The 115,343-nt window shown below is 41.0% G+C and carries 97 protein-coding genes, 4 tRNA genes, 1 pseudogene and 1 riboswitch (2 of these 103 running past the window's edge); of the genes and pseudogenes, 49 read left to right on the forward strand and 53 right to left on the reverse strand.

All coding sequences use genetic code 11. The annotated features are described in order from the left end of the window. A protein-coding gene (locus tag VOI46_RS16060; RefSeq protein WP_004589620.1) for a YheV family putative zinc ribbon protein crosses the window boundary here: on the reverse strand, positions 1 to 169 show its 5' portion. Its footprint begins 35 nt before the window's first position; the window shows 169 of its 204 coding nt (coding positions 1–169); its start codon is at positions 167 to 169; the stop codon falls past the left edge of the window. Positions 170 to 301: 132 nt separating this feature from the next. Between VOI46_RS16060 and VOI46_RS16065 the strand changes: the two genes are divergently transcribed. The 6 genes from VOI46_RS16065 to VOI46_RS16090 all read left to right on the forward strand — a co-directional run bounded on the left by VOI46_RS16065 (position 302) and on the right by VOI46_RS16090 (position 5,774). Next, positions 302 to 2,224 carry an ATP-binding cassette domain-containing protein gene (locus VOI46_RS16065; RefSeq protein ID WP_004589621.1) on the forward strand — a complete coding sequence of 641 codons (1,923 nt, stop codon included), beginning with the start codon at positions 302 to 304 and terminating at the stop codon, positions 2,222 to 2,224. Continuing rightward, positions 2,208 to 2,630, forward strand: a complete 423-nt coding sequence (locus VOI46_RS16070) for a TIGR02444 family protein (protein ID WP_004589622.1) — start codon at positions 2,208 to 2,210, stop codon at positions 2,628 to 2,630. Before VOI46_RS16065 ends, VOI46_RS16070 begins: the two co-directional genes overlap by 17 nt. A gap of 381 nt (positions 2,631 to 3,011) precedes the next feature. Then, on the forward strand, positions 3,012 to 3,158 hold the full coding sequence (locus tag VOI46_RS16075; RefSeq protein ID WP_004589623.1) for a hypothetical protein: 147 nt from the start codon (positions 3,012 to 3,014) through the stop codon (positions 3,156 to 3,158). 111 nt (positions 3,159 to 3,269) lie between these two features. Continuing rightward, positions 3,270 to 4,262 (forward strand): hydrolase, encoded by a 993-nt coding sequence (locus tag VOI46_RS16080; RefSeq protein WP_004589624.1) that lies wholly within the window; start codon positions 3,270 to 3,272, stop codon positions 4,260 to 4,262. Then, the gene (locus VOI46_RS16085) at positions 4,259 to 4,513 is read left to right on the forward strand and encodes a YheU family protein (RefSeq protein ID WP_004589625.1); all 255 of its coding nucleotides are present in this window, start codon (positions 4,259 to 4,261) and stop codon (positions 4,511 to 4,513) included. Before VOI46_RS16080 ends, VOI46_RS16085 begins: the two co-directional genes overlap by 4 nt. Positions 4,514 to 4,577: 64 nt before the next feature. Beyond that, a complete protein-coding gene (locus VOI46_RS16090; protein ID WP_029773025.1) occupies positions 4,578 to 5,774 on the forward strand; it encodes a dipeptidase in 1,197 nt (398 codons plus the stop codon). Between the two features lie 87 nt (positions 5,775 to 5,861). Here VOI46_RS16090 and VOI46_RS16095 read toward each other — a convergent pair. The 9 genes from VOI46_RS16095 to murB all read right to left on the reverse strand — a co-directional run bounded on the left by VOI46_RS16095 (position 5,862) and on the right by murB (position 11,829). Beyond that, a protein-coding gene (locus tag VOI46_RS16095) for an IS3 family transposase (protein WP_095206617.1) occupies positions 5,862 to 7,030 on the reverse strand; the annotation gives its coding sequence in 2 pieces (ribosomal slippage) (positions 5,862 to 6,760 and positions 6,760 to 7,030; 1,170 coding nt in all). A gap of 238 nt (positions 7,031 to 7,268) precedes the next feature. Continuing rightward, positions 7,269 to 8,453, reverse strand: a complete 1,185-nt coding sequence (gene tuf, locus VOI46_RS16100) for an elongation factor Tu (RefSeq protein WP_004589660.1) — start codon at positions 8,451 to 8,453, stop codon at positions 7,269 to 7,271. A gap of 135 nt (positions 8,454 to 8,588) precedes the next feature. Continuing rightward, positions 8,589 to 8,664: transfer RNA gene (locus VOI46_RS16105), tRNA-Thr, on the reverse strand. Positions 8,665 to 8,675: 11 nt separating this feature from the next. After that, positions 8,676 to 8,750: transfer RNA gene (locus VOI46_RS16110), tRNA-Gly, on the reverse strand. Between the two features lie 45 nt (positions 8,751 to 8,795). Beyond that, a tRNA-Tyr gene (locus tag VOI46_RS16115) sits at positions 8,796 to 8,880 on the reverse strand. A 40-nt stretch (positions 8,881 to 8,920) separates the two neighbouring features. Further along, positions 8,921 to 8,996 (reverse strand) — tRNA-Thr (locus tag VOI46_RS16120). Positions 8,997 to 9,107: 111 nt separating this feature from the next. Beyond that, positions 9,108 to 9,833 carry a type III pantothenate kinase gene (locus tag VOI46_RS16125; RefSeq protein WP_004587498.1) on the reverse strand — a complete coding sequence of 242 codons (726 nt, stop codon included), beginning with the start codon at positions 9,831 to 9,833 and terminating at the stop codon, positions 9,108 to 9,110. Continuing rightward, positions 9,830 to 10,822 (reverse strand): bifunctional biotin--[acetyl-CoA-carboxylase] ligase/biotin operon repressor BirA, encoded by a 993-nt coding sequence (birA, locus tag VOI46_RS16130; protein ID WP_004587497.1) that lies wholly within the window; start codon positions 10,820 to 10,822, stop codon positions 9,830 to 9,832. Before birA ends, VOI46_RS16125 begins: the two co-directional genes overlap by 4 nt. Next, the gene (gene murB, locus VOI46_RS16135; protein ID WP_004587496.1) at positions 10,822 to 11,829 is read right to left on the reverse strand and encodes a UDP-N-acetylmuramate dehydrogenase; all 1,008 of its coding nucleotides are present in this window, start codon (positions 11,827 to 11,829) and stop codon (positions 10,822 to 10,824) included. The genes birA and murB overlap by 1 nt, the downstream gene beginning before the upstream one ends. Before the next feature lie 133 nt (positions 11,830 to 11,962). Here murB and VOI46_RS16140 point away from each other — a divergent pair, with 133 nt between their 5' ends. Beyond that, entirely contained in the window at positions 11,963 to 13,807 is a 1,845-nt protein-coding gene (locus VOI46_RS16140; RefSeq protein ID WP_004587495.1) for a M1 family metallopeptidase, read from the forward strand. 169 nt (positions 13,808 to 13,976) lie between these two features. Here the strand turns inward: VOI46_RS16140 and VOI46_RS16145 are convergent, their stop codons facing one another. Beyond that, complete coding sequence (locus VOI46_RS16145) at positions 13,977 to 14,588, reverse strand: DUF2057 domain-containing protein (protein WP_004587494.1); 612 nt, start codon at positions 14,586 to 14,588, stop codon at positions 13,977 to 13,979. An 88-nt stretch (positions 14,589 to 14,676) separates the two neighbouring features. Between VOI46_RS16145 and VOI46_RS16150 the strand changes: the two genes are divergently transcribed. The 3 genes from VOI46_RS16150 (at position 14,677) to VOI46_RS16160 (ending at position 18,197) form a co-directional block, all read left to right on the forward strand. Then, positions 14,677 to 15,048, forward strand: a complete 372-nt coding sequence (locus VOI46_RS16150) for a histidine triad nucleotide-binding protein (RefSeq protein ID WP_004587493.1) — start codon at positions 14,677 to 14,679, stop codon at positions 15,046 to 15,048. A gap of 219 nt (positions 15,049 to 15,267) precedes the next feature. After that, the gene (locus tag VOI46_RS16155; protein WP_004587492.1) at positions 15,268 to 15,924 is read left to right on the forward strand and encodes a response regulator transcription factor; all 657 of its coding nucleotides are present in this window, start codon (positions 15,268 to 15,270) and stop codon (positions 15,922 to 15,924) included. A 116-nt stretch (positions 15,925 to 16,040) separates the two neighbouring features. Next, a complete protein-coding gene (locus tag VOI46_RS16160; protein ID WP_004587491.1) occupies positions 16,041 to 18,197 on the forward strand; it encodes an ATP-binding protein in 2,157 nt (718 codons plus the stop codon). A gap of 28 nt (positions 18,198 to 18,225) precedes the next feature. Here the strand turns inward: VOI46_RS16160 and VOI46_RS16165 are convergent, their stop codons facing one another. From VOI46_RS16165 to VOI46_RS16175, 3 genes are all read right to left on the reverse strand, one after another. Beyond that, on the reverse strand, positions 18,226 to 19,644 hold the full coding sequence (locus VOI46_RS16165) for a mannose-1-phosphate guanylyltransferase/mannose-6-phosphate isomerase (RefSeq protein ID WP_039972228.1): 1,419 nt from the start codon (positions 19,642 to 19,644) through the stop codon (positions 18,226 to 18,228). 68 nt (positions 19,645 to 19,712) lie between these two features. Beyond that, positions 19,713 to 20,486: an amidohydrolase gene (locus VOI46_RS16170; protein ID WP_004587489.1), complete on the reverse strand. Its 774-nt coding sequence runs from the start codon at positions 20,484 to 20,486 to the stop codon at positions 19,713 to 19,715. Further along, complete coding sequence (locus VOI46_RS16175; protein WP_004587488.1) at positions 20,474 to 21,616, reverse strand: methionine aminotransferase; 1,143 nt, start codon at positions 21,614 to 21,616, stop codon at positions 20,474 to 20,476. The genes VOI46_RS16170 and VOI46_RS16175 overlap by 13 nt, the downstream gene beginning before the upstream one ends. 212 nt (positions 21,617 to 21,828) lie before the next feature. On the opposite strand from VOI46_RS16175, the gene VOI46_RS16180 reads away from it, so the two are divergent. The 4 genes from VOI46_RS16180 to VOI46_RS16195 all read left to right on the forward strand — a co-directional run bounded on the left by VOI46_RS16180 (position 21,829) and on the right by VOI46_RS16195 (position 24,869). Next, the gene (locus VOI46_RS16180; RefSeq protein WP_004587487.1) at positions 21,829 to 22,452 is read left to right on the forward strand and encodes a methylthioribulose 1-phosphate dehydratase; all 624 of its coding nucleotides are present in this window, start codon (positions 21,829 to 21,831) and stop codon (positions 22,450 to 22,452) included. Then, positions 22,452 to 23,135 (forward strand): acireductone synthase, encoded by a 684-nt coding sequence (mtnC, locus tag VOI46_RS16185; protein WP_004587486.1) that lies wholly within the window; start codon positions 22,452 to 22,454, stop codon positions 23,133 to 23,135. The genes VOI46_RS16180 and mtnC overlap by 1 nt, the downstream gene beginning before the upstream one ends. Next, complete coding sequence (locus VOI46_RS16190; RefSeq protein WP_004587485.1) at positions 23,132 to 23,674, forward strand: oxidase; 543 nt, start codon at positions 23,132 to 23,134, stop codon at positions 23,672 to 23,674. The genes mtnC and VOI46_RS16190 overlap by 4 nt, the downstream gene beginning before the upstream one ends. A 130-nt stretch (positions 23,675 to 23,804) precedes the next feature. Next, a complete protein-coding gene (locus VOI46_RS16195) occupies positions 23,805 to 24,869 on the forward strand; it encodes a RelA/SpoT domain-containing protein (protein WP_004587484.1) in 1,065 nt (354 codons plus the stop codon). On the opposite strand, the gene mtnA is transcribed toward VOI46_RS16195, so the two are convergent. Continuing rightward, entirely contained in the window at positions 24,847 to 25,887 is a 1,041-nt protein-coding gene (gene mtnA / locus VOI46_RS16200; protein ID WP_039972226.1) for an S-methyl-5-thioribose-1-phosphate isomerase, read from the reverse strand. The genes VOI46_RS16195 and mtnA overlap by 23 nt on opposite strands. Before the next feature lie 128 nt (positions 25,888 to 26,015). Here mtnA and mtnK point away from each other — a divergent pair, with 128 nt between their 5' ends. Next, a complete protein-coding gene (mtnK, locus tag VOI46_RS16205) occupies positions 26,016 to 27,233 on the forward strand; it encodes an S-methyl-5-thioribose kinase (RefSeq protein ID WP_004587482.1) in 1,218 nt (405 codons plus the stop codon). A 36-nt stretch (positions 27,234 to 27,269) separates the two neighbouring features. Here the strand turns inward: mtnK and VOI46_RS16210 are convergent, their stop codons facing one another. Then, positions 27,270 to 28,751 carry an FMN-binding glutamate synthase family protein gene (locus VOI46_RS16210; RefSeq protein ID WP_004587481.1) on the reverse strand — a complete coding sequence of 494 codons (1,482 nt, stop codon included), beginning with the start codon at positions 28,749 to 28,751 and terminating at the stop codon, positions 27,270 to 27,272. A gap of 96 nt (positions 28,752 to 28,847) precedes the next feature. Then, a complete protein-coding gene (locus VOI46_RS16215) occupies positions 28,848 to 30,626 on the reverse strand; it encodes a DUF885 domain-containing protein (protein WP_039972225.1) in 1,779 nt (592 codons plus the stop codon). A gap of 355 nt (positions 30,627 to 30,981) precedes the next feature. On the opposite strand from VOI46_RS16215, the gene VOI46_RS16220 reads away from it, so the two are divergent. From VOI46_RS16220 to mdoH, 14 genes are all read left to right on the forward strand, one after another. After that, the gene (locus tag VOI46_RS16220) at positions 30,982 to 31,968 is read left to right on the forward strand and encodes a GGDEF domain-containing protein (protein ID WP_004587479.1); all 987 of its coding nucleotides are present in this window, start codon (positions 30,982 to 30,984) and stop codon (positions 31,966 to 31,968) included. A 95-nt stretch (positions 31,969 to 32,063) separates the two neighbouring features. After that, positions 32,064 to 32,819: a bifunctional demethylmenaquinone methyltransferase/2-methoxy-6-polyprenyl-1,4-benzoquinol methylase UbiE gene (gene ubiE, locus VOI46_RS16225; RefSeq protein ID WP_004587478.1), complete on the forward strand. Its 756-nt coding sequence runs from the start codon at positions 32,064 to 32,066 to the stop codon at positions 32,817 to 32,819. Positions 32,820 to 32,830: 11 nt separating this feature from the next. Next, positions 32,831 to 33,514: an SCP2 sterol-binding domain-containing protein gene (locus tag VOI46_RS16230; protein WP_004587477.1), complete on the forward strand. Its 684-nt coding sequence runs from the start codon at positions 32,831 to 32,833 to the stop codon at positions 33,512 to 33,514. A gap of 9 nt (positions 33,515 to 33,523) precedes the next feature. Beyond that, positions 33,524 to 35,128 (forward strand): ubiquinone biosynthesis regulatory protein kinase UbiB, encoded by a 1,605-nt coding sequence (gene ubiB / locus VOI46_RS16235; protein ID WP_039972224.1) that lies wholly within the window; start codon positions 33,524 to 33,526, stop codon positions 35,126 to 35,128. Between the two features lie 79 nt (positions 35,129 to 35,207). Beyond that, positions 35,208 to 35,462 (forward strand): Sec-independent protein translocase subunit TatA, encoded by a 255-nt coding sequence (tatA, locus tag VOI46_RS16240; RefSeq protein WP_004587475.1) that lies wholly within the window; start codon positions 35,208 to 35,210, stop codon positions 35,460 to 35,462. Positions 35,463 to 35,473: 11 nt separating this feature from the next. After that, positions 35,474 to 35,797 (forward strand): Sec-independent protein translocase protein TatB, encoded by a 324-nt coding sequence (gene tatB / locus VOI46_RS16245; protein WP_232423994.1) that lies wholly within the window; start codon positions 35,474 to 35,476, stop codon positions 35,795 to 35,797. A 48-nt stretch (positions 35,798 to 35,845) separates the two neighbouring features. Further along, on the forward strand, positions 35,846 to 36,586 hold the full coding sequence (gene tatC / locus VOI46_RS16250) for a twin-arginine translocase subunit TatC (RefSeq protein ID WP_004587473.1): 741 nt from the start codon (positions 35,846 to 35,848) through the stop codon (positions 36,584 to 36,586). Between the two features lies 1 nt (position 36,587). Next, positions 36,588 to 37,118, forward strand: coding sequence for a hypothetical protein (locus VOI46_RS16255; protein WP_004587472.1), 531 nt, complete (start codon positions 36,588 to 36,590; stop codon positions 37,116 to 37,118). Then, positions 37,118 to 37,903, forward strand: a complete 786-nt coding sequence (locus VOI46_RS16260) for a TatD family hydrolase (protein ID WP_004587471.1) — start codon at positions 37,118 to 37,120, stop codon at positions 37,901 to 37,903. The genes VOI46_RS16255 and VOI46_RS16260 overlap by 1 nt, the downstream gene beginning before the upstream one ends. Beyond that, a complete protein-coding gene (locus tag VOI46_RS16265; protein WP_004587470.1) occupies positions 37,903 to 39,750 on the forward strand; it encodes a diguanylate cyclase in 1,848 nt (615 codons plus the stop codon). Before VOI46_RS16260 ends, VOI46_RS16265 begins: the two co-directional genes overlap by 1 nt. A 12-nt stretch (positions 39,751 to 39,762) precedes the next feature. Then, entirely contained in the window at positions 39,763 to 40,773 is a 1,011-nt protein-coding gene (hemB, locus tag VOI46_RS16270) for a porphobilinogen synthase (protein WP_004587469.1), read from the forward strand. A gap of 129 nt (positions 40,774 to 40,902) precedes the next feature. Next, complete coding sequence (locus VOI46_RS16275) at positions 40,903 to 43,632, forward strand: ExeM/NucH family extracellular endonuclease (RefSeq protein WP_004587468.1); 2,730 nt, start codon at positions 40,903 to 40,905, stop codon at positions 43,630 to 43,632. Positions 43,633 to 43,957: 325 nt separating this feature from the next. After that, positions 43,958 to 45,577: a glucan biosynthesis protein G gene (locus tag VOI46_RS16280; RefSeq protein WP_004587467.1), complete on the forward strand. Its 1,620-nt coding sequence runs from the start codon at positions 43,958 to 43,960 to the stop codon at positions 45,575 to 45,577. Further along, entirely contained in the window at positions 45,549 to 47,510 is a 1,962-nt protein-coding gene (mdoH, locus tag VOI46_RS16285) for a glucans biosynthesis glucosyltransferase MdoH (protein ID WP_004587466.1), read from the forward strand. Before VOI46_RS16280 ends, mdoH begins: the two co-directional genes overlap by 29 nt. A gap of 357 nt (positions 47,511 to 47,867) precedes the next feature. Here the strand turns inward: mdoH and fusA are convergent, their stop codons facing one another. The 19 genes and pseudogenes from fusA to VOI46_RS16380 form a co-directional block, all read right to left on the reverse strand. Then, on the reverse strand, positions 47,868 to 49,952 hold the full coding sequence (gene fusA / locus VOI46_RS16290; RefSeq protein WP_324738090.1) for an elongation factor G: 2,085 nt from the start codon (positions 49,950 to 49,952) through the stop codon (positions 47,868 to 47,870). Between the two features lie 206 nt (positions 49,953 to 50,158). Beyond that, on the reverse strand, positions 50,159 to 50,884 hold the full coding sequence (locus VOI46_RS16295; protein WP_004587464.1) for a response regulator: 726 nt from the start codon (positions 50,882 to 50,884) through the stop codon (positions 50,159 to 50,161). A 16-nt stretch (positions 50,885 to 50,900) separates the two neighbouring features. Beyond that, positions 50,901 to 52,523, reverse strand: a complete 1,623-nt coding sequence (locus VOI46_RS16300) for a sensor histidine kinase (RefSeq protein ID WP_004587463.1) — start codon at positions 52,521 to 52,523, stop codon at positions 50,901 to 50,903. An 11-nt stretch (positions 52,524 to 52,534) separates the two neighbouring features. Next, positions 52,535 to 54,076: a tripartite tricarboxylate transporter permease gene (locus VOI46_RS16305; RefSeq protein WP_004587462.1), complete on the reverse strand. Its 1,542-nt coding sequence runs from the start codon at positions 54,074 to 54,076 to the stop codon at positions 52,535 to 52,537. 3 nt (positions 54,077 to 54,079) lie between these two features. Continuing rightward, positions 54,080 to 54,547: a tripartite tricarboxylate transporter TctB family protein gene (locus VOI46_RS16310; RefSeq protein ID WP_004587461.1), complete on the reverse strand. Its 468-nt coding sequence runs from the start codon at positions 54,545 to 54,547 to the stop codon at positions 54,080 to 54,082. 11 nt (positions 54,548 to 54,558) lie between these two features. Then, the gene (locus VOI46_RS16315; protein WP_004587460.1) at positions 54,559 to 55,530 is read right to left on the reverse strand and encodes a tripartite tricarboxylate transporter substrate-binding protein; all 972 of its coding nucleotides are present in this window, start codon (positions 55,528 to 55,530) and stop codon (positions 54,559 to 54,561) included. An 11-nt stretch (positions 55,531 to 55,541) separates the two neighbouring features. Continuing rightward, on the reverse strand, positions 55,542 to 56,783 hold the full coding sequence (locus VOI46_RS16320; RefSeq protein ID WP_004587459.1) for a porin: 1,242 nt from the start codon (positions 56,781 to 56,783) through the stop codon (positions 55,542 to 55,544). Positions 56,784 to 57,348: 565 nt separating this feature from the next. After that, positions 57,349 to 58,302, reverse strand: a complete 954-nt coding sequence (ylqF, locus tag VOI46_RS16325) for a ribosome biogenesis GTPase YlqF (RefSeq protein WP_282337693.1) — start codon at positions 58,300 to 58,302, stop codon at positions 57,349 to 57,351. A gap of 221 nt (positions 58,303 to 58,523) precedes the next feature. Continuing rightward, positions 58,524 to 58,784 (reverse strand): hypothetical protein, encoded by a 261-nt coding sequence (locus VOI46_RS16330; protein WP_039488691.1) that lies wholly within the window; start codon positions 58,782 to 58,784, stop codon positions 58,524 to 58,526. A gap of 14 nt (positions 58,785 to 58,798) precedes the next feature. After that, entirely contained in the window at positions 58,799 to 59,452 is a 654-nt protein-coding gene (locus VOI46_RS16335; RefSeq protein ID WP_152609344.1) for a hypothetical protein, read from the reverse strand. A 301-nt stretch (positions 59,453 to 59,753) separates the two neighbouring features. Then, entirely contained in the window at positions 59,754 to 60,446 is a 693-nt protein-coding gene (locus VOI46_RS16340) for a macro domain-containing protein (protein ID WP_256851595.1), read from the reverse strand. Positions 60,447 to 60,480: 34 nt separating this feature from the next. After that, the gene (locus VOI46_RS16345) at positions 60,481 to 62,391 is read right to left on the reverse strand and encodes a DarT ssDNA thymidine ADP-ribosyltransferase family protein (protein WP_324738091.1); all 1,911 of its coding nucleotides are present in this window, start codon (positions 62,389 to 62,391) and stop codon (positions 60,481 to 60,483) included. Between the two features lie 109 nt (positions 62,392 to 62,500). After that, a pseudogene (locus tag VOI46_RS16350) lies at positions 62,501 to 62,608 on the reverse strand (single-stranded DNA-binding protein); the annotation flags it as partial. Positions 62,609 to 62,999: 391 nt separating this feature from the next. Further along, positions 63,000 to 66,113 (reverse strand): type I restriction endonuclease subunit R, encoded by a 3,114-nt coding sequence (locus tag VOI46_RS16355; RefSeq protein ID WP_324738092.1) that lies wholly within the window; start codon positions 66,111 to 66,113, stop codon positions 63,000 to 63,002. Next, the gene (locus VOI46_RS16360) at positions 66,110 to 67,150 is read right to left on the reverse strand and encodes a virulence RhuM family protein (protein WP_324738093.1); all 1,041 of its coding nucleotides are present in this window, start codon (positions 67,148 to 67,150) and stop codon (positions 66,110 to 66,112) included. The genes VOI46_RS16355 and VOI46_RS16360 overlap by 4 nt, the downstream gene beginning before the upstream one ends. A gap of 4 nt (positions 67,151 to 67,154) precedes the next feature. Next, positions 67,155 to 68,801: an AAA family ATPase gene (locus tag VOI46_RS16365; protein ID WP_324738094.1), complete on the reverse strand. Its 1,647-nt coding sequence runs from the start codon at positions 68,799 to 68,801 to the stop codon at positions 67,155 to 67,157. Continuing rightward, entirely contained in the window at positions 68,802 to 69,989 is a 1,188-nt protein-coding gene (locus tag VOI46_RS16370; protein WP_324738095.1) for a restriction endonuclease subunit S, read from the reverse strand. Further along, positions 69,986 to 71,551: a type I restriction-modification system subunit M gene (locus tag VOI46_RS16375; RefSeq protein ID WP_324738096.1), complete on the reverse strand. Its 1,566-nt coding sequence runs from the start codon at positions 71,549 to 71,551 to the stop codon at positions 69,986 to 69,988. The genes VOI46_RS16370 and VOI46_RS16375 overlap by 4 nt, the downstream gene beginning before the upstream one ends. Before the next feature lie 165 nt (positions 71,552 to 71,716). After that, entirely contained in the window at positions 71,717 to 71,899 is a 183-nt protein-coding gene (locus VOI46_RS16380; protein WP_324738097.1) for an AlpA family transcriptional regulator, read from the reverse strand. A gap of 124 nt (positions 71,900 to 72,023) precedes the next feature. On the opposite strand from VOI46_RS16380, the gene radC reads away from it, so the two are divergent. Genes radC through VOI46_RS16400 form a run of 4 tightly spaced genes read left to right on the forward strand, consistent with a single transcriptional unit; the run spans position 72,024 to position 73,795 of the window. Beyond that, positions 72,024 to 72,497, forward strand: a complete 474-nt coding sequence (gene radC, locus VOI46_RS16385) for a DNA repair protein RadC (RefSeq protein ID WP_024595466.1) — start codon at positions 72,024 to 72,026, stop codon at positions 72,495 to 72,497. 12 nt (positions 72,498 to 72,509) lie between these two features. Beyond that, on the forward strand, positions 72,510 to 72,929 hold the full coding sequence (locus VOI46_RS16390; protein WP_324738098.1) for a DUF2787 domain-containing protein: 420 nt from the start codon (positions 72,510 to 72,512) through the stop codon (positions 72,927 to 72,929). A 12-nt stretch (positions 72,930 to 72,941) separates the two neighbouring features. Continuing rightward, positions 72,942 to 73,502, forward strand: a complete 561-nt coding sequence (locus VOI46_RS16395) for a tyrosine-type recombinase/integrase (RefSeq protein WP_197176839.1) — start codon at positions 72,942 to 72,944, stop codon at positions 73,500 to 73,502. A gap of 53 nt (positions 73,503 to 73,555) precedes the next feature. Next, positions 73,556 to 73,795, forward strand: coding sequence for a hypothetical protein (locus VOI46_RS16400; RefSeq protein ID WP_099295144.1), 240 nt, complete (start codon positions 73,556 to 73,558; stop codon positions 73,793 to 73,795). 174 nt (positions 73,796 to 73,969) lie between these two features. Here the strand turns inward: VOI46_RS16400 and VOI46_RS16405 are convergent, their stop codons facing one another. Further along, a complete protein-coding gene (locus VOI46_RS16405; protein ID WP_182760924.1) occupies positions 73,970 to 74,641 on the reverse strand; it encodes an inovirus Gp2 family protein in 672 nt (223 codons plus the stop codon). Between the two features lie 458 nt (positions 74,642 to 75,099). Here VOI46_RS16405 and VOI46_RS16410 point away from each other — a divergent pair, with 458 nt between their 5' ends. Then, the gene (locus VOI46_RS16410; protein WP_324738099.1) at positions 75,100 to 76,392 is read left to right on the forward strand and encodes a hypothetical protein; all 1,293 of its coding nucleotides are present in this window, start codon (positions 75,100 to 75,102) and stop codon (positions 76,390 to 76,392) included. Between the two features lie 6 nt (positions 76,393 to 76,398). Here the strand turns inward: VOI46_RS16410 and VOI46_RS16415 are convergent, their stop codons facing one another. Further along, positions 76,399 to 77,604 carry a tyrosine-type recombinase/integrase gene (locus VOI46_RS16415; protein WP_248443756.1) on the reverse strand — a complete coding sequence of 402 codons (1,206 nt, stop codon included), beginning with the start codon at positions 77,602 to 77,604 and terminating at the stop codon, positions 76,399 to 76,401. A gap of 304 nt (positions 77,605 to 77,908) precedes the next feature. Between VOI46_RS16415 and VOI46_RS16420 the strand changes: the two genes are divergently transcribed. Both VOI46_RS16420 and VOI46_RS16425 read left to right on the forward strand, forming a co-directional pair. Next, the gene (locus tag VOI46_RS16420) at positions 77,909 to 78,445 is read left to right on the forward strand and encodes a YaeQ family protein (RefSeq protein ID WP_024033976.1); all 537 of its coding nucleotides are present in this window, start codon (positions 77,909 to 77,911) and stop codon (positions 78,443 to 78,445) included. 17 nt (positions 78,446 to 78,462) lie between these two features. Beyond that, a complete protein-coding gene (locus VOI46_RS16425) occupies positions 78,463 to 79,068 on the forward strand; it encodes an alpha/beta hydrolase (RefSeq protein WP_004585990.1) in 606 nt (201 codons plus the stop codon). Here the strand turns inward: VOI46_RS16425 and VOI46_RS16430 are convergent. Next, on the reverse strand, positions 79,065 to 79,274 hold the full coding sequence (locus VOI46_RS16430) for a hypothetical protein (protein ID WP_004585991.1): 210 nt from the start codon (positions 79,272 to 79,274) through the stop codon (positions 79,065 to 79,067). The two genes, VOI46_RS16425 and VOI46_RS16430, sit on opposite strands and share 4 nt — an antisense overlap. A 346-nt stretch (positions 79,275 to 79,620) precedes the next feature. Between VOI46_RS16430 and VOI46_RS16435 the strand changes: the two genes are divergently transcribed. Then, positions 79,621 to 80,094: a Dps family protein gene (locus VOI46_RS16435; protein ID WP_004585992.1), complete on the forward strand. Its 474-nt coding sequence runs from the start codon at positions 79,621 to 79,623 to the stop codon at positions 80,092 to 80,094. Between the two features lie 282 nt (positions 80,095 to 80,376). On the opposite strand, the gene VOI46_RS16440 is transcribed toward VOI46_RS16435, so the two are convergent. Continuing rightward, complete coding sequence (locus VOI46_RS16440; RefSeq protein WP_004585993.1) at positions 80,377 to 83,319, reverse strand: TonB-dependent receptor; 2,943 nt, start codon at positions 83,317 to 83,319, stop codon at positions 80,377 to 80,379. A 460-nt stretch (positions 83,320 to 83,779) separates the two neighbouring features. On the opposite strand from VOI46_RS16440, the gene VOI46_RS16445 reads away from it, so the two are divergent. Further along, positions 83,780 to 84,313 (forward strand): LytTR family DNA-binding domain-containing protein, encoded by a 534-nt coding sequence (locus VOI46_RS16445; RefSeq protein WP_324738100.1) that lies wholly within the window; start codon positions 83,780 to 83,782, stop codon positions 84,311 to 84,313. A gap of 16 nt (positions 84,314 to 84,329) precedes the next feature. Here VOI46_RS16445 and VOI46_RS16450 read toward each other — a convergent pair whose 3' ends face one another. From VOI46_RS16450 to VOI46_RS16470, 5 genes are all read right to left on the reverse strand, one after another. Continuing rightward, positions 84,330 to 84,728: a hypothetical protein gene (locus tag VOI46_RS16450; RefSeq protein ID WP_004585995.1), complete on the reverse strand. Its 399-nt coding sequence runs from the start codon at positions 84,726 to 84,728 to the stop codon at positions 84,330 to 84,332. 60 nt (positions 84,729 to 84,788) lie between these two features. After that, a complete protein-coding gene (locus VOI46_RS16455; RefSeq protein WP_248443759.1) occupies positions 84,789 to 86,864 on the reverse strand; it encodes a S9 family peptidase in 2,076 nt (691 codons plus the stop codon). Between the two features lie 161 nt (positions 86,865 to 87,025). Then, complete coding sequence (locus tag VOI46_RS16460) at positions 87,026 to 87,586, reverse strand: hypothetical protein (RefSeq protein WP_004585997.1); 561 nt, start codon at positions 87,584 to 87,586, stop codon at positions 87,026 to 87,028. A 95-nt stretch (positions 87,587 to 87,681) separates the two neighbouring features. After that, positions 87,682 to 87,764: riboswitch (cyclic di-GMP riboswitch) on the reverse strand. Positions 87,765 to 87,875: 111 nt separating this feature from the next. Further along, positions 87,876 to 91,016 (reverse strand): efflux RND transporter permease subunit, encoded by a 3,141-nt coding sequence (locus VOI46_RS16465; protein ID WP_004585998.1) that lies wholly within the window; start codon positions 91,014 to 91,016, stop codon positions 87,876 to 87,878. Positions 91,017 to 91,027: 11 nt separating this feature from the next. Then, positions 91,028 to 92,212 (reverse strand): efflux RND transporter periplasmic adaptor subunit, encoded by a 1,185-nt coding sequence (locus VOI46_RS16470; RefSeq protein WP_004585999.1) that lies wholly within the window; start codon positions 92,210 to 92,212, stop codon positions 91,028 to 91,030. Positions 92,213 to 92,502: 290 nt separating this feature from the next. Between VOI46_RS16470 and VOI46_RS16475 the strand changes: the two genes are divergently transcribed. Then, positions 92,503 to 95,013, forward strand: coding sequence for a zinc-dependent metalloprotease (locus VOI46_RS16475; RefSeq protein ID WP_004586000.1), 2,511 nt, complete (start codon positions 92,503 to 92,505; stop codon positions 95,011 to 95,013). Between the two features lie 42 nt (positions 95,014 to 95,055). On the opposite strand, the gene VOI46_RS16480 is transcribed toward VOI46_RS16475, so the two are convergent. From VOI46_RS16480 to VOI46_RS16495, 4 genes are all read right to left on the reverse strand, one after another. Next, a complete protein-coding gene (locus tag VOI46_RS16480; RefSeq protein WP_004586001.1) occupies positions 95,056 to 95,844 on the reverse strand; it encodes a PhzF family phenazine biosynthesis protein in 789 nt (262 codons plus the stop codon). A gap of 20 nt (positions 95,845 to 95,864) precedes the next feature. Next, positions 95,865 to 96,338: a pilin gene (locus tag VOI46_RS16485; protein WP_004586002.1), complete on the reverse strand. Its 474-nt coding sequence runs from the start codon at positions 96,336 to 96,338 to the stop codon at positions 95,865 to 95,867. Then, a complete protein-coding gene (locus VOI46_RS16490) occupies positions 96,335 to 97,159 on the reverse strand; it encodes a hypothetical protein (protein WP_004586003.1) in 825 nt (274 codons plus the stop codon). The genes VOI46_RS16485 and VOI46_RS16490 overlap by 4 nt, the downstream gene beginning before the upstream one ends. Positions 97,160 to 97,230: 71 nt before the next feature. Further along, positions 97,231 to 97,845 carry a PQ-loop domain-containing transporter gene (locus tag VOI46_RS16495; RefSeq protein WP_039972103.1) on the reverse strand — a complete coding sequence of 205 codons (615 nt, stop codon included), beginning with the start codon at positions 97,843 to 97,845 and terminating at the stop codon, positions 97,231 to 97,233. A gap of 364 nt (positions 97,846 to 98,209) precedes the next feature. On the opposite strand from VOI46_RS16495, the gene VOI46_RS16500 reads away from it, so the two are divergent. Both VOI46_RS16500 and VOI46_RS16505 read left to right on the forward strand, forming a co-directional pair. Then, positions 98,210 to 99,343 carry a PepSY-associated TM helix domain-containing protein gene (locus tag VOI46_RS16500; RefSeq protein ID WP_004586005.1) on the forward strand — a complete coding sequence of 378 codons (1,134 nt, stop codon included), beginning with the start codon at positions 98,210 to 98,212 and terminating at the stop codon, positions 99,341 to 99,343. A 48-nt stretch (positions 99,344 to 99,391) separates the two neighbouring features. Further along, positions 99,392 to 100,537, forward strand: coding sequence for a hypothetical protein (locus tag VOI46_RS16505; protein WP_004586006.1), 1,146 nt, complete (start codon positions 99,392 to 99,394; stop codon positions 100,535 to 100,537). Positions 100,538 to 100,621: 84 nt separating this feature from the next. On the opposite strand, the gene VOI46_RS16510 is transcribed toward VOI46_RS16505, so the two are convergent. From VOI46_RS16510 to VOI46_RS16525, 4 genes are all read right to left on the reverse strand, one after another. After that, positions 100,622 to 103,441 (reverse strand): hypothetical protein, encoded by a 2,820-nt coding sequence (locus tag VOI46_RS16510; protein WP_282337679.1) that lies wholly within the window; start codon positions 103,439 to 103,441, stop codon positions 100,622 to 100,624. Between the two features lie 206 nt (positions 103,442 to 103,647). Beyond that, entirely contained in the window at positions 103,648 to 105,192 is a 1,545-nt protein-coding gene (locus tag VOI46_RS16515) for a PH domain-containing protein (RefSeq protein ID WP_004586008.1), read from the reverse strand. Further along, positions 105,185 to 105,718 (reverse strand): PH domain-containing protein, encoded by a 534-nt coding sequence (locus VOI46_RS16520; RefSeq protein ID WP_282337678.1) that lies wholly within the window; start codon positions 105,716 to 105,718, stop codon positions 105,185 to 105,187. The genes VOI46_RS16515 and VOI46_RS16520 overlap by 8 nt, the downstream gene beginning before the upstream one ends. Positions 105,719 to 105,739: 21 nt before the next feature. Then, positions 105,740 to 106,600 (reverse strand): D-hexose-6-phosphate mutarotase, encoded by an 861-nt coding sequence (locus VOI46_RS16525; protein ID WP_004586010.1) that lies wholly within the window; start codon positions 106,598 to 106,600, stop codon positions 105,740 to 105,742. Positions 106,601 to 107,131: 531 nt separating this feature from the next. Between VOI46_RS16525 and VOI46_RS16530 the strand changes: the two genes are divergently transcribed. The 8 genes from VOI46_RS16530 to VOI46_RS16565 all read left to right on the forward strand — a co-directional run. Beyond that, on the forward strand, positions 107,132 to 107,614 hold the full coding sequence (locus tag VOI46_RS16530; protein WP_004586011.1) for a MarR family transcriptional regulator: 483 nt from the start codon (positions 107,132 to 107,134) through the stop codon (positions 107,612 to 107,614). A gap of 102 nt (positions 107,615 to 107,716) precedes the next feature. Continuing rightward, entirely contained in the window at positions 107,717 to 109,036 is a 1,320-nt protein-coding gene (locus VOI46_RS16535; protein WP_004586012.1) for a hypothetical protein, read from the forward strand. 128 nt (positions 109,037 to 109,164) lie between these two features. Continuing rightward, positions 109,165 to 109,563: a YbaN family protein gene (locus VOI46_RS16540; protein WP_004586013.1), complete on the forward strand. Its 399-nt coding sequence runs from the start codon at positions 109,165 to 109,167 to the stop codon at positions 109,561 to 109,563. Positions 109,564 to 109,685: 122 nt separating this feature from the next. After that, the gene (locus tag VOI46_RS16545; RefSeq protein ID WP_004586014.1) at positions 109,686 to 110,318 is read left to right on the forward strand and encodes a PepSY-associated TM helix domain-containing protein; all 633 of its coding nucleotides are present in this window, start codon (positions 109,686 to 109,688) and stop codon (positions 110,316 to 110,318) included. Next, the gene (locus VOI46_RS16550) at positions 110,318 to 110,827 is read left to right on the forward strand and encodes a DUF2271 domain-containing protein (protein WP_004586015.1); all 510 of its coding nucleotides are present in this window, start codon (positions 110,318 to 110,320) and stop codon (positions 110,825 to 110,827) included. Before VOI46_RS16545 ends, VOI46_RS16550 begins: the two co-directional genes overlap by 1 nt. A gap of 34 nt (positions 110,828 to 110,861) precedes the next feature. Then, positions 110,862 to 111,707 (forward strand): DUF4198 domain-containing protein, encoded by an 846-nt coding sequence (locus VOI46_RS16555; protein WP_004586016.1) that lies wholly within the window; start codon positions 110,862 to 110,864, stop codon positions 111,705 to 111,707. A 590-nt stretch (positions 111,708 to 112,297) separates the two neighbouring features. Then, positions 112,298 to 114,829, forward strand: a complete 2,532-nt coding sequence (locus VOI46_RS16560; RefSeq protein ID WP_086004321.1) for a TonB-dependent receptor — start codon at positions 112,298 to 112,300, stop codon at positions 114,827 to 114,829. 206 nt (positions 114,830 to 115,035) lie between these two features. After that, positions 115,036 to 115,343 carry the 5' portion of a DUF4097 family beta strand repeat-containing protein gene (locus VOI46_RS16565; protein ID WP_004586018.1) on the forward strand. 586 nt of this gene lie beyond the right edge of the window, so 308 of the gene's 894 nt are visible here — the first part of the coding sequence; its start codon is at positions 115,036 to 115,038; the stop codon falls past the right edge of the window.

Below are 115,343 nucleotides of genomic sequence, written 5' to 3' on the forward strand. Positions count from 1 at the left end.
CAAATTGGCGAGTAGATGCCTGAACAGCGTTATCGGGTTGCGCCATTTTGTGGCCACACTCTACACACTCTACTTTTTCAACATCATGTTCTCTGTATAGCATCATGGTATCCATGGCTTTACACTCAGGGCACGATGCACCAGCAATAAATCGCTTCTTTTGTCTCACAACATTTTTCCTGTGGTTTGAACTGCACATATTTTATCGTATAACTTCCTATGTTGATACGCTTGATAAGAGCAATACGTTCTATGGTATGATAGCGCCAACTTAACCAGGGCACAGTAAAGTAACGCATTCATGATCCAAATCTCAGAAATAGAACTACTTCGTGGCGGAAAAGCCTTATTAAAAAATGCCTCGGCTACTTTATTTCCTCAGCACAAAGTGGGCTTAGTTGGCGCTAATGGCTGTGGTAAATCTACCTTATTTAGTTTATTAAAATCTGAGCTGCAACTCGATGCGGGTGATTGCAATATACCGAAAGATTGGTCTATTGCTTCTGTAAAACAAGAAACCCCAGCCCTTGAAATAAGCGCCATTGATTATGTACTTCAAGGCCACCCTGAATACTATGCATTGCGCATTGCCCTGCGTGAAGCTGAGCAAACAAACGATGGTGACACCCAAGCCAAAGTACATATTCAGCTTGAAAATATTAAAGGCTACAGCATAGAGTCAAAAGCGGGCGAATTACTGCACGGCTTAGGCTTTGCTAATCACCAAATAGAAAACCCTGTAAGCGCGTTTTCTGGTGGTTGGCGTATGCGTTTAAACCTTGCACAAGCACTTATTCGCGATGCCGACTTACTATTACTCGATGAACCTACCAACCACCTTGATTTAGATGCCGTTTACTGGCTTGAGCGCTTTTTACGCGCCTACACAGGCACCTTGGTACTTATATCTCATGACCGTGAGTTTTTAGACGCCGTGGTTGATCAAATTTGGCATGTCGATAAACAGCTTATTAATGTGTACAAAGGTAATTACTCACAGTTTGAACGCCAAAAAGCAGAGCGCTTGTTACAACAACAAGCAATGTTTGAAAAACAACAAGAGCAAATTGCCCATCTTGAGCAGTTTATAACTCGCTTTAAAGCCAAAGCCAGTAAGGCCAAACAGGCACAAAGCCGTGTTAAAGCACTCGAACGTATGGAAAAGCTGGCACCTGCACATGCCGACTCACCATTTGACTTTGAGTTTGCCGAGCCAACAGCCCTGCCTAACCCGCTAATGACCCTAGATAAAGCAAAAGCAGGTTATGCCGATGTTACTATTTTAAATAATATCGCGCTAAACCTAGTTCCTGGCAGTCGTATTGCGTTACTCGGTCGTAACGGCGCGGGTAAATCAACGCTTATAAAGCTATTAGCGGGCGAGCTTGAGCCGCAAGCAGGTAAAGTGGTTCAGCACCATGGCTTAAATATAGGTTACTTTGCGCAGCACCAACTTGAATCACTTGATTTAAAAGCCAGCGCAGTGACCCATATTCAACGTTTAAACCCACAGGCCACAGAGCAATCATTGCGTGACTTTTTAGGTGGTTTTGCATTTATTGGCGATAAAGCACTTGAACCCGTGGCGCCGTTTTCGGGCGGTGAAAAAGCCCGCTTAGTGCTAGCCATGTTGGTGTATCAAAAACCCAATTTACTACTACTTGATGAGCCAACTAACCACCTTGATTTAGAAATGCGCCACGCGCTAGTAATGGCACTACAAGGCTTTGAAGGCGCCATGGTTACCGTATCGCACGATCGCCATATGCTTAAAAACACCGCCGATGAATTTTATTTAGTGGATGATGGCAAAGTCACTCAATTTGGTTACGACTTAGATGCGTATTACCAATGGTTACTCAATGCCAATAAAGAAGCCGCTAAAAGCCAGCAACCTGACGAGCCAAAAGCAAATCCAAGCGTTAACCGTAAAGAGCAAAAGCGCCTAGAAGCTGAGTTTAGAAAAGCCATTCAACCACTTAAAAAACAAATTGAAAAGCTTGAAAAGCAGCTCGATAAATTTACTGCAGAGCTTAGCGAAGTTGAAGTAGCCCTTGGCGACAACACCCTCTACAACGACGATAACAAAGCTCAGTTAAAAGAGCTAATCGCTAAGCAAGCCACGCTTACCCCTAAAGTAAACGACACTGAAGAAGAGTTACTAATGGCGCTTGAAGAAATGGAAGAAAAAGAGCAGGCCTTTGCCGATGAACTTGCTCAATAAAAACGACTTTTGGCAATTTGCCTGCGCTTTGTACGCAAAGCCTGGGCAACAACAAACCTTGCTGGCGCTACAAAACCAGCAAGGTAAAAACGTTAATTTGTGCTTATTTTTGCTGTACTTAGATTCACTTAAGCTAAGTATTAATGCCGAGCAGCTCAGTGCGTTAATAGCGTCGATTAATGAGTTTGATACGCAGGCACTTAAGCCACTGCGTTCCACACGCAAGTATTTAAAAGCCAATCAAGAAAGTATCAATGAGTATACACAAATACGCCAAGAGCTATTAAGCGCCGAATTAAAGCTTGAAAAGCAACAACAGCAAATACTGATTGATACAGCGAATAAACTTAGCTTTTTAGAAGCTGTAAAGCCAAACAATATTGAGCTGTATGTGAAAGCCACTTAGGCTGTCAGTTTTTACACCCTCTTCTAAATGCTCATTTTAAAGCCAATTAATCACAAGGAGGGTTAGAGACGCTGCGCTTTTAGAGGAAAATAAAAAACCAAGTTATTATCGCTAGAAGTATAAGCCTAGCCGCTGTTGGCTCGTGGTTATCTTTTCTCATTTACTTCTCATTCTTTTCTCTTTGTGCAAAAAATCTTTAAGCCGATTGATTCTTCAAAGCCTATAGGTGCTGCTGTAGGAACTGAATAACCCCAAAAACATGATCTATATCAACTTTACTTGGTTACTTTTTCCACGCAGGGAAATAGTTTGATCTCGATCACATTATGCTTTGCAAAGTCACTTTATGATGTCTCCATCAACTGAACGAGGAGATTAATCATGAACGTATTCTTTAGAGACTTTTTTAGCGACCCTGTTTTATTTATGTCTTTTGGGATTTTAGGCGTCGTGATTTCTCTTTGCCTATTTTACGCTTTTTACTTTATTAAAAAAATTAGCGAGGCTGAAGTTCCCGAGCATCATTAAGCACGACGCACAAAGCGCCTACTCAGGTTACTGATTAGGCGCTTTTTATTTTATAAAGCGAAAAATTTGGTACACTAACGCTTCGTTTTTTTCATAGTGCGTAGTACAAACATGATCAATAAGTTTAAACCAGCATGGTGGATGACCAATCGTCACGTTCAAACCATAATGCCGCGTTTTTTCCGTCCATTTCACAATACGTCCTACGAACTTGAGCAACTTGATACGCCCGACGGCGATTTTATTGAACTTGCATGGTCGCTGCCTCATAACGAAAACGCTCCCCTTACTGTGGTTTTACATGGCCTTGAAGGCAACATAAATAGCTTTTATGCCAAAGGCATGATGAAAGCCTTAAAAAAGCAAGGTTATGCCGTAGTACTTATGCACTTTAGAAACTGCTCAAGTGAAGTTAACCGCTTACCGCGTGCTTATCATAGTGGCGATACCGCCGACTTAGCTTTTTTTATAAATCATTTAAGGGAGCAATTCCCCAGCCGCCCTATTATGGCTGTTGGTTTTTCGTTAGGGGGCAATGTACTGGCTAAATACCTAGGCGAAGAGCGAGAAAACTGCCCGTTAAGTGCTGCAGCCGTGGTTTCGGCTCCTTATGATTTATCATCATCAAGCGATGTTATTCGTAAAAGCTTAGGCAAAATTTACCAAAAGTATTTGCTCGATAGAATGAAAAAATCAATGCAGCGTAAATTGCCACAAATTAAGCAGCAAATACCTATTACCTCTGAGCAGTTAATGAAAATTGACGATTTACTAGAGTTTGATAATCAACTAACCGCCCCACTGCATGGCTTTGAAAACGCACACGATTACTATCGCCAAGCCAGCGCAATGCCTTACTTAAAGCATATTGCGATTCCTACGTTTATAATTCATGCCAAGGACGACCCTATGTTGTCGATTAAAGCCGTGCCAAGTAGGCAAGATGTGAGTGAGCATGTTACCCTGAGCGTCTCTGAAAAAGGCGGCCACGTAGGGTTTATTAGCGGTAATAATCCGTTTAGGCCGGTATTTTGGCTTGAACAAGCCGTCCCTCATTATTTTGGCCAGCACGTCCCCACTAAAGCGAGCAGTAAGCAGTTATGATTATCCCTTTTGAACAACTTGATAAAGACACCCTCTATAACCTAATTGAAAGCTACGTGCTTCGTGAAGGCACCGATTACGGTGAGCAAGAAGTGAGTATTCAAAGTAAAGTAGCGCAGGTTAATCAGCAGCTTAGAAATGGTGAAGCGATGGTGTTTTTTTCTGAGCTACATGAGTCGGTCACTATTATTTCAAAAAATGAATTTAAAGCACTGCAAAGCGAAGAGCATGAAGCGCAGTCGTTTGATTAGCGCCTAACACTTGTAACTTTTGAGCTGAACGTACACAATGGCTTTTTACCCAAAGAGCCAAAACATGATAAAACTCAGCACTCTAGTGGTAGCCATATCACTAGCTTTAACACCACAAGCCTTTGCAGAGCAAGTAAAAAGCCCGTCAGACAAAGCAGTAAAACTAGCAAAAGACACTATTTTAATCGACACCCATATTGATGTACCTTATCGCATCCACGAAAAATGGGTTGATGTAACTAAAGCCACCGACGGCGGCGACTTTGACTACCCTCGCGCAGTACAGGGGGGTTTAAACGCCCCTTTTATGTCGATTTATATTCCTGCTCACTTAGAATTTGAAGGCAAAGGTAAGAGCTACCAGCTAGCCAATCAAATGATTGATAGCATGGAAGCCATTGCACAGCGCGCCCCTGAAAAATTTGCTATTGCTAGCTCAACAGCGGATATAGAAGCGCAATTTGAGCAAGGTAAACTGTCAATTGCGATGGGCATGGAAAATGGCTCGCCAATTGAAGGAAAAATGGAAAACCTTCAGCACTTTTTTGACCGCGGTGTACGCTACATCACACTTGCGCACTCGCAAAGCAACCATATTTCTGACTCGTCATACGATATTCGCCGTAAATGGAAAGGTTTAAGCCCATTTGGTAAAAAGCTAATTACTGAAATGAACAACGTCGGTATGCTAATTGACGTATCACATATATCAGATGATGCGTTTTATCAGGTAATGGAGCTATCTAAAACGCCGGTGATTGCTTCACACTCATCACTGCGCAAATACACGCCAGGCTTTGAGCGTAATATGAATGATGACATGTTATTAGCGCTTAAAAAGAATGGCGGGGTTATTCAAATTAACTTTGGCTCAAGCTTTGTAACCTCTAAAGCCGGTGCGTGGTACAAAGACCTTAAAAGCACTAAAGAGACCGTTAAAAAAGAAGGCACTAAGCCAAGTAAAGACTTTGATGCAGCGTACCGCGCTAAAAACCCATTCCCGTTTGCAAGCCTTGAGCAAGTACTTGATCATATTGATCACGTTGTAGAGCTTATTGGCATTGATTACGTGGGCATTGGCTCTGACTACGATGGGGTTGGCGATTCGTTACCGATTGGCTTAAAGGATGTATCTAGCTACCCTAACCTAGTACAAGGCTTAATGGACAGGGGTTACAGCGATTCAGACATTAAAAAGATTTTAAGCGAAAATACGCTAAGGGTTTGGAAGCAAGCCGAAGCATATGCGAAAAAGCACTAGCGTGTAAGCTGTAAGCTGTAAGCTGTAAGCTGTAAGCTGTAAGCTGTAAGCTGTATGATCTGACCCCGATAAAGTAGACACGGGGTTTTAATTCATTGATTCATATTGTATGGGGCTAACATTTCCAATCGTCCCATGCATTCGCACTGAGTTGTAGTAATTCTCAATATAAAAACGACTTTGTATTGTCATTTCGCTACGACTCAGTTCATTTAGATTACTCATCCATTCTTTTTTGTACTGAGCAAAAAAACTTTCTGAACAGGCATTATCCCAGCAGTTCCCCTTTCTCGACATGCTAATCGTTACACCTCGCTTGTTCAACCACGATATAGTCTCTTTAGCTCGATACTGGCTCCCTTGATCTGAATGAAACAGTAAACGTTGCCCGTTCGGCTTGCGCACATTCCAAGCCTTCTTTAGTGTTTTAATCACTAAAACCGCATTATTAATTCGACTTGTTGCCCAGCCCACAACTTTGCGTGAGTATAAATCTAAAATGACACATAAGTACTGCCAGCCTTCTTTACAGCGCACCTGAGTTATATCCGATACCCATACACTATTAGGCTCTTCAACATCAAATTGACGAGCAAGTAGATTCTCTGTCGTTATAAAACCCTGCTTTTTATTACCACTGGTGTAGCGACGCTTACCTGATTTAGAGCGATAACCTACGCTTTGTAATAAACGCTGCACTCGGCCTTTACTGCAATCATATCCGTCGGCTATGGCGGCTTGCCACAATTTTCTGTAACCAGGTATGCAGTGCTCTTCATTACTTCTTTTTATTAAAAACTGAAGTAAAAAATCATTTTTTCTTTCAACTGGATTCGACGACTGTTTCAACCATTTGTAATACCCAGCCTTAGAAACAGATAATAACTTACATAACTTGCTTACTGTTTTCTTCACCGTCGTGGTCTTATGAATATATTGAAACCTTATTCTTTTAGACTGTCGAAGTAGGCCCTCGCCTTTTTTAGTACGTCGTTCTCCAACTGTACGTCCTCAAGCTGCTTTTCAAGGTTACGAACTTGACGTTCAAGGTCTTTATATGACTTTTCTGGACCATGGTTTTTAAGTGGCTTAAGCTCTTTTCTTGAGGTCATTTTACTTCTCCAACTTGACAGCATATCGGGATGAATACCGTATTTATTAGCGGTCATTTTAACGGTACCGTGTGAGTCTAATGACTCCTGCACCACTTTTCTTTTAAATTCCTCTGTATGTTTACGAAACGCTTTTACTTTCATGAGAACTGACTCCTAAATAGGTGTCTACTTTTATGGAGTCAGATCAGTAAGCTGTAAGCTGTAAGCTGTCAAAAAGTTTAATTAATAGCACGGCCTAAAGTCGTGCTTTTTTATGTGTTAAGTATAATTTAACACCAAGCTACTGATAGCTGAAAGCTAAACACTTTTCTTCAGGCATTAAAAAAACCCGAGGCTAAGCTCGGGCTTTTTTAGTATTAATTAACTAAAACGTTAACTATTACTCTACGATAGTTGCTACAACACCAGCACCTACAGTACGGCCACCTTCACGGATAGCGAAACGAAGACCTTCGTCCATCGCGATTGGCGCGATTAGAGTTACTGTCATCTTAACGTTATCACCAGGCATTACCATTTCTACGCCTTCTGGTAACTGTACGTCACCTGTTACGTCAGTTGTACGGAAGTAGAACTGTGGACGGTAACCTTTGAAGAAAGGAGTATGACGACCACCTTCATCTTTAGAAAGTACGTATACTTCTGAAGTGAATGTAGTGTGTGGGTTGATTGAACCAGGCTTAGCTAGTACTTGACCACGTTCAACGTCTTCACGCTTAGTACCACGTAGAAGTGCACCAATGTTCTCACCAGCACGACCTTCGTCAAGAAGCTTACGGAACATTTCAACACCAGTACAAGTAGACTTAGTAGTCTCTTTAATACCAACGATTTCAACTTCGTCGTTCACGTTGATGATACCAGCTTCAACACGACCAGTTACTACTGTACCACGGCCTTGGATTGAGAAAACGTCTTCGATAGGCATAATGAATGGCTTATCGATGTCACGCTCTGGCTCTGGGATGTAAGAATCTAGTGCTTCTGCAAGCTCAACGATCTTGTCTTCCCACTGCTTTTCGCCTTCAAGTGCTTTAAGAGCAGAACCTTGAATTAGTGGTAAGTCATCACCTGGGAAGTCGTACTCAGAAAGAAGTTCACGAACTTCCATTTCTACTAGCTCAAGTAGCTCTTCGTCGTCAACCATGTCACATTTGTTCATGAATACAACGATGTAAGGTACGCCAACCTGACGAGAAAGTAGGATGTGCTCACGCGTTTGTGGCATAGGGCCGTCAGTCGCAGCTACTACTAAGATAGCGCCGTCCATTTGAGCAGCACCAGTGATCATGTTTTTAACATAATCGGCGTGTCCAGGACAATCTACGTGTGCGTAGTGACGAGTTGGTGTATCGTACTCAACGTGAGAAGTTGAGATTGTGATACCACGCTCGCGCTCTTCTGGAGCGTTATCGATTGATGCGAAATCTTTAGCAACACCGCCGTATACTTTTGCAAGTACGTTAGTGATTGCTGCAGTTAGTGTAGTTTTACCGTGGTCAACGTGGCCGATTGTACCAACGTTTACGTGCGGTTTTACGCGTTCAAACTTTTCTTTTGCCATGACGGAACCTATCAGTTTTGTGTATCTAGATTACATATGAAAATAATCCACCAGAGGTAGATTAATTTAATTTTTTCAAATTTCAAATAGTTTTTTCTGACAGATAAAGGAAGTATTCAAGGAGATTCATATGACTGGTGCTGATAGGCAGATTTGAACTGCCGACCTCACCCTTACCAAGGGTGCGCTCTACCAACTGAGCTATATCAGCAACACCATAATTGGAGCGGGCAGCGGGAATCGAACCCGCATCATCAGCTTGGAAGGCTGAGGTAATAGCCATTATACGATGCCCGCTTTAGGAACCTGTTCTTAAACTACCTCTAACCGTCAAGAATAAAGTGGTGGAGGGAGCTGGATTCGAACCAGCGAAGGCTGAGCCGTCAGATTTACAGTCTGATCCCTTTGGCCGCTCGGGAACCCCTCCACGATAATTCTTTACTAATTCACTTTCGGTAAAAGGAAAGTGGTGCCGACTAACCGAGTCGAACGGTTGACCTACTGATTACAAGTCAGTTGCTCTACCAGCTGAGCTAAGTCGGCACTGCTTTAGTACGGGGCGAGATATTAGAGTAAGGTTTATTATGATGCAACTATAAAATTAAAAAAAATGTAATTTTTTAGCTTAAATGCTCACAATTCATGCAAAAGTGCTTAATTTTGCCGTTTTTCGTCGTTTTTACTTAGCTCATGCCAATAATTTAATCCTTTCATAACCAATAATGAATCAAAAATACTGCCACTTATTTGTTGCTGTAACAGCAAACCGTAACCACCTGCGCACAAAATTTGTGGTTTTTGTTCGCCTGTTACGTGTTTGAGTTGATATTTGGCCTGTTCAATAGCGCCTAATGTTGCCACCAGTGCGCCATTTTTTAATCCGTTGGGTGTGTTTTTACCTAGCTCGTTTAAAAAGGGGGTATTGGCATCATCAAACACGCGCTGAGTATTTTGTGTTAATGAGCGAGTCATTAAATCAAGGCCGGGCAATATCCAGCCTCCTAAGTGCTCGCCTTCGCCGCTCAGTACATCAATAGTGGTTGCAGTGCCAGCATCAACAATAATACACGCTCTGTTTGGGTAAAGCGTAAAACCTGCCACCAGTGCAAGCCAGCGATCAATACCTAAATTGCTAACCTGTTCATATGCGCAACTTAAGCCACTGAGATTTTTACTAACATGCGCCTCACAACACGGAATGCTTTTTTTGGCGGCTAATGTGAGCGCGTCATTTAATAATTCACTGTTACCTACACAAGCATACACAACCTCAGTTATTGCTTGCCACGGCACGTCGCTCATAGAAACGGGCGTTGCTTGTTGCTCGCGCCATAAGGCCGCTTTTAATGACGTATTACCTACATCTATTAGCAGTTTCATAATTCGGCCTTTCTTAACGAGATTTCGCCACCATAGTAACTTTTAACTTCGCCGTCTTGGCGAATGCGTATTCCGCCGTGCTGATCAATACCCTCACAAATACCCCGCCAGCTTCTGTGCCCCGTATTTAGCTCTACGCATTCTCCTGCAAAGGCGTTTAGGGCGTTCCACTGTGCGTACATGCTGTTTAGCCCGTCTTGCTGGTAATCTGCCAAACGCTGCTCTAAATAAAAGGTAAGCGAAGCAACTAACTGGTTTTTATCAAGCGCGGTGGTGTGTTGGCTTAAATCAGTCCATGCTTGGTCAATGTGTTCGCTGGTGTTTTGCGGCATTTGTAGATTAATGCCAATACCAATGACTAGCTGACAAGGGCCTTGCGGTTGCCCATCTAGCTCAACTAATACTCCGGCTAGTTTTTGCTTATTTATATATATGTCGTTTGGCCATTTAAGTTCAATGTCTATATCGTAAAGTGCTTTTATAGCATCGTATACCGCAAGCCCTACTGCAATTGATACGCCCATAGCAGCTTGCAGGCCATCATCTAAGCGCCAAAAATAACTGTAATATAAATTAGCCCCAAATGGAGATTGCCATACCCGCCCTCGCCTTCCGCGCCCGGCTTGCTGCATTTCGGCAACTACAACAGTGCCAGACTCAAGCGCGACTTTATTTTGAATACGGCGCATTAGCTCGCTGTTGGTTGAATCTATAATAGGGTGTACTTCTACTTGGGCTGTATTAGCACCTAATGCATGGTAATGTTTGGTTATATCGTCTCGGTTTAGCAAACCCACCGCATTGTTTAAACTGTAACCTTTACCCGTCACTTTAAATATATCGAGCCCCATGCCTTGCAGTGTTTGTATATGTTTACTCACTGCAGCACGGCTTATACCCAGTTGCTCGCCAAGGACTTGGCCCGATACAAAGCCACCTTGGTTAAGTGCATTTAATATAGCTAGTTTATTTCCATCTGGTGCTTTCATTACGCGTGCTCCGTAATAACATGGCATTCACTATTTGTGTTTATAAGCCTTACTTCGTGCTCTAGCATTATGCCGTAACGTGTAAACACCGTATTTTGTATATGCGTGATCATAGTAATTAAATCGCTTCCTTTACTATCACCATGATTAACTAATACCAGCGCCTGCTGCTGATGCACCTCAATCCCTGCTACTGTAAAGCCCTTCAAGCCCGCTTGGTCAATTAGCCAACCTGCCGCCACTTTGTGATGGCTTTTCCCATAGGGGTAATGCGGTAAATCACCAAACCGCACGAGCAGCCCTTCCAAACGCGCATTGCTAATAATCGGATTTTTAAAAAAGCTACCCGCATTGGCTAAAGTGTATGGGTTTGGCAGCTTAGCGTTACGAATTTCAATAACCTGCTCAAATACCATTTTAGGGGTGGGATTTTGCAATACTTTGAGTGGGCCATAACTTAAAACTGGCTGCCACTTTTTAGGGAGCGCTAAATTAACTTGAGTGATCACCGCTTTGTTTTTTAAAGCATGTTTAAAAATAGAGTCACGATAAGCAAACTCACACTGTGCGTTAGTTAAAGTCACTTTGGTTTTTGTGGCTATATCAATGTATTCAACCGACTCTACAAATTGAGCGAGCTCAACACCATAAGCACCAATGTTTTGTACCGGCGACGCCCCAACAGTGCCCGGAATAAGGGCTAGGTTTTCAAGCCCTGCAATATTTTTATCAAGTAAATAGCTTACTAGGTTATGCCAGTTCTCACCCGCAGCTGCACTCACTAATACGTCATTTTCACGCTCGGTAATAGTAATGCCCTTAGTGGCCATTTTAATTACGGTGCCTGCGTAGTTTTCTAAAAATATTGTGTTGCTACCTTCCCCTAATAAACAAAACGGAGCACTAAAACGGTGTGCTTTAAGTTGCTCAACCGAGGTTATTTCAACAAAATGCTGGCATTGATTGTTTAGTGCAAAGGTATGTAAAGGTTTTAATGAGTGCGCCACAAAGGTCTCTGAGTGTACTGGTAACTAATCGCAGTAGTTTACCTTATTGTCGCAAAGAATGTAAAAATCACTCAACCCGCTGTATCAATCATGATATAAAACCTGCACTTATTATTAGTGTTCAGGGTATTTTATGAAAATTAAACCTCTTTTTTTAAGCCTCGCTATGGCCGGTATGTGCTCGCAAGCAATGGCAAACGCGATTGATCAAAACTCATACGCCAACCTAGATGATGTGGTAACAACACACTTAAACCTTGATTTAGATGTCGATTTTGCCGACAAGCAATTAGAAGGTTTTGTTGAGCACACGCTAAAGTGGAACAATGACACAAGCAAAAAGCTGGTACTTGATACCCGCGACTTAGACATTGATAAAGTAATGTACCAAGATACCTCGGGCGATTGGCACAAAGCTAAATTTACACTTGCAGATCGCGATGATGTTAAAGGCTCAAAACTAACAATTACTTTAAAAAGCCAAGCGCCAAAAGTACGTATTTACTACAACAGTCGCCCAGAAGCATCTGGCCTGCAATGGTTAACACCAGAGCAAACAGCCAGCAAAACGCACCCGTTTATGTACAGCCAATCGCAGGCTATTCACGCTCGTAGCTGGTTGCCAGTACAAGATACCCCTGCCATGCGCGTTACTTACTCTGCCCGTATTCATACACCAAAAGATATACGTGCCGTAATGAGCGCTGATAACAAAGACGCACTATACAAAGATGGCGACTACCACTTTGAGATGCCACAAGCTATTTCGCCGTACTTAATTGCGATTGGTGCAGGTAATTTAGAATTTAAAGCCATGTCAAAACAAACTGGTATATTTGCCGAGCCTGAAATTTTAGACGCTTCGGTTGCCGAGTTTAACGACACCCAAGCCATGATCGACAAAACCAACGAAATGTATGGTGAGTATGCATGGGGCCGTTACGATTTATTAATGTTACCGCCTAGCTTTCCGTTTGGTGGCATGGAAAACCCGCGTCTTTCGTTTATTACCCCTACCGTAGTTGCTGGCGATAAAAGCTTAGTAAACCTTATTGCCCATGAGCTTGCACACTCTTGGTCTGGTAACTTAGTTACCAACGCTACGTGGGAAGATTTATGGTTAAACGAAGGTTTTACCTCTTACGTTGAAAACCGCATTATGGAAGAAGTGTTTGGCCGCGACCGCGCCGTAATGGAGCAAGCTTTAGATGCAGCAGGCTTACGCGCGCAACTTAAAACCATTGATGCACCCGATACGCGCCTTAATTTAAAACTTAATGGCCGCGATCCAGATGATGCATTTAGCTCAGTGCCATACACTAAAGGTCAGCTATTTTTAATCTACCTAGAAGAAAAATACGGCCGTGATAAGTTTGATGACTTTGTTAAGACCTACTTTAATGAGTTTGCATTTAAATCGCTGACTACTGCGCAATTTGTTACTTATTTAAAAGCTAACTTAATTGAAAAATATCCAGGCGTTGTAAGCATGGATAAAGTGAATGAGTGGATTTTTGAGCCAGGTTTACCAAGCGATGCACCTAACCCAACATCGGATGCGTTTGATAAAGTAGATACAGCAAGCGCAGCATGGTTAAAAGGAGAAACAAGCGCAGCACAATTACCTACGGCTCAATGGACAGTGCACGAGTGGTTACACTTTTTAAATAACCTACCACGTGATTTAAGCTTAGATAAGATGAGCGAGCTTGATAAGCAATTTAACTTAACGCAATCAACCAATGCAGAGCGCGCGTTTGCATGGTTTATGTTAGCCGTAGGTAATGGTTACCAACCTATTTACCCAGCGCTTGATAAGCACTTATCAGGTATAGGCCGCCGTAAATTAATTGTGCCGTTATACAAAGCACTTATTAAAAATGATAAGCGTGAGTGGGCACATGATGTATACATCAAAGCACGCCCAGGCTACCACCCGCTCGCACAAGGCACCATTGACGCTTTATTTGATAAATAAGCAACCTGTGCTACCCCTAAAGGTGTTCACACCTTTAGGGTAAAACAACAAAACCATTAAAAAAGGCCGATTTATCGGCCTTTTTTAATACTGTAATTTTCTCAAGCTAAAAACTATAACTAAGTTCAGCGCAGTTAGCACTTAAAATCAGTAGCTTGAGATAAGTTTATTATTCAGCGCCTTGGTTCGTTACCTTTTCTAAAAAGGCCTTTCGCTCAGCAATCGTGGCTTGCTGCCACCAAAATTCTAGCATTTGCGGTGCACTTGGCATGCCTTTGCCATTAATAGGCGCAATAGGCTTTATAGGTTGGCTTGGACGCGTTGGACCCGCTGGCACCGTATTTTGTAAAGCAGGCTTTTGACTTGCAAGCTGTGTATTTGAAATAACACTAAGCGGCTGTGCCACAGACGCGCCCTTTGCTTTTAAACTTACCTGTGGTGCCTCAGCAAATATTTTCGCTGATACCGCGTTATCGGCACGATTAAACACCATGTCGTAGTCTTTGTTATCGTCAATAGTAATATCGACCCAAAACGGTTCAGACTCTATTACCTCATGGTCGTCAAAGCCTAGCTCGTATAAATCGGTGTATTTTAATTTTAATCGATAAGACCCTGGGGCAAGTTCAATGTCGTCAACGCGGCTAAATAAAGAGCTTTCAATGACTCTTTCGCCGACTTGTAAAGGCACTAACTCTTCAGGAAAGTGAATATTTCCGGCACTTACTGACATACTTATCAATAGTCCCGCAGCTGCAGTTATTAACATTGGTTTACGCATAAAAACTCCTTTATTTGTTTTGAGTTTGACACTGCAAACAAAATTTGTCATTAGTGACTTTAAATTCAACCCTTACACTGAAACGATTATGAGCACAGAAACAATATTTACAAAAATTATTAACCGCGAAATTCCTGCCGACATTATTTACGAAGACGACACCACCCTTGCATTTAAAGATATAAACCCGCAAGCCCCTTTTCATGTGTTAATTATTCCAAAAAAAGCAATTGCCACTATCAATGATATTAACAGCGAAAACTCACATTTAGTTGGAAATTTATACGAGGTTGCTGCTAAATTAGCCAAGCAATTTAACTTTAGTGACGATGGCTACAGAGTAGTAATGAACTGCAATAAACACGGCGGGCAAACCGTGTATCACATACATTTACATATGCTTGCAGGCAAAGAAATGGGCTGGCCTCCGTATCAAGAAGCTAAAAAATTAAAAATTTAATAATAAAAATTCAATGGAATTATTAGTATTTAGCTAGTTACAAATGTTATGGTTTATCATGTATATAAAGTGAAAAACAATTACTTATTTGCAACATTTTATGTTTAAATAATCGTAAAATCGTACTTGTTCACAAGGCGAAACCCGACTTTCTAATACAAAAGGTGTGGAAGTCGTGATAAACTTAACTAGTCAGCTTTATAAAAAGAGTATAAAAACATGAGCAGTTCAGCCTTTTTGTTATTAGATCAAGAGCCAATTAACACCATTGGCATTAACGTTTTAGAACCTTTGTTAAAAACGCAAGGCCTTGACGTAACCACGGGTACAAATATTTTAGATGTACCAGAAGGGACTCGATTACTGTTCATTGAAACATCAAGTAACGATGCATGGGGTAAACTAAAAGAACAGCTAGTTAACCTGCGCACCAAGTGCGATATCGTATTATTTAACCTAGACGAAAACCCAGAGCTCGCTAACCGCGCGCTGTTGAGCGGTATTCGTGGCGTGTTTTATACGACAGATAACGCTGATGTATTAATGAAAGGTATTCGCTTACTTTTAGAAGATCAGCTTTGGTACAGACGTGACATTATGTGTAATGCATTAAACCGCATGCTGCAGTTTAATAAAGACGCACTACACAAGCTGACCGAAGGCGATATAGAGCCAATTAAACTCACTAAACGAGAAAAAGCAATAATCTCGTTAATGAGTAAGGGTTCTAAAAACAAAGAAATTGCTGAAGATTTAAGCATCAGCCCGCACACAGTTAAAACACATTTATACAGCGCATTTAGAAAAACTAAATGTCGTAACCGTATTGAGCTACTATCTTGGGCTCAACAAAACATTCCAGACGAAATTCGTTAATCAATTTCGTAATTTAAAAACAGGCACTTATGGTGCCTGTTTTTGTTTATGCTGCATGCTTGTTAAATTAATCGCTTTTTATTACTCTATTTAAAGTACCCATTGCTGGAACCTCTATGCTCGACTCATTTACCCTCTTTTTTGCCAGCATTGCCGTTATTATTGTAATGACCCTTCTTAACTTTTTAACATGGCGTACCAACAAAAGTACCCCAGGTACTCTGCTTTATATTTTTTACCCGGTTTTATTACTAGGCGCAGTAATTGGCTTTACGCTTATTGGCAAAACGCACAACCTTATTGTGATTAGTATTGCCAGCAGTATGATGTTTGGCGCATCAATTGTGCACAGCTTGGCTATATGCCAATTTTTAGATTATAGGGGTATTGGCTTTAAGCTACTGTGCTCCTTTACCGCGTTTAGCGCCGTAATGTTGGGGTATTATTCTTTTATTGACCCTTCTTTACGCGAGCGTATTTACGTCTCGGATGTACAGCACATTGCAGAAGCCACTTTTTTGCTGTTTTTATTTATTAAATATGCCCGAAAAACCTACCCAAATGGCACCATTGTTTACATTTTAATATTAACTTTAGTTGGCCTGAGCTTTATTAGCCGCTCACTATTTATGGTTAATATTGAACAACCCCTGCTATTGCAAAGCCCATGGTTTAGCAGCTTACTGTTTTTAAATGGCGTTATTGCACCTATGTTTTATGCCGCCGGTATGGCGCTTTTGTGTAATGAACGCAGAGAAAAAAACCTTAACAAGCTGGCCGACAAAGCCCAAAAAGATCTAGAGATTAGAGGCCTGTTTTTATCAACGATTAGCCATGAAATTCGCACCCCCCTTAATGGCATATTAGGCAGCGCCCAATTGGTTATGAACCAAAGCACCGACACCCGCAATAAAGCCTATTGTGAGGCCATCATTAATTCAGCCGAGTCATTAAATTTACTGGTTGATAAAGTGCTTGACTACGCAAGCCTAGATCAAAGTGATGAAGCACTTTACGAAGAAGACATTGAATTTAAAACCTGGTTAAACAATTTATGTTTATTACTCAGCCCATTAGCGGAGCAAAAGCAGCTTAAGTTTGAACTGGTATGTAATATCCCTGAACAAGCCTGTTACTACTGCGATCAGCAAAAATTAAGGCAAATTATTATTAACCTTGTTGGTAACGCCATTAAGTTTACCGACCACGGTATAGTAAAAATTCAGGTTGATTTAATAAGCGACAGGCAACTTGAGCACACCATAAAAATTAGCGTTAAAGACTCAGGCCCTGGTATCGAAAAAGACGAAATAGCCTACTTAACCGAACCCTACGTACAAAGTAGCGCCGGCAAAGAAAAAGGCGGCACCGGCCTTGGGCTTGCCATCACCAGCCGCTTACTAGAAAAGCTAGGCAGCCGCTTAGAAATAACCAGTCAACTAGGCACTGGTAGCGTATTTAGCTTTACTACCACCTTTACGCTAGGGGAGCTTAGTTTGGTAGAGCAGCGACATCAAAACAAAGACTACTTAACCGGCCTTGAAGTACTGCTAGTCGAGGATTTAGATTTAAATCAAAAAATTGCCATTGAATTTATGGCCGAAGATGAGCATAAAATAAAGCTCGCCAAAGATGGAAAAAGTGCTATTGAACTGCTGCAAACGCATCACTTTGACGTTATTTTACTGGATATGAACCTGCCAGACTTTACCGGCCAAGAAGTATTAAAACGACTGCAGCGTTTGGAGCATAAAAACCAGCGCACGCCCGTACTGGCTTTTACAGCAAGCTTAAGCCCTGACGAGGTAAAAGAATACTTAGCTCTGGGAATAAAAGACATAGTAGGCAAACCAATTAAGCAGCAAAAGCTTCGCCAAGCACTGAGTGATTCACAATCCAATCAAACTGCAAATATAGCTGTAGAGCTAGTAGACACCTTATACGACGAAACCGCAGCAGAAACGCTAACTAGCTCATTTAGTGAGGATGAAGTGTCGTCGATTTACAATGAATTTGTACTCTCAGCACGGACTAAACTAACCCGATGCCAAGAACTTATTAACCAGCAACCAGAGCAGTGCATTAAATTATTGCACCGCCAAGCAAGCACCGCGCTGCAATTAGGCTTTAACCGTTACGGTATTGAGCTTAAAAAAATAGAGCGCCGCCTGCTTGATAACAAACCCCATAACAACCTGCTAGATGAGGCGTTAGAGCTATGGCAGCGCAGCCTAGAACAATACTTAAAGTATGTGCGCGGGCAGTTGAGTTAATGGGCTTTTCAATTGCAGATTAAGCTGTTTACTCTCTTCCATACTTATCATCAAAACGCTCTATGTCACTTTCATCTAGTACGGCGCCAGTTTGTACTTCAATGACAATTAGCGGCTCTTTTTGATTGTTCGCTAAGCTGTGTATTTGTTTTGCTGCAATGTAGCAAGATTGGTCGTGATTTAGAGTTAGCAATTGCTCATCAATCCGAACATCAGCAATACCCGATACCACTACCCAATGCTCTGCACGATGCTGATGACGCTGCGTTGAAAGTTTAGCAGCGCTGTTTACGGTTATTTTTTTAACTTTAAACCCTGCCCCTGTTACTAAAGTGCGGTAATTGCCCCATGGCCGATACACAACCTGATGGTGATTGAGTTTATCACTTTGGCTAACCGCTAATTGCTTGAGCAATAAAGGCAGACCATCGAGCTTGTTTTTATTGGCAACGAGGGTGGCATCGTGGGTATGAATAATAGCTAAGTCGCTAACTCCAAGGGTAGCAACGCTGTGATCGTTTTCGCTTATAACAAAATTATTAGTACTATTCTGCGCGCTATGGCTGTCGTTTTCATTATTGCCATGTGCATCTTTTTTAATAAGGCTAGCCAAGGCACTAAAGCTGCCTACATCACTCCAATTAAGAGCAACAGGCAGCACTGCTACATTATTACTGCGCTCTAAAATAGCGTAATCGATAGAGTCACTTGGGCAGTTTTTAAGTGGCTCACTTACCGGCCTTGTAAACCCTAAATCGTCAGAGAAATTAGCCGCCGCGCTTACACTGTGTGCAATTTTTGGGGCAAAGCGTTCTAGCTCATTTAAATAGGCTTGTGGTGTAAATAAAAACATACCGCTATTCCAGCTATAACCGCCTTGAGTTAAATAATGCTCAGCGGTAGCCAAGCTTGGCTTCTCTTTAAATTCAGCCACTTTATAGCAATTTGAGCCCGCTATTTTGCTACCTTGTTTAATGTAGCCAAACCCAGTGTGGGGCTGTGTTGGTGTAATTGAAAACGTGACCAACATACCTTGCTGGGCTAATTCAATTGCATCGTTTAGTTTAAGTGTAAGCTCAGTAAAGTTGGATATATGATGATCGGCAGGCATCACCAGTATTGGCCCAGTTATGCCTTGCTGTAAAGCGTAGTGTGCTGCCAGCGCAATAGCCGGCGCGGTATTTTTACCCTGGGGCTCTAACAAAAGTGCATGAGGAGCGGCCTGTGCACTTTGCTCAGCAGCAATAAAACGGTGCTGCTCGTTACAAACAAGTATTGGCTTTGCAAACTCCTTGCCCGATACACGCGCTAACGTACTTTGTAATAGTGAGTGTTTGTTATCAAGCAGAGGTAAAAATTGCTTAGGCATAGCTTGGCGAGAAAGCGGCCATAACCGCGTGCCAATGCCGCCCGCTAAAATTACCGGTGTAATAAGGGTTGTATTCATAAAGCCGCCAATAAACATATCAGCGGCTATTTTAGCACTTTATTAGCTAGGCGCTAATGCTTAGCGATTTATACCAAGGTAAACGCGTCGGCATCTAAATAAGCAGGAAACGAGTCTTTAAAATCATCGAGCGGTGCTTTTTCAAGTGTTACGGTAAGTAACTCTTGTGTATTGTCTTTTGCTTTGGCGATTGTATCGCCTTTAAAGTCGTACACGGCCGTGCCGCCATTGTGCGCAACACCATTGCCATCGTCGCCAACACGGTTAACGGCTACTACATAACATAGGTTTTCCATAGCACGCGCCATTAATAGCGTATCCCAAATATGGCGACGAACCGCAGGCCAGTTTGCAACGTTTATCATTACATCGTAATCATTATTGTTGCGCTGAAAAACCGGAAAGCGCAAGTCGTAACATACTTGCGGCAGTAACTTAAAACCGTTAATTTCAAACGTTTTACGCGCTTGTCCTGCGACAACGTAATCGCCCTCACTGCCTAAGCGAAATAAATGACGTTTATCGTAATAATTTACCTCGCCACTTGGCGTCACCCAATAAAAGCGATTCGCTTTTTTATCGCCTTGAGCAACCAAGACCGAACCTGCAATAACGGCTTTATGTTTATGTGCTTGGGTTTTAAGCCAGCTGAGCACTTTGCCATTTTCGGGTTCTGCGCAATCAAGATTAATAGCAAAGCCTGTGGCGAAGGTTTCGGGTAGTAAAATTAAATCAGGTTGAGCGCTCATCGCTGCTAATTTTTTATCAAACATGGCTAAATTGGCGTCTTTATCAAGCCAATGCAGCGCACTTTGAACGAGTGTAAGCGTTAAAGTTGACATAATATTTGCGCGGCCTCTATTAAGGTTTCATCGTTTTTAGCAAAACACAGTCGAATCACTTTATCATTTGAAGGTTGCTTATAAAACACACTTAAAGGAATAGCAGCAACCCCAGCTTGCTCTACTAACCAGTGGCAAAAATCCACATCATTAAGATCAGACACCTCACTGTAATCGAGCAATAAAAAGTACGTACCTTGGCTTGGTAAAATATTAAAACGGCTGTCACTTAAGTGCTGTGCCAGTAAGTCGCGCTTTTGCTGATAAAAATTACTCAGCTCATCGACATGCTCGCCTTGTTGTTCAAGCATGTCGGCCAATGCGTGTTGTGCAGGTGTAAAACTTGAAAAAGTAACATACTGGTGTATTTTTCTAAATTCAGTAGCGAGCGGTGCAGGCGCAATACAGTACCCCATTTTCCAGCCGGTACTGTGAAACGTTTTGCCAAAGCTTGATATAACAAAGCTTTTTTCACGTAGCTGCTCATCACAAAGCATGCTTAAGTGCTTATCGCCATCAAAGGTAATATGTTCGTAAACTTCATCACTTATTACATATAAATCGTGATCGTTCACTAACGATTTAAGCGCGTTTATATCATGGCTTTTAAGTATTTTTCCGCTTGGGTTGTGTGGCGTATTAATAATTATAGCGCGCGTGTTTTTGCTCACTGCACTGCGAACAGTTTGCCAATCAATAGCATAATCGGGGGCATGCAATGCAATATGAACTGTTTTACCGCCAGCAAGCTCAATGGCAGGCTGGTAAGAGTCATAAGCGGGGTCAAACACAATAACTTCATCATCGGGGCGTACTATAGTTTGAATAGCCACAAATAATGCTTCGGTGGCGCCCGACGTTACCGTAACTTGCTCAGCTGCATCAATATTAGCCGCGTGTTTACGCGAAACTAAATTTGCTATTTGTTGCTGTAAACGGGGCACACCACTGGATGGCGAGTATTGATTAACCCCTTGCTGAACATAAAAATTTAGCTGGTTTTTCAGTAGTTCTGGCGCATCAAACTCAGGAAAACCCTGCGATAAATTTATTGCCGAATGCTGACTTGCCAAGCCACTCATTTGGCTAAATATACTAACACTTAAATTTGGTAATTTACTTTCAAACACGACAGGCCCTTAATGATGGTTTTGCGCTTAAAGCGATGCTATCATTGCTTAAAACAGAAGTATAGCCGTCTAAAATTAAATAGCTTTATATCAATTTGCTTAATTAACTGAGCTATTTTGAGGTAGCAAAAACGCAGCTCGCGTTTGGTTTAGCGCCTCAAACGCATTAAGTATTATTACGCATTGGTATTACACTCATTGGTGAGGAATGTATGCACAACAATACCGCTATTTCGCAACTTATTGAAGCCGGAAAATGGATCAGTCAAAAAGGCTGGGTTCCCGCCACCGGCGGAAATTTTTCGGCGCGCACCGCAACTGGGTATGTGGTTACCGCTAGCGGCTTTGATAAAGGCCAGCTCGGTACACACACATTCATTGAGCTTGATCATCAAGGTAATCGCACTAAAGGTGCTGGCAACCCATCGGCCGAAACGCAACTGCACCTAGGCATGTATAAGCTTATTCCGCACGCAAACGTGGTGCTGCATACTCACTCAGTAGCAGCCACCGTACTATCGCGTGTAATTAAAAGCCATGCATTAAATTTAAGCGGTTACGAAATGCAAAAGTCACTCAGTGGGGTAACTTCGCATTTAGATACGCTCAGCATTCCTATTTTTGAAAACGACCAAGACATAGACCGCTTAAGTTTGCTGCTTAGCGATCACCATTTACATACACCCATTGAACATGCAGTGTTAATTCGTGGGCATGGCGTTTATGTAGTAGGGCGTAATTACAAGCAAGCACTTCGCCATTTAGAAGGGTTAGAGTTTTTATTTAGTTGCGAGCTGGAACGGTTAAAAATAGAAGGTATTGGGGCACAGCTATAATGATAAAAGCAATTTTAACTGATATTGAAGGCACCATAACACGTATCTCATTTGTAAAAGAGGTGCTGTTTCCGTATGCAGCTAAACAACTAGCAACGTTTATGCGCTTAAACGAAAATAAACCCCATGTCGCTGAGCAAATAGCGGCTGTTAAAGCCATTATTAATCAGCCAGATGCCGATATAGAAAATGTCATTAGCGTGTTACTAAAATGGATTGAAGAAGATAAAAAAATTACCCCTTTAAAGCAAATACAAGGGTTAATTTGGCAAACGGGCTACGAGCACGGTGATTTTAAAGGCCACCTATACGCAGATGCGTTTGAGTTTTTACAAGCTCAGCACGCTCAAGGCACCGCACTCTATGTGTATTCATCAGGCTCGGTGAGGGCGCAGCAGTTACTCTTTAAATACAGCGACTATGGCGATATTCGCCCTCTGTTTAACGACTTTTTTGATACCAAAGTCGGCGCAAAGCAAGAGCAAGCTGCCTATAACACTATCGTTAACCAGCTCCCTTTTAGTGCTAACGAAATCTTGTTTTTAAGTGATGTTGCAGGTGAGCTTGATGCAGCCAAAGCCGCAGGGCTTAAAACCTTGCACTTAATACGTGATGGCCAAGCACATAGCGCGCACCCATATGTACATGACTTTAGCACAGTTAAATTGGAGCAATTTGCATGAGCCAATTAACAATTTATGCTGACAACAATCCAAGTAATGCGCTGGTAAACACCTGTGATTTAAGCGAAATTACTCAGCAATTAGCAAAGGTAAATGTACGTTTTGAACAATGGCAAGCAACCGCACCCATTAATGAGCACACCACAAATGAGCAAATTATCGCAGCGTATAAAAATGATATAGCACGCTTAAAAGCGCAAAATGGCTACCAAACGGTGGATGTTATTTCGCTTGCAAAAGGTAATCCTGCAGCGGCACAAATGCGAGAAAAGTTTTTATTTGAGCACACTCATAGTGAAGACGAAGTTCGTTTTTTTGTAAAAGGCCAAGGGTTATTTTGCCTACATATTGATGCCAAAATTTACCAAGTATTATGCCAGCAAGGTGACTTAATTTCGGTCCCAACCCTTACCCCACATTGGTTTGATATGGGGAGCGACCCAGAGTTTACCGCCATTAGATTATTTAATAATACCGAGGGCTGGGTTGCAAAAAGCACCGAGTCTGAAATTGCGAAGCAGTTTACGTTGCTCCCGTAATAAGAGGTGGTTTTAAATTTTTAACAGCATTCAAATAGCTAATTAAGTATTCACATTAAACTTGCTTGATGACTTAAAACGTTTAACTCTGTAATATTATTTTAGTAGTAACACTAATAACGAGTGCTTTATGGTTAATGAACAGTATCAAAAGTCTAAACAACAACTGGCCTACTCACGTAAGCAAGTTGAAAAGGCTGGGCGTATTTTTCGTAAAAATGAAGGTGACTTTGATTTTGCTACTGAAGTTATTCAAAATTATCGGGCAGCACATTTATACCCACTTACAATAATTAAAAACTTAGTCTGGAAGCATGTTAAAAAGCTTCATTTGCTTGAATCAGCAACAATCGTTAGACGCTTGAAACGCTTGCCTACTATCATCGATAAGCTACAAAGAACATCGCTAGATGGAAAAAGTGAAAATGCAATTAACCTAAAACGAATGCATGATATTGGTGGTTGTAGGGTTATTTTAGATAACCTTGATCATTTATATCGATTAAATAAGAGCTTAGATTCAAGTAGGACAGTACATGGTGTTAAATCATATGACTATATAAATAAGCCTAAATCAACAGGCTACAGGGGGATCCATCGTGTTTATAAAAGCTATAACAATTTAGAGTCTCATGATTATAAAGGCTTTCAAATTGAAGTTCAGCTACGCACTAAACTTCAGCACTTATGGGCTACCACAGTTGAAATAGTTGATATCATAGAAAAAGAAACCTTAAAAACTAATCCCCAAGCAGCCGACACGGACTGGAAACGTTTATTTTTTATCATGGGGGAATTTCTTGCGGTTAAAGATGGATCAAATAGTCTAAGTAAAGAAGAATCTCAAAACTATATCGAGGAACTTGCTTCCCTAAACAAAAAGCTAGCTGCCTTTCAAAAGCTTGATGCATTCAATCGCGCATTTCAGGTTGATGAGATTAAAAACAAATCCAAAGATACAGGCTTTGCTTTATTAGTTCACAATACAGAAACTCAAATGGGTCGAGTGTTTCTATATGCAGCAAATAAAAAACAAGAAGCACTAACACACTATGCTGAGCAGGAGAAACAAACCCATAATAATGTGCTTTTGGTAGCAGGGAATGACCTAAAGTCAATAGAAAAAGCATACCCCAACTATCTTAATGACACATCTGAGTTTTTATCTGAATTTAGCCGTATTCTACTTGGTTAATTTTAACTAACGCCCCACTCTCTACATCACTTTTATTGTAAACACCGGTATCTAACACCCAAGCTGTTATTAGTTTTGCAGGTGTTACATCAAATGCGGGATTATACACATTGGCATTAGTGGGTGCCCACAGCGCCTCACCAAAACTGCCACTTACGCCGCGTACCTCTGCGCTATTTCGCTGCTCTATTGCTATATCGCTACCGTAAGCTGTTTGTGTATCAAGCGTAGTTAAAGGCGCGACAACATAAAAAGGAATATCATGAAAATGCGCCAATACAGCTAAATTATAAGTTCCCACTTTATTAGCAAAGTCGCCATTAGCAGCAATACGATCGGCGCCTACCACTATTTTATCTACCTTGCCTGCGGCCATTAAACTTGCTGCCATATTATCGCAAATAAGCGTATACGGTACTTGCCAGCGCTCAAGCTCGAACGCGGTTAAACGCCCGCCTTGCAACAAGGGCCGCGTTTCATCAACCCACACATGTATATTGCCGTGTTGCTGCTGCGCTTTGTAAATAACGCCTAATGCTGTACCAATACCAGCAGTCGCTAATGCGCCGGTATTACAATGGGTTAAAATATTGTCGCCGCTGTTTATAAGCTCAGCTCCGCGCGTTGCCATGCGCTCACATAGGGCAATGTCTTCAATAAAAAGGCGCTCTGCGCTGCACACCACTGCTGCTACAAAGTCATCGCTTTTAAGGGCCTCTCTTAATGTAGCCATACAATGCATTAAATTAACAGCGGTTGGCCTTGTGGCTTCAAGCTCATCAATTGCTTTTGCAAGCGCCGCTTGAGTTCCCCCCTGCTGCGCTAAATGAGCAACCAGCAAACTCGCACCTAAGCCTATTAATGGTGCGCCACGAATTTTTAAACTGATGATCAGCTCCTTCATCGTCTCAACACTATGGCATTCGTGCCATACCTGCTGATGAGGAAGTAAATACTGGTCAAGCACACTTAATATGCCGTTTTCATATTTTAAACTGCTTGCGATTAGGTTTTGCATGGTGAGGCTGCTTAAATAAAATGCGTAAGGGTATTTTACATCAGTTTGAACAACTCTCAAGTTAGACTTGTAGACACCTAAACATTTAAAGGTATAGAATGCCAAAAAAGGTTATTTGAGAACTCACTATGGCTAACTATGTCGCGTTTGATGCGCAGCGCGCAATTGAATATGTAAATTCGCTAATTGACTCTAAACAGTATGTTTTTTTTAATGCTGACGCCAGCTTAACTGCGTACGAATTTGGTGACGGTAACCTTAATTTAGTATTTAGAATTAGCGATGAGCACCATAACAGCATTATTTTAAAGCAAGCACTGCCTTATGCTCGTTGTGTAGGTGAATCATGGCCGCTCACGCTTGATAGAGCCCGTATAGAGGCGCAAGTGTTACTTAACCATGGCGCTATTTGCCCACAAAACACCGCTAAAGTACTGCACTATAACCAAGCTTACGCACTTACTATTTTAGAAGATTTAGGTCACTTAAAAATATTGCGCACTGCGCAAAATAACGCGGAGCAATTTCCTAAGTTAGCCGAGCACATAGCTACGTATTTAAGCCATACCGGGTTTTATAATTCAGATTTTTACCTAACCGCCCAGCATAAAAAGGCCCTAGTACAGCAATTTACTAACCCTGAGCTTTGCCAAATTACAGAAGATTTATTTTTTAGCGATCCGTATACAGATCACGAACGCAATCACTTTGACGAGCAACTTACTGCACATGTACACGCTTTGCGTGATAACACGGCACTTAAGTTAGAAGTTGCGAAATTAAAAGCTAATTTTTTATCTAACCCGCAAACATTGCTGCACGGCGATATGCACAGCGGCAGTATTTTTGTAGATACCAATACCACTAAAGTGATTGACCCCGAGTTTGGCTTTTTTGGCCCTGTTGGCTTTGATATAGGCTCTTTTATTGGCAATTTACTATTAAATTACTGCGCACAAGCAGGGCATATTGAAGAGTTTGTAGCACGACGAAACTATCAAACGCATTTACTTAGCTGCATTGTTGAAAGCTATAATTTATTTGAGCAACAATGGTTAGCTTTAATTGCCAACCAAAGCACAGATCGCACCCTTAATACCGAGGGCTACCCACAGTACTTTATGAAAACCGTATTACAAGACGCCATAGGCTATTGTGGAACAGAACTAATTAGGCGCACCATAGGGCTCGCGCATGTGGTAGATATTGACAGCATTGAAGATGAAAATACGCGCCTTGCAGTACAAAAACAAACGCTGAGCTTAGGTGAGCAACTTATTTTAAATGCCAAAAGCTGCGACAACAAAGATGCCTTTTTTAGTTTATTAGTAAGCCAACTAAATTAAAAAAGGCGCTAAAGCGCCTTTTTTATACTAATACCGTTATTGGTAGTTTTCGTAAATTTTATCGAGCGGCTCCGACAGCCCACTTTCTTGCACTATACGCACGTGTTTACGCCTTAATTCCCGCGCACTCGTTACACCACATGAGTGGGCAATTAAGCCAGCGCCGTAATGAATATATTTATTATAATTGGCAACCCGCTGAGCTTTATCTGCAACATTTAAACCACGCTGTAGCCGCTCGTTATGGGTAGTTACACCGGTTGGGCAGGTGTCTTTATTACATTGCATGGCCTGTATACAGCCTAACGCAAACATATGACCACGCGCAGAAACAACAAAATCGGCACCCAAAGCAAGCGCCCATGCCACCTTAGAGGGTACAATTAACTTACCCGAAACAATGACTTTAACCCGCCCTGTTAAGCCGTGTTTTTCAAGCATATTAACAACCAGCGGTAAGCTTTCGCGCAGCGGTAAACCTACCGAATCTAATAAGGGTTGTGGCGCTGCGCCCGTACCGCCATCGGCACTATCAATAGTGATAAAATCCGGTGCTGATTCAAGCCCGCGGTGGTTTATTTCTGCAAATAGCGTTTCTAGCCATGTGTAATCACCAATAACGGCTTTAAAGCCGGTAGGTTTGCCTGTGGCGTTTCGCACTGTGGCAATCATATCTAATATGTCGCTTGGCTTTTTGATCTCTGGGTGCCCATTTGGGCTAATTGAATCTTTACCCTCAGGGATGCCCCTTATTTTAGCAATTTCAGCATTAACCTTTTTACCTGGTAACATACCGCCTTTACCTGGTTTGGCGCCTTGGCTTAATTTAAGCTCAAACATTTTTACGTTTTTATGCGCCGCAATTTCTTTAAGTTTATCAATACTTAAATTTCCAAGCTCGTCGCGCACACCATATTTAGCCGTACCAATTTGAAACACCAAATCGGCTCCGCCCTCTAAGTGATAAGGGCTTAACCCGCCTTCGCCGGTATTCATCCAGCAGCCGGCCAATTTTGCCCCTTTTGATAACGCTCTAACAGCCGGTTTTGAGAGCGCGCCGAAGCTCATTCCCGATATATTAAACAAGGAGTTAGTGGTGTACGGCGTTTTACAATAAGGGCCTAAAGTTACATTACTTGGGTCCAACGCCTCTTCATCTAAGGTAGGAAAAGCACAGTTCATAAACATCACTGTACCTGTTACCTCTAAGCTTTGCGTGGAGCCAAATGCAGCGGTACGATCGACATCTTTTGCAGCACGATACACCCAGCTGCGCTCTGCTCGGTTAAACGGCATTTCTTCTCTATCGAGGGCAAAAAAGTACTGCCTAAAAAACTCGCCTTGGCGCTCAAAAAAGTACCTAAAGCGGCCAATAACCGGGTAATTTCGCCTAATTGCATGCTTTGTTTGAGTAATATCACGAAAATAGAAAACAATAACGGTAAGTACAATTAATCCTAATGCAACAATAAAAATACTCGCAAATACATCAATACTAAAAATAATAAAATCGCTCATCCAAGGCCCCTTGATGGCTGTTTTTAAAAATAAAAAAGGTGTTGCGTCAAAATGACACAACACCTTTCGTTGTTCAAGGTTTATACCTTTAGATAATTAGCTTTGCGTGTTTTCAAGCTCAGCTTTTATATACAAACGAACTTGCTCTTCAAGCACTGATAACGGCACAGAACCATGGCGCAATACTTGATGATGAAACTCACGAATATCAAAACGTGGCCCAAGCGCTTGCTCGGCCTCTGTGCGTAAACGCTTGATAGTCAGCTCGCCAATTTTGTACGACAAAGCTTGCCCCGGCCACGAAATATAGCGGTCGGTTTCGGTTTTAACATTATGTAATGAAAGCGCTGTGTTTTCGCTCATAAAGTTCATAGCGCGCTCTCGGCTCCAGCCGTACATGTGCATACCGGTATCAACCACTAAACGAGCTGCACGCCACATTTCATAGGTTAAACGGCCAAATCGGCTGTATGGGTCTTGGTAAAAGCCTGCTTCTATACCTAAGTATTCAGAATAAAGCCCCCACCCTTCACCAAAAGCCGAAAGGTAGGCATCACGTCGGTAGCTTGGTAAGTTTTCAAGCTCTGCATTAAGCGATATTTGTAAATGATGCCCCGGTACGGCTTCGTGTAAGGTCAGCGCCTCTAATACATACAATGGGCGCTTATCTAGCGCATATGTATTTACCCAATAATAACCTGCTTGATCGCTTCGGCTTGAGGCAACATAGCGACCGGTTGTATATTTAGGGGCTATATTTGCAGGTACAGGTGCAACGCCATAGGGCATACGTGGCAGTGTATGAAATAACTTAGGCAGCTGCGCGTCCATTTTTTTAGCTATATAAGCAGCTTCTTTTAATAGCTGCTCTGGAGTGGTGGCGTAAAATTGCGGATCGGTACGTAAAAAGTGGATAAAATCGGCAAACGTGCCTTCAAAGCCTACTTCTTTAATTATTTCCTGCATTTCACTGCGGATACGCGCCACTTCAGATAACCCCAGCTGATGTATTTCATCAATGCTCATATTTGTGGTGGTGTAATACTGTGCGCGGTTTTTATAAAACGCCTTGCCATTAGGGGTTTGCGAAATACCAATCGTAGTGCGTGCACCTGGCTGATATTGCGTAGTAAAAAATGTTAAATATGCTTTGTAAGAGGCAATAACATCGTTTTTTATGATGCGTTTAGCTTTTTGCTGTAACGCTTTAAAGTCATTTTCACTTAGCCCTGCCGTGTTCGTTTTAAACGGGGAGTAAAAGTCTGACTGCGTTACATCATCCACTATGTAAGCACTTATTGAATCTTCATACCCAGCTAATACCGCTTGTGGTTGAGTAAGCCCCGTTTCGAGCCCCTTTTTCATCCAGTGTATGTTTTGCTCAAAAAAGCGCGGCACTTGTTCAAGGCGGGCTAAATACGTTTCTAACTGTTGCGGTTGCTTGTACTGCGAACTATTAATCATATAAGACAAGCTAGAATGGAACCCATACTCAGAAGTTAGCGGCATGTAGTGCGCATTAAATACGTATTCATCAACACTGTTTTGTACTTGCGCACGAATAATACTGAGGTTAATACTGTTTTCACTTGAAAGCTGGTCGCTATCAATTGCATCTAAACGACTTAATAATGCTGTTTTTTCCTCATATTGCTGCTTTAAAAATTCAGCCGATAAATTAGGTAATAAATAGCCATCAACCCCTTTAGGCTGTGTGTAGGGATTTACACGTTTGCGGTAATCAACAATACTTTGCGCCACTTGTTCAAATTGTGTGTTTGCGTTGGGGCTTGTTAATGTACATGCGCTTAGCGTGCCAAAAAGTGATAGCACAAGCAGTGTGCGGCAAATTCGCGGGGGTAAGGAATAATTCATTTTAGTTTTACTTAACCATACAATAGATTTCACAAAACTATCGTAGGCTGAGTAAATAGCAAGATAAATGCGATTAATCTCAATAACACACGCTTAATTGGAGCGGGTAAAATAAGCTGAACCCGCCTAAATTAAGCTAATTACGTGCTCTTTGATGATAAAATCAGCTATTAGGCAGCAAAAGTAAAAATTTAAGTTCACTAATACTGGTTTTTACTTTTAAATAGCCTGCTTAACGATTATTGTAGTAAAAAAATAATAAAGCTTGGATGCATTGCCGCCTCATTGAAGAGTTATTTTAATGTGTAATTTAATGCGTACTTAGTTGGTAGTTAAAATGATGTTCCATGATTCCATGGCTGTAGCTCAAGAAAAAATGACGAATGTATGCCTGTTTTTAGAACGTCATACGCTGCCCCCCTCACCGTTAAATTACCACGTTGCCTATACCTATATTAGTAAAGTAAATCCTCAGCTAAATAACGCCATAGACGAGGCCATTACTAATAAAGCCCAAATCGATAGTATTTTGATTGAGCAGCTCTACTTTGAGTTTTTAAACGAAGGGCATACCACGCAAGTGGCAATGATTAATAACGTAAATGGGGTTATTGATTCACTGTCGCGCAATGCGCAATCAACCGAAAAACAAATTGTTAGCTTTGCCGGCCAAGTAAGTGAGTGCATGCACACGCTTGATGAGAATAATATAGAGCAAAGCCGCCAAGCACTCGATACGTTAAACACGCAATCAGCCACGTTACTTGAGCAACACAAGCACTTCAAACACGAGCTACATAAAGCTAAAAAGTTACACGAAAAAACCCAAAAACAGCTGGCGCAATTACGTAAGCAGCACATTATTGACTCACAAACGGGACTGTATAAACGTCATTATTTAACGCAGCAAACCCAACTATGGAGCAACCAAGACAAATCAATTTGTGCAATTGCTATTCAAATAGATAATTTAGATCATTTTGTAGATAATTACGGCGATATAATTGGCGAAGTTATTTTGAACAAAGTGGCTAAACAAGTAAAAAAATATGTTTTTCAAAGTGGTTTACCTGGGCGCACAGCAAAGGACCAATTTACTGTATTACTGCCAGATATAGACCCCGAAACCGCCAATGTTATTGCTGAAAAAGTGCGTAATGGCGTAGAAAAACTTCGCTTTGTTAGCTCAAAAAGCGGCACTAAGCTGCCTGGCATTAACTTATCTTTAGGCATAGCGCAGCAACTCAAAAATGATGACTTTAACCAGTTAGCTAAAAAAGCCTCGCAAGCGGCATTTAAAGCACGCTCACTGGGGCAAAGTAGCTTTACAGCTGGCCACTAGGTTTTACGCTAAATTACCTGATAAATCATATTCAAATTGCACCTGCAGTATACAATCAAGTACACTAGTCTTTATTGCCACGATAGAGACTAACCATGAACGAAACAGAGCAAAAGACCACGCATTTTGGCTATAAAACCGTAGCCGAAAACGATAAAGCCTCAATGGTTGCAGACGTATTTCACTCGGTTGCAGCAAAGTACGATGTAATGAACGATTTAATGTCTTTTGGTGTACATCGATTATGGAAACGTCAAACTATAGCCAGCTCAGGTGTGCGCAAAGGCCACCACGTCCTTGATTTAGCAGGCGGCACTGGCGACCTAACAGCAAAATTTAGCCAGCTAGTCGGTGACACCGGCCAAGTAGTTTTAGGCGACATTAACTCATCAATGTTAAAAGTGGGCCGCGAAAAACTGCACAACTTGGGTTTAGTCGGCAATATCGACTACGTGCAAATGAATGCCGAAATGCTGCCTTTTCCAGATAACAGCTTTGATGTGATCACGATTGCCTTTGGCCTACGTAATGTAACCGATAAAGACAAAGCCCTGCGCTCTATGTACCGTATTTTAAAGCCAGGTGGACGCTTACTAGTATTAGAGTTTTCCAAGCCTGAGCATGAAATTTTAAGTAAAGCGTACGATTTTTACTCGTTCAATCTATTACCAACTATGGGTAAAGTAGTGGCGAACGATAGCGAGTCATACCAATACTTAGCTGAGTCAATTCGTATGCACCCAGACCAAGAAACCTTAAAAGCAATGATGGAAGAAGCAGGCTTTGAACAAACAACGTATCAAAACCTAACCGGTGGTATTGTTGCACTGCACCGCGGTTTTAAATATTAAGGCAGGCAGTTATGGCGTTTGAGCAAAAAAGCGAGCAAGTGGTCGCAGCAAAACCCGATTCGCAGTTTTTTATGTTACCTAATTTTGTACTTTCGCTTATAGAGCGAGTGCTTAATAAGGTACTGCAACTCGACGCCACCTTAATAGATAAGCTCAGTACCGTTAAGCACAAACCATTAAAGGTCGAAATCCGCAATTGGCAGCAGCAAATAGTATTAACCTTTGATGGTAAACTATTACACCTTTACAGTGCCAGCGATGAAAATAGCGCAGAGTGTATGATCAGCGCAGATATAGATACTCTTATGGCGCTTAAAGACCCAGCCATGCTTACACAGCTCATTCGTCAAGATAAGCTAGACCTGCAAGGCGACTTAAACGTCGCTCAGGCATACAGCGCCGCATTTTCTGGGCTAGATATAGATTGGCCTGAGCAACTATCGCACTATATTGGCGATGCGCCCGCACAACAACTTTACATACAGCTAAACGCTTTACGCAGTAAAGAGCGTAAAGCACGTCAGCAAATTAGCACCACATTAACTAGCCTATGCCAAGATGAGCTCGCTGTAACTATTCACCCTTTAGAGCTTGAACAATTTAAACAACAAAACCGAGTGTTAAAAGGGCAAGTGGCCGCTATTGAACAACGCATAAATGCATTAATCAACTCTTCTAACACCAACAGCCGCTAAGGATTTTTTGTGTCGACTGCTCGATTGTATTACATCACTAAAACATTACTTAGCTACGGATTAGATGAGTTAATACCAAAACAAAAAATACCTTGGTACGCTAAAATTGCGCGTGGTAGCTTGTTTTGGTTACGTAACCAGCACAAAAACAAGCCAGCGGGCTTGCGACTGCGCTTAGCCTTGCAAGAACTTGGCCCTGTGTGGATTAAGTTTGGCCAAATGCTTTCTACCCGCCGAGACTTACTTCCTCACGACATTGCGTTAGAGCTTGCTTTTTTGCAAGACCAAGTCGAGCCCTTTGAAGGCGAACTTGCCCAAAAAATAATTGAAAAAGCGCTCGAAATTAGCGATATAAGCCAGTTATTTAGTGAGTTTTCGCAAACCCCATTGGCCTCAGCGTCTATTGCACAAGTGCATACTGCTAAGCTGGTTGATGCCCATAACAATACCCAAGATGTTGTTATAAAAGTGATTAGGCCAAACATAAAAACACAAATTAATGCCGACTTAGCACTTATGGAAAAGCTCGCTAAAGTACTTGCCAATGTACACAGCGAAGCAAAAAGGTTACGTCCTGTTGAGGTGGTCAAAGAGTATAAAAAAACCTTGTTAGATGAGCTCGATTTAATGCGCGAAGGCGCAAATGGCATACAACTTAAGCGTAACTTTGAAGGCTCTGATTCGTTATATATCCCGGCTGTTTATAGCGATTATAGCCGCAGTAACGTTTTGGTTATGGAGCGTATTTACGGAATTCCGGTCTCAGATACTGAGTCGTTAATTGCGCAAAATACCAATATGAAATTACTCGCTGAGCGCGGTGTAGAAGTGTTTTTTACCCAAGTATTTAGAGACAGTTTTTTTCATGCTGATATGCACCCTGGCAATATATTTGTCTCTCGCGAGCACCCTGAAAACCCCATGTATATTGGTATCGACTGTGGCATTGTTGGCACATTAAACAAAGAAGATAAACGCTATCTCGCAGAAAACTTTATCGCCTTTTTTAATCGTGACTACCGCCAAGTTGCTCAGCTACATGTTGACTCGGGCTGGGTTCCGCCCGATACCAGCATAGAAGAGTTTGAATTTGCAATTCGTACCGTGTGCGAACCTATATTTAATAAGCCGCTAGCTGAGATATCGTTTGGTCATGTACTCGTTAATTTATTTAACACCGCACGCCGCTTTAACATGCAAGTACAGCCGCAGTTAGTATTATTACAAAAAACGTTATTATACGTTGAGGGCTTAGGGCGTCAGCTTTATCCTCAGCTTGATTTGTGGAAAACCGCTAAGCCATTTTTAGAAGATTGGGTAAAACAACAAGTTGGACCGTTATCAGTAATGAAACAAATGTATGCTAACTTGCCATTTTGGGCTGAAAAAATGCCAGAACTACCTGATTTAATTTATCAAAATTTAAAACATAGTCCGCAAATGCAGCATTCTCAGCCAAGTAAAGTGTCACACAAAGCGCTAGTACTTAGCCTATTTGGCAGTGCTACACTGATTGTATCGGCACTGTGTTATCTGCAGCACGACCTCATAGCGGCAGGCGTAACATTAGCAGCGTCTGCAATTAGCTTTATTGTGGCGTGGCGTAACACATAAACTAAGTGCAATTTATGCCACAGGGCGTATAATTAGTACTTAAAATAAACATTTAAGCATTTATCAGTTGGAGATAACCATGGGTTTAGGTGGCATTAGTATTTGGCAATTATTGATTGTTTTAGCGATTATCGTACTTCTTTTTGGTACTAAAAAACTACGCGGCATGGGTGGTGATTTAGGCGGTGCAGTAAAAGGGTTTAAAAAAGCCATGTCTGATGACCAAACTAAAGAGACTGAAAGCGAAAAAGCTGAGCAAATCCAAGAGTCTCAAAAAGCAGCGCCAACACAGACACAAAGCACTGAAAAAACCAAAGACGATACTAAGGTTTAAGCAATATGGGAATGTGGGAGCTCGTTGTTGTTTTTATTGTTGGCCTAGTGGTACTTGGCCCTGAGCGGTTACCGGTTGCCATTCGCACCGTAATGCGCTGGGTAAAAACCGTTAAGTCGATGGCCAACTCAGTTAAAGCAGAAGTGAGTGAAGAGCTACGCATACACGAGCTTCACGAAAACCTAAAAAAAGCAGAGCAACAAGAGCTTAAAGATTTAAGCCCTGAGCTACAACAATCGGTTGATGAACTGCAAAAAGCAGCGCAGTCGGTTACTCATAGCTATAAAAACACTTCAAGCACGTCATCTAACGAACAACTCGATGAAAAAAAGTGAAATTAATTCCCCTATTTGTGGTCAACTTATTACGTGGTATAAAAAATAATGTCTGAACAAGCTAAATCAGGGTTCGTCGCTCACTTAATTGAGCTGCGCGATCGGCTTATTAAATCACTTTTTAGTATTTTAGTGATATTTATTGGCCTAGTGTATTTTGCCAATGATATATATGAGTTTGTAGCCGCCCCTTTAGTCGCACATTTACCAAGCACTGCCACTATGATAGCTACCGATGTTACGGCACCGTTTTTTGCACCGTTTAAACTAACGCTATTTGTTGCCTTGTTTGGCGCTATTCCGTGGATATTGCATCAAATTTGGGGATTTATAGCACCTGGCTTATACCAACACGAAAAACGCATGCTAATGCCAATTTTGGCCTCGAGTATTTTGCTTTTTTATGGCGGTATCGCTTTTTGCTACTTTATAGTGCTCCCTATTATATTAGGCTTTTTTACTAGTGTAGGGCCGCAAATGATGACCCTAGCACCGGATATTAGTAGCTATTTAGGATTTGTACTTAAGCTATTTTTTGCATTTGGTGTGGCGTTTGAAATACCCGTAGCCATAATGTTGCTATGTTGGAGTGGCGCTACAACCACGCAGAGTTTAAAGCAAAAACGCCCTTATATTGTGGTTGGTGTATTTGTTGTGGCGATGTTTTTAACACCGCCCGATGTGTTATCACAAACACTATTAGCACTTCCTATGCTGCTTTTATTTGAGCTAGGGTTAATTTTAGCGAAATTTTATAGCGCTAAAGAACAACAGGAATCTGAGGAATAAAATGAAAAAACAACTACTCTCACTACTGGTTTTACTAAGCGCACCGACGTTTGCAGCGCAAGAAATTAACGTGCAAGCTTTGCAAGCATGTAGCTTTATTGAAAACGACTTTAACCGTTTACTATGTTATGACAACACAGTGGCAGGTAAACCGCTTACTAAACCTAGTGAGAAAAAAAACCTTACCCCACCAAAAGCCGTAACCAATGTATCGCCAAACGTAAGTGCACCTGTTGCAGCTGTTTCTAAAGCAGCGCCTGCTGCTAAAGCAGATGATTTTGGCCTTGAGCATAAAGAGATCACTAAAGATAAAGACGAAAATATCACAGCGTCAGTATCATCAGTTAGAAAAGCCCCTTATGGCGAGCTCATTATTACCCTTGATAACGATCAGCAATGGCGTCAAATTGGCTCTGACAGTCTTAAATTAAAAGAGTCAGACACAGTGGTTATTAGCCGCGGTGTATTTAATTCTTTTTTACTTCGTAAAGATGGTCAAAACCGCTCAATCCGTGTGAAGCGCACTCAGTAATGACCTACACGTTAGTTGATGCCGGCGTTAATTTAACCAATCACCAGTTTGAAGGTGAGCATCAGGCCATTATTGCCCGCGCAAATGCCGCGGGCGTGCAAGCTATGTTACTGATCGGCTGCGATGTGCCTAGTAGCGAACAATCGCTTGCATTAGCAAAACAATATAATCAGTTTTCTACTGCTGGCGTGCATCCACATGACGCTAAAGACGCCACCGATGAACTTGAAACCACTTTAACGCAGCTTGCTAGTAACGATTGCGTTGTGGCCATTGGTGAGTGTGGGCTTGATTATAATCGCGATTTTTCTCCTCGCGATATTCAGCGCAGCGTATTAAAACGCCAGTTAGCGTTAGCCGAAAAACTAAACCTACCTGTTTATTTACACGAACGTGACGCAAGCGAAGATATGCTAAATATTTTGGCTAACTATAACGTACGTGGCGTGCTGCATTGCTTTACAGGCAATGCCCAAGCACTCAAAGACTATTTAGAATTAGGCCTTTATATTGGCATTACTGGGTGGGTGTGTGACGAGCGCCGCGGTAAAGCATTGCAACAATTGGTGCCAAGTATCCCGCTTGAGCGGTTATTAATAGAAACCGATGCGCCTTTTTTAATTCCACGCACAATAACCCCTAAACCAAAATCACGTAAAAATGAGCCCGCCTATCTTAGCTATGTGTGTGAAACACTCGCTAAGCTTTATAACGTTGAACCAAGTACTATTGCCGCCCATATTACGGCTAACTTTTATAGCTTATTTGATATAGCAGGTCGCTAATGACAAGCCCAAAGGCGCTATTTAGCCTATTTATGCTCCTTTGTTCATTTTGCAGTGTTGCAAACCCCGTAATTTCTGAAAATTTTAAATCAATAAAAATAGACACCCTGAGCTATTCGTTTACGCCCACCACAGCAAACAATGCCTACCATGAGGTTAGCGACTGGCAAACAGTAAGTGATAAGCCATTAAATTTAGGGTTTGAACAACGCCCTGTATGGGTCAAGTTTACAGTTAAAAATACCTTAAATAACAATATAAGCCCTATTTTATCGCTCGATAACCCGCTGTTAAATGAAGCGCAGATTTTTCATTTTTATAATTCAGCACTGCTCTCACACATGCAAACTGGCGATAACTTTAAGCTCTCATCACGGCTAATAAAAAGTGAATCTTTATTAGCAACCTTGAGGCTGCCGGCAAATAGTATTAGCACCGTAATAATGAAGGTTAACAACAGTGCTGGGCTACGCATCCCGCTGACTTTATGGCAACCAGATGCCTACCTAGCGCATAAAGGTAAACTTAATTTAATTTATGGCTTACTCATTGGTTTTTTATTTTCATTGGCCATAAGTTGCTTGGTTTTGTATGGGTTTTCGCGCAAGTTGTATTTTGCTTATGCAGGCATTATTACGCTGACCTTAGGTGTGCTACTGGCTTATTTATGCGGTTTTGGCGCTCGTTATTTTCATCCAAATTCGCCTTCATTACAGCAAGTAATGATACCTGTTTTACTAATGCTCACTACGCTTGCTTTTGTTCCGCTACAAAAACAACTGTGCCAACCTAAAGCCTCTAAACTACTAAAATGGCAAACCATTGTTGCTAATATTTACGCAATTAGCCTGCTGTTTATGTGGGCTTTACCTAGCACAGTGTTTACCCCATTTAGCTTACTGGCGAGCCCGATTGTTATTATTTATTGCTTGGTAAGCGCCTACATCTGCCAGCAAAATGCGCCTTCAAAACCAATTCAAGCACTGCTAATTGCACTTATGCTATTTTTACTTGTTATGGTGTACCTTATTATTGCTGTATTTGGCTTATATCCTTTAGGTAGAAGTAGCTTAGCTTTTGTTTTTATATGTTTTTTTGGTAGTACATTTTGCCTATGTTATGGCGTTATGAAGCGCTTTATTTTAGAGCGTGATGAACAAGTTATTGCTCAACAAACCTTGATTGCTGAAAATGCAGCCCAAGATACACTATTAAATGAGCGACTCGCGCTGCAAGCCCAAACACAAAAAGAATTAGAGTCGTTAGTTGATGAGCGCACCTTTGAGTTACAAGTCACTTTGCGCGAACTAGAGGATAAAAACCGCGAGCTTGAGCTACTTAATATGGAAGACGCGCTGAGCGGCGTTAAAAATCGTCGCTTTTTTGATAAAAAATTAGTGATGGAACTGCGTCGCTCTCGGCGTGAACAAACGCCTTTGAGTATGATTATGCTCGATATAGACCGGTTTAAACGCGTAAATGATAACTACGGGCACTTAACCGGCGACCAAGTAATACGCGCTGTAGCCGACATTATAAAACAGCACTTAAAACGCCCGTTGGATGAAGTGGCTCGCTACGGCGGCGAAGAGTTTGTTGTTTTACTACCTAACACCCCAAAAGAGGGGGCTGTTGATATTGCTGAAAAAATTCGCCAAGCCGTAGAGAGTAATACCGTAAATGTAGCCGGAACATCCGTAAAAGTAACCATTAGTGCTGGCGTAAACAGCGCTGTAGTAAACAATATTAGTAACCCTGAGCTATTTACAGACGACGCAGATAAAGCGCTCTATTTCGCTAAACAACATGGCCGAAATCAAGTAATTAGTTTTCCAATCCCACAGTAGGAGCTTAGTAACATGGCCCAATCAGGACTCGACCTTTTCCCATATACCCGCATGCGTAGAATGCGCCGCAGTGATTTTTCTCGCCGTTTAATGGCCGAAAACCAACTATCGGTAAACGATTTAATTTTTCCGGTATTTGTACTTGAAGGTAAAAACCGCCGCGAAGCAATTGAATCAATGCCAGGAATTGAGCGTTTATCAATTGATTTATTGCTTGAAGAAGCTAAAGAGCTTGTAGATTTAGGTGTACCTGCCGTCGCTATTTTTCCGGTAACCCCTGCTGACAAAAAGTCTTTGATGGCCGAAGAAGCGTACAATGAAGATGGCTTAGCACAACGCACTGTTCGTGCTTTAAAAGAAGCTTTTCCTGAGCTTGGGGTTATTACCGATGTAGCCCTTGACCCATTCACTACTCATGGCCAAGACGGCATTATTGATGATGAAGGTTATGTAATTAATGACATAACCACTGAAATTCTTGTTAAGCAGGCGCTTTCTCACGCCGAGGCAGGCGCAGATGTGGTTGCACCCTCTGACATGATGGATGGCCGTATTGGTGCTATTCGCGAAGCACTTGAAGCAGATGGACATATTCACACACGCATAATGGCTTACTCAGCCAAATATGCCTCTAGCTATTATGGGCCGTTTAGAGACGCTGTTGGCTCTGCAGGTAACTTGAAAGGGGCCGACAAAAAAACGTATCAAATGGATCCTGCCAACTCTGATGAGGCAATTCGTGAAGTGGCACTTGATTTACAAGAAGGCGCCGACATGGTGATGGTGAAACCGGGTATGCCGTACCTTGATATTGTTCGTCGTGTTAAAGATGAATTTGGTGTACCTACTTTCGCATATCAGGTCAGTGGCGAATATGCAATGCACAAAGCGGCAATCGATAACGGCTGGTTGAGTGAAGAGGCCACAATTATGGAATCTTTACTGGCATTTAAACGCGCCGGAGCGGATGGTATTTTAACGTATTTTGCCAAGCAGGCCGCGCAATGGCTGCAAAATAAGTAAACATGTTATCAAAGGCGGTACGCCGCCTTAATTTTTTACAATCATTAACATTTTTGTATTCTTTTTGTCATTTAGATTGCCTAAACTGGTGTCCCATTTTGGGATTTAAATACACGGGAATAATAAAAAATGTTAAAAACGAAAATAACGCCACTGGCGCTTGTATTAGCAAGCCTCAGTGCACCAGCCTCCGCCGATCTAATCATTTCTGAATACATCGAAGGCAGCAGCAACAATAAAGCGATTGAGCTTTATAACAATGCTGATACCGAGCTTTCTCTTGAAGGTTATACTTTAGGACTTTATTCAAATGGTAGTAGTTCGGTAGGTAACTCAATTGATTTATCAGGCACATTGGCTGCCAATACCACCTATATAATTTCAAACTCCGGTGCAGACGCTGCCATTCTTGATATTGCAGACATAACCAGCACAGTAACTTACTACAATGGTGACGATGCCCTTGTTTTAACTAAAGATGGTGTGGTAGTTGATAGCTTTGGCCAAGTGGGTGTTGATCCTGGCTCTTTTTGGTCTGATGATACCGTACAAACTCAAAATAAAACCTTACGAAGAAAAAATAGCATCACAACGGGTCGAACTGACTCAACTGCAACTTTTAATCCTAGCGATGAATGGGAACAGTTTGATAGTGACACCTTTGACGGCTTAGGCTCGCATGCTGGCGATGGTGGTACAGCTCCTGCGCCAGACCCTGAGCCAGAACCATTAGAACCGCTTGTATGTGGCGCAGATAAAACGCTAATTAGCGCTGTGCAAGGTTCTGGTGAAGCAAGCCCGTTAGTAGATACCCTTGTTGAAATTGAAGGTATTGTCACTGCCGATTTTCAAGGTGAAGATGGCTTAGATGGTTTCTTTGTGACCTCGCTTGCTGCAGATGTAGATAACGATCCAATGACCTCTGAAGGTTTGTTTGTTTACTTTACTGATACCGATGTAAATGTAGGTGACCACGTGCGCGTACAGGGCACAGTTGATGAATACTATAATTCAACACAACTAGCAGATGTAACACAAATTGCTGTATGTGGTACTGACGAAGTGGCCTCTGCAATCTCAATAAGTTTACCTTTAGAGAGCCAAGCTGACCTAGAAGCTTATGAAGGTATGCTAGTAAGCCTAGATCAAACACTTGTAGTTACTAACAACTACGGCTTAGGTCGCTATGGCGAAGTAGAACTAGCCACTGAGCGTTTATACCAAGGCACTCAAGTTGCATTGCCAGGTGATGCAGCCAATGCTGTTGAAGCGGCTAACTTGACTAAAAAAATCTTATTAGATGATGGCTCTACAGCTCAAAACTCAGATCCAACGGCTTACCCAGCGCCAGGCCTATCGGCAGAAAATACTCTACGTACCGGCGATACTGTAAATGCGGTAACAGGGGTAGTTACATACAGCTTTAGCACGTATCGCATTCACCCAACAGTTACACCACAGTTTATAGCGACTAATGCGCGTGAAGATGCGCCTGAGCAAAGTGAAGAAGCCGATTTACGAATCGCCAGCTTTAACGTACTCAACTACTTTAACGGTGATGGCCAAGGCGGTGGTTTCCCTACTAGCCGTGGTGCAGACTCAGAAGAAGAGTTTGTACGTCAAGAAGCAAAACTTGTAAGCGCTATTAGTGCAATGCAAGCTGATGTTGTTGGCTTAATGGAAATTGAAAATGATGGCTTTGGTGAGTTCAGTGCTATAGCAAGTTTAGTAAATGCATTAAACGATGCTGACAGCGCTAACAACTACGCGTTTGTAGATTTTAACGTAGCCCAAATTGGTACCGACGAAATCACCACAGCCCTTATTTACCGCGCAGATAAAGTAGAAGAAGTAGGCACAGCCGCTATTACTACTGATTACCCGTTTGATTACAGCAACCGTGCACCAATTGCACAAAGCTTTAAGTCACTTTCAACAGATGAAGTATTTACTGTTTCTGTAGCCCACCTTAAATCTAAAGGGAGCTGTGGTGATGATAACAACGACGACCTAGGTGATGGCCAAGGCTGTTGGAATGAAATTCGTACCGAAGCTGCTGATGCGTTTACTGATTGGTTAGACAACAAACCTACTGGCGTAGATGACGAAGATATCATTCTTGTTGGTGATATGAACGCTTATGCAATGGAAGATCCAATCCGTAAGTTTGATGAAAAAGGCTATAAAAACGTAGTCGCAGAGCTTGATGGCGATACACTAAGCTACTCTTATAGCTTCTCTGGTCGTGCAGGTAGCCTTGACCATGCTTTAGCAACCGAGTCTTTACTAAGCAAAGTTGTTGCAGCAAATGATTGGCATATCAATGCTGATGAGCCTATCGTGCTTGATTACAACCTAGAGTTTAAGAGCGAAGGTCATCAATCTACGCTATACGCAGAAGGGCCATACCGTGCATCTGATCACGACCCTGTGATTGTTGATATTAAATCTGAAGTAGTACTTACCCCTGAAGAGCAAACACCGGTAATTGCACCTGATCAAATATTCACAGTAGATGAAAACAGCGCTGTAGGCACTGTGATTGGTACACTTGATTTTAGTGACCCTAACGCTGATGTATCACCTGTGGTTAAATTTATCGTATCAGGTAACGATTCTGTATCAATTAACGAGCAAGGTCAGTTAATTGTTGCAAGCGAAGTAGATTACGAGTTTGAAAATCGTATTACCCTTACAGTACAAGCAGAGGATAGTGTAGGTAACGTATCTGAAGCACAAACGGTTGTAGTAAGAGTAAACAACCTACGGGGTGATGACGATAACGACTCAGGCTCATTGCTTTGGTTATCTCTTTTATTAGCGCCACTTTCATTAGTGCGCAGATTTAAGAAAAAATAACGAGTGATTTGTTTTAAAGCCGCATTTTTGCGGCTTTTTTTATGCTTATAAAAATGTAATTCAGACAAGCTTCAGTAAACAACCCTTAATATCTTCCATACCGTTTATTAACTATTAATAGAATTAGCCGCGCAACAAATACATTAAATGAGTATTTTTTACACATAAGCCGTAGTTAAAACCCTTTTTAATAAATTTACCTGTTGAAATGTAAACACTTTATTTACGGATTAAAAGTTGCACTATAAGTTCGTCACCCTTGTGTAGTAGTTAAGTAACAAACCCTAAGCGTAAAAATAAGTCGTGTTTTTATAAAGGAATGGAAATGAAACAATTAACCCAAACACCTCCTACTTGGCAGAAAAAAGCAACGCCATTATTGGGTCTACTTTTTATTTTTTCTGGCTGGGGCTATAGCACGCAGGCAATAGCAGCAAGTGTTGATGCAGCAATTCCGCAAGAAAGCCTATTTGGAGTAATAAGCGCCCGCGCTAAAAAACTAGCCGAACAAGAATATGCACCTCCAAAAAATATAGAGCTAGAAGCATTAAATAACATTGATTACCAAGATTACCGCTCAATTCGATTTAAGCAGGACAAATCGGTGTGGAAAGATGAAGGCCTGTATGAGCTACAACTCTTTCACCCTGGTTTTTTATATAAAACACCGGTAACAATTAATACCGTAGAAGGCGACTCAAAACGTAACCGCCTACCTTTTAGTACTGATTTTTATCAATACGATGGCACAGCCGCCCCTTTAAAAGACGAAATAGCAAAAAGCGTAGCCGGCACGCAACTAGGCCATGCAGGCTTTCGCTTACATTACCCAATTAACACAAACGAATACAAAGATGAGGTAATGGTGTTTCAAGGGGCCTCTTATTTTAGAGTTGTTGGCCCTAATCAAGTATATGGTTTATCGGCACGCGGATTAGCAATCGATACCGCCGAAACATCGGGTGAAGAGTTCCCTATGTTTAAAGAGTTTTGGCTTGTTAAGCCCCAGGCTGAGCAAACTAACATCACTATTTTTGCATTGCTTGATAGCCCTTCGGTATCAGGTGCTTACAAATTTGATATTGACCCAACAACCAGTATGTTAGTTGATGTTGATATGCAAATTTTTGCCCGTAAAGATATTAAAAAGCTAGGCGTAGCCCCTTTAACAAGTATGTTTTACCACGGTGAAAACAGCACTAAGTTTTTTGATGACTACCGCCCAGAAGTGCATGATTCAGACGGCTTGTTAACACAGTCAGCTGATAACAAATGGGTATGGCGCCCGCTTAACAACCCAACACAGTTAAGCGTTACCTCGTTTTCGTACACCAACCCTAAAGGGTTTGGTTTAGCACAGCGTGACCGTGACTTTAACAATTACCTAGATACTGAAGCGCACTACCACGACCGTCCAAGCCTGTGGATAGAGCCAAAAGGTGAATGGGGGAATGGCCGAGTTGAGCTAGTAGAAATACCAACAGATACAGAAACGAACGACAATATAGTGAGTTACTGGGTGCCTGAAAAGCCAATGAAAGCTGGTGATTCATTAAAGCTAAGCTACAAAATGAGCACCTTTAATGCCCATTTAACTCAACACCAAAAGGCGCGTGTAACACGCACGCGCATTGGTAGCGCAGCGCTGCCAGGTGAAGATAATCCACCACCGCAAAGCCATCGCCAGTTTACCGTTGACTTTGCAGGCCCCGATTTAAACAACCTGTCTGAAAAGCTAACTCTTGAAGCCGACATTCAGCTTACAACAGGTGAAGTAAGGGATGTAACAGTGCAAAAACTTCCTAAATCTCTTGGTTGGCGAGTAGCGTTTAAAATTGCACCACAGGACGATCAACCCGTAGATATGCGTTTATCGTTAAAACTTCGTGATAAAGAAATTAGTGAGGTATGGAGCTATGTTTGGTACCCAAATGACATCAAGTAATAAAGGAAAGGGCACACCAATGCCATTCAAAACACTGCGCGTATGGTTATTTGCTATTGCTGCACTCACTGTTTCAGGGTACGGCATCTCCATTATGTTTGAAATTTTAAGCTCAAACGGAATGACCTTGCTTGAATATGCGCTATTGGTTTTATTTTCAATAACCTTTGCATGGATTGTTACGGCATTTTGTAGCGGCACGATAGGATTTGTACTGCAATTATTTCGTATTGACCCGCTCACCCTAAGACGCATTAAGCCTATTGAGTTTGACAATGCCGCGCTTGCAAAGCAAAAAACCGCGGTAGTTATGCCTATTTATAACGAAGACACGCACCGTGTTATTGCCGGCTTTGAAGTGAGCTTACAATCGCTAAAAGAGACAGGGCAACTTGCCAATTTTGACTTTTATTTACTTAGCGACACGCAAGACCCTGAAATAGCACAAAACGAGCTAAGCGCATGGCATGCTTTATGTGAGCGTTTAGGCGATACTGCAAAACAGGTTTTCTATCGTCGCCGCGAAGATAATAAACACCGTAAAGTAGGTAACTTAACCGACTTTTGCGAGCGCTGGGGCAGCCAATACGATCACATGATTGTACTTGATGCCGACAGCGTAATGACGGGTAAATGTATGCTAGAGCTGACCACAAGCATGATCAACAACCCGCAAGCTGGTTTAATTCAAACTATCCCTATTCCAGTTCGTCAAGACACCTACTTTGGTCGTTTTTTACAATTTGCCTCTGTGCTTTACAGCCCAATGCTGGCAACGGGGTCTGCTTTTTGGCAAACCGACAAAGCTAATTATTGGGGCCACAATGCCATTATTCGCGTTGAAGCATTTATTAACTATTGTGGTTTACCTACGCTTGAAGGCAACGCCCCCTTTGGTGGCGAAATTTTAAGTCATGACTTTGTAGAAGCTTCACTACTGCACAGTGCAGGCTGGGATGTTCTATTACTTAGCGATATTGAAGGTAGCTACGAAGAAGTACCAAGTAACATTTTAGATTATGCCATACGCGACAGACGTTGGGTTCAAGGTAACATTCAGCATCTTGGTTTATTAGGCTCGTCTAAATTAAAGTTAATGAGTAAGTTTCACTTTTTATTAGGCGCAACCGCTTATATTTCATCGCTTATTTGGTTATCTATGCTGGCACTAAGCACCATAGATGCGGTAACACGTGCATTAAATAGCGATGTGTACTTTAATCGGGTTTATCAGTTATTCCCAACGTGGCAAATAGCTAAAACAGACCTAATTGATTCACTACTTTATTTAACCATTATTATATTATTGGTGCCTAAATTAATGGGTGTAATTGTCACGCTAGTGCACAGAAATAAGCGCTTTGGCGGCTCGTTTAAATTAATACTAGGCTCAATAATAGAGACTGTATTTGCCATTATTGTGGCACCACTTATGATGGTGTTTCATGCTTACTTTGTAGTGTGTGTATTTTTAGGTAAAAAAGTTAAGTGGGATGCACAACCGCGCGAAGGCCGCATGGTACCGTGGAAAGAAGCGTTTAATTACACACTATTTTCTACCTTGGTTGCCATAGTATGGGGCGCTACAGCCTATTACTTTACACCAGTGTTCTTTTGGTGGTTATCGCCTATATTACTCGGTCTATTACTTGGAGCGCCAATAATACGCTACACCAGTAGCATTAAGTTAGGTGTGCAACTGCGTAAAATGGGAATATTTATTTGCCCTAGCGAAGTTGATAACGACCCTATGCTAAACAACCTTAAAGTGCATTTAAAAGAGATTTCGGTACCAGAGCCTGGGCAATACCCTAAAACGGTGCCAGTCCTGCCACAAGAGCATTTAGTGGTTATGCCAATACAAAGCTTTAATAAGCCTCGCTTGCCAAAGATGAAAGCGCTAAGAGCTAAAGCAATTAAGAAGTTTAATTAGCGCAATGGGCACGCACTAAATACAAAAAGGAGCATGATTGCTCCTTTTTTTATACCTAAAATAAGCCGCTATACAACTTCCCTTTCATAACTGCGCCTCACTAACCCAAGTATAGATTACTGTATTAGGTGAGCGCTCTTACGCACTCTGTGCGAAGCTAAGCAGCCATTGCTCCTACGGTCATCACTTCAGCTTTAATTAAAGCATGTATAGCTCACCGCTTTAAGCAGCCTTTTATTTAGGCTGTCATTGTTGGTATTACTGTTTTTGAGAGACGCTAACTCAAAGAGTAATTAAATCGTAGGCAATAAAAAACCCGCAACATGTGCGGGTTTTTTTAAAGAGTTACAGAGCTAATTACTTAGCTGCTTTTTTCTCTTTTTCTGCAGCGATTACAGTGTCAGCTACGTTTTGTGGACATGGCGCGTAGTGTGAGAACTCCATAGAGAACTGACCACGACCAGATGTCATTGTACGTAGTGAACCGATGTAACCGAACATTTCTGATAACGGTACGTCAGCTTTAATACGAACGCCAGTTAAACCAGCTTCTTGATTGCTTAACATACCACGACGACGGTTAAGGTCACCAATTACATCACCTACGTGATCTTCTGGTGTGAACACGTCAACTTTCATGATTGGCTCAAGAAGTTGTGCACCCGCTTTAGGGATAGACTGACGGAAAGCGCCTTTAGCAGCGATTTCGAAAGCAATTGCAGATGAATCCACGGCGTGGAAGCCACCGTCGAAAAGTTCAACTTCAACGTCAAGTACTGGGAAGCCAGCTAGAACACCTTCGCTCATCATTGACTTAAAACCTTTCTCAACTGCAGGCCAGAATTCTTTAGGTACGTTACCACCAACAACTGAAGATGTGAACGTGAAACCAGAACCCACTTCGCCAGGCTTGATACGGTAATCGATTTTACCGAATTGACCAGAACCACCAGATTGTTTCTTATGCGTGTAGCTATCTTCGATTTCACGAGTGATAGTTTCACGGTAAGCAACCTGTGGTTGACCAACGATAAGGTCTACACCGTAAGTACGCTTAAGGATATCTACTTTGATATCTAAGTGAAGCTCACCCATACCTTTAAGGATAGTTTCACCTGAATCTTCATCAGTTTCAACTTGGAAAGATGGATCTTCTGCAACCATTTTACCGATAGCAACACCCATTTTCTCATTACCGCCTTTATCTTTAGGCTGTACAGCAATCGAAATTACTGGAGTTGGGAATACCATTGGCTCAAGTGTTACTGGGTGCTTAGGATCACAAAGAGTGTGACCAGTTTGCACGTTCTTCATACCAACGATAGCGATGATATCGCCCGCTTGCGCTGAAGTAAGCTCTTTACGATCATCAGCTTGCATCTCAACCATACGGCCAACACGCTCAGTTTTACCAGTAAATGCATTAAGGATAGTGTCACCCTTGTTAAGCTTACCAGAGTAAATACGTACGAATGTTAACGCACCAAAACGGTCATCCATGATTTTGAATGCTAACGCTTTGAAAGGTTCGTCTGCAGATACAATTGCGTGCTCGCCGTTTTCGTTACCTTCTTCATCCATAAGAGGTTGAGGATCAACTTCTGTAGGAGCTGGTAAGTAATCAACAACAGCATCAAGGATTAATTGCATACCTTTGTTTTTGAATGCAGAACCACAGTATGTAGGGAAGAACGCAAGGTCACGAGTACCTTTACGGATACAACGCTTGATGTCTTCAACTGAAGGCATTTCACCTTCCATGTACGCTTCCATTAGGTCATCGTCTTGCTCTACAGCAGTTTCAACTAGGAACTCATGGTATTCATCAGTTTTTTCTACCATGTCTGCAGGAACGTCAACAATTGAGTAGTTCTCAGGAAGACCTGTCTCATCCCAAACATATGCTTGTTTGTTTAAAACGTCTACAACACCTACGAATTCGTCTTCAATACCAATTGGTAAAGTCATAACTAATGGAACAGCACCAAGTACTTTTTGTACTTGCTCAGTTACACGGTAAAAATCAGCACCCATACGGTCTAATTTATTTACGAAAATAATACGTGCAACACCTGATTCGTTCGCGTAGCGCCAGTTAGTTTCTGATTGTGGCTCAACACCACCAGAACCACAGAATACACCCACACCGCCATCTAATACTTTAAGTGAACGGTAAACTTCAACGGTGAAGTCAACGTGTCCAGGAGTATCGATAACGTTAAAACGGTGATCTTTCCAGAAACAGCTTACTGCCGCAGACTGGATAGTAATACCGCGCTCAGCTTCTTGCTCCATGAAATCGGTAGTAGACTCACCATCATGTGTCTCACCGCTTTTGTGGATTGTACCTGTAAGCTTTAGGATACGCTCAGTAGTTGTGGTTTTACCCGCATCAACGTGCGCGAAAATACCAATGTTTCTGTACTTCGATAAATCTGCCATTAATTTTACTCTTAATAAAGTCGATAAATTATTCGGCGGGAGTATAGCATTACTTAAAGCGAACATCACCATTGAAGTCGCTTAAAATGCAATCAATTCAATAAAATTTTTCTAGATTTACATCAAGCACTGGTTAAATAGCACTGATTATTATGTAACCCATTAAAAATATTATGTTTTATTCTTGTAATCTGAAGGACACTCAGTTACTTAATTATTTTGTAACAACGCTCTGGCCTGCCAATACTACCGTAGCTTTGATCAGCACTTAACTTTTCAGACTCTAATAAAAACTCTAAATAGCGACGAGCAGTTGAGCGGCTTACCCCCACTAAATCGCCCATTTGCTGAGCAGTAAATGCACTTGAATCATGCTGTACGAATGCATCATGAATTTTTTGCAATGTAAGTTGGTCAACGCCTTTGGGCAGCCTAATAGCACCCTGCTTTTTCTCTTTTGAGCCGAATAACACATCAACCATTGATTGGGTCACTTCGTTTGCATCAGAAAAACACTGTTGACGCGCCTCAAAGCGCGAAAGAGCTTGATCTAATCTATTTAACATTAACGGTTTAACTAAAAAGTCACAGGCACCAAGTTGCATTGCTTTTTCAAGTGTTTCAACTTCTTTGGCAGCCGTTAGTAGCATCACTTCGCTCTTAATTTCACGACGCCGTAAATCTGATAATAAATCGAGTCCGTTACCATCAGGTAAATGTATATCGAGTAAAATAAGATCTGCCTCTATCGCTTGCAACAGAGCTGTTGCAGTACTTAAATTACCTGCAATTCCAACCACTTGGTACTGTCCTTGGCGTAAACTCTGTTTTGCAATTTGACTTCCCGCAGCGCCCCCCGGCAGTAATAAGTACTGGGCAATTAGCTGTGCAACTTCAACTTCGTCTTCAATTATAATTACAGAATAGGTCATTGCTTAATTACTCTTATTATTTTGGAATATAAACACTTAACCGCGCCCCTAATAAATCCGACTCACCAATTTCTAAACTACCACGGCAGGAGTCTAAATTGGTTTTTACTAAGTACAAACCAATACCGTGTTGCGCCCCAGACTTAGAACTAAATTGAGGCGTAAAAATGACTTCATGATCAGAGCCTAAACCAAACCCTGTATCTTCCACATCAAACAATAAAGTTTGACTGGTTTCGTCAACTGTTACCCTTACTTTAGCAGGGCGAGTATCAGATGCTCTAATAGCAGCTTCAATGGCGTTATCTATTAAATTGCCTAAAATAGAAACCACTCGTTCAAGCATACCCTTACGTTCTATAACACCAAGCAAACTATCTTGGTTAAGCTCAAGAGCAACATTAAGCTCTCGTGCTTTGTGGTATTTTCCCACCAATAAACCAGCTAATACGGGGTCTTGAATCCGCTCAAGTAAGTTGTGAATTTGTGCTTGAGAACCCTGACTTTCCTGCCCTATAAGTTCAATTGCTTGCTCGTTTTTGCCCATTTGTACTAAAGCACCAATTAGGTTTAATTTATTCGAGTAATCATGTGTTTGAACACGAAGTAACTCAGCAAATGCTTGTACTTTTGTTAGCTGCTGACTTAAATATTCCAGTTCATCAGACGGGCGCATACTGAGCAGAATACCATCATCCTGACCTTGAACTTGTAAAGAAAACCGCGACAAAATAATTCGTTTATCTGCAGCAAATAACTCAAACCCAACAATTTTGCGGCTTTGATTGCGCAGTAAAAACTCAGCATGCTCAGGCAATAGGTCTTCTAGAGTAAGGTTTTTATGGATTGTAGATGTAGGCTTATCAAGAATTTCACAGGCACGTTGATTTAGTTTACGCACGGTTCCATCAGGCTCCAGTGCAATAATGCCGCTACGTACAGTATTTAAAATAGCATCCTGCTCTGAAAATAATCTTGCTATCTCATCTGGTTGCAAACCAAATATAGCATTACGTACTCGTTGACCAATATAAACCGCGGCAATAATACTTAAACCAACAAGCATCAGCCCCCAAATAAGTATTTCAGCACTACGAGATAAAATAAGCGGATCAATTGATTGCACCAAAAAACCAACAGACACTAGGCCTATAATTTCATTGTTAGCATTATATACAGGTACTTTACCGCGAATTGACTCCCCCATGCTGCCATGAGCTACCGATATATAGCGCTCGCCTTGAAGGGCCTCCTGACTATCACCTCCAACCATAGGTTTGCCAACTTTGTGCTCATCAGGATGTATAATACGCAGTGCATTAATATCGCCAACCACTATAAAATCAGCGCTTGTTAGCTCCGTAAGGCTCTCTATTTGCAAATTAAATGCTGTTATATCACCTTTTTCCTCTAACGCATTTATTACATCAGTTCGTGTTGCGACACTACTTGCTACAGCGAGTGCTTTATCACCTATGTGATTATGTAAACTTTGCGCCGTAAGCTGATACACCAACGCCCCAAACAATATTGCTTGTAAAACACATAGCCCAGTTACCCAAATAATTAAACGTGTTTCTAATCGTTTAGGTTTTTTTACCATGCTCTGCAATGGGCTTGGTTTGTTGGTGTTTGTCATTAACGTCCTTATTAAGCTTGCTCTTGCTGTAACCTAGAAGCTATTTTATCCGCACGGCGCTGCTTCAAATAATCTTTTAATGGGAACAACAACACTAAAATAGAAAGTATAAAAATACTTAATGTGAGCGGCCTATCCCATAGAAAGCTTAATGAGCCATCCGAAATCATCATTGAGCGACGAAAGTTTCGCTCAATCATATCGCCTAAAATAAAGCCAAGTAACAAAGGAGCCATTGGAAAGGCCAATAGGCGTAATATTAACGCAACCAAGGCAACACCAACCATCATAAATAAGTCGAATGTGTTAAACGACACCAAGTACACGCCAATTAAACTAAAGAACAAAATCATAATGGTTAATACCGACTTTGGCATTGCCAATACTTTTGCAAAATAAGGAATCAGAGGTAGGTTTAAAATCAATAAAACAATGTTGCCAAAATACATGCTTACAATGACAGACCAAAATACACTTGGGTTTTCTTGCATGAGCATAGGGCCTGGCTGAATACCATATGCTATTAATGCTCCTAGCATAATGGCCGTCGTGCCAGAGCCAGGAATCCCCAATGTTAATAAAGGTACAAATGAGCCTGTGCATGCTGCATTATTTGCAGACTCAGGAGCGGCAAGACCACGTAAAGAGCCTTTTCCAAATTTTTCTTTTAGGCCTTTAGGTGCCAAATTTCGCTCAGTGGCATAGGCCATAAAGCTTGCAATAGTGGCTCCTGCGCCAGGTAAAACACCAACAATAAATCCTAAAAATGACGAACGGCCAACAACCGGCGCCATATCTTTAACCTCGTCTTTTGTTAATTTAGTTGAACCTATTTGCGGCGTATCTGAATCATTAAGACTTTTAGCGTCTTTCTTCTCTGGCTTAACAACATTAATTAATGCCTCAGCAAGTGCAAACGTTGCCATTGCAATTAATAAAAAGCTAATACCATCGAGTAAGTCGGCTTGTCCAAAGGTAAATCGCTCGGTTCCCGAGGATGGATCTATACCTACCGTTGCCAGCATTAAACCAAATACTGTCATCATCATTGCTTTTAAAAATTGGCCTTTATTTGAAAATGCAGCAATAGCTGTTAAACCTAAAAACATTAGCACAACATAATCAGGAGATTGAAAGCTCAACGACACCTTTGCTAGTAGAGGTGCGGCAATCATAAGTAGTATGGCGCCTATAGTTCCACCTATAAATGAGGAGTAAGCGGCAATAGCCAAGGCTTTACCAGCATGCCCTTGCTTTGCTAACGGATAGCCGTCAAAAGATGAAGCCACCGTACCCGCCACCCCTGGCGCATTTATTAAAATGGATGATGTAGAGCCACCAAAAATAGCGCCATAATAAACCCCAGCCATTAAAATCATCCCTGAATCAGCACCTATGCTGTAAGTAATAGGGATCATCAATGCAATAGCAGTTATTGGCCCAAGCCCAGGTAACATACCAATAAAAGTACCCACCAAACAGCCTGCTATCACGTACATTAAATTATTAAAGTCGAGCACGGTCGACAAACCAAGCATAATTCCATCAAACATAACTTAACTCCATAAATCGCCCGGAACCAAGTAAATACCTAATACTTGAGTCATCAAAAACCAAAACACTACGGCAACAGGAATAGAGGCAAACAATAGAATCTTCTTGCGTCTTTCACCCATTACAAAAAAACCCGCTAATAAAAAGGCGCTGGTCGAGATTAAAAAGCCAACAGGCTCCAACATTGCACTATAAATCACCATCAAAACTAATAAGCCTAAAGTTCGTACGACATGCGACTTTTCTAGAGGCTGGTTTTCTGCCGCTTTTTCGTTTGGCTTAAGCAAAGTAGAACCGATAGAAAGCAAGCACACCACAATGCCAAAAGCTGCGTATACTTTTGGTAATGTAGCAGAAGTAACCGTTTCGTATTCTTCAAATGGTAATAGTGGTATTTGCCACGCCACAATGGCGTAGAGTGTAAATAGCGCCAAGAATAAACTTGGCCCTAGTAGTTCGCGATTCATCATAAAAACCTCGATTAATCCGCTTTACGAATAAAGCCAAGCTCTTGCATTACCACTTTAAGCTGCGCTTCTTGTTTTTCGAGTGACTGGATAAATTCATCTTTTTCTTGAAAGAGATTTAACCAGCCATTTCGTGCGCGAACAGTTTCCCACTCAGGAGTTGATTGTAATTTACGAAGTTTCTCGGTGTATTGAGCTAGTTTATCGGCAGGTAAATTAGGAGCAGCAAAAAAGCCGCGCCAATTAACAAACTCCATATCGTAACCCATCGACTTTAACGTAGGTATTTTAGGGTAATCCGCTAAAGCTTCTGGCGATGTAACCGCTAACACCCTCGCCTGCCCGCCATTTGCAACTTCTAACGCCTCGCTTAAACCGGTAGAAAGTAAGTTTACTTCACCAGAGAGTAAACCAGCTTTTGCTTTACCACCGCCATCGTAAGGAATGTAACGAATTCTGCGGCCATCAACCCCGCCTGCTTTAGCCGCTTGTGCAGCAACTAAGTGATCCATACTGCCACGGGCAGAACCACCCGCTACTTTAATTGAGCTTGGGTCTTCTTTAAGCGCTTTAATAACATCCTGCCAGGTTTTATAGGGCGAATCGTTACGAACAACAAAGGCACCAAAATCAGCAATCATACTTGCTACTGGTGTTAAATCTCGGTAGCTATAGGGAATTTTCCCCGTTAAGGCTCGCAATACAATAGGCGTTGAATTAACCATTAATATATCGCCTTTTTTAGTACCTGATTCTATTAAGTAGGCAATGGCCCGCCCGCCGCCACCGCCCGACATATTCTGAAAAGACGCATTATTATCAATGCCAGCCTTTACTAAACCTTCACCTACACCGCGCGCAGTTGTATCCCATCCGCCACCTGGGCCTGCTGGTACTAAAAAGTGAATATCGGCCAATGCCATAGGGCTGCTTAGTACTAATGATGCCGCTAATAATGTTGTTTTAACTGACTTAAATAATTTCATTGTGTGTCCCCTTAAAATAAATACTGCATACGTGCACTAAATCCCATACCAGAGTCTTCATCACCTACAAGCGCAGCGGTACCTGGGCCATCTACATCGCTATAGATAAGATTGCCCATAAATTTAATGTCACTACTAACGTAATAGCTTGTACCAAGTGTGTAGGTAGTTACTTCGCTACCTTGGTTTTTACTCGTTGCATCCATTTGCGAAACTCGAGCAACTAACTCCCATGCATTTTTAATATTTTTAGGTTGTACAAATAGTGCAGAGCCAGCTTTATACTGTCGTTGCTCACCCCCTAAAAAGTAACTTGCTGAGATATGAAAGCCGTCAAAGCGCTCGCCATCTAGATCATCGCTGCTATTGAGCGCATCTAAAACACGGCTTGCGTATTCTGCCTCTAATGTTAAAGAGTCAGCCTGAAAAGCAAATTCAAGCCCAGACTGCGATAAGCTATCCAGTGCTACCGCTGTGCCGCCTGTAGCATAATTAACAAGGCGTACGTTAGTTTCGCGCACTTCACCACGCGCAAAACGCTCGCCTAGTTCATTGCCACCCATATCACGGTATGAATGCCATGCACCTAAATGAATCACGTCACCAGGTGCTGCACTTGACCACGTAGCACGCCCTGTAATAGCAAGCGTTAGACGGTCGTTTTCATCGTTACCCGTTGCACCAAAGGCATCATTTTTATAAACCCCAACGGCATATCGAAAGCCTGAGTCTTTAAAGTATTGATAAGCAGATACGCCCCAACGGAAAAAAGGCGAGAAAGTATTAGCAAGCGAACTACGCTCAATAGTATTAATGTGCTTTGAACTAGTAAGTGCGTTTAGCGACATGTCTTCACGGATTTTACCCGCTTTAATTTTAAGACCGTTTTCAAAGGCGTAACGCACGCGGGCAAGTACAATTTCGGCACCCCCTTCGCCAAATTCTAAAAGTAATTTGTGATCCCAGTTTCCATGCTCGCTCCCTACGTAGGTACGAATACGACGAGGGAAGAAGTCGCTCCCACCTGAGCCATCATTACCTGCGTTATAGGCACCTTCAAAATAGTTGTAATCAAGCTGTACTCGTCCTCCAAACTCCAAATTAAAGCCACTTGATGTTTTTAAAGAGTTAACTTCTTTTTGCAATGCATCTAATTGTGCTTGTAGTTTTTGAGTATCGTTATCGGCTAAAGCTGATGTGCTAGCCAACGCTGCTGTAATTGTTAAAGCGAGCTGTGTGTTACTTGCTTTCATTATTTTCTCCACGCTGTGTTTGTATCTTTATTGTCAGGTAGATAAGCGACGACAAACTGCTATCTAAAGCGCAGCTTATTATTAACGTGAAATTAACGAAACATTTTGAGGGAAAGGTGCATTGATGACGGTAAAGTACATTTTGTTCATAAAAACCATGAACAAAATAGACATAAACAAAAACTAATAAGAAGGGTCGTGAAGTACACCTATGCGATGACTAAAAAACGCACTTAATAAAATAAGAATTATTTGCATTTAGGTGTTGACAGTTTATTAGATCTAACTGATAATCAATATCAACAAGACGGGAATGCATACCCACTTGTGACGGAATGAACTAATTTGTTTCTCGACCCTGAAACAACGTGTGGCGCACGTAAACAGCTATGGTTACTTGTTATGAACCGCAACGCCCCTTGATGTTGATGATAAGTAACCGCCCTACTATTTTACTTGCTACATTGCTCATATCGGTGACGGTAGATATGAAACTAAAAAAGCCCTTACGGGCTTTTTTTATGTCTGTAATTTAGTAAGTAACATACTCACATAAATTCACATATTAACGGCGGTTTTTACGTGCACGTGCACGGCGCTGTTTTTTCTCTTCTTCTTTAGCGGCTTTTTTGGCCTCTGCAGCGGCGCGTAAGCCAGCTACCATAATTTCTTCTTCTTCACGCATGGCTGGGGTTTCCATGGTAATACGGCCGATAATCCCATCACGTAATTCGTTAATCAGTATTTCAGACATTTTATAGGTGTCTATTTGGTTACCGCCACGAATACAACCACGCTTTTTACCGGCCATTTCTACAAACTCCCAGTCACTTTCTGGCAGTTCATCTATTTTATAGCGTGCTTTTAAAAGCTCTGGGTAGGCTTTTAATAAATACTCTGCGGTATAACTTGCCACATCTTCGTATTCAAGCGCTGTATCACGTATTGCACCGGTGGCACCTAAACGATAACCCGAGTTCTCGTTTTCTACTTTAGGCCACAGCATACCTGGTGTGTCGTAAAGCATAATGCCGTCTTCAAGCTTAATACGTTGCTGCGCTTTTGTTACCGCAGGCTCGTTACCCGTTTTTGCAACTATGCGCCCAGCTAATACGTTAATTAACGTTGATTTGCCTACATTTGGAATACCCATGATCATGGCTTTAATTTGCTTATCGGCGCCCACTTTGTGTGGCACTAATTTTTTACAAAGCTCATTAATACGGTGCACCTCAGCGGCTTTATCATGACCAAACGCAATCGCTTTTACGCCACTTTCTTGCTCAAAATAGTCTTTCCACGCTTGGGTCATTTTAGGGTCGGCTAAATCAGCCTTATTTAAAATTTTGATGACCGGCTTGCCTTCACGAAGCGTGGTTACCATAGGGTTTTCACTACTGTAAGGAATGCGTGCATCAAGCACTTCAATGATCACATCCATTTGCGGCATTATTTCTTTAATCTCATTACGGGCTTTATTCATGTGCCCAGGGAACCACTGTATTCCTGCTCTACTCATTTGATTTATATGACCTTTAATTTCAGGCCGTAGGCCATGGGTACTAATGTGGGTACTAAAAGTAAAACTATGCTTTTGTACTTTCGTTTCTGCAAATAGTTTACTACAAAATCGGCCTTGAACTCCCATAGAAAATAAAAACGATAAACTTAAAGTGGTTTATAAACTTTAGATACCAACTATAAAAAATTAGTAAAGCACTATACCAACCACAGTCTTAGCTAAAAAATTCCTTTAAACGTACCAAGAATATAGTTTAGATATAACAATGCTCCAATGATTGCACTTGGAAATTTTAGGTACCATTTAACATCGCTGCTTAAAATCATAATGAATATCATAATAGGTAGACTAAGTAGTACACCACCAAACCATCCTTTGAAACCTCCTATAAAGCCATCACCCATAAAGCCTATTACAGCAAATGTAGCGGCAAAACCAAACATTATAATAAAAGGTATTTTTTCTAATAACTTGTCCATTAAAACAACCTTCCTTAGTAATTGCAGCTATATTCAGATGGCATATCAACCGAGTATTTATATTCCTTCGGCTCTTTAAAATTTAAACGATCTATTGTCTGTGCTATCAAAAACTCATACATGCCACGATCTGAACAACCCTCTTGGCTTGAAGAGGAAAAACTAAATAATATTTTTTCATCTGAATTTACAGAAAACCAATTTGTAGAAAAGTAGTAATTAGTGAAGTATCCCGTATTAGTTGAACTACCTGTTATACCTAATGTTTTTTGTTTATTTTGAGTACAAAAAGTACCTGTACAATTGATAGTAGAGTAACCACTATCAATTAAACCATAATTTGATGTTTCATACTGATATGAGCCATTACTTTTACTAACGTTAATATAAACAACAGCATCAAAGTTAACTCCAGGTACTGGAAGGTCTTTATAGGAATATACATTTTTAAACCCTCTCTGCTTCAGTGAGTAAATAACGTGATCGATATAATATTTAGATTCAAGAGTGTTAAAATTCTCACCTTGTGCTGCAAAAACAGCGATATAAGTATCTGTATAAAACTTAAAGTTAGGATCAACTTGAGAAGAGTAACTCGCTTGCATAGTAGATTTACAAGATGCAATGAAGATAAGAAAAGTAAAAATGATTAGATGCTGAATGCGCACAATGCAGTCCTTTATAATTAGCGTTATTATATTGTATTTTATAAAGGTAACAATGTGAAGTTAGCTGCTTTTGTATAACTCTAGAGGTCAGAGCTATAAAGCTGGGGAATATTGAGCCGATTGGGCCTTATCATTCAGCAATACTGCATAAAAGGGAAGCATCACGCTTCCCTTTAAAATAGTTTTAAGCTGTTTGTGCTTTTAAATTTAGCCAGTCTTCTTGTTTTTACTTTATTCCAAACAACAAAGATCTAGGCATCCTTCACTTACATGCGAATCAAAAATTGTGGCAACTTCGTTATTATAAAAATAAATCATTCTGCTGCACATGATTATCTAACTTTTGGCTATATGAAAATATTTTTTCAACTGTTTTGATTCCAACACCTTGTATCGATAAAAGCTGATTTAGCTGATATATACGGCCTTCCTTAATGGCTTCTAAAATTCTTTCAATATAGATAATTTTAACTCCGCTCTCAACGGATATTTGCTTACTCGATAAAGGCGTTATTTTTTTAGCGAACTCGATATACAAATCATCATTAGCTGTTGCGGAATACTCATAAATTTCGATATCAATATTAAGCTCTGATAGGTATGACTGCATAATAGCAAGGCTAACATCACTATCTATCCCACCTCTACCCCCGCCTAAAATAGGAAAAGCTATCGATTTTATATTTTTATCTTGATAGGTATCTACAAATTTTTTTAGGCCTTGGTGAAGATATGACTCTTTTGACGGGTATTTCCAGCTCAACTTAGTCGGAAAATTCAGAATCAATTTTAGCTCTGATTTATATATCCAAAGGAGCCCTATATCTAGTTTTTTTGCATCACATAGAGCCTCGTACTTTATGAACATGTCTGGGTAACGTAATTTAAACTCTAAGGCTAACCCCGCCCCCATAACGCCGTCACAGTTAACGGGATTTACTAAGAAATCACATTTAGAATTAAATATGTTTCCACTTATTACTTTAACACCCATAACAATACCTTAGTTAATAACTCTGAATGTGATGCTAGAAAAACAACTTAGAGTCAACAACAACGTCAATATCCATTTTGTTATCTTCACACATTTTTTTTATCCGTCGTTGTACACTTACATTCTGACAATAAATACAATAAAGCTTATCAATAGCTACCTTTTCATAAACTAAGCATTCACTCATCATTATCGATTTTAATTCTAAATCTATAATCCCATTTTGGCTCCAGCTTGAACTAAAAACCTTAGACCAGTTAAAAAAAGCTAGCTCATTTATATCAGACGTAAAAGTTGTCTTCAGTGAGGATGCATTACCTCTCGAAAAAATAGCTTTAGGGGACGCTATAACTTTTTTACTAAAAGATAAGATAACAACCTCTGCTCCAAACTCTTTTTGAACCTGGAACAACATGGCATTTTTAACATTAAAATAAAAAGGTACGTAGTCATGTACTGAATATTTATATATAGGCTCTTTCTTTGCACGTCTTGCATTTACTAACTCATTACTTATATCAACTTTTTGGGCCTTATTATTATGAGGTAATAAGCCTTTAGAGAGAATGCCTGGAAGATTAGCAATGTGTGTAATGTGCATTAAATAACTAATGTTTACCCTTTCAAGTGAAGGGATCTTAAAGTTAAAGATCACATTATTAAGTGCATCATTCGACCACACAATCCAACGTTCATTTTTTTCATTTCCTCTATACATACCACCAAACTGTTTACCTTTGTTTGTTAGGTAATACTTTTTATTTTCAAAGAAAATTAGGCCAATTTCAATTAGGTACTTAAAGAAGCCATTCCTATTTTTAATACCGTTATTTCTACATAGCACTGTTGTGGAAATTAGCTCTGCTCTTGCATTCGTTTCAGCGCTTCTATTGGCACATTCAATGGCATCCTTGCGCCTTAAAATTGATTCTCTGAACTTATACTTTGAATTTATTTGATGCTTAGCTTTAGCCCGTTTTGCCTCAACATGCTTAAACTCTTGATCAAATTTGTGGCTAACATGAACCGAACTTATATTTTGAAAACTTGATCCACATGCCATACAGCTTAATATTGAATAGTCTTTACTATTGGTTCTCCGTAATACAATATTGCATTTCTCACAATATAAAGAACTCTCTTGGGGTTTGATAAAGGTTCTGCATTTCACAACACTACTGCTAATCCCTTCTAGTTCCTCTTTTTTTAAGCTATTAACTCTATGAAGCTCTTCGCTTAAGCTAAATGGAAAACTAGGGCTCTCATCTTCGATAAAAGTGTGATGAGCGCTTTGTGTTAGGGAAGTATTTTCATTATTTTTTTGGGGGCCTAGTGAACATGTTAAAAGCTCAAAATTCTCTTGAGTTGAGCTATCTTCTAAGTATTTATTAGCAAGTTTTAATGTACCTTTTTTACTTGATAAAGAAGTAGTATTTTCAGTTGTTAAAGCTGGTTTAACATCAACTTTAGTTCTCAATTCAGCGAGCTTAACTCGGTTATGTTGTGAGGATTGCGTTAAAAAGAAATCAGTCTTTTGCTTGTCTACCTTCGTTAATTGCCTTGAAGTTTTAACTGATAAAGTTTTAGTTCTTTGCTCAAGGGCTTTTGTACTTTTCTCTGATATCGTCTTTGTATTGACCGTTTTATTTAAGCGTAACGGTGATTCAGTATTACGTTTGTTTTTTGTACAAGCCCTTTTTGAAATCTCTACACTGCTTTTTTGAGGACCTTTTTCAGCATCAGAGCTATTAGAGATCTTATTAATTAATGTCCCTAAAAAAACAGTGATCAATAAAACATGAGGCATAGCTGCAATCAAGCAAATTGGATTTAAACACAAACCAAAAAATAGCAGTTGATTAAGAAACATAACAAAAATAAATGTACCAGTGTATAAACTGGCTATTTTTTTAGTCTTAGCCCACAGATGACTTAACCAACTCATTTAACTACCAACATGCTCAAACTATATCCATATCAAAATTTTAATCTTTCCTAGTTAAGACTTATTACGATTGAGTCCCAAGTTCTTACAGTCTTAGTTTAACTGTGTGCTAGAAGGGGATATCGTCATCAAAATCGATTGTGGGTTCCATAGAGTCAAATGAGCTAAACCCACTTTTTTTATTAGGAGCATCTTGAGAAGGCTTTGGAGCGAAACCTGTATATCCCTGAGGTGTCTTATCCTGTAAAAACTCAGTATCGATGATGTTTGTTATATCACTTGAAAAATTAACACATCTATTTAAAGTAATGTTTTCGGCAAGCTCTTCTTGAGTTTCACAACGGTATACTTCTCTTTGGCAGGCCTCACAGAACTTGATGTCAAAATTATGAGTTGCAGTTAACTTATCCCATTTTTGGTCACATGAGTAGCCCCACGCACAATTCCTTATATACTCTTTTGTCATTCCCTTTCCTAATCTAATAAAGTTGAACTTAAAAACGATAATTTCTTACTTAGTATCACTAAAGTGCTACTCACCAAGAGAGTAGATTCTGTAGAATCTAAATTATCTCTCAAGTGAACAGCACTTAAATAGATCGTGATTTTTATATCTGCCCACCAACACCTTTAAACTTCTCAACAAAAGCGGCGATTTTCTGAAACACCGTTTGCTTCTGAGTTCGGTACTGTGGGTTCAATGGGCTAAGTTTGGGCAGCGCCTCATTCAGTGCAGTGCCATTTTCAGAGGCGTACTCACGTTTGAGTGATGACGCAATATAGCGTTTGGCAGCATCGATATTGAGCTTTTCAGAGGCAATAATGACATCGGCTTCGCGCTTCTGCTCCGCTTGGGCGAACTTGAAGAAGGCGTCGATAATGCTGGCTTTGTCATTGATCTCATCTAGGTTTGTCTGGTTAATAAAATCAACCACCAAGCTCTCTTTCGCTCTATTGCCAAGGCTACCGCGAATCATGCGACGAACTTCTTCAATCAAGCCTTCTTTACTCTTGTTCTTCTTATTGTGATCAAAAATCAGTTCAAGAATGTAATCAAGGTTAATTTCTTGAGATTTAAGCAAATCAACTTCAAAGACCACATCGTTCCAGTCTACCGTTGACTTATCTTTGTCCTGACCTTCTTTATCGCGTCGCAACCAGTCACGGGTATCATTGTAAGTAGAGCGATAATCTTGAATAGCACGTTCGCTCGGCATATCGATGGTTTGCATTGCCTCGATGTCTGCATCATCCAGATAGTACTTTGACTTGAACTCTTTAACAGCTTGTTCATCACTGATATCTAAGCTTTGCAGTGCTTTTAATCCAGCAAACTCATCGTAGTTTTGTAAAATATTTTCTGCTTTTAGATATTCACCAAACAGCTTGGCAAACTCTTTTTTATCTTGTTCTTTTTCAATATTTTCTGGGTTTGGAAAACGTTCTTGCAACTCTTTTACGATATCAACAAAACCTCGACGCGCTTGGCCAGTAGCAATATCGTTAAAGCCTTCCATGTATTCTTTGTAGCTCTTCTCCAGCACCACGTTTTTGGTGTTTTTGTCACCAAACAGGGTTATGGCATCAATGGTCGCCTGTTCCAAGTCACGAAAGGTAACAATATTGCCAAAGGTCTTAGTCGCATCATAAATGCGGTTAGTGCGAGAAAACGCCTGCATCAAACCGTGATAACGCAAATTCTTATCAACAAACAAGGTGTTGAGCGTCGGTGCATCAAAGCCCGTTAAAAACATACCCACCACGATGAGCAAGTCTATTTCTTGGTTCTTAACTCGTTGGGCAAGGTCACGGTAGTAGTTCTGAAAGCCATTACTGTCTACGCCGTAGTTAGATTTAAACATGGCGTTGTAATCGTTAATCGCGGCGCTCAAAAACTCTTTTGCGCTACTATTCATGGCATTGACTTCAAAGCTCTCATCTAAAATATCACCAATGGCGTCCTGCTCTTCATTAGCAGCAAATGAGAAGATAGTCGCAATGCGCAGAGGTTTACTTGTGGGGCTATTTTCTGCCTCGGCCTGCAATGTTTTGAAGGTTTCATAGTACGCTTTCGCTGCATCAACACTACTTACCGCAAACATGGCGTTAAACCCTTTTGCACCAGAATAGGCTCGATGAGTTTTCTGGTTAAAATGGCTCAGAATATACCGCGAGATTTCACTAATTCGCATGGGATGTAAAAACGCTTTCTTATTCTCGGCGGCACTGAGTTTTTTATCGTCTTGTTCAGTCTCAATGCTCTTAAATTGCGGACGAACATCGTTATAGTCCACTTTGAATTTAAGTACTTTTTCATCACGAATGGCATCCGTGATAACATATGTATGCAACTGCTGGCCAAACACGTCGCCCGTGGTTTCTGCACCCAAGGCGTTTTCAGGGAAAATTGGCGTACCGGTAAAGCCAAACTGGTAGTACTTTTTGAATTTCTTCTTCAGATTTTTCTGCGCCTCACCGAATTGGCTGCGGTGGCACTCATCAAAAATAAACACCACTTGCTTGTTGTATATCGCTAAATCGCTCTCATTCTTTATTAAATTGTTGAGCTTTTGAATAGTGGTAACAACAATCTTGTTATCGTCTTTATCCAGGTTGCTTTTTAGCCCTGCGGTACTGTCTGAACCATTCACACTATCAGGCGAAAATCGCTGATATTCTCTCATAGTTTGAAAATCGAGATCTTTTCTGTCTACCACAAAAAAGACTTTATCAATACTGTCTAAATCGGTGGCTAAACGTGCCGCTTTAAAGCTGGTGAGTGTTTTTCCTGAACCCGTGGTGTGCCAAATGTATCCGCCACTTTCAGGCTTAGCCCAATCTTTAGCGTTAAACGCGCTCTTTATCTTCCATAAAATGCGCTCAGTGGCGGCAATCTGGTAGGGGCGCATGACCAACAAAGTATTGCTGACATCAAACACCGAGTAACGCAATATCACTTCAAGCAACGTCTCTTTCTGGAAAAAAGTGGCGGTAAAGTCTTTTAAATCCTTAATAAGCGTATTGTCAGATTTTGCCCAGTTCATCGTAAAGTCGAAGCTGTTTTTGTCACGTTTCGTGGTATTGGCAAAATAGCGCGTGTCGGTGCCATTAGAGATCACAAACAGCTGCAAGAACTTGTACAGTGAGTTCTCCGCATTAAAACTTTCTTTACTGTAGCGATGTATTTGGTTAAACGCCTCGCGGATCGCCACACCCCGTTTTTTCAGTTCAATTTGCACCAAAGGCAAACCATTGACCAAAATCGTCACATCATAACGGTTTGCATGGCTTCCCGTTTGTTCAAACTGCTTAATCACCTGCACTCTGTTACGAGCAATGGTCTTCTTGTCGAATAGGTAGATATTTTCTATATGGCCATCATCGAAGACAAAATCGAAGATATAGTCACTGTGCACCTTACGGGTTTTATCAAGAATATTGTCGCTTGGTGTGTTCAGGTATTGCTCACAAAAGCGAGCCCACTCAGCATCGGTAAATTCCACCTTATTAAGGAATTGTAGCTGCTTGCGCACATTCGCCAGCATGGCATCAGGCGTGGTTAGCGCAGGTAAATACTCATAGCCTTGATTGCTTAGATCCTGAATCAGCTCACGCTCTAAATCACCTTCGCTCTGAAAGTTTTCTGCTACTTTCCAGTCTTTAGTGTATTTATCTAAAACAATAAAATTATTGGATTCTGCCACTGTTTTATAAGTCGTCATTCGTTTACATCCTTTTTCTTACTTCCATGCCCAAGTAGCTTTTTAACCTCGCGGTCAAAGTCAGATTCTATTTTTTGTTGTTTGTTAAATTGCTCATAAGCTTCATGGGCTTTTTGCTCAGCCGCCTTGCGGGTTACATTGCCATAGCCTTCTAACACTTGGTACTCATTAAAGGCTAAAAACTTATTCACACTTTCAGCGAAGGCTTCCATGGTAAAAGTATTACGGCGTTCAATAATACCTTCTATGTAATCAAAAAATGCTGACACAGCGCGTTCGAGCTTTTTAATTTCATCTTCTGCCAGATAGTTTTTCGCAACCGTAGTGTCTGATTTGAGTATTCTACCTTCAGGTGCATTTTTATAAGTGCTCATGCCCATTAATGGCTTATTAGCGTCAGCTTTAAGGGCAATGATTTCAGCCGCAGTATGGCCGGTAATCGCAAAGTGAAACTTGTCTTGTACATGAGCATAAAACAGCCGCGTAGTTTCTGATTTTGCATCGTAATCAATACTACATTCTGCAAAAATGTCAGTGATTTGCTGATAAATACGTCGCTCACTGGCACGAATGGAGCGAACGCGCTCTAGCAGCTCTTTAAAATAATCTTTACCAAATAAACGGCCATTCTTAAGACGCTCATCATCCATGGCAAAGCCTTTGATGATGTAATCTTTAATCAGTTGTGTTGCCCAAATACGAAATTGCGTGGCTTGCGCTGAATTTACCCGATAGCCAACAGAAATCACCGCATCAAGGTTGTAATATTTGACTGTTTTGGTTTGAGTTTTGTCAGCAATAGCGCCATGTGCAGTGGTATTTTCCAAAATGGAAATAACCAGTTCTTCTTGTAGTTCGCCACTTTCAAAAATATTTTTCAAATGCTTAGAAATAGCAGGAACACCCACAGCAAATAATTCGGCAATGCGTTTTTGGGTCAGCCAAATGGTTTCGCCACTGAGTAGCACTTCCACTTTAACGTCACCATTGGGTGCGGTATAGAGTAGAAATTCAGAGGTTTGGTCTTGTATGGTCAAATTCTTATTGGTCACCTTCAGCCTCCAGTTTCAAAAAGCCATATTCACTGCTTAAAAAATTAACAAGTTCTTCTAGTTTTACTTTATCATTTTCTTCAACCTCTCCAGTCTCTTCACCTGCATGTGCAGAATGACTAGATAACTGTAGAATTCGATTGGCATATGAGTCGAAAGAATTATCAGCGACTTTGGGAAGAAGGCTTTCCCATTTATCGTGCCCTAAAAACGTAGCGGTTTTCTCTAAAATATTTCTTATAAAATTAAAGTGATACTTTTTAACTTGATTATCATTAATGGCTTTTCTTATCTCCGACAATAAGTGCAAATGATATGAAAATGGCGTTTTTACACCAAGTTCAATTAAATCAAACTTCTCTTCGATACTTTTGTTTAAACGATATTTCTGGCATTGGTTTGGCTTATAGTTCCAAACACGCGGCTGAGTTTCAGGATTTTTACACCATTTATTATTAAACTCATTAGATAACACATTATAAAAAAGCGGGTTATGAGTGGTAATTACGAACTTAATATTACATTCACTTGATTTTATAAGGCTTGCTAAATTAACGGCTAATTCAATTAAGTGGTTATCATCTAAAGAGCTTACCGGATCATCGATAAAAACATACTCAAGTTCATTAAAATAGTCATCTTCACGTTTATCTATATCAGGTTCTTTTAAGATCTCCATAACTTCTTCAAGTAGCGTAAAAAAAACACTCCACACGAAGTTACTTTCTTCACCTTTGGATATTTTAATCGGCGGGGTATGTTCTGTTCCACGCTCATAGGTAAATTTAACTTCCGGAAAGGTACTAATATTAACTCTTCGACCATTCTCAGATATTTGTTTTGTTTGTTCAATAAACTGAGGCGTTAACTTATTATTGGTATAGCGCTGAAAGTTGGTAATAATGTTTTGATCTTGTCCACGATCTCTTATGATCCAATCGGTAAACGTATTGGGTTGGATTTTTAACTTCGGCTCTGAATCAGCATCTAAGTCGTTATCCCAGTAAAACAAGTCTTCCGTAAACGCGTTGTAATACAAAATCTTGTGGCGCGACAGTGGCGCTTGCTCTGCACCATCAAGATCATCAAGCCCATCTTCCTTTGGCGCGATAATCTCTTTAAATTCACGGGATAAACGCGTCTTACCTGTGCCATTAAAGGCATAGATTAACTGCACTTTTTTATCAGTATTCTTTAATTTATGAGCAATCCCTGCAAGTGATTTTAAATACTCCCCATAAAATTCAGAAATATCACATTTCTTAACGGCCCAATGCCCCCGGTGAAACTCAAAATCATCGATATCTAATTTTTGTTGTTCCTCCTTTAGAAGACCTCTGGTTAAAGGGTGGTAGTCTTTGCCAAATCTATACTTAATGCGTAAATTATTAGAATTAACTTTAATATCGGTAATTTTCCCAATTCTTGCATCAACGACTTCATTCTCGACCGCAAACATGGTTGGCAGATTCTTGAGCTTATTTATTGCATCCTGATCTAATGATTGAAATTGCCCTTTGATAGCTGCTTCCGTGTATTCAAGAAACCTGTCTTTCGGAATCGTGAATTCCCCTTGATCGCCTGAGTAAAAGCTAGGCACGCTTGCCATGATCAGATTGTACATTTGACAGCTCATTTACGCTGTTTCCTCCATAGGTTTGGGGAAGCTCAATAACATGTCACGATAATACTCGTATTGCTTTTGGCGTAGCTCAATTTCGCGGGGCAAACCTTCTTGCAGTGAAGTTGTTAACGTATCGAATTTATCCAAAATAGAAACTATTCGAGCCTGCTCAATAAGTGATTTTTTGGGGTCATTTGGAAAAGGAATTGGAACTGTGAGCTTTTTGACCATTGGAACTGTAAGTTGCGGGATCCCAGCCTCAGTACCACCAATGGGAGTCATATCTAAAACATAGTTTAAATATCTTGTACTGATTATATTTTTGTTGGCTATTAAAACAATTAGACGAATAATTGGTGTGAACTTAGCTTCTCGAACAGTGTGGTATCCGACTTTTGCACCACGCGCAGAGACGGTTACTGCATCGCTGTCAATTTTATAGTCATCAGTGAAACCATATAATCCTTTTTCGCCTGTAGCGTTTGCATAGATTGGATATGGATATTCATCAGTTGGATCGGTCTGACCTTTAGAACTATTTTTAGGTACATCTCCGCCAGCAGAAATAGAGGCACAAAGATCCTCTAATGTTCTCCATTCTACGCCATCATTTTCAGCACTCAACAACTGATCTCGGTAGTAGTTGTATTGTTTTTTACGCATGTTAAGCTCGGCGGTCAGCTCGGCGGTCATGGCGGTAAATGCGTCCAGAATACGCACTATTTCAGCTTGTATTGCCAGCGATTTCTCTGGGTTATCTGGGCATGGGATGGGGAGCGGTATATCAACCAGCTTTCCTTTGGTCAGCTTGGCACGACCACCACCAGATAAAAACGGAACAAAGTTAACAATACAAAGATAGTGATATAGGTAGCGTGTATTGATAACTTCTTTACCTCTCACAACATGAACATGGTTGTTTGCCCAGAACCTACCCGTTGCGTATTGAATAGAGTAGTTCTCAAGACTTGCTGAACCATCTTCAGCAATAAGCACGAACTCTCCATCATGTGTGTAGCCGTCAACATAATCTTGAATGTTATTTGCGCCATAATACGGCGTTTCTCCTGCTACACGCAGCGCTGCTTTTACGGGCTTTCGACCACTATTGGCTATTTCAACCGCGTGTTCATTCCCTAGCGTCGTCCATTCAACCTCAACCCCATCCAGCAGTTTCTCTAAATAGTTCAACTGACTCATGCCTCAAGCTCCTCACCTTCAATTTCCGCTACAATGGCGTCAATATCACTGCGAAGAGCATCAATTTTAGCAACAGTGGTTTTAAGTTCGGCATTAAGCTCTGTAATGTCCACTGGCTCGCGGTTGTCTTTAGCTTCTACATAACTACTTACCGAAAGGTTGTAGCTGTTACCTGCGATAACATCCAAATCAACACATTTGGCAAAGTGCTCCACATTCTCTTTACTGGCAAACACCTTCATGATCTCTTCTATGTGCTGATTGGTGATAACGTTGGTATTGGTTTCCTTTTTAAAGTAAGCCTCGCCACTGGCATCGATAAATTGGGTGGTGGTGTCGGTTTTATGTTTAGACAGCACCAAAATATTTACCGCAATGGTGGTGCCAAAGAACAGATTTGGTGCCAGTGAAATCACGGTTTCCACGTAGTTGTTATCAACAAGGTACTGGCGAATTTTTTGCTCTGCGCCACCACGATAGAAAATCCCAGGAAAACAAACAATCGCCGCACGGCCTTTACTTGATAAATAATTCAGTGCATGTAATACAAAAGCAAAGTCGGCTTTTGATTTAGGTGCAAGTACACCAGCGGGCGCAAAGCGGTCGTCGTTGATTAGGGTTGGGTCGTCACTGCCAATCCATTTCACCGAATAAGGCGGGTTAGAGACAATCGCATCAAACGGCTTGTCATCTAAAAAGTGCGGTTCGGTTAAGGTATCACCCAACTGAATATTGAACTTGTCGTAATTAATGTTATGCAAAAACATGTTCATACGCGCCAAGTTGTAGGTGGTGTGGTTGAGCTCTTGACCAAAAAAACCATCTTCAATGATATGCGCATCAAAATGCTTTTTGGCTTGTAGCAGCAACGAACCAGAACCCGCCGCAGGATCATAGATTTTATTCACACTGGTTTGGCCATGCATGGCGAGCTGCGCGATCAGTTTTGAAACGTGCTGAGGCGTAAAAAATTCGCCACCTGATTTACCCGCATTGGCGGCGTAATTTGAAATAAGGAACTCGTAAGCATCACCAAACAGATCGTTTTCGTTATCTTCAAATTGAGTGATGTTAAGTCCAGCTACGCCTTTTAATACCGCAGCAAGGCGTTTGTTTTTTGCCTCTACCGTATTACCCAGACGATTACTGGTGGTATCAAAATCCGCAAACAAGCCTTTGATGTCTTTTTCTGAATCATAGCCATTGGCTGAGTTTTCGATTGCAGCAAAAATGGCCGCCAAATCCGTATTTAAATTTTCGTTTTTGTGCGCATTGGCAGCCACATTGCTAAACAACTGGCTTGGAAGAATAAAGTAACCTTTGGTTTTAATGGCATCTTCTTTTGCAAACTTGATGTTTTCATCATCATCAGACATCGCCGCATAATTAACACTTTCATCACCGCCTGTGATGTAACTAACAAAGTTTTCACTGATAAAGCGATAGAACAAAGTACCCAACACGTACTGCTTGAAGTCCCAACCATCTACTGAACCTCGCACATCGTTAGCAATAGCCCATATTTGTCGTTGAAGCTCAGCACGTTGTTGATTACTTGTCATTTCTTTATTCCCGTAAAGTACGTTATTTAATATTAAGCCGCATATTTTAGTAAGTCAGATAAAGCCAATACGAGCTTTATCTGACTTACTTTTCATTCAAATAATACTACCACAAATTCTATATAATCAATCTGCTGCTTCAGTTTATAAATAGTTTTATTGTCTTTACACTTCCCTTTCACCAATTCTTTCCATAATCCAGTCATCCACTTCTGACTCAAGCCAGGCTACAGATTTTGCACCCAACGATACTTGCTTTGGGAATCTGCCATCAGTCATAAACTCATAAATTGTTGAACGACCAAGTGATGTTTTTTCGATTACTTCTTTTAATTTGATTAAACGCATGGAATTTCTCCGGTTGGTTATTAGTTCATAACCTTTCCGGGGTTAGTATTTTTTTATGCCCTCAAACAAAAAACTTACACATATACATCACTAACTTGCATGAACCACTTAAGAGGAATTTACAATGCAAGGTCAACAGTCGTTATATGAATTTAAACACCCCGTAAATGATGAGCAAATACTTGAAGCTGCTGCATACATAATCGCTAAGAAGCAGTTTAGAGATGGCGTTTTAAATAGCCCTAATGATTGCGAAGAGTACTTAAAACATAAACTCGCAATACATGAACATGAAGTATTTGCCGTCCTGTTTTTAGATAGCCAGAACCGCATACTGGAGTTTAAAGAGCTATTTAGAGGCACTATTAACGCTGCTAGCGTTTATCCTAGAGAAGTTGTTAAAGAGGTGCTGGAGCTTAATGCTGCATCCGTTATATTGGCGCATAACCACCCTTCAGGCGTTACTACGCCTTCTCAAGCAGATAAACTCATTACTACCAAATTACAGCAGGCACTTAACCTAATTGATGTATCGGTGCTTGATCACATCATCATTGGCGAAAGCACTTATTCATTTGCTGAACATGGCTTAATTTAAAAGGAGTTAAATATGGCGTTAAAAATAGAGCAAGTATCAGGCTTAAAAGTGCCTGACTCTTTTATTGGTGTGATTGTAAGTGCAGTTACTAATGGAGGTGATTCTGTAGGAGTAGCTAAGGCGGTTACACTTAACTTTAGAGATCCAGACTACAGCCCTGAAGCTGGAGGCTTTCACCCTGTAGAGGTTAGGTTAGAAAAGCAGGCCACCAGCTGGCAGCTTATTTATATTACTGACTTTTCGTATCAGGGCCGTCATACCCCTGAACTGATAAAAGAAATTGATGTGTGCTTTAGCATTAAGCAGGTTTATCACTTTTTAGCTGGTTGGTTGAATGCTAGAGAAGGTAAAGAGTTGTTAGCCTTGTTCATTTCAAACTTTGTTGAGTACTACAACACAGGTTGTTATCAGGTTACGGTTACTACTGAATAAAGGGAGGTTTTTATGGCTGAAGTACAAGCAGTTAAAGATCTTGATACAGTAAGGCTTGTTAGTTACTTACTAGAAAAGCGTTGCTCAAGACAAATGAGCCAAATATGGAATATTGGCTTAAATCTCGCGCTTAGAATATCTGATTTACTCGCGGTGAAGTTCACTGACATAAACAATGATAGGTTGATTATCTATGAGTCAAAGACCTCGAAATTAGCTGAAATAAAGCTAAATGATAAGGCGCTTACCTTAATCAACGAAATCAAACTGACTCATCCACACCACATCTACTTATTTCAATCATACCGAAATCAACAAGCAATTAACTCAAAACCTAAACCTCTGTCTCGTAGAGCGGTTACAAAAGCATTTGCGCTAGTTGGTGAAGAACTAAACATTCATTTAGGTACTCACTCAATGCGTAAAACTCGCGGTTATCACTTGTATCAGAAAACCCACGACATCGCCCGAGTAATGAAAATGCTTCGCCATAGCTCCGAAGCAACAACACTTCGTTATATAGGCATAACACAGGAGGAAATAGACAAAGACTTTGAAGAACTAGAGCTATAACCATTAGTAGCGTCATTCTGACGCTGATTTTACTTAACTAAAAGGAAGGCATTATGTCTTTAGATAAAGCCGTTTCGTGCGGCTTAGTTGGTAATGAGCTATCTAAACAAATTACTGGCAGTAGTGACTCTAGCGTAAGCAGAACAGCCGTGGCTATAGGCTCCGGTGCAGCTGCTGGAGCCCTTACATCTGGTGCAATAGTAATTGGTGCAGGCGTTGCCTCTGCGCCTGTTACAATCCCTTTGGCGGTAGCTGGTGGGATAGTTGCTGGTATTGCTAGTTTATTTGATTAGTTAAATACGAGTGCTCTATATGAGCACTCTTTTATAGTGTAATAACACCGTTTATTTTTTAAGTTCTCATAATGGTATTTTGGGAACTTGCCATCCCTTATATACTAAGGGTTTGAGCTTATTTAGCTAGTTGAAGGTCTCAAAACACTGTTAAGTAGCTTAATGGGAAGTTGATTACCTTCTGCTGCAACCAAAGTAATTATCTTTACTACCAAAAGCTTTTGTATCAACTTTTGCAAAATAACTAACTCTAAAGAATAGCTGTTCAAAATCCTCTGCAAAGTTTTCACTGTTCCTATTAAGCCTGTATGTATGATTATCAGGAAATTCTACACACTTACCTGCATCATAGGTTTCAATACCTATAGACTTGGCCCAAGCCCTTATTATACGAGAAGCCATATTATCACCATTACCTTGATAATTACCTAAACCATAATAAGTGTCTTTATTCAGAAAAATCGCAACATGATAATGAGGCATGCAAGAGCTATCTTGCTCTTTAACCCATATGTATCTCAAACTACTATGGTGAGCATTACCGTTTCTTTTAATTTTATCTTTAATGTCACGCTTTATTTCTAGATCAAGATTCTTAAAAAAGCTCGATATATGCGATGTTTGTAAACTTGCGATTTGATCAATAATCCCAAAGCTAACTGGAAATCTTAAATCAAATCTAATAGCCAAAGTCCTAGGATGTTCATTCAGGCTTTGAGTTAGAACCTGCTCAATAGATATTAAATAATTTTGTATCAAGTCTCCTTTATTCCATACAGGAATATTTTTGTAGAACCCTACTTTGTTTATCACTAAGTTCCTATTAACTGGATGACGTTTATTCATAATTTCCTCTTAATTTAATTAGTCACATAAGAGGTGTCTCCTTAGTAATTATTTATCCATTATTCCTTAATATGTTTGGAGAGATAGTGCCGTGTATATATTACCTATACAGAAAAACAACCCATCAGATTTGTGTAGTATGAATCAGAAAACCATAGGCTGTTGAGTTGAATTTAACAGAAAGAAAAAAGAGAAAAGTAGTACCGATGTGGGATCAATTCATCTACCTACAAAGCTTAATATTTGCTTTTTCAAAACTAGCATGCGATAGATCATAAAATCAAAACTAAGAAAATAAACACCAAAGAACAGCTTACCCCAGTAAAAACGTGCCCATAAAAAGCATCTTAGTTACGTATTTTTTACTATATATAGTTTGATTTTTTATGAATAAATCACTTATAAATTATGCTTTAGTTATGCTATAAATGAACTTCACTTAATAAGGAATTACAAAAATGTCATGGCTAGACACATTCAAAAATGATGAAAGATCACTCTTGTGGTTAGTTAAATATATTCATCACACTGAGTTGTTTCAGGTAAATCAACTCCCTAAAAACATTAAAGAAGCTCGCTATATTATTCAGTGTTGGGAAAATGAATCCATTAATGAAACAGGGTGTCGTCTCAAGTATGAATTGAGAAAGTTAATGAAGAGTTACTTTGCAAATATGCTACCTATTGAGAGTTTCAATTGGCTGTCAGATAGTGAGCCAAAACAGTTATGCTGGGTATTTTTTTACTTGAAATTTAACCCTCCTAAACGCTATTACTACGCCCCCCCAAATAAGTACTTTCGAGATTTTGCTTGTAACGTTAAAGAGATTTACCCTCTAATCATTAGAATTTTTGATGCTACACTTTGCGTCGAAGAAGTTAAACAAGACTACTTACTGACTATGAAGCGCAGCTATTCACAGTTTGTAACAGGTAAAACACCACTTCCATGGTTAGATATAAAAGATGAAAAAACATGTATCTGGGTTTGGCGTTATCTAATAGAGAAACTAGAGGTAGCTTCAGGGAAAAAAGATACGCTCCAATTCATAAAACCAATTGATAATGAGACAATCTATTGGTCTGTTATTGCGTTGATAAGTAATTGGAATTTTTTAAACGGTCGCTACTTAGAGCGTTTCACTGCACCACTAACAAGTATTACTCTAGTTAGTAAGTACTTTTCTAAAAAGAAGGTTTCTAATCACAATAATACCGTAAATATTACAGCGAGAAATGCGCCCTTCATCGACCTGAACACAGAAAACAGCTCTGAGGTCACAAATAAAACACCTTTTTTAGAATTATATTCGCATTATCTAGAATTAAAAAACAAAGACAAAGCTGCTCTTAAAAAAGCCTCATTAAAATCATTGAACTGCGATCAATATGCACATTACAAAGTTAATCCATATCCTAATAGCGCAATCATGGGATATGTAGAAAGAAAATATAACGGTATAAGATTTACAATAGACGGTATAAATACTTATCAGGATATACCCGTTCACTCTAATGCATTGAAATTAAATATAGTTTTTGTTGGTTTAAAAAAAGACAAGCTACCAACAACAAGTGAACTAACTACAGCATTATACAACGCACACAAACAAAATATACTTCGCCAAAAGAATAATAACCTCTTTGGTTTAACCAAAGCCAACCAAAAAAAACTAACCAACTACGCTAAAAAACTAAATACTACAGAGAGAAAAGCTCTCAATGAAATAGTCAAAGCAAAACTTGATTAAGTACATTTATTTGAGACTAGCCTGCTCAATTAACTCACTCCACCAGCCCATTATTGGTCTGCGTTGCTCTAAATAATCAGAGCGGTTATATGCCGCTCTTGTTTCATTTTCATCTGCGTGGGCTAAGCAGGCTTCAACTAACAGACTATCGTAACCTTTTTCATGAAGTGCTGTAGAGGCGACAGAACGCAGTCCATGGGCTACCAGCTTACCTTTGTAGCCTAAACTGCGTTTAATGGCTGCATTGACCGTATAGGTGCTTGCATGACTCTTCTCATTACGTTCACTCGGGAATACATATTCATGGTGACCGCTGAGTGGCTTCATTTGCTCAAGTATTGCCAAAGTAGCAGACGTTAAAGGTACTCGGTGCGCTCTTCTGCGTTTCATTTCTTCGGCTGGGATCGCCCATACAGCCTCTTCAATATTAATGTCAGCCCACTTAGTGCCTGCGGCTTCCTTTGAGCGAGTCATAGTGTGCAATTGCCACAAGATTAAAAGTTTAGTTTTATTCTGAATAGTTTGTGAGTTATTCAAAGCAGTTAAAAAATCAGGGAGCTCTTCAGGCTTAATAGTAGCCATATGTTCTACTTTATTTTTAGTAAATACTTTTATGATTTTTGCTAGTGGATTGGCATTGATGAAACCATGGTTTACTGAGTAATCCATGATTTGATTCAGGCTTTGGCAAATACGCTTGATTGTAGAGTGTTTACCGTCAGCCTCAAGTGGCCTGAGAATTTCAATGGTATCAATCGCTGTAATGCTTTCTAAAGGCATGCCCTTCATTTTCGGGAAAATATACATCTCAAGCGTTCGCCATTCTCTAGCTGCATGATGAGGTGTAACAGTTGGCTTTTTTCGTTCAAACCAAAGCTCTGCGGCAGCTAAAAAAGTATTCGCAGCTTTTCGGCTCTCTGTTCGCTTTTTTGCAAGCTCATATGCCTTTGGGTTAATACCTTGCGCTAGTAGTTCTTGATACTCAATAGCTTTAGTACGTGCGTTAGCAAGCGATAGTGCTGGATAAAGCCCAAGGGGTAATTTATTAAATTTATCACTTATTGGATCTTTAAACTTAAATTGCCAAGATTTAGTACCACTAGGTAAAACACGCAGTTGAAGACCGCCACCGTCAGAAAGCGTTTGTTCTTTGCCTGTACTAGTAATTGATTTTATTTTCTTATCCGTTAGACGAACTACAGGCCTAGCCATAATAAGCTCCATAATGATGATTAAGGCTAGTATATATAAAACATAATCTCATGGGTACTAACGTGGGTACTAAAAATAGTAGAAGCAACAAGATTAGACTGGACAAATACGGAATAAAAACAGATTAAACACATGTTTTTTAAGGAGTTTAAGTAACACTACGGAGCGGCACGGAAGTTAATACAAGCGCCCAGGGAACCACTGGATAGCCATTTTTAACTCCTAACATATAATTTGACGCTATTTTAACTGGCAATTCATTTAATTGCGCTATACTGGCGCAAATTTTTTTAGATTAGATATTATGGCTCTTAAATCTACCATTATTAAAGCGCAATTATCGTTAAGCGATATGGACCGCCACGTGTACCAAGATTTTAATTTAACGTTGGCACAGCATCCCTCTGAAACCGAGCAACGCTTGATGATTCGCTTATTAGCCTATGCGCTAAATAGTTGTGATGGCTTAGAATTTACCAAAGGCTTAAGTGCCGACGATGAACCTGAGCTTTGGCATGTAAACTACAGTGAAGAAATAGAGCTGTGGATTGAGCTGGGCCTGCCAGATGAAAAACGTCTTAAAAAAGCCTGCAATAAAGCTAAAAAAGTGGTGCTTTATACCTATGGCGAAAACAACCAAGCTATTTGGTGGCAAAAACATCAACCTAAATTGTACGATTTTAAAAACTTAAGTATTTTTAGCCTTGATTACGCCGCTACTCAGGCACTTGCAGATTTAGCCGACCGTAATATAAAACTTACCATTACCGTTCAAGATGGTGATGTGTGGGTCAGTTCTGATACGGCTAATATCGAAATAAAACCACAACAGTTAATGTAAATTGTAGGTAAGGGCGTATGAAAATAAACCACGTTATTGTATTACACGGCCTTTATATGTCGGGCTTTGTTATGCGCCCGCTCTGCTCTCGTCTTGAACAGTCTGGAGTTAAAGTACTGAATCTCACTTACAATACGCTCGACCCTAACTTAAGCACCATATTTAAACAAATTGATGAGTTTATTGGTGATGAGCCCTCTGCATTAGTATGTCACTCTATGGGCGGATTAATTGCCCGCGCCTACTTAGAGGCAGGCACGCCAGCGAGTCACCATGTCACTAAAGTGATTACGCTTGGCACACCGCATCAAGGCAGCCACATAGCGCAAAAGATGAAGCAAAAAGGGTTTGAAACTTTTTTAAAAAACAGCGTCGAGTTTTTACTCACTAAAAATGGTAACTGGCCGTTTAAGGCCAAGCTTTACAGTATTGCTGGCGATTTGCCCATTGGGTTAATGCCGTTAATTGTCAAAGGCAGTCAGTCCGATGGCACCGTTTTACTAGACGAAACCAAGCTTAAAGGCATGGCTGAGCATAAAGTGTTTCATTTAAGCCATACCAGTATGATTTATTCTCGCCAAGTGCTTGAATACATTATTAAGTGCCTTAACGAAGCAGCCTAGTCTTCCCCCGCCTCTGCTATTTTATAACTGATTAAAAATATCACCCCCAAAATAAGTGGCATGGGTGCGGCAATGTAGCCAAACGTGTCGGCATTGGCAAAACTTGCGCCTGCTAAATGCGCCACCAGCCCCAATACAAATGCTATAACGGCTATACCTACCACTATGAACTCTGCTTTATTTTGTTTTACTGTTTTTGCATCCATAATCGCTCTCCAATAAATTTAAGATATTTATTTTGCTTGAGTGAATTATGCGCTACAGCCATAAGCATTTACTGATTTAGATCAATACATCAAATAGCCAATATTCAACCTTGTAGAAAACTTGTTTTAGATCATAATTTATCCATGTTTTGTCTTTATTTTATTGTTAAGGGGTAGAATTTTAATAAATTCAACCCATCTATATTGTATGAGTGATTTATTGCGCTGCACGTTATTAATAGTTAAAACCTATTGCATTGACTGGTTTAAACAATTTTACTAATTAATAGCACTGAGCAATAATGATCATCAGTTCATAAATAAACGGTTCATCAAGGAGCAAGGTATGTCACAGGTAAATGCAATTGGTTTAAACAGCGCAAAAAGCGAAGACATTGTTAAGTCACTCAATACATTATTGAGCAGCTACCAAATTCAATACATGAATGCGCGCGGTTTTCATTGGAATATTAAAGGCCGTAACTTTTTTGAATTACACATTAAATTTGAAGAGATTTACAATCTTCTGCTTGAAAAAGTAGATGAAATTGCTGAACGTATTTTAACGTTAGATGGCGCGCCACTACATGCGTTTTCTGATTACTTAGAAGTAAGTGAAATTAAAGAAGCTAAAAACATTAGCGATGGTACCGCAGCCGTAGAAAACCTATTAGCTGGCTACAGCACACTAATTAAAATGCAACGTGAAGTACTTACTCAAGCAGGCGATGCAGATGATGAAGGTACAGCGTCATTAATGGGTGATTATATTTCAGAGCAAGAAAAACTAGTATGGATGTTAAAAGCGTACTTAGACTAAGCTAAAAAATAAGCCCTCAAAAGGGGAGGGCTACAAATAGGGAGAATCGTAAATTTCTTTGCGATTCGGATACTATATTAGCGCCCCCTATTGACTAAACAACGCCACTGTTACCAGTGGCGTTGTTTTTGGTTTAAGCGGAGCATAAATAATTTTAAAGCAAACTAGCCCACCCTTTTCGCGCTTGCATTAAAAAGTCCCAGCAACGGCTGGGGCTTTTGTTAATACCAGCTCCTTAATTAAGTGAAGCTGGAAAAACTACAATTGTGCAGTATTAACTGCTTAAAATTTACTTCTAAAACCAATATAGAAGGTTTGTCCGATTGGGTCATACGTACCTGCGTCGGTTTCAGTGCCTGTGCTTGAGCCACTTACACCTGAAAGTATACGTGGAGGCTCTTTATCAAATAAATTGTTAGCGCCGGCGTATAGCTCTACCGCGTCACTTATATGATAGCTTGCTTGTACATCGTGGTAGGTTACTGAGCCAATACCCACGCCGCCAGCAGGTATACCAAAGCCACTTAAGAATTGATCATCAAAGTCAGCAGCCCCTATGTAGGTCATGCTCCAGTTAAAATCAAAGTCATCAAGCTTATAGCCTAAGTTCCAGTTAGCTTTGTGCTCAGATGCGCCAATTTCACCTGCAAACTCATCTTTATCCGCACCCGGTAACGGAATAGTGTAACCGTCAATCAAGTAAGTGTATGCAAGGCGAGTTCTAAATGCGCCTGGACCAATATCGGCAAAGTAAGTTAGTGTTAAATCAACACCTTCAGTTCCTAAGCCACCACTATTTGATACACCACTGTCAATAAACTCAAGTGACCCTGCGCTATTATTACCAGAAGGGCCGCTACGACGAGTTATAAAGCTACAGAAGCTATCATCACCACCGCCATAACATTGGTCTAGAATAAATTGGCGCGGTGTAGATACAATCGCATCAGTGATTTCTATATCAAAGTAATCAAGGGTAACGTCAAGGCCCGAGATTAACTCCTCTGGGGTAAATACCACACCCGCAGTCACAGAGTCGCCCACTTCTTCTTTTAAGTCTGGGTTACCACGGTTAAAACCACTAATACCCTGTAAATCAGACTGGTTAAGGGTAAACTCACCGTTTGTTGCAATATTATTTGTAACACCCGCATCGGCACGACACGCATCACCTACAGCGCCACCGCCACTGTTTGTAACACCTATACATGGATCGTTTAAACCACTTGGGAATGTTTGCGAAGGCGGTGAAAATAACTCATCAATATTAGGCGCACGTGTAGAACGAGCACGGGTAGCACGAAGGCGTAAGCTATCCATCACTTCCCAATCAACACCTACGTTCCAGCTTTCTGTATTACCTACTGTTGAGTAGTCAGATAAACGGACTGCGGCGTTCATTGTTACCGCATCCAGCACTGGAATGTTAGCCTCAACATAGTATTCAGTTACATCAAAAGAACCTTCGGTTGCAGGAATTGCATTACCGGCATTTAAGCCTGCTTGCTGTAGGGCATCAAATTCACTGCGAGAAAACTCTTCGCGGTATTCAAAACCAGCCGCAATACCTACCATACCCGCAGGCAGCTCAAATAAATCACCTGAGACATTACCGCCAATAATTTCTTGCTCTACCGACGTAGAAAGCGTACTTGGCGCACTAACAAAGTCAATTGCACCTTGCGATAGTGAATTAAATCCGTAAATGTTTACTGGCGCACAATTAAAGCCACGCGCTGTTGCATCAATACAAATCGCTTCATCGGTAATGCCATCCGCATCTAAATCTTGGCTATCAATTACCGCCTCTAAACCTTGGCGAAAGCTTTGTACATTTACTAAGCCACCTGAAACTTGCGACTCTTTCGTTTTACCGTACACATAGTAGGTATCGTAAAACCAGCTGTCGTTAATCTCACCCTGAAAGCCCACAGCTAAGCGGAATGTATCACGCTCTGCACGGGCACCACGGTTACCTACATCACTTAAACGTTTTGCAAAAAAGATATCTCTAGCACCATCACCGTCGGTGTCTGTTGCTGCATTGTAAATATCATCTGACACAAAGGCATTTCTGAGCATTTCGCCATTTACGTCAAACTCAATTGGCACGCGGCCATTGGCATAAATGTCATCTGAGGCTAACGGAAAAGGCTCTAACTCTGAAATAGTGGTACTAGATGCGTACGTCCCTTCAAAAAAGAAGCTGTGTTTATCTGTTAGCTCGTAACTACCATTTGAGGCAAATAAGTAGCGCTCTGTTGGTATAGCAATGGTACGTACGCCGCTTCGGTTAAAGCCGTTGGCATCTATACCGTCACCGCCATTGGTGCTAAACGAGTCCTGTAAGTTGTTGTTTGGATCGTAAGTAAAGCGTGTATCGCCCGCATCAAAACGCCCTTGTGGCGGAAATGATGAGAAAAACGGATTAACGGCTTCAAAAATAGAGCCCGGGTTTGCCGCCGGATCGCCTTCAAAATAAATACCTGAAAATTGGTCTACTGCAGAGCGCTCACGATCGCGTGAAAACACAGCTCCTTGGTCTGAGTAGCCTAAGTGGAACATGGCTTGACCTTTGCCATCACCCGTAGTTAAACCCGAGGTAAAAGAAAACTGGCGCGATTCATCATCGCCTTCGCTTGATTCGCCGTATTGGCCTTCAAATTCTACGCCTTCAAAGTCATCTTTTAGTACAAAGTTAACTACACCTGCAACCGCATCAGAGCCATATACTGATGATGCGCCACCGGTCATAATTTCCACGCGCTCAATAAATTGACTAGGAATGGTATTTAAATCAACTGCCGAGCTACCAGGTACACCCGATACATAACGGCGCCCATTCACAAGTACTAAAGTACGGTTTGAACCTAAGTTACGCAAATCAACAGTAGCTACACCCGCGCTTGCAGTTGAAAAGTTAGAGTTAGTACGGCTAATAGCTGGAGAACCAAATGCTGGGTTTTCTAGCAGTAGGTTTTGAATGTTTAAAGAACCCGATGCATCAATTGCCTCGCCACTTACAACCTGTATAGGTGCAGATGACATCGCCTCGGCTGAACGAATACGAGAACCCGTTACTTGCACGCGTTCTATTTTTTCTAGTTCGTCTTCTTCTGCGGCTATACCTTGAAAAGAAAAGCCAGCAAGCACTGTCGCACTAAGTGCTAAAGACAATGAAGATTTTTTAAATGTACGACTATCTAAGTTATTTATTTTTTTCATACTATAATGCCCCTGAAATGTTATTTTTGTAACTGGTTGGTTACAAACATTTCAACATTAAGTGGAATAATTTTAAGACACTATGCGCATTATTTAATAGGCACTTAGTCAGGTACAAGCAGCAGGATATATGGGATGAAGGTACTTATCCCAGATTGTTATAAATTAGATTAAATTTTTTAACATTTTTTATTAAATACACGGTCTTTATAACTACACACTCTAGAGATGGATTTTTTATGATTACTTACTTTCATGCACTAATTAGAGTTAGCACGAGCAAATTTGCAACATTCTTAACTCAGCAGGTGCAAGCTCACCGTCACTTTGATTCGCAAACGCAACTGCCCGAGCAGCGTTTAGATCAAATAGATACCTCTCGTTTTAATGTGCTTTTTACGAATTATCTAATTTAAATGATCCTACTCAAATAGTACACCTAACTGAATTGGCTAAAACAATGAAAGTGGTGGTGATTGCTAGGTCGGCTGAATTTGCTAATTTTGCGTTTGAAGTCGGCGCAGTCTATTTTTTAACCGTCGATGCAACCGCTTCAAGGCTTGAAAAATGCTTCGATAAGCTTATTCATTTATGCCCATTAGCCACACAAACCGAGCGCTTGTTTAAAGCCGCATCTGAAAACGAGCAACCCATTGCTGCACATATTGTTGTTAAAGATGTAGGTAAGGTACGTTTAATAGATATTAACGATATTGTATGGATAAACGGTGCGGGTAATTATGTAGAGCTGCACTTTAATGGTAACAGCGCCCCCGTTTTACACCGTGAAACCATGAAAAACATTGAGCAACAGCTAGAGCCTGAAGGTTTTATACGTATTCACCGCTCCACGCTAGTTAGAAAACATGCCATAAAAGAGCTTATGCCAACAGACAGCGGTGACTATAAAGTGAAGCTTAAAAACAATATCTCGTTAAATTTATCAAGAAGGTACAAAAACTGCCTAGAGAGCATTATAAGCCCCGTAGCATAGGGGCTTGTAATTCTATTTACCAGTAGGTTTTAATGTATTCATCGTCTGGGTGTTGATGTAGGTAACTTTCTGAATCTTTATAAAAGTTAACTTCAATATCGCTGTTGTTCCAGACCTTCTCGAACATATTTTTAGCAATAATGTTTGCATATAAGTAATCTACGCGTTCGTAGCCACGCTCTTTTACGCTGGCAAAGTACGCCTCTAACGAGTCCATGCTATCTACAGTTATTAACTCAAATTCTTCTAAATTAACCACAACACACTTTAGTGCGCCTTTGGGGTGCATACTTAGTTCGTTCACCACGCCATTAGTTAGTAAAGTAATTCCTTCATTATTAAAACTACCCATTAGCTTTAAATACATGGTGGGTGGCTGAGAGCAAATATAAAACTCTCCATGTGCTCTAAACATAAATAACCTTTTATATATCAGTGCTTCATTAAAGCTTAATACATTTTGCGTATTTTGCAGTTAATTTATAAGCGCAATAAAAAAGGCCATTTCGAGGGCTTTTTCTTCAAGGCTTTTAAAACGCCCAGATGCGCCGCCATGCCCTGCATCCATGTCGGTTTTGAATACCAGTATATTGTTATCGGTTTTGAGTTCTCGCATTTTTGCTACCCACTTCATAGGCTCCCAATACTGTACTTGAGAGTCGTGCAAGCCTGTGGTGACTAAAATGTGCGGGTAATCTTGGGCGCTAATATTATCGTACGGCGAGTACGCGGCTATTACATCATAAAAGTGCTCATCGTTTGGGTTGCCCCATTCATCATACTCGTTAGTGGTAAGTGGAATACTTTCATCTAGCATGGTGGTTAACACATCTAAAAATGGCACATGACACCCTACACCTAAGTAAAGCTCTGGCGCTTGGTTTAATACAGTGCCCATTAACAAACCACCTGCACTGCCGCCAGAGGCAAATACTTTGTTTTTATCACCGTAGCCTTGCTCTACAAGAGCCTTTGTAATATCAATAAAGTCGCTAAAGCTATTTTGTTTATGCTCTTTTTTACCTTGCTCGTACCAATGGCGTCCTAGCATTTCGGAGCCTCTAACATGTGCAATCGCATACACAAAACCGCGATCTAGCAAACTCAATGAGGTACTCGAAAAGCTCGGATCTATCGTGTAACCATATGCACCATAGCCATATTGAAACAGTGGGTTAGTGCCATCTTTGGTAAAGGTGTCTTTTCTATAAACTAATGAAACAGGTACTTGCACGCCATCGCGTGCTGTCACGAATAAGCGCTCAGAGGCATAAAGTGCACTATCAAACCCGCCCAGTACTTGCTGCTGTTTTAACAATGTTTTTTTGCCCGTGGCTAAATCAACATCGTACAACGTTCCTGGCGTGGTTAGACTTGAATAATAAATACGTACCGAACGCGCCTGTGGCTCGGGGTTCATCGCCACAGCGGCATAGTAACATGGGTCGCTAAATTCAAGCGCCATGCGCTCTTGAGCTTGGTTAATAACAACAAAGCGAGCTTGACCTTGCTCGCGCTCAGTTAATACTAAAAAGTCGTCAAATATCTCTACGCCTTCAAGCAATACATGCTCACGGTGCGCGGTGTGCTCTTGCCACTGCGTTTTATCTGCAATCGTTTCGCTTGTTGCCGTCATCAGTCTGAAATTTTTAGCTTGCCAGTTAGTTACTATGTAATAAGTATCGCCGTGTTTATCTATATCAAACTCATGCCCTTCTTCGCGCGGTAGTAATGCGTTAAATTCTCCTTGCGGGTTATTGGCATCAAGCACCCAGGTATCGTTTGTTTCGGTGGTGGCCAAATCTATAATAATAAGGCTCTCGTCACGGCTTTTACCCAAGCCCATAAAAAAGCTTTTATCGTGCTCTTCATACACCATGACATCTTGGCTTTGCGCTGTGCCTAGTTCATGCCTAAACACCTGAAAACCCAGTAACGTTTGTAAGTCTTTTTTAACGTAAAATACGGTTTTATTGTCGTTAGCCCAAACAACTTGCCCTTCAGTGTTTTCTAAAACATCGCTGAGCATTTCACCTGTTTGCAGGTTTTTAAAATGTACACTATAAATTCTGCGCCCTTCGGTATCTTCGCTGTATGCCATTAATTGCTCGCATGGGCTTAGCGCGACTTCACCTAGTTCGTAAAATTCATGGTTTTGAGCTAAAGCATTTACATCAAGTAGTAACTGCTTGTTATCGGTGTTAATACTTGTGCTTCTGTAATGACGCGAATACTCATCGTCACCACGTACCTCTGAGTGATACCAGTACTTACCATCTTTAACCGGCACCGTGTTGTCATCTTTTACGATACGCCCTTTTAGTTCTTCAAAAATACTGTTTTGAAGTGGTTTTATTGCGGCTAGTTGCTCATCGCAGTATGTATTTTCGGCTGCTAAATGGGCGAGTATTTCTGGGTTTTCGCGCTCATCATCGCGCATCCAGTAGTAGTTATCGGTGCGCGTTTTATTGTGCATAGTTAATTGATGAGGTTGCTTTTTAGCAACAGGAAAACGAGCTAATGATTGAGAAGAAAATTCACTTAAAGACACAGCAAAACCGTATAAAAAATAACAATGCAGGCAGTTTATCATAAAAATAAAAAAGCCCACTCATAGAGAGTGGGCTTGAGGTATAAGTCCAAATTTTAAAATTACTGCAATCTTATTCTTGTCATTACACCCATGGGAAGATGGTTTTTATTTTAAAAGCGTTAAGAGACCTTAGTCCAGGCCATTGCCCAGCTTTTTCCGATACCAGGCTCAAAGCTTGGATTTTTATTAGTTCTGCAAAATTGGCTAAATGGCCATGCCTTACATTGGTATATATAACCGGTTTTAGGCTGCAGTACGCGAGTCCCCGCGTTGTATTGTTCACCCCCATTAGGGTATACAAAATCATATGCTTGGTTGGCGCACTTAGCGGGGGTATCGCACTTTGCAATGCAATGAAAATCAACCTTTGCCTTGTTAATACCACTACTTTCTAGGGCAAATATTTCGTTATCTCTATAGCCAACAACCAACCCTTGCTTGGTCATTCTACCTGCACTTACCAGTGGCACATGCACGTTTATATACTCAGCAACTAAGCGTGGCCAAGCATGAGGCTCACCTTGTTCTAAAGAGGTAATTTTATAATCAAACGATAAATCAACAAGCACTCCTTGCATGTCTGAAAAGGTTACACTAACCACATCCCCAATGAATAATTGAGTATGATGGTTTAAACAACCTATAGTTGACCATTTTCCACAGGCCAACGACGTATGCATAAACACAGTAACACCTTAAGAGTCACAAAATTTTATCCATATCATATGGATACACAAAAACGACACTGAGGGCAAGCAATACCGTATAAAAATTATGCAGCAGCCCCGCTATCGTAGTTTACACCTTAGACCGGAAACTTTGCGTCTTAGCCTTTCGACTAATTTGCCAACAGAAAAAAGTGATTATAAAACGTGCGCAAAGCTTATTCAAACAAAAGAATGTAACCGAGATTTTTATATAACCCTAAATAACTAAAAAGCCAACTTGTTAAAGTTGGCTTTTAATAGTTTAAGAGGTTTGGTTTATAGGGGCTTTTCGCCTAAATACTTTTCGAAAAGCCATTTTAAACACGCCGCCAATATCGCCTAAAATAATGTACAAGCACGGCACCAATATAAGGGTGATTAGTGTTGCAAACATTACCGCAAAGCCTAGCGCTACTGCCATAGGGATTACAAACTTAGCTTGTAAGCTGGTTTCAAACATTATGGGCAAAACCCCTGCAAAGGTTGTAATAGAGGTTAATAATATTGCCCTAAAGCGTGCACAACCGGCTTCTATTACCGCGTTTTTAACGCTTACACCCTCTCGGCGTACTTGGTTTACGTAGTCGGTCATTACCAGCGAGTCGTTTATTACTACGCCGGCCGCGGCTATTAAACCAAAGCCCGACATTAAGCTAATGTCTAAATCAAACCAAAAGTGCCCCCAAATAGCCCCCGTTAAACTAAACGGAATAACCGACATAACAATAAGCGGCTGGGCATAACTTTTAAGTGGTACAGCAAGCAATATATAAACTAAAATCATGCCGCCTACAAAAAACAGCAGCTGCTCATTAGCTTGCGCTTGTTGCTCTTCTATTGCGCCACCTAGCTCTGATTTAACACTTGGGTATTCTTCTTTAAGTTGCGGCAGTAAGTTTTCTTTTACTTGCGAAACCACTTCGCCTGGCTCTATAACTTCTTCATCAATACTGCCGTACACATAAACAGTACGATAACCGCCCTCACGGCGAATATAGCTAATACCCGGCGTTTCGGTTAATTCAACCACATCGCCTAAAAGTACTTCACGCCCTTGCGGTGTAGTAACTACAGTGTGTTTTAGCGATGAAAACGCTTCGCGAGTCAGTTTAGGGTAACGTACCATTACTCTTACTTCTTCGCCGTTACGTATTACACGCTGCGCTTCGCCACCATAAAAACTAGCGCCTACTTGGTTTGCAATGTTAGCAAGGTCGAGCCCTAAATCGTAAGCTACAGGTTTTAAGCTCATTTGCACTTCTTTGCTAGCAGGGTCAATGGTCGAGCTTATATCAAACAAGCCTTTTTGTTGCTGCAATAGCTGAATAAAACGACGGCCTGCCGCATTAAGCGTTTCTATATCAGAGCCAAACAGTAAATAACCAAATTCGCCTTCGCCGGTGCCGCCACCGCCGCCAACATCATCTTCAATAGTGAGTGATTTAATACCGGCAATGGTTGGCATAGCTTCTCGCCAGCGGCGCGAAAGTTCAAACGCGTTATAAGGGCGTAAATCTTCATCAACCAACGGCGCAAGTAACTGAGACTCCGTTCTGCCTTGGTTAAATACCAGTACATCACGAATTATTTTTTGGCCAAATTCACGCTCTGTTTCTTCATCAACTCTTAACACCATGGCTTCTACTTCACGAATAGCTGCAATAGTTTGTAAATCAGACACATTGTCATTCATTTCTATTTGAATTTGCGGAAAATCATGCGGCACTTTAGGAGTGGGTACAGTGCGTACTTTATTTGATGTGATCAGCGCAATGCTTATAAAAAACATAGCAATAAAGCCAAACAATACTGTCCAACGCCAATCTACACAACGCGATATAAAACGCTTATAAGGGCCATTTACAAAACCAAAAAAGCGGGTATTAAACCTATCGCGCCAGCCCCCTTTTTTAATAGGTGAAAAGTGCGTGTGGGCAATGTGCGCCGGTAAAATAAGTTTTGATTCAACTAAGCTAAATACTAAACACAGCATAACTACTACAGCAATACCGTAAAAGAAGGCGCTTTCTGGCCCGCTTGAAAGTGTAAACGGGGCAAACACTGCAATGGTTGTTAGTACACCAAATGTAGCAGGGGTTGCTACACGGTTAGCACCACGGACGACGTTTTCAACTCCGCCTCCGCTTTTTTCAACCTCAGTATAGGCGGCCTCACCTATTACTATGGCGTCATCTACCACAATCCCGAGCACCATAATAAAAGCAAACAACGAAATAATATTAATGCTTATACCAAATAAAGGCATTAGCATCATGGCGCCTAAAAAGCACACTGGTAAGCCAATCATTACCCAAAGCGCTAATTTAAAGCGCAAGAATAACGAAAGCATAATAGCGACTAATATTGCTCCTTGAAACAAGTTAGCTTTCATCATATCAAGGCGCGCATTTAGGTAGTACGTCATGTCCATTAATGGCTCTAACCTAACGCCCGGTGGCAGCTGGGTATTTTTTTGTTCAATAAATGCTTTAACCGAATCGGCAACGGGGATCATGTTTTGATCTTGCGTTGCCTTTACCGACATATACACTGCGTTTTCGCCATTAAATTTAAAGTAGCGCTCGCCTTCGGTAAATTGGTCTTTAATAACAGCAATGTCTTGAAGCAATACTTTAGCGCCGTATTCGCCTATTTTTACCGGAATTTGCCTAAACTCATCGCCGGAGTAATACTGGTTTTCAACCCGAACAGAAATAATCCCTGCATCTGTTGTTAGTTGCCCCGCCGAAAAATTAGCAGAGTAATTACGCACAGCGGTCATTACATCGCTTAGGGTTAAGTTGTATTGGCGCAAAGTGTCTGGTTCGATTTCAATGGCAATTTCATCAAGCGGCACATCGTTTTCTACCAACGACACGTTTGATAGCTGTAATAGCTCATCTTCAATTTGATTGGCAATTGGTTTGAGTTCTGTCAGCGGCAAATCAGCAACTAAGGTCATCCCTATAACATCTTGTCTAAACTCAATCTGACTTATGGTGACCGGTTCCATACCTGCAGGAAAGGTTGCAATACCATCAACGCGCAGCTTTACCTTATCAAGTACATCGGTAAGCTCTGCATCGGTGTTAATTTCAAGGCTTGCTCTACCGCCATTTCTAAAGGCGCGGTACACGCCCTTTTTAATTTCGGTCACATCCTTTAGTGATTCTTCAATTTTTATAAGAATGCTTTCTTCAATTTCTTGTGGTGAGGCACCGGGGTAATTTGCCTCAACATTAATGTAGTTAATTTCTACATTAGGAAACATTTGGCGCTGAATGGTTAAGTAACTAATAATCCCCATGATGATGATAAAAACCATCATTAGGTTGGCTGCAACAGAGTTTTTAGCAAAATAAGCTATTAGCCCTGTTTGTTTTTTTTCAATTGATTCGCTCATTAATTTACACCTTACAACTGTTGCGCATCAGCGCTACTTTCGGTGTTTGTATTAGCGTTACTTGGCTCGCCCATGCCAGCCACTTTAACCTGCATGCCTTTTTGTGGGTACTCAGGTAACGTGGTAACCAACTTATCATCGGCGTTAAGTCCGCTGCTAATATAAAAGTACTCGCCTTCTTCTCTCACTACGGTTACTTTGCGCGGTTCAAGCTCTTGGTTTTCGTTAACTATCCACACCGTTTGGTTATTAACTAATGATTGCGGCAAACGGTAAATATTATTAAGCATGGCACCTGCAAAATTAACCTGCACGTAGCTGCCAAATTTAATAGCCGGTTGCTGTGTTTTTAAGGCGTAAGGGTCTTCAATACGTACCACTAAGCTGCTCATGCGCGTCGCGTTATCTACAATACCTAAGTCGCGGTCAATCACGCCTTCACGTGTAAAACTGTTTAAACCTTTTTGAATAATAGTGGCCTTAATGCCCTTAATTCGCTCCGGTAAAAATACGCTATCAAAACCAGCAATAGGAATAATAACCTCTGCTGTTTCTATATTATTTAAATCGGCCACTTGTGCGCCCATAGCCACAAACTGGCCTACCCCCACATTGCGGCTTATAACAAGCGCATCGTAAGGTGCTTTTATATCGCAGTTTTCTAAATCGCGTTGCGCTCTTTTTAATGCGGCTTGCGCCGATTTAACCGCGGCTTGGGCGCTTAGCACCTGCGGTTTACGTAAAAACAAGTCAGTACGTGCCTTACTCGGAAAACGCTTTGCTTCGTCTTCGGCTACTTTTGCCTGCGCTTGCTCTTCAATTAAGGCCGCTTTTGCGCGCGCTAAATCGGCTTCGGCTACCAATACGGCTGCTTCGTAGTTGTCTTTTTCAATGCTAATAAGTGTATCGCCACGAGAAACCACGCCACCCGCTACAAAGTTAGGGTGCCAGCTAATTACTTCGCCCGACACCTGCGCCGCCAACTGCGTATTTTCTAATGGTTTTATTTCGCCATAGCTGTTTATTATTACTTGATGATTATTAGCTTCTACAGGCTCAACTTGCACGGTGGGGCGTGTATCTACTGCTGTTTTACTTTGATCTTCTTGTGCAATAGCGTTTATTCCCATAAAGCCCACTACACCAATGGCTAATGCTACAAATGGGAACACCCATCTCAGTGAATTTGATTGCATATCCTAATTACCTCATATTTCTACTAACACTATAATAACAGAGCGCAATAAAACATTAACCTGACATTTGTAAGCAACTGTTACAAATCAAATTGGGAACTAAATATAGCTGTGTACCCGTTAACAAACACCTGCTATTCATCGCATTTATTATATTTTGTTACAAACTTTTACTATTTAAAATCAACAAATTACAGGTTTAAGCTATTATTTCATCGAGAAGGTGTGCGAACAAATTTTAATTTACGTACAGTCACACTAAATAAATAACAGCGAAAAAGATTATTACAATGAAATTAACAACCCTTGCGCTAACACTTAGTGTAGCGCTTAGCGGCCACGCATTGGCTAGCGATAAAAAAGAAGACAAAAAACCACAAACCCTAAGCGAAATGGTCGAAGGGCAAACCGAATTTTCAGGTATTTTTAATTTATACCAAGACCCAAAAACCGGTGAGCACTTAATGGTGATCACCGAATCGCAGCTTAATACTCCTTTTGTATACTTTGCTCATACAGTCGACGGTGTCACTGATGCTGGGCATTATCGCGGTGCCTATAGAGAAACCAAGCTTATTGAATTTAGAAAATACTTTGACCGCATAGATATAGTTAGCAAAACCCCTCGCTATAAATTTGATCAAAACAGTGCCATTGCCAAAGCAAGCAATGCCAATATTAGCGAAGCCGTTTTAGCCAGCATTAAAATAGAAAAAGAAGAGCAAGGAAAAGTAGCCTTTAAGGTCAACAAGCTATTTTTAAGTGAGGCGCTACACAAGGTATCGCCAACGCCAAACCCAGCCGATAAAAAAGCTAAAAAACGCTTTAAAGTGGGTAAATTAAACAGCAAAAAGTCGCGTATTGTTAAGCAGCGTCCTTACCCAAATAACTTAGATGTGGTTGTAGATTACGTATTTAGTAATGCCAGCCCCACCGTGCGTGGTACAAGCGCAGTAAGCGACCCGCGCAATGTCTCTGTAAAGGTGCAGCACTCTTTTGTTGCATTACCAAAAAACGACTATAAACCACGTAAAGATGACGCGCGCATAGGCTATTTCACCAATCAATTTGATCTAATGACCTCGACCGATTGGGCACCGTATGAAGATGTTATTAAACGCTGGGACCTACAAAAGAAAAACCCTAGTGCTGAGCTTTCTGAGCCAGTAAAGCCAATTACCTGGTGGATAGAAAATACCACCCCAGTAGAGTGGCGCGACACAATACGCGATGCCGTACTTACCTGGAATAGCGCTTTTGAAAAAGCCGGTTTTAAAAACGCACTAGAAGTTAAAGTACAACCCGATGACGCAACCTGGGATGCTGGTGATATTAACTACAACGTATTACGTTGGACATCATCACCTAAACCGCCATTTGGTGGCTACGGGCCGGCTCTTGCCAACCCGCTAACAGGTGAAATACTTGGCTCAGACATTATGCTTGAGTTTGTGTTTATGAAAAACCGCTGGATTTACGACACGCTTTACACACAAGGCACAATGAGCCACGGCGAAAACCTGCACACAAGTGGCGATTTAAATTGCTCACTAGGCCATGAAATTCAACAAAACCTATTACTTGCTAAAGGCTTAGCAACAGGTGCCTCGATTGATGACAATGAAATGATTCGCCAAGGTTTAACTCAGTTAATTCTTCATGAAGTAGGCCATACACTAGGCTTAAACCACAATATGAAATCGTCTATTTTGTGGGATGAAAAAGAGGTTCATGATAAAACCAAAACCCAAGGCATAGTTACAGGCTCAGTGATGGATTATGCGCCGGCCAACATAGCACCCATTGGTGTGCAGCAAGGCGATATTTTTCAAACCAAGCCAGGCCCTTATGACGACTGGGCTATAAACTATGGCTACAGCACAGCCCTTGAAGATGAAGCCGCAGAGCGCGCACGCCTAAATACTATATTAGCGCGCTCTAGCGAGCATACGCTTGCCTTTGGTAACGATGCCGACGACATGCGCGCACCGGGTCGCCATATAGACCCACGGGTAATGATAGGCGACCTTTCATCAAACCCTGCAGCCTATGGCGCCGACCGTATGGCGCTAATTAATAAGTTATTTACTGAGCTAAAAGATAAAGCCACAGTAAAGGGTGAGTCTTACCAACAGCTGGTTACCTCAGCTAATAGTTTATTTGGCCAATACCGCTCGCAAGCGGGCATTGTTTCTCGCCAAATAGGTGGTGTATATGTTGAACGTGCCGTTGTGGGCGACCAGCATGCTGATAAACCCTTTACCCCAGTACCGCTTGAGCGCCAAACACAAGCAATGAACATACTTGCTAAATATGTATTTGCGCCAGATGTACTCATTAGCATTCAACCACTGTATAACTATTTACAGCAACAACGTCGCGGCTTTAGCCATTATGGTAAAAATGAAGACCCTAAAGCGCACAAAATGATTTTAGGCATGCAAAAAACAGTACTTGCGCAATTGCTGCACCCTGCTGTTATGCTGCGTATTTCAGACACCGCGCTGTACGGTAACGAATATAGCCTAACGCAATTTATGGACGACCTAACTGCCAGTATTTTTGTTGATAGCAAAGAGAGCACGTCTGTTAGCCGCAATTTACAAATAGAGTATGTAAATCAGCTTATTGCTATTGCAGGCCTAGGCAAAGCCAGTAAACACGACAATTTGGCAAAAACTGCCGCGCTCTATCAGTTAACACAAATAGCTGATACAAGCGTAGGGTGGGGAGCCGATACAGCAACTAAAGCGCATAAAAAGTATATTGATCACTTAATAGCTAAAGCGTTAGAAGCTTGATTAATTAAATCAAACAGGCCACGTAATACGTGGCCTGTTTATTTATAAATAAATTGTGCCTTTTAGATACCGCACTGCGTTACCGGTTAAGGTCACTGTATTTTCGCCTACTTCGCATTGTATAAAACCACCACGGCTTGAAGCCTGATACGCGTTTAATTTATTTTTACCTAATTGCTGCGCCCAGTAAGGGGCAAGGCCGGTATGAATAGAGCCCGTAACAAAGTCTTCTTCGCCACCACTTGCTGGCCAAAAATAACGAGACACAATATCGTACTCAGCAGAACTCGCTGTGGCGACCACATCTAGTGGATATAAGGTTTTTAACAAATCAGACTCAGTGGTTAAATCATGAATTTGTTGAGCATTTTCGTATATAGCAAAATATGCTTGGCGGTTTTTAAGCACCTTAATAGGTTGTATAGACAACCCTTTCAATAACGCATCGGGTATAGTTTGCACTTCATCTGGCGCTTGTTTAGGAAAGGTCATAGCAAAACTACCATCGCTATTTTTATTAACAATAAGCTCCCCTACAGCCGCGGCGTTAAAGCGCACTTGGCTAAGGTTGTGCTGCTCGCATAAAACATACGCAGCAGCGAGCGTAGCGTGGCCGCAAAAATCTATTTCCATTAATGGCGAAAACCACCGTATTGCAAAACTGCCACCTGCCTGAGGGCAAGTAAACGCAGTTTCAGAAACATTATTCTCAGCGCCAATATTAAGCATTAACTCATCACTAAGCCACGACTCAAGCGGGATCACAGCCGCGTAATTGCCTTTAAATAACTCGCTTGTAAATGCATCAATTTGATGGATAGTGAGTTGCATAGGTTGACCCCCTAAATTAGTTATAAACAAGCCGAAGGTAATACATCTTTAGGTACTGTCGTTTTATTTTCACCCACAGCTTGCATCCCTACAACAGGTTCATCAAAACCGCATAACCATGCAATAGGACTTGTGGGGCTATTAGTAACGACTGCGGGTCTAAAAGTTAAAACTGTATTTTGCAAAGGCTGCGAGGCTTTATTCCCCAAGCTAATGTTAATTGCACCGTTTTCTATGGAAATACCTGTCACTCGATTTCCTATTAAATATTTACTTTCAGGCACATTTGCTTGTTTATTATTTTTAGGAAACTCTCTGTTTTCAATGTAATACGTAGTTACGTCTTCTCTTATTACTGCGGCCATAGCAAGCGGATCAACAAGTTCAGCTTTTTGCATATATTTACTGTATTGAGGTAAGGCAACGGCCGCCAAAATACCAATAATAGAAATTACGACCATCAATTCAATTAGCGTAAATCCTTTTGACTTCATAACACTTCTCCTAGCATAAAAATTGGTTGATAAGCCGCTTTCACAAATAAGTAAATTGACACAACAATGACTAATCCATACAGAATAACCAGCTTATTTATAAAGCCTTTAGCCTGCAAATTAAATTGTTCAAGCTGCTGCTCAAGTAACACTTTAAACTCTTCATGAGTTTCGTAGCCTAACGAATCACACTTAGCCAAATGTTTAGTTTCGACTATTGCGGCGTTTTCATCCTCTTTGAAATTTACCGCAAAGTTAAGCGTTGTCATTAGGCGATCGTATTTCTTAATTAAACTGCGGGGAAGTAAAGCTTTTGATAAACCAGTAAAAGGCTGCGAGTCGGTTAAAGCGCATGCATTTTTAATTTTAAAAATTACTATAAAAATAATGCTTTGCAGTAAAAACAATAGAATAATTGGCACATACCAATAAGAAAAGTAATCACCTAAGGAGTGCGCGGAAGAAGCCATATGATTGCTATATATCTCTACAAATGTAGGAACAACAAAAGACTGATATAAAAGCGAAGAAAAAACATAAATAAAAAAAACAGCAGTTAAATAGCTAAAAATGCCTTTGTGCTCAAATTTATACCCGCTAACTAGCTGCGGTACACATTGATAATGCATGGCTTGTTTTTGCAAAATATCTGCATCTTGCAGTGCAAATTTTGTTGCAAGGCAATTGGCTAATTTACTGTCTGCGTATTTATTAGCATAAACGGCTAAATACGATTGTGCGGTTAGCTCTTCTTTTTGTGCGGCACTTAATGTTTTAGAACTATAGACACGGCAAATGTAGGCAAACTGATTCCAATTCATACTTTATCCTTTTATTTGATAAAGTAACTTGCCACATATTTAGTACAATATAAATAGAAGACGATTGTTTTTTAAGCCATTGCGGGGCGCATTTTATAATATTGCATACATGCAAATTGCACGGCATTTGTAAGTAGCAGCATAACAAACATTAAAATATGCGAGGTGCTGTGCATAGCACTGCTTAGCTCTACAAATAAGCCACAGGTACCTGCTACAAACTGCAAGCTAAAGTAGCGGGCGCTTAAATTGCTAATATTGCCACTGCGTAAGGTTTTATACGTTTGCGGCATAACCCGCACTGAGCTCATTACCAGCCCTACGTATGTAAGGGCGTTGAGCACCGATGATGTTTCTAAGCTTTTATTTAACAGCAATAAAAAAGGTAATAACGAAAAGCCAAGCATAGCCACAAGCTGTATACGTTCAGCTTTTGCGGCGTTATAGCGTGCAAAGTAATATAAAATTAAACCACTTAGCGCTCCAGTTACAAAAAATGGTAAAGCAATAAAGTAGCGTTCAAAATAAATATTGTAGGTAATAAAGTAGAGGCTTTGTGCTAAACCAAAGGTCATCATTAATAGTGATAACCCCGACACACTGCGATTCTTTCTAATTTTGCTCAATAGCGGTAAAAAGCTAAAAACTAAAATAAAAGCCGACAAAATAGGTAGATAGTGCGCCAAAACAACCTCGCTCGTTACTTAAATGTTAATATAAAACCCGCCTGAAACAATAAATAAACATATGTTTTTAAAAGGGTTTTAGAGTGAGCGCGCATTGTAATGATGAATACATTTTACTCAACAAATTAGCGTAAACCTATATTAGGCACTGGCAAGATAGCTGTACAAAAAGCGTTACTTTAAGTGAACACCAGAGCCTCTTTGCATTTAAAAGTTACCAACCTTACACCACAGCTTAAACACATTTTACTCTAGAGATCGGCTCGCTCTAAAACAATTATTGTGCATTCATCGCACAACTATGAAATAGAACTGATAATTGTTATCATACTCAGGTCCGTGGCAATTACACAAAAAATAAACTATGAGAAAAACACTTTTTAAAATTCACAGCTGGGTAGCCCTTATAGCGCTTATTCCGCTGCTTGTTATCAGTATAACTGGTAGCGTTTTGGTATTTAAAAGCGAGATTGACGGCTTACTAATGCCAGACAGTCACTTTGTTGTACAACAACAAGCCAACCGCTTACCTATTGATACACTTATAACAAAAACTCAAAAAACCTACCCTGAGTATGTCGTAGGTAGCTGGGAAATATTTAACGATGATACTGCTGATCGGGTTTATTTAATTAAACGCGGTACAGAGGACTGGTATAAATTTCATTTAGATCAATACACGGGCAATATTTTATCGGAGCCAGTAGGCACTAGCCATTACTTTACCGACTGGTTTTTAGACTTACATTACACCTTTTTACTTAACGATTTAAAAAGCTTACCAGGGCAAACTGGCACTGTTTTAGGGTTCTTTTTTGCGGTGTTTTTTTTAGTACTGGGTATTACAGGTCTTATTATTTATCGTAAGTTTTGGCAGCGGTTATTTAGTGTACGCTGGCGCGCCACACTGCAAATAGTGCTTAGCGACATTCATAAAATGACCGGCGTAATTGGCTCGCCAATTATTATAATTTTAGCCATCACCGGCGGCTACTTTAACGGCGCGGTGTGGTATCACGAAGTAATTGAACACGCAGAAGAAGAGCACTTTGTATTAACTAAAAATTTATACAATGAAGAGGTTTCTTTTCAGCACGTACTTGATGACAGCCAAAAGCAAATACCCAGCTTTAATGGTACGTTTTTAGTAATGCCGCTTGAGCCAAACGAAAACATAACGTTATTTGGTGAGGTTGATACCAGCAACCCGCTTGCCAGTGAATATGCCAATACCGTGACTTACAATAAGCTAACGGGCGAGCATATGGCTAACTGGGACATTCGCGAAGTGGGTGTAGGTTGGCAAGTAATTGATAGCTTTAGAAAACTACACTTTGGTTATTTTGCAGGGCTCATTAGTAAAATAATTTGGTGTGTTATTGGTTTAAGCCCTGTTTGGCTTGGCGGTACTGGCTTTTATTTATGGTTTACTCGCCGTAAGCGTAAAAAACAGTCTCAAAAAAACCGCTTAAGTAAACACCGCACTGTAAGTGCTTGATTAAAAAATCACCTCACTGTAATGTTAAAAATCACAGTGAGGTGATATATGAAATATTTAGTTTTTACACTTAGTTTATTGCTAACTGCTTGCAGTAGCACCCCGCCCGAAGCGCCAATTAAAAAAGTACAACTTACCCATATAATAAATCACTCGCTTTTCGAGCAGGTTAAAACACCTAGCGAGCACAGTATTTTTGAGCTGTCGGAGCCTGAAAAAAGCGCGTTTTTAACCTACGCACACTCGCGTTTAAACAATGTACGCGCTGATGAAATTATTTTTAATTACCTGCAAAACCAGCTCACCAACTTTAAGTATGATGGCGCCACCCTCACAGCCCAACAAGCGATTGAACGCTCAGAAGGTGACTGCATTAGTTTAGCCATACTTACGCAAAGCTATGCGCAGCTTTTAAATCTCGAAACCAGCTTTCAAGAAATGACGAGCGAACCTGTGTATGCCAAAGAAGGCAATGTAATTTATGTTGCTAACCACTTTAGAACGAAAATTTACGCCCCAAAAAAAGAAACAGATGAAGATATTATTGTAATAATTCGCGCAGGCACGTTAATTGATTACTTCCCCACCCGTGGCAGCTTTTATTCAGGCAGCGCTACGTATAACGATTTACTCTCTAATTTTTATAGCAACTTAGCGGCCACGGCACTAGCCGAAAACAACCTTAATAAGGCTTACTCTTTAATTATGCAAGCCAACCGCTTTACCCCAAACGATGCAGAGCTGTTTAATATAGCCGGCGTGCTGCACCGCCGTGCAGGCGATTTAAAAAGCGCTCACATGATTTACCAAACCGCGCTTGATAGAAACGATATAAGTATAAATTTAATTAATAACTATCGAATATTAGCAAAAGAGCTGGGAGATAAAACACTAGAAAAACGCCTAACAAGCCAGCTTGTTGATAAAGAAAAAGATCCCTACGAGCTACTCGTTATCGCTAAAAATAACTTACATCAGGGCAAGGTCACCCAAGCTAAAAAACAACTCGAACTTGCCATTGCAAAAGCCCCTTATATATCGGAGCTCTATTTAGAGCTGGCTAAAATTCGCTACCAACAAGGTAACACAGCGCAAACACAAAGCTTGCTTGAAAAAGCCATCCAGTATGAGCGCAATAAAGAAAGGCTAAATGTATATCAAGCTAAGCTTGCGTCGCTAAACAAGCACAATTAATCATCTTTATTTTAAATTAGTTTAAACGCGGCTTTTGCTAATGCACTTATTACACAAGTGCATTAGCGTGTTATAGCAATTTACTTAAAGCGAGTAGTAAAAGCTCAACCAGCCGCGCATTTCATCCTCAAAGCTATCGCCTTCTACGCGCGATAATCCCATATTAAAGGTTAAATCGTTCACACCGACTGGGCCTAACCCAAAGCTAAAATTGCCTTGATATTTTAAACCATAACTTTGTGCGTATACCGCATCATCTACCTGATGCTGTTTGTAATAAAGCCAGGGCATGCCTTCTTTAAAACTAAAACCACCGCCATAACCCATGTAGCGCTCAGCAGTTGTGCTATAAAATGGCAGCTCTGATGAAAGCACAAACTCACTATTTTGGTGTTCGCTAATTAGGTTTGAGTTAAATCCGCCTAGCGCTAAGCTGCTATCATCGCGCTGCTTTTGAGTAAAATTAATATAAAGCGGCACATCAAACGCTTTACCAAATACTTTGGCCGCTAAATCATAGCCATCCCAATTATTGTTTTTACTGCTGCCATCGTAATACTGGGCATTAACACTTTGCCCTATAGCAAATGCTTGGCGGTCGTACTGCCAGCTTTGTGTAATGCCTATACGTGCCCATTTATTATAGTCTTGCTTATAATCGGTATAGTTATAAGCCAGCTCTGGCGTTATGCTAAACGCCGCGTATTTAATCGGGTAACTTAAGGCTGCAAAACCACCTCGCGCAGATACATCTGCATTTTCGCTCGCTTGGTATTGTTTTGCGGTATTTAAATCATAATCAAATACACTCAATTTAAGCTTAACTGGCAGTGCATTGTATTTTGCCTGGGCGTACCCACCGTGCAAAGCATCATCATTTAAATCAACACTATAGCCCGCTTGAAGGTCTAACTGTTTAAGTAAGTCACTACTTTTAATATTTATATTTAAAGCGCTTGAAGCGGCCGAGTAATGCTGTGCGCCTAGCGCTAAACTCGCATGCTGATCAAGCACATCGTAGCTGCTTTGTTTACCTACATTTTCGCTATATATTTTTGCTTTAGGCAAAGTGTACTGATCAACCAAAAGCAGTGGCGCGCTATTATCAAGTGCTAAATCAGTGACTATTTCACCCTCTAGCGTACTCGGTAGTCGCTTTACATTAGGCCCATCAGCAGTAATAGATAAATAAAGTAATGCTCCTTCGTTTGTTTCTAGCGGGTGGGCAACGGCTTCTTGGCCCTGGGTAAATTTAGTTAATGTGCTACTTGCAATATGGTAGCTATAAATATCAGTTGAGCCTTTTAAGCCGGCTACAAAGTAAATTTTTTCTCCGTTTTTACTAAAGCTGGGTTGGCTTAGGTATTGGTACCCGTTTGGCATAGGCACGGCTTGGCGAGTATTATTGGAAACATCTTGTATATACAATTGCCAATTCTCATTTAAATTGGCTGATACATAAGCTAATTGGGTTTCATCAGGGCTAAAAGTTGGGTAGTCGTAAGCTGTTTTTAAGCTTTTAGTAAATAAAGGGGTAATGGTTTGCGTTGCTAAGTCTACTTTTACTAATTCTGAGTAGCCACCACGTACTTGCTCGGCGTAAAGGGTTTCTCCATTGTTTGTAACACTAAAGCGGCGTAAGCCAGCAAGTTTAGTTAACTGCTCAACTTTTCCGGTTTCGGTGTTATAACTAAAAATATCAGACACTTTGTTATAAATACCCGTCTCTTCACGTGTATAAGCATTAAAGTAAAGTGTACTGTTATTTACCCATTGTGGATTAGCAATTCCCGCTCTGTTTATTTGATTTAATACGTGCTTTTTCTCACGTTTAAATACACTCGGGGCGTTATCGGGTATATCCAATGCATCGTTTTCTAATAGCGCTTTTTGTGCTTTTGTAAATTCATCTTCAGCTTTAGTATTATCCTGCGTGCTATAAATAATAAGCTTGGTTTTTTTATCTTTATCGCGCTCAACAATCGCAAGTTTACTGCCATCTTTTGAAAGCGCAGGGTTGCTTGCATATAAGTTAAGCTTTAACCACAGCTCGCTGTTAAGCGCAGGCTCTGACTGCTCTTTTGCCATCGCTTTATAAGTATATTGTGCAATAAAGCGGCCATATAACTTAGCCGCACTTTGGCCAAATATCCCAGTAAAGGCCTCGTTAAAATCACGCTTTTTAACTGCCTGCATACGTGTCCAAACAGCATCGAGCATTTGCGCTGAATAAGTTTGCTCTAGCCAATTTAAAAACCGGCTGCCCATTAAATACGCCATAGAGCCAGCCATAAAACCGCCCTCTGTATCGCTTAGCTGGCTATAGCTAGGCAATGCCCCCTGCTGGGCAAACTCAATGAGCATTGACTCAGTGTAGTTATCAAATAGTCGCCCTCGGCCCGTCATTTTTGACTCAAGTAAGGTTGCATAACCTTCGGCTACCCAGCGCGGCATATCACTGTAAGTTAAGTCGTAAATATCCCACACCCCCCGTATTTTTTGCTGCCACGTGTTGCGTGTGGGCTGCGCTAAATGCACTAAGTGAATATATTCGTGCAATATCAGTAATTGCTGCCAGCCACTAATGTTAGAAACCACCGTGTCTGATTGTGGGGGCGTGGTAAAAAGGGCCATTAAAGGATTATTAGAAGTAGGTAAAGCAAAGCCGTTGGGCGCATTTAGGGGATCAAACACCACCACATCAACTACTTTATCGAGCGCTCGGTTTTGCTGCTCAAGCACTTTGGTGCGCACTATTTCAAGTTCGACCGCTGTCGATTTAGCATAATCGGCGTTTTCGGTGCTGTAATGCACATTAAAGTGCTCGGTATGAATAGTTTGCCAATCAGCAGCTAAGGTAGGTGTGGCTAATAACAAAGAGGCAGCGATGAGTGATTTTTTCATAATAATCCTTTAAATGATTGATACCACTTAGAGTATTATTAAACCAACTAATGTTGCAGTAAAAAAATGTAACAAAGCTTATGAAAGTGTATAATTTATAAGCTTTTAAATTTAGCAATGCCTTGTTTTACATGAAAAATCAATAACGCCGTTAACGCTTTATTTGGCAACCTAAAAAGGCTAAATATGTAAGTCGATTGGTATAACTACATCCAGTTGCGCTGCGTTGACTCCGCCTGATAAAGAGTAAAATCAATTATGTAATCAGCATCTTGCTGCTTTATATAGGGCATAAAGGCAAACCCTGATGCAAGTTGTATATACAGGCTTTTAAGCCCTGCGCGGCGCATAAAGTAGGTACTAATACTGCGTGCACTTTGTGCTTTATACAGTTCAAACACACGGTAATGCACCCCTATCATACCTTTACGTACCACCATGTAAAAACGGCCGTTGTCTTCATGCAAATAATAGCCATAACGCTGATAAGCAAGCGTTACTAATCCCGCTAAAATAAGTAATACTCCCAAGCTAAGCCAGGCATTAAAGTCGCCTAAATAACAACCTAACAGCACAATAGCGCTTGGAATTAAGGCATAAAAGCTCAAGTTTTTATAAAGTAAGGCACGTTCTGCGCCGTTAAACTGCAATTTTTTGCTATTAAACCACGGGTAAATCCATTGGCAAACGCTATCTACTTGCTCGCTATTTAAAACGGGTAACACTAAGGTTTGTTTATTTTTTTTAGCAGCCACGCCCGCCGCTATACCCCCGCTACTAGCTTGTAAGCACTCAACGGTAAAACGCTTTAGTAACCGCCCCATTAGGTTTTGTTTTATAACTATAGATTGCACTTTATCCATGCTCATAGACAACTGATGGCGCTCTAATAAGCCGGCAATACGTTTAAATTTTTGGCCTTTAAAGTAAAGCTCAAAGTTATAAAAACGAATAAGCGACATACCTACCGACAACATCACAGCCGTTAAAACAAGCAAAGCAATAAGCGTTATCATGGCAAAGGTTGCAGCACTTGCTAGTAAACCAAGCTCTTGCTGATAAAACCCCTCTACCTTAGCAATAATTTGCTGCTCTAAAAAATCTACCAACACATTTATAAAAGGCGCAATAGCGGCCATTGCTAATATAGCCATATTAGACATTAAGCCAAATTTAGCGATTTCTTTATTACTGATACGTAAGCTATTTTCTGCTTCAAAATGCTCGCTTGAGGGTGTTTTCTCGTCGGGTTGCTGCTGCGCCTTAAAGGCAAAAATTTGTTTACGCATTTGCTGTGCATAGGCTTTGGTAACACCTGGCAATACCGCCTCTTGGGTTACGCTGCCTGCGGCATCAAAAATACAATTAACCAAATTAACGGGCGTAAAATAAAAGGGCTCAGCAATATTTACGTTTTGCACACGCGAAAATTTTAACGTTAGGCGCTCTTTTTTAAACACCCCTTTGTTAAGCAAAATTTCGTGATCGTCGCTAATACAAAACTTAAAATTTATGTAATATAAAATTGAATATATTAGCAGTGTCACTATCGCAATAGCACCTACAACTTGCGCCCAAAATAGCTTGTTTTCTACTTGTGTTACAAACACCACAAGCATGGGCAGCAGGTTTAAAAGCCCGTCTTTTACAAAGCGCACGCTAAAATACACCACAAAATACAATACCGCCCAAGGCGATACTTTTTGCCAATGTAGTGAGCTACTTTGCTCCTCGCTAATGGTATTACTCATTTGCTAATTCAACCTGCGCGGGTGTGTCGTCTTGGCGATAATTTTGTACAAATTGGCGTATGTTTTTGCACTGCTCGTGGGTTAAGCCACTTATTTGTAAATCAGCACTGACCCCGCCCGCACTAAATAACTTTAAGCTGGCTAACTTTAGTTTTCGCTCAATGGGGCCTTGGTGAATTTCCATATGCTGTACGCGCGCGAGGGGCAAAATAGTTATTTGCTGCCAAATAACCCCTTTTTTAAACGCAATATCGTGATTGCGCAGCGCAAAGCCCTGCAGCTTAATACTCAGGGCGTTATAAAGCATTGAAAGCAATATTAAAATAGGCACGCCTATCAGCAAGTAGGTTTGCGCTTTGTTAGCAAACGCTTCGTTAAAGTAACAAACAGCAAACAGTACCGCGCAAAAAGGAATGTAAAACGCCAGCCAATTAAGTTGCACGTGTAGTAACGCTTTATCGGCCAAGGGGTTGAGCTGTATTTCGCTATGCTTTGGTAAATCCATTACTTGCTGATTATCAAACACGATTTTAAGTACCTTTCCTATTTACTGACTATTAGCCCAGCTGATTGTAGTAACTAACGTATGGCTTTGTTTAGGCTCAAGTGTCACGTTATCTTCTAACACATTGGCGGCTTCTAAACACACCATGCTCAGGTATTCATCGTCAGCAAAATTAGATAAACGCTTAGATTTTTCTATCCATGGGTTCCACAGCACACACGAGCTTGAGTTCTCGCGGCTTACATTAATAATCCCATCTGGGGTGTGAATGTGTTGCTGCTTAGCGGCCTGGGTATAAACCATATCGGTTTCGCGGGTAAACTCCACTGGCGCATTTTGCGCAAACGGCCCTTCACCAAATTCAATATATTGCGCGCCTTGTAAACCTTCTACATGGGTGTGTTTTATATCTGAGGTAGGAAAATAGCTGTGCAAAGCCTGCGTATAGCTAAAAGGGCTATTACTTAAATTAGTGGTTGTTAAACGCACCTGTAATTGCTCGCTCAATACAAACTCAACCTTTAACGCCGATTGGTGCGGCCAATACGTTGGGTTAACTAATTTCATGGGTAAGTTTAAGCTAATTGTAATGTGTTCATCATCTTCATGCACAGCATCAGCTTGCCATAAACTGGTACGTGCAAAGCCATGTGCTGGCCAATCTTGGTTTTCATGATTACCAAACCAAGGCCAACAAATAGGAATACCACCGCGAATGCTCACCCCTTCTTGAAACGTCTCATTTTTAGAGACCCAAATAAGTGGCTTGTTATTTTTTGGGATGAACTCGGTAATTTGCCCGCCTTGCAAAAATATTTTTGCATCACACTTTGAGCTCGCAACTTTTATAAACTCTAGGCCGGTTTCGCTTTGTTCAATGCTAACTGATGGCGATAATTTCATGTTTTTCCCTACAATGCTGATATTAAAGATTTTAACATGTGCATATAAACAATAATGCATGTGCAAAGTATACGCTATACTCACTAAACATTGCGTGCATAATTTGTTCATTGGCGATTAATACATACACAGCTAACTTACAAACAATTACCAATTAATAACAGCTGTTATTAATAACACTAATGCGTATAAATAATGGCCATGCTTTAAGGCAGTAAAACCGCGGCTAAGCTTAGGCAAACGCATGTTAAATTTATTAAGGTATTAATGCAGGTGGGTATAATACTAAAGTCTAAACCATAAGACTTGCCAATTATTCACAACATACGTAGTGTGCGCACCACAATGCAAACAATATGCTAATAACATTTAATAAGTTTTAAACAAAATTATACTATTTTAGTTTCTGCTCAAACTAATAAAAACCAATAAACATGGGCTCAAGCTTAATTTATTATTTGAATTCAATTTATTTGATGTGTAACATTTCGCGATTACGGCACACCTTTGGCCCATCGACGAGATAAGCAAATGCAAAAATATGACGAATTATTAGTTTCTTTACGTAAAGTAATCCGCGCGATTGACTTACATTCTAAGCAGCTAAATAAAACATCAGGTTTAACAGGCCCACAATTGCTTATAATGCAAGAAGTAGCGCACACCGATGGAATAACAGCAAGCCGTATCGCTCAGAATGTTAACTTAAGCCCGGCTACTGTAACTAATATTCTTGATAGAATAGAAAGCAGAAACCTTGTAACACGCGTTCGTAGTCAAATGGATAAACGCCGAGTGAGCTTATACCTCACCGAGCAAGGGAAAGAGTTACTAGAAAAAGCACCTCAGCCACTGCAAGAACACTTTATTGAAAAGTTTTCTGCACTTGCAGAGTGGGAGCAAAGTTTATTGCTTTCATCTATGCAACGTGTTGCAGCAATGATGGATGCTGATAAGTTAGATGCATCACCTCTGTTAGAGGTAGGCGCGTTAACTCAAACACCAAATAAATAAAAAAAATAAAAAATAAATTTAAATTAGTTCTTACATCATTCGTAAGGGGCTTTTGGGCACCTTGAATTTTTTTATTTTTTAATCAAAACCTGAGCATCAACAATGACTAAACTCTCAAAATTAACGCTAGCACTAATGCTTGGCGGTGCAGCAAGCACTGCTCATGCAGCCGATCTCGACACACTACAAAGCCAATTAAAGCAGCTTAAGCAACAAATGCAGTTGCTTGAACAGCAGCTTGCTGATGAAAAATCAAAGCAAAGCCAAATCAACAAGCAACACGAACAACAAGTTGCCGAGATCAGTAAAAAGGCCGACAACAAAGAAGTTGTTGTTGCCGCAGCTGCGCCTGAACAAGAAGATGAAGGCATTAAAATTGGCGGTGCCGTACGTTTTAACTACAGCACAAACACCTACGATGAAGACACGCAAGACCGTGGCGGCGATTTAGACTTTGAAGTATTTCGCCTTAACTTATCGGGTGAAATTAGCGATATTTCTGTAAATGGTGATTTTCGTTTTTACGATTACATGACCATTGTTAAGTATGCATACTTAGGTTACGAATTTACAGATGGCTGGGAAGCGCAAGCCGGTATTGCACCTGTACCGTTTGGTAACGGCCCATACAACTCACACAGCTACTTTTTTAGCACCAACTACTACGTTGGCCTAGAAGATGACTTTGATTTAGGTGTAACAGTAAACCGTAAACTTAAAGACAACTGGAAACTAGACCTCGGCTTTTTCAAAAATGATGAAGTAGGCGGCGTTGATGGCAGCTCAGAAGTTAACGAACGTTACTCTTACGATATTGTTGGTAGCCGTGCAACAACCGAAGGCACCTACGACGTACCAGGTTCGCGCCTTGGTGAGTACAACACCTTTGCTGGTCGTACAGTGTATCAAATTGAGCACAGTGAAAACGCTAAAACCGATATTGGCGTATCACTACTAAGCGGTGGTTTGCACGACGGTAACGACCGTGCGGGTAACTACGGTGCGTGGGCGTTTCATGTAAACAGCCAAATTAATAACTGGAATATTCAATTTCAGCACGGCGAGTACGACTACGACCTAGACGACAACAGCAACCGCTTTGTAGTTGGCGCGTTTGATTACTACGATACCGTATCAAGCGAAGCAACCATGACCAACTTTAACGTAGCTTACGACCTATCGCTTGATTGGGGCCCAGTAACAGGCGTTCAATTTTACAACGATTACGGCATTATTTACGACAAGTCTGACGACAGCCCAGATACGTGGATGAACGTAACAGGCATGAGCGTATCGGCCGGTGCATTATTTACTTACTTTGACTTTATTCAAGCACGTAACCAGCCATTTATTGGTGGCTCTGTTGCAGGTGATGGCGACACAGAACGTCGCTTTAACATCAACGTAGGTTACTACTTCTAAATAAGTAACACATATTTAGTATTTTAAAAGGGCAAACTTAGTTTGCCCTTTTTTGCGTTTATAGGGTTCGATTTTATAACTATTTGGCCTACAATCCTAACTAACAGCCATTACTTAAAAGAGCCTAAGTGAATATAAAAGCAGTATTTATTTGTTATAAAAACTTATGGCTTAAAGCACTTGGGTTATTGTTAGTGGCTCTTGGCATTATTGGTATTGTGCTGCCGGTTATGCCTACCACCATTTTTTTTATTCTTGCGCTTACCTGCTTTACTCGCTCATCACCGGCGCTTGAACACTGGCTACTTAGCCACCCTCGTTACGGCGTTACCTTACAACAATGGCAAGCGCATAAAGTAGTGCCTGTAAAAGCAAAATGCTACGCCGCGATTGGTATGCTTATTGGTTTTGTATTTTTGCTTTACTCAAACGCCCCTGTTTGGGTTATTTACCTTGTTGGCGTAATTGAAATAGCCGTTATAATTTACCTAATTTTAAGGCCCTCGCACCCACCAAGTGCTAAATAACCGCCCTTTTTTGCATGCACACACCGTTTAGTAAAAAATTTAATGTAAAGTTAAGTAAGTAAATTTGTAATAGTTAATGCAAATGATTATCATGTTCTAAATTTAATTTAATTACTGTTTTTATGGCGTTTATTAATAAGCGGGCTTTGTACAGCACAAGCCGTGCGCTCCATATTTATATTTCTACAGCTTTGTTTTTTTTGCTTATTTTATTTTGCGTTAGCGGCATTGTACTTAACCATGTTGATTGGCTTAAAAACGACAAAAGCAACGGCCAAGTAAGCACCGCTATTCCTCAAGCGTTAATGGCTAAAGCGAATACTCAACTAGATACATTACCCACCCTCTACCCAGACATAGAAGCGTTTTTTGCCGAGCAATACGCGCTCACTAAAGTTAAAAGCATTGAGTGGGAAAAAGAAGACGCGCTGGTTATGCTCGACTACCCACTACCGGCAGGTTTTGCTTACGCAGAGCTTGATTTTACAACCGGTGAGCTAAACCTAGATTACCAAACCGGTGGCTTTTTAAGCCTGATTGGCGATTTACACAAAGGCCGCCACAGTGGCGCTGTGTGGAGCTGGGTTATTGATATTTCAGCGGTATTGATGATTATTTTTTCAATCACCGGGATGATTATTTTATTTCAAAACAGAAAAAAACGCTTAGCAGGAATATGGATAACCGTTTTAGGCATAGCAACGCCTTTGGTTATTTATTTATGTTGGGTGCCACAAATTAAAGGAGTGTCTTAATGTTAAAAGTAAGTACGGTACTAAGTGCAGCACTATTAATGGTTGCCGCATTATTTCAAACAACTGCGCAGGCACAAACGCCGCAGCTAGAGATTGAATTAACCCTACCCGATCTTGATGTACAACCTTACCATCGCCCATACGTAGCTGTTTGGCTAGAAACGCCAAAGCGTAAACACGTAACGACGCTTGCGCTATGGGTTCAAAAAGCAGAATGGTTTAAAGATTTGCGCCAATGGTGGCGTAAAGCAGGTAAAACCGACATTAACTTTGACGGCATAAGCGGCGCAACTAAGCGTGCAGGTACTTACACCATTGACTGGCAAGGTAAAGATTTAGACGGCAATGCCGTAAAACCTGGCAAATACCTTTTAAACATTGAGGTTGTGCGCGAAGAAGGCGGCCGTGATTACAGCCGCGTAGAGCTTGATTTATCACAAGCAGGCAAAGTGACCATTGAAGGTAAAAAAGAATTTTCGACAAGTTTTGTAACCGTAAGCACTAAGTAGCTGCTACTTAATCATTTGAATTTAAGGAAATACAATGAAAATTAATTTATTAAAAACGGCTTTAATTGGCGCACTTAGCTTATCGGCGCTGGTATCTACATCGGCAAGTGCACATGGGCGCTGGTTATTACCTTCGCACACGTCATTATCTGGCGACAAAGCGCACTACGTAATGATTGACGCGAGTATTTCTAACGAAATATTTGCACCCGACAAAGCCTTTAAACCAAAAGAAAAAGGCGCAGAGTACGACGACACACTACTTATGGCCCTTGCACCAAACGGTGAAGAAGTGTCTGAGACCATTCGTGCTTATTACCTAAAGCGTAAAAGCTCAGCGGCGGTAAGCCTAAAAGAAGAAGGTACTTACCACATTGCCATGACGCAAAAGCCAATGTACATGACCTTCTACAAAAACGAAGAAGGTAAGCGCCAGCGCGTATTTGGTAAAAAGTCAGAAGCTAAATTACCAAGCAATGCAAAAGATGTAACCACAACTAAAGTTATATCTACAGTAGATACATTTGTAAGCCGTAACGGTACTTCTAAGCCTGCACAACTTGGCTTAGGCCTTGAGCTTAGCGGCCCAACGCATCCAAACGATTTATTTGTTGGCGAGCAAGCGCGTTTTCAGTTACTACAAGATGGCAAGCCAGCGGGCGAAGGCATTGAAGTAAGCATTTTAAAAGGCGATACACGCTACCGTAACGAACGTGGCGAAATAAAAGTAACAACCGACAAAAACGGCATGTTTAGCACAACCTGGAAAGAGCCAGGCCTATACCTAATCGAAACCTCTAACAAAGTTAAAGTAAACGAAGAAGGCGTAGATGCCGGTCGTTATGCTTTATTCACGACGTTAGAAGTAGCGCCTGAATAATTTTTTTCACGCAATTTACACAATAAATTAAGGCCAAATTTCAGGGCGTTTTGAGCTTTGATGGTTGAATTTGCAGCAGTGTGTTTGGTTTTTAGGCAAGGCAGAGCCTATGAAGTGTGGTTATTCCCCATAAATAGGCGATAACGCAGCATAAATGCCAAACATGTGCTGCCCTTCGGGTTCTGCCTAGGGGCGATAAACTCTTTGTTGCCTACATGGATGTAGGTAAGGGGCGTGATCAGGACGCGGAAGCTTTACTCGATTTTTACTTAGCCCACTAGGTTACAAACCTCGCGCCGCGATTTAATCGCCCCTAGATTGAACAAATTTCAATCCGCAAAGTGCAACACGCCCTAACTTGACCTTTTTTGTTTTTCAAAAAAACCGACAACTTACCTTGAATTTGCAGCTATTCGACACAAGATTGCAACTCGAGCGATCTAAACGTCTATAGCGGGCGTAAACTGTCATTTTAGTTGTTAACAACTTAGAATAACTTAGACAGTTTTTATCTTTGCACACAGGTAGTGCCTTCTATATTATGCGCTCCTTTGAAAAATCAATAGTCAGCAGCCCTTAAGGGAATCAACATCATGTTAAAGCAATTATCAGCCAAAAAAGTAGCACTTAGCCTGGCCGTTACCTCTGCGCTTGGCGCGTCTTATTCTCCTGCATTTGCTGCAGAACAAGACACTCAAGCACAAGAAAGTATTGAAGTGATTTCGGTTACCGGTACCCGCAGAAGCCTGCGCAGTATTGCCGAAAGTACCGTACCTGTAGATATTATTACCAGTGGTGATATGCAAAGCACGGGTCAGCTAGAAATTAGCCAAATACTGGCCAACCAAGTACCTAGCTTTAACTACCCAAGCGCCACCATGGGTGATGGTACAGACCACGCTAAACCTGCTGTATTACGTGGTTTAGCACCCGATCACACCCTAGTGCTTATTAATGGTAAACGCCGCCACGCTGGCGCGCTATTAAACTTAGCGGGTGTTGTTGGCCGTGGTTCTACCGCTGTTGACTTAAACATGATCCCAACATCAGCCATTAAACGCGTAGAAGTACTACGTGATGGCGCAGCAGCGCAGTACGGCTCAGACGCCATTGCCGGTGTAATTAACATTGTACTTAAAGATGCCTCAGAAGGGGGCAGCGTAAGCGTAACCTACGGCGAGTACGACACCCAAATGGCTGGCGTACCTCAGCTAGAAAGCACCTACGCAGATGCCGATGGCAACCTTGCATTTAATACCGGTGCCGACCGCGAAGTAAACGACGGCGCAAGCCGTACAATTAGCGCAAACTCTGGTTTTGAGCTTTTAGATAACGGCTTTGTGAACGTATCAATTGAGTATCGTGATAACGACTCTACGCAGCGCTCAGGCTTTGACCCGCGCGAGCAATACGACCGCCTGGAAGATGGCAGCCTAGACCCACGCGAATTTACTATCGACCGTTACAACCACCGTTTTGGTAAAGCAGAGCTTGAAGACTACGCACTGTTTTACAACATGGGTTACGACTTTGATAACGGCTATAACCTGTACTCGTTTGGTAGCTACTCAAAACGCGAAGGTAACTCAGGTGGTTTTTACCGCCGTGCAAACGACAGCCGCAACGTGTTAGAAGTGTACCCAGACGGCTTTTTACCGCAAATTGAAACCGACGTACAAGATTACTCATTTGCCCTAGGCCTGCAAGGCGAAACTGGCGAATGGACATGGGATGTAAGTACCAACTACGGCCGTAACGACTTTGGTTTCGGCGTTGTAAATAGTATAAATACATCACTAGGTGCCGACAGCCCAACCGAATTTGACAACGGCGCATTGGTTTACGATCAGTTTTTAGTAAACGCTACGGCAAATACAGTGCTAGATTTTGGCTTGCCAGATGACGTATTTTTTACTGTAGGTGCAGAGTACCGTCACGAAAGCTACAAAATTGAGCAAGGCGAAGAAGCCTCTTACATTACCGCTTTAGATAGCGATGGCAATCCAATTGCTGCCGGTGGCGCTCAAGTATTAGCTGGTTTTGGCCCAGAAAGCGTAACCGATGAAAGCCGCCATAACGTAGCTGTATTTGTTGAGTTTGATACTTACCTAACAGAAGACTGGAACCTTGTTTTAGCGGGTCGCTACGAAGATTACACCGACTTTGGCGATACGTTTACATCAAAGCTTGCGTCGCGTTACAGCATTAACGAAAACCTATCATTGCGTGGTGCAATTAGCACAGGTTTCCGTGCTCCATCACTTGCGCAAAGCTCGTACCGCCAAATCTCTACCGTGCTTGAGAACAACCAACCGTTTGAAGTAGGTTTATTCCCTACCGATTCAGCGGCAGCGCAAGCGCTAGGTGCTGAACAACTAGATGCCGAAGAGTCAGTAAACGTAACGGCAGGCTTTATGTACACACAAGGCAGCTTTAGCCTAACTGTAGATGCCTACCGCATTGATATTGATGACCGTATTGTATTGTCTGAAAACCTAGAGGGCGATGCTGTAGTAGAAATACTGCAAAATGCCGGCGAGCTAAACACAGAAAGCGTACGTTACTTTACTAACGCTATCGACTCGCGCACGCAAGGTGTTGATATTGTTGCTACCTACAACTTAGATTTAAGTGATTTAGGTGACTTACGCTTAAACGTAGCGGCTAACTTTAACGATACCGAAGTAACGCACGTAGACGACAACCCAAGCGAGCTAAACTCACTAGGTGACGACTACGTTGTATTTGCGCGCCGCGAAGTAGGCCGCTTTGAAGAAGGCACGCCAGATAGCAAATGGAACCTATCAGCAGTATGGAACTTTAACGAATGGCAAACCACCCTTCGTGCAACGCGCTACGGTGAAGTGGCTGATATTTCAACTACCGCCGATCGCGATGAGTACATTGACCCTAAATGGATCACCGACCTAGAAGTAGCCTACCGCCCAGACGAATACTGGAAATTTGCAGTAGGTGCAAACAACTTGTTCGATCAGTACCCACAAGCAACGGTAGATAACATTGGTTACTCTGACTTTGGCCAAATATTCCCGTACACGCCATATGCACCGTACGGATTAGACGGGCGTTTCCTATACGGTAATATTACTTACAGCTTTTAATAAATAACCTAAAAGCAAACACTTAAAAAGGATGCCATGTGCATCCTTTTTTAATTACTTCTTAGTGTATTTAACCACTTATTAGTAAATCCACTTTTCATAAACACATCTCTCCCCAATAAAATCAAAGACTTACAGTTGGTCTCGTTTTTGCTCTACTATGCTTATACAAAACATGCATAAATAACAAACACAAAGGACTAAACATGAGTTCATCAACTGTATCTAACATTACAAAACCACTTTCACTTATTGGCGGCATTTTATTATTAAGCGGCTGTGTGTTTCATATATCGCCAAGCGTTGCCTCAGTAAAACAAACTCAGCAGTTATCACTGCCAAGCAGTAATCTAGAATACTTAAACGTATTAAGCGGTGCAGGCTCTCTTAAAATAAAAGGCTCGCCCAATGCCACCAGCATAAGTGTAGATGCCACAATTTTTACCGCCAACATTGAAGACGAATACACACTTACCCTTGAGCAAAATGGCAAACAAGCTACCTTAGTTGCAAA

The sequence above is a fragment of the Pseudoalteromonas sp. CuT4-3 genome, from assembly GCF_035666335.1.
GTDB lineage: Bacteria > Pseudomonadota > Gammaproteobacteria > Enterobacterales > Alteromonadaceae > Pseudoalteromonas > Pseudoalteromonas atlantica.

Coding starts and splice junctions, on each gene's coding strand:
- VOI46_RS16065 (WP_004589621.1), top strand. CDS start 302: ATGATCCAAATCTCAGAAATAGAACTACTTCGTGGCGGAAAAGCCTTA.
- VOI46_RS16070 (WP_004589622.1), top strand. CDS start 2,208: ATGAACTTGCTCAATAAAAACGACTTTTGGCAATTTGCCTGCGCTTTG.
- VOI46_RS16075 (WP_004589623.1), top strand. CDS start 3,012: ATGAACGTATTCTTTAGAGACTTTTTTAGCGACCCTGTTTTATTTATG.
- VOI46_RS16080 (WP_004589624.1), top strand. CDS start 3,270: ATGATCAATAAGTTTAAACCAGCATGGTGGATGACCAATCGTCACGTT.
- VOI46_RS16085 (WP_004589625.1), top strand. CDS start 4,259: ATGATTATCCCTTTTGAACAACTTGATAAAGACACCCTCTATAACCTA.
- VOI46_RS16090 (WP_029773025.1), top strand. CDS start 4,578: ATGATAAAACTCAGCACTCTAGTGGTAGCCATATCACTAGCTTTAACA.
- tuf (WP_004589660.1), bottom strand. CDS start 8,453: ATGGCAAAAGAAAAGTTTGAACGCGTAAAACCGCACGTAAACGTTGGT.
- VOI46_RS16125 (WP_004587498.1), bottom strand. CDS start 9,833: ATGAAACTGCTAATAGATGTAGGTAATACGTCATTAAAAGCGGCCTTA.
- birA (WP_004587497.1), bottom strand. CDS start 10,822: ATGAAAGCACCAGATGGAAATAAACTAGCTATATTAAATGCACTTAAC.
- VOI46_RS16140 (WP_004587495.1), top strand. CDS start 11,963: ATGAAAATTAAACCTCTTTTTTTAAGCCTCGCTATGGCCGGTATGTGC.
- VOI46_RS16145 (WP_004587494.1), bottom strand. CDS start 14,588: ATGCGTAAACCAATGTTAATAACTGCAGCTGCGGGACTATTGATAAGT.
- VOI46_RS16150 (WP_004587493.1), top strand. CDS start 14,677: ATGAGCACAGAAACAATATTTACAAAAATTATTAACCGCGAAATTCCT.
- VOI46_RS16155 (WP_004587492.1), top strand. CDS start 15,268: ATGAGCAGTTCAGCCTTTTTGTTATTAGATCAAGAGCCAATTAACACC.
- VOI46_RS16160 (WP_004587491.1), top strand. CDS start 16,041: ATGCTCGACTCATTTACCCTCTTTTTTGCCAGCATTGCCGTTATTATT.
- VOI46_RS16165 (WP_039972228.1), bottom strand. CDS start 19,644: ATGAATACAACCCTTATTACACCGGTAATTTTAGCGGGCGGCATTGGC.
- VOI46_RS16170 (WP_004587489.1), bottom strand. CDS start 20,486: ATGTCAACTTTAACGCTTACACTCGTTCAAAGTGCGCTGCATTGGCTT.
- VOI46_RS16180 (WP_004587487.1), top strand. CDS start 21,829: ATGCACAACAATACCGCTATTTCGCAACTTATTGAAGCCGGAAAATGG.
- mtnC (WP_004587486.1), top strand. CDS start 22,452: ATGATAAAAGCAATTTTAACTGATATTGAAGGCACCATAACACGTATC.
- VOI46_RS16190 (WP_004587485.1), top strand. CDS start 23,132: ATGAGCCAATTAACAATTTATGCTGACAACAATCCAAGTAATGCGCTG.
- VOI46_RS16195 (WP_004587484.1), top strand. CDS start 23,805: ATGGTTAATGAACAGTATCAAAAGTCTAAACAACAACTGGCCTACTCA.
- mtnA (WP_039972226.1), bottom strand. CDS start 25,887: ATGCAAAACCTAATCGCAAGCAGTTTAAAATATGAAAACGGCATATTA.
- mtnK (WP_004587482.1), top strand. CDS start 26,016: ATGGCTAACTATGTCGCGTTTGATGCGCAGCGCGCAATTGAATATGTA.
- VOI46_RS16210 (WP_004587481.1), bottom strand. CDS start 28,751: ATGAGCGATTTTATTATTTTTAGTATTGATGTATTTGCGAGTATTTTT.
- VOI46_RS16215 (WP_039972225.1), bottom strand. CDS start 30,626: ATGAATTATTCCTTACCCCCGCGAATTTGCCGCACACTGCTTGTGCTA.
- VOI46_RS16220 (WP_004587479.1), top strand. CDS start 30,982: ATGGCTGTAGCTCAAGAAAAAATGACGAATGTATGCCTGTTTTTAGAA.
- ubiE (WP_004587478.1), top strand. CDS start 32,064: ATGAACGAAACAGAGCAAAAGACCACGCATTTTGGCTATAAAACCGTA.
- VOI46_RS16230 (WP_004587477.1), top strand. CDS start 32,831: ATGGCGTTTGAGCAAAAAAGCGAGCAAGTGGTCGCAGCAAAACCCGAT.
- tatA (WP_004587475.1), top strand. CDS start 35,208: ATGGGTTTAGGTGGCATTAGTATTTGGCAATTATTGATTGTTTTAGCG.
- tatB (WP_232423994.1), top strand. CDS start 35,474: ATGTGGGAGCTCGTTGTTGTTTTTATTGTTGGCCTAGTGGTACTTGGC.
- tatC (WP_004587473.1), top strand. CDS start 35,846: ATGTCTGAACAAGCTAAATCAGGGTTCGTCGCTCACTTAATTGAGCTG.
- VOI46_RS16255 (WP_004587472.1), top strand. CDS start 36,588: ATGAAAAAACAACTACTCTCACTACTGGTTTTACTAAGCGCACCGACG.
- VOI46_RS16260 (WP_004587471.1), top strand. CDS start 37,118: ATGACCTACACGTTAGTTGATGCCGGCGTTAATTTAACCAATCACCAG.
- VOI46_RS16265 (WP_004587470.1), top strand. CDS start 37,903: ATGACAAGCCCAAAGGCGCTATTTAGCCTATTTATGCTCCTTTGTTCA.
- hemB (WP_004587469.1), top strand. CDS start 39,763: ATGGCCCAATCAGGACTCGACCTTTTCCCATATACCCGCATGCGTAGA.
- VOI46_RS16275 (WP_004587468.1), top strand. CDS start 40,903: ATGTTAAAAACGAAAATAACGCCACTGGCGCTTGTATTAGCAAGCCTC.
- VOI46_RS16280 (WP_004587467.1), top strand. CDS start 43,958: ATGAAACAATTAACCCAAACACCTCCTACTTGGCAGAAAAAAGCAACG.
- mdoH (WP_004587466.1), top strand. CDS start 45,549: ATGTTTGGTACCCAAATGACATCAAGTAATAAAGGAAAGGGCACACCA.
- fusA (WP_324738090.1), bottom strand. CDS start 49,952: ATGGCAGATTTATCGAAGTACAGAAACATTGGTATTTTCGCGCACGTT.
- VOI46_RS16295 (WP_004587464.1), bottom strand. CDS start 50,884: ATGACCTATTCTGTAATTATAATTGAAGACGAAGTTGAAGTTGCACAG.
- VOI46_RS16300 (WP_004587463.1), bottom strand. CDS start 52,523: ATGACAAACACCAACAAACCAAGCCCATTGCAGAGCATGGTAAAAAAA.
- VOI46_RS16305 (WP_004587462.1), bottom strand. CDS start 54,076: ATGTTTGATGGAATTATGCTTGGTTTGTCGACCGTGCTCGACTTTAAT.
- VOI46_RS16310 (WP_004587461.1), bottom strand. CDS start 54,547: ATGATGAATCGCGAACTACTAGGGCCAAGTTTATTCTTGGCGCTATTT.
- VOI46_RS16315 (WP_004587460.1), bottom strand. CDS start 55,530: ATGAAATTATTTAAGTCAGTTAAAACAACATTATTAGCGGCATCATTA.
- VOI46_RS16320 (WP_004587459.1), bottom strand. CDS start 56,783: ATGAAAGCAAGTAACACACAGCTCGCTTTAACAATTACAGCAGCGTTG.
- ylqF (WP_282337693.1), bottom strand. CDS start 58,302: ATGAGTAGAGCAGGAATACAGTGGTTCCCTGGGCACATGAATAAAGCC.
- VOI46_RS16330 (WP_039488691.1), bottom strand. CDS start 58,784: ATGGACAAGTTATTAGAAAAAATACCTTTTATTATAATGTTTGGTTTT.
- VOI46_RS16340 (WP_256851595.1), bottom strand. CDS start 60,446: ATGGGTGTTAAAGTAATAAGTGGAAACATATTTAATTCTAAATGTGAT.
- VOI46_RS16345 (WP_324738091.1), bottom strand. CDS start 62,391: ATGAGTTGGTTAAGTCATCTGTGGGCTAAGACTAAAAAAATAGCCAGT.
- VOI46_RS16355 (WP_324738092.1), bottom strand. CDS start 66,113: ATGACGACTTATAAAACAGTGGCAGAATCCAATAATTTTATTGTTTTA.
- VOI46_RS16365 (WP_324738094.1), bottom strand. CDS start 68,801: ATGAGCTGTCAAATGTACAATCTGATCATGGCAAGCGTGCCTAGCTTT.
- VOI46_RS16370 (WP_324738095.1), bottom strand. CDS start 69,989: ATGAGTCAGTTGAACTATTTAGAGAAACTGCTGGATGGGGTTGAGGTT.
- VOI46_RS16375 (WP_324738096.1), bottom strand. CDS start 71,551: ATGACAAGTAATCAACAACGTGCTGAGCTTCAACGACAAATATGGGCT.
- VOI46_RS16380 (WP_324738097.1), bottom strand. CDS start 71,899: ATGCGTTTAATCAAATTAAAAGAAGTAATCGAAAAAACATCACTTGGT.
- radC (WP_024595466.1), top strand. CDS start 72,024: ATGCAAGGTCAACAGTCGTTATATGAATTTAAACACCCCGTAAATGAT.
- VOI46_RS16390 (WP_324738098.1), top strand. CDS start 72,510: ATGGCGTTAAAAATAGAGCAAGTATCAGGCTTAAAAGTGCCTGACTCT.
- VOI46_RS16395 (WP_197176839.1), top strand. CDS start 72,942: ATGGCTGAAGTACAAGCAGTTAAAGATCTTGATACAGTAAGGCTTGTT.
- VOI46_RS16400 (WP_099295144.1), top strand. CDS start 73,556: ATGTCTTTAGATAAAGCCGTTTCGTGCGGCTTAGTTGGTAATGAGCTA.
- VOI46_RS16405 (WP_182760924.1), bottom strand. CDS start 74,641: ATGAATAAACGTCATCCAGTTAATAGGAACTTAGTGATAAACAAAGTA.
- VOI46_RS16410 (WP_324738099.1), top strand. CDS start 75,100: ATGTCATGGCTAGACACATTCAAAAATGATGAAAGATCACTCTTGTGG.
- VOI46_RS16415 (WP_248443756.1), bottom strand. CDS start 77,604: ATGGCTAGGCCTGTAGTTCGTCTAACGGATAAGAAAATAAAATCAATT.
- VOI46_RS16420 (WP_024033976.1), top strand. CDS start 77,909: ATGGCTCTTAAATCTACCATTATTAAAGCGCAATTATCGTTAAGCGAT.
- VOI46_RS16425 (WP_004585990.1), top strand. CDS start 78,463: ATGAAAATAAACCACGTTATTGTATTACACGGCCTTTATATGTCGGGC.
- VOI46_RS16430 (WP_004585991.1), bottom strand. CDS start 79,274: ATGGATGCAAAAACAGTAAAACAAAATAAAGCAGAGTTCATAGTGGTA.
- VOI46_RS16435 (WP_004585992.1), top strand. CDS start 79,621: ATGTCACAGGTAAATGCAATTGGTTTAAACAGCGCAAAAAGCGAAGAC.
- VOI46_RS16440 (WP_004585993.1), bottom strand. CDS start 83,319: ATGAAAAAAATAAATAACTTAGATAGTCGTACATTTAAAAAATCTTCA.
- VOI46_RS16445 (WP_324738100.1), top strand. CDS start 83,780: ATGAAAGTGGTGGTGATTGCTAGGTCGGCTGAATTTGCTAATTTTGCG.
- VOI46_RS16450 (WP_004585995.1), bottom strand. CDS start 84,728: ATGTTTAGAGCACATGGAGAGTTTTATATTTGCTCTCAGCCACCCACC.
- VOI46_RS16460 (WP_004585997.1), bottom strand. CDS start 87,586: ATGCATACGTCGTTGGCCTGTGGAAAATGGTCAACTATAGGTTGTTTA.
- VOI46_RS16465 (WP_004585998.1), bottom strand. CDS start 91,016: ATGAGCGAATCAATTGAAAAAAAACAAACAGGGCTAATAGCTTATTTT.
- VOI46_RS16470 (WP_004585999.1), bottom strand. CDS start 92,212: ATGCAATCAAATTCACTGAGATGGGTGTTCCCATTTGTAGCATTAGCC.
- VOI46_RS16475 (WP_004586000.1), top strand. CDS start 92,503: ATGAAATTAACAACCCTTGCGCTAACACTTAGTGTAGCGCTTAGCGGC.
- VOI46_RS16480 (WP_004586001.1), bottom strand. CDS start 95,844: ATGCAACTCACTATCCATCAAATTGATGCATTTACAAGCGAGTTATTT.
- VOI46_RS16485 (WP_004586002.1), bottom strand. CDS start 96,338: ATGAAGTCAAAAGGATTTACGCTAATTGAATTGATGGTCGTAATTTCT.
- VOI46_RS16490 (WP_004586003.1), bottom strand. CDS start 97,159: ATGAATTGGAATCAGTTTGCCTACATTTGCCGTGTCTATAGTTCTAAA.
- VOI46_RS16500 (WP_004586005.1), top strand. CDS start 98,210: ATGAGAAAAACACTTTTTAAAATTCACAGCTGGGTAGCCCTTATAGCG.
- VOI46_RS16505 (WP_004586006.1), top strand. CDS start 99,392: ATGAAATATTTAGTTTTTACACTTAGTTTATTGCTAACTGCTTGCAGT.
- VOI46_RS16510 (WP_282337679.1), bottom strand. CDS start 103,441: ATGAAAAAATCACTCATCGCTGCCTCTTTGTTATTAGCCACACCTACC.
- VOI46_RS16515 (WP_004586008.1), bottom strand. CDS start 105,192: ATGAGTAATACCATTAGCGAGGAGCAAAGTAGCTCACTACATTGGCAA.
- VOI46_RS16525 (WP_004586010.1), bottom strand. CDS start 106,600: ATGAAATTATCGCCATCAGTTAGCATTGAACAAAGCGAAACCGGCCTA.
- VOI46_RS16530 (WP_004586011.1), top strand. CDS start 107,132: ATGCAAAAATATGACGAATTATTAGTTTCTTTACGTAAAGTAATCCGC.
- VOI46_RS16535 (WP_004586012.1), top strand. CDS start 107,717: ATGACTAAACTCTCAAAATTAACGCTAGCACTAATGCTTGGCGGTGCA.
- VOI46_RS16545 (WP_004586014.1), top strand. CDS start 109,686: ATGGCGTTTATTAATAAGCGGGCTTTGTACAGCACAAGCCGTGCGCTC.
- VOI46_RS16550 (WP_004586015.1), top strand. CDS start 110,318: ATGTTAAAAGTAAGTACGGTACTAAGTGCAGCACTATTAATGGTTGCC.
- VOI46_RS16555 (WP_004586016.1), top strand. CDS start 110,862: ATGAAAATTAATTTATTAAAAACGGCTTTAATTGGCGCACTTAGCTTA.